Genomic DNA, 112222 nt, shown 5'->3' with positions numbered 1-112222 from the left:
ACCGCCGGCTGTCACTCCGTGAGGGAAGCCGTCACGACTGCGAAGATGGCGCGCGAGGTCTTCGGCACGTCCTGGATCAAGCTCGAAGTGATCGGCAATCACGACACGCTGCAGCCCGACGTGTTCGGTTTGGTCGAGGCGGCCCGCATCCTTTGCGAGGACGGTTTCGACGTATTTCCCTATACTACCGACGACCTTGTCGTCGCCGAGCGGCTGCTGGAGGCAGGCTGCAAGGTCCTGATGCCGTGGTGCGCGCCGATCGGTTCGGCGCTCGGGCCGGTCAACATAATGGCGCTCCGTTCGATGCGCGGGCATTTCCCCGACGTTCCGTTGATCATCGATGCGGGGCTCGGACGCCCGTCGCACGCGGCAACCGTCATGGAGCTTGGCTTCGACGCCGTGCTCCTCAACACGGCGGTCGCCAAGGCTGCCGATCCTGTGGGCATGGCGCGCGCTTTCAGCAAGGCGGTCGATGCCGGCCGCGAAGCGTATGGTTCGGGCCTGCTCGAGCCGCGCGACGTCGCCGTGCCATCGACGCCTACGATCGGCAGGGCGGTTTTTTCATGAAGCTCGATCCCTTCTACCTTATCGTCGACAGCGCCGCCTGGATCGAGCGGCTGGTGCCGCTCGGCGTCAGGCTGGTGCAGCTGCGCATCAAGGACATGGACGAGGACAGGCTGCGTATGGAGGTCCGCAACGCAAAAGCCTTGTGCGCACGGCACGACTGCCAGCTCATCGTCAACGATCATTGGCGCCTGGCGATCGAGGAGCGCTGCGACTTCGTCCATCTCGGCCAGGAGGATCTGCAGGCCGCCAACCTGCCGGAGATACGGGCGGCCGGCATCAGGCTCGGACTGAGCACCCACGACTATGCTGAGCTGGAGACGGCCATGGCAGCCACGCCCGACTACGTCGCGCTTGGTCCCGTTTATCCGACCATCCTGAAGAAGATGAAATGGGCGCCGCAGGGGCTCGAAAGGGTTCGCGCCTGGAAGGACGCTGTCGCACCCATTCCGCTGGTCGCTATCGGCGGCCTCAACCCCGAGCGGCTCGACGGCGTTTTCGGAGCCGGTGCCGACAGCGCTGCGGTGGTGACGGACATAACGCTGAACCCGGATCCCGAGGCGCGCACCGGGGAATGGATCGAAAAGACTGCCCCATGGCGCTGAACCGGGACCCGTATGTGCTCGTCGTCGGCGGATCGGATTCCAGTGGAGGCGCGGGAATTGCGCGCGACATCGAGACGATCTCTGGCGTTGGCTTGCGCGCTTGCGTTGCCGTCACCGCGGTAACGGTGCAGACACACCAATCCGTCACGGCAATCCACCACATGCAGCCCGGCCTGGTCGCCGATCAGATGCGCGCGGCGCTGCGGGCCAACAGGGTATCCGCGATAAAGATCGGCATGCTCTCCACGGCACGCGTCATCGCGGCGGTTGCCGCCGTGCTCAGCGAAAATCCGCGGATACCGGCAGTCCTCGACCCGGTGTTGGCTTCCTCGTCGGGCAGGCAACTGCTGGAACCGGGGGCGATCGGAGTCTTGAAGCGAGATCTCATGCCGCTTTGCCGTCTCGTCACGCCGAACCTTGTCGAGCTGGCGATCCTGACCGGTTCGGATTTGGCCGTGGACGACGATGATGCGCTGCGGCAGGGGAGGCGATTGCTTGCGGCCGGGCCGCAGGCACTGCTCATCAAAGGCGGCCATGCGACGGGACCCAGATCAACGGATGTCCTGTTGAGCCCTGGACAAGAACCTGTCCACGTCGACATGCCAAGGCTTGCCGGCTCGATGCGTGGGACCGGCTGCATGCTGGCGAGTGCGATCGCGGCACATCTGGCCGGTGCGAAACCGCTCGAGGACAGCGTGCGCGAAGGCAAGCGGCTTGTCTTCGAAAAGCTCTTGCGGTGTATCGAGCGCGAACCCGGCTCCGGGGCATAAGATAAGCAATTCCTCGCCCATGACAGTCTGGGCCGGCGTCAGGGTCGCTCGGCCTTTTCGTAATGTCGCAAACAGGCTTCAATCTCCCCACCGCTCCGCCCTATAGTCCCGCCCGCTTTATCCCTTCTGGAGTCGCGGGCAATGGCAGAGTTTCCGAAAAAGGCGAAGGTCGTCATCGTCGGTCTGGGCGGTATCGTTGGCGCGTCGGTCGCGCATCACCTGATCGAGCGCGGCTGGGACGACATCGTCGGCATCGACAAGTCGGGCATACCGACCGATATCGGCTCGACGGCGCACGCCTCGGATTTCTGCTACACGACCAGCCATGATTTCCTGTCGTGCTGGACGACACTCTACTCCATCGATTTCTACGAGAAGATGGGCCACTACGCGCGCGTCGGCGGTCTCGAGGTCGCCCGCGTCGGCGATGACGGCCGCATGGATGAGATCAAGCGCAAGGTGGCCTCCGCAAAGGCCTTCGGCACCCGCGCCCGCCTGATCGAGCCGGCCGAGATCAAGAAGAAGTTCCCGCTGATCGAGGAGCATCTGGTGCAGGGCGGCCTGTGGGATCCGGACGCCGGCCTCGTCATCCCGCGCTCGCAGACGGTCGCCGGCAAGCTGGTCGATCAGGGTGTCGCCGCCGGCAAGCTGCAGGCGTTCGCGAACACTTCGGCCAAGGAGCTGATTGTCGAGAACGGCCGCATCAAGGGCGTGGTGACCGAGCGCGGCACGATCGAGGCCGACTATGTGGTGGTCTGCACCGGCATCTGGGGCCGGCTCACCGCCGCACTGGTCGGTGAGGACCTGCCGGTCATGCCGATCGACCATCCGCTCACCTTCTTCGGCCCCTACAACGAGTTCGCCGGCACCGGCAAGGAGATCGGCTGGCCGTTGCTGCGCGACCAGGGCAACTCCGCCTATATGCGCGACACCGGCGATCCCAAGACCGCCGAGGGCGGGCAGATCGAATGGGGTTATTACGAGGAGACCAATCCGCGTCTGTGCCACCCGCGCGATCTGCTCGAAAAGGACCAGGCGCGGCTGTCGCCGTCGCAGCGCGACCTCGACATGGAGCAGATCATGGCGCCGCTGGAGCGTGCCATGGAGCTGACGCCGATCTTGGGAGAGCTCGGCTACAATGAGGGCCATTCCTTCAACGGGTTGCTGCAGGTGACCACCGATGGCGGCCCGTCGATGGGCGAGAGCCAGAAGGTGAGGGGCCTGTGGTACGCCGTCGCCATCTGGGTCAAGGATGGCCCCGGCGTGGGCAAGCTCATCGCCGACTGGATGACCGACGGCCGCACGTCGATCGACCATCATGCCATCGATTATTCGCGCTTCTATCCGCACCAGATGCAGGAACAGTTCATCTGGGATCGCTGCACCGAAACGGCGATGAAGGTCTACAATCCGGCGGTGCATCCGCGCGAGCCTTTCTCCAAGGGCCGCAACGTCCGCCGCTCGCCGTTCTATGAGCGTGAGAAGGAACTCGGCGGCTATTTCATGGAGCTGGGCGGCTGGGAGCGCGCGCACGGCTACGCCGCCAACGAGCATCTCCTGGAGAAATACGGCAACCGCGTGCCGGTGCGCGAGAACGAGTGGGACAACCGCCATTTCTGGCGCGTCTCAAATGCCGAGCATCTGGCGATGAGCGAGGATTGCGGCATCGTCAACCTGTCGCATTTCTCCATGTATGACGTCGAGGGACCCGACCATGTCGCGCTGCTGGAGTGGCTGTGCGCGGCCAAGATCGGCGGCGACAACAACATCGGCAAAGGCATCTACACCCACTTCCTCGATGAGGAAGGCATGGTGCGCGCCGATTTCACCGTCATCCGCATGGCCGATCGCTGCCGGGTGATCGACGGCGCCGACGCCGGCCCGCGCGATTTCCGCTACATGCAGCGCACCGCGCAGGACAAAGGCTTTGATGTTACCGTCACAGACGTAACCGAAAAATACGTCACCATCGGCATCTGGGGGCCGAACGCCCGCACGACGCTGCAGAAAGTGGTCGAGGACCCGAACGGGTTGACGCCGGAGAATTTCCCCTTCGCGGCGATCAAGCCGATCAGGATCGGCGGCAAGGATGTCACAGCCTTCCGCATCTCCTATGTCGGCGAGCAGGGCTGGGAATTGCATATGCGCTACGAGGACGGCCTTGCCGTTTGGGACGCGCTGCGCTCGACCGGCGTCATGCCGTTCGGTGTCGAGACCTATGCCAATACGCGCCGCATGGAGAAGAGCCTGCGGCTGCAGAACGCGGACCTTCTGACCGAATACAATCTGCTCGAGGCCGACCTTGCCCGTCCGAAGGTCAAGGAGAACGACTTCTGCGGCAAGGCCAAGCACCTGGAATATCGCGCCCGCGAGCACCAGCCGGCGATGCTGTGCACGCTGGTGATGACCGAGAACACCGATTCCAAGGGCGTCGCACGTTATCCGGTCGGCACCATGCCGGTGCAAGATCCCGCGACCGGCGAGACGCTGGTCGACGCGCTTGGCCGCCGCTCCTTCACCACCTCGGTCGCCTATGGTCCGACCATCGGCAAGAACATCGCGCTCGCTTATCTGCCCTGGGCCTACTGCCAGGAAGGCCGCAAGCTGCAGGTCGAGTATTTCGGCGAGACCTATCCGGTCGAGGTGGCGGGCGTCGGCTACAAGCCGCTCTACGACCCGGAGAACCTCAAGCCGAGGAGCTGACGACCGGCTCACTACCGGCAACTGATCGGAAAAGCGCGGCCTTCCTTGGAAGGCCGCAATGCTTGGCTTGATGTGCGGGGGGCCAGCGGCTTATGTGGCTCGATCAGAAGCCTGCGAAAGCCACGCCCCATGCGCATCCTGTCCGACGCCTTCATTCCCGAACTGCCCAATCGCTACAATGGCAAGGTGCGCGAAAATTACGATCTGCCGGACGGGCGCCGCATCATTATCGCCACCGATCGTCTGAGCGCGTTCGACGCGATCCTGGCTTCGATTCCGTTCAAGGGGCAGGTTCTCACCCAGACGGCGCGCTACTGGTTCGAGGAAACCGCCGACATCTGCCCCAACCACGTGCTGGAATATCCCGACCCCAACGTCGTGGTCGGCAGGCGGCTCGACATGCTGCCGGTCGAGATCGTGGTGCGCGGCTATCTGGCGGGCACCACCAGCACCTCGATCCTGACCAAGTACCGGAAAGGTGAACGGAGCTTCTACGGTCACAGCTTTCCCGAGGGGCTGCGCGACAATGAAAAGCTACCGCAAGCGATCATCACACCGACCAGCAAGGCAGCCAGCGGCGGTCATGACGAGCCGCTGTCGGAAGCCGAGATCATCGAGCAGGGGCTGCTTACTGAGGCTCAATGGGACACGGTATCGCGCCATGCGCTGCGGCTGTTCGCCCGCGGCCAACAGCGCGCCGCCGAACGCGGCTTGATCCTGGCCGACACCAAATATGAATTCGGCACCGCGCCGGACGGCACCATTGTGCTGGCGGACGAAATCCACACGCCCGACAGCAGCCGCTATTGGATTGCAGCAAGCTATGACGAGGCGTTCGAAAGCGGCGGCCGGCCGCAGAGTTTCGATAAGGATTTCGTCCGCTCATGGGTGTCGGAGCGGTGCGATCCCTACAAGGACCCGATCCCGCAAATTCCGGACGAGATCGTCAACCAGGCTTCGGCGGTCTATATCCAGGCTTATGACGCGATCACGGGCGCGAAATTCGTGCCTGATCTCTCCGGAGAAACCGTGCTGGAGCGCATTCGTTCTAATCTCGCGCGATATTTTTAGAAGATCCACGCCGGGCGGAAATCCGCTGCCCGGCAATTCCCGGCTTTTGCGCGCGGCGATTTTCGCCTAACCTTGGTCCATGTCCGCTTATGCCCGCGCAAGGCATATCGTCGTCTCGGCCGGTGCCGCCCTGGCGCTGGCGCTTTGGCTGACGCCGGCAGCTTCTCCCGCCGAACCGGTCGATGTCGAACTGGTGCTGGCGGTTGACGTTTCGCTCTCGATGTCGCCGGCCGAGCTGGAGATCCAGCGCCACGGTTATGCCGCCGCGCTCACGCATGACAATGTGCTGAAGGCCATCGCCGACGGCGCCTATGGCAAGATCGCCGTCACCTATATGGAATGGGCGGGCACCACTTGGCAGCGCGTCGTCGTGCCGTGGACGGTGATCGCCAATCGTGCCGATGCCGAGAGGGTTGTCGCGCAGCTCAATGCCCGTCCGCCGGACAGCGCCCGGCGGACCTCGATCTCCGGCGCGCTGAGCTTCGGCAGCGACCTGTTCGCCGAGAGCGGTTTTAAGGGCACGAAGCGCGTCATCGACGTCTCGGGCGACGGACCCAACAATCAGGGCGCGCCCGTCACTTTCACGCGCGACGAGGTGGTCAGGCAAGGCATTACCATCAACGGCTTGCCGCTGATGACGCGCGGTGGTTTCAGCGGCGCCTTCGACGTCGAAAATCTCGATCGCTATTACAGCGACTGCGTCATCGGCGGGCCGGGCGCCTTCATGATCCCGGTCAATGACTGGACGCAGTTCCCCGAAGCGATCCGCCGCAAGCTGGTGCTCGAGCTTGCCGATGCCGCTTCACCGCAATGGGCGGCCGAAGAGGCCGCGCATCCGCCGGTCGTGCTCGCCGACGACGGACCGGCAGCCGATTGCCTGGCGGGCGAGAAGATGTGGCGCAACCGCGGCTGGGGCATGCCGTGAGCAACGCTCAAATAAGTGCCTGCCTCATCATCCGTTCCAAGGCGTCGGCCATGCGCGGCATGGACGCGACTTCGCCGGCATCCTGAGGCACCTGCCGGGTGTCTTGTTGGCGTCCATCAAATAGGTCTTGCCGTCATGCACCGCGAAGTCGAACTTGCCGTAGTCGAAGCCTAGTTCCTTGCGTCTTTGGCGAAGATCATCCGGGACGGGGCATGGCTCGCCGCGGAACACGCCGGCGCCTTTTACGATGCGATCTCGGGAGACAAAGCGGCCGCAGAAATCGTAGTCGCCGCAAAAGAGCCAGTAGCGCAGCGCGAAGCCGTCCGGCACGATTTCGGGCAGGAAACGTTCGACCAGGAGATCAGGGTCGCTGAAGACTTCCGACGGTACGTCGCAGGCTCTGTCGAACACTCGGTATTCCTTCATCACTCTGGCGTCGGGGAAGGGGAGAGGACGTCCTGCCCGCGCGGCGCGGCGATTGAGGCGGCTCTCCGGCAGCCCGCCGCAGTTCAGAACGCCCTTGACGATGACAGGACCTTCCCAGCCATCATGCGGCGCAACCCGGGCCGTGCTGACGCGTGATTTCGAGATGTCGGTCACGCCAACATTGAGGCAAAGCGGAAACCCGCGTGCATATTCGATATAGGCCGGATCGACAGTCGTGGAGTCGACATGAAGGACCGCCGCGTCCCCGGCAATCTTCGTCGAGAAACCTTGGGCGATTTTCCAGGAATGGCCCCTCCGGCGCAGATCCTCAAGGATCGCATGGATCATGTAGCTGCTTTCGGCTCGCCGAAACAGCCTGCGCTCGAGCAACCGGTCGTGCTCGTGCGTGATCACCACGATGTGCGCCACTCTGGCCCCCCGGCCGTCTTCCGTTCAAGCAGGTGATAATATAAAGGGCTGCCCTAGGGGAAGTGCGATGCACAACAAAAAGGGGTGAGGGGGCATGTCCGATCTGTGGGCAAATCTTTTTCGTACGTGGGACCTCATCGGTGCGCCCTTACGGCCGCACTCCGATGTGGTGGGGGTCATGAAACGCGAGCTTCGGACCGAGGACGCGGAAATGGCGCTGTTCGGCGTGACGCCGGAGTTCGCCAAGCTCGGGAAGTCGCTCACCGCCATCGATTCCAACCCGAACATGATCGGAGCACTGTGGATCGGCGACGACGCAACCCGCAGGGCGGTGGTCGGCAACTGGCTTGACCTGCCATTGGCGGACAGAAGCGTCGATGCGATTGTCGGCGACGGTTGCCTTTCCGCCGTCACAAGCGAAACCCAGCGGCTCAGATGCCTGGAAGAGATGGCTCGCGTTCTAAAGCCAGGGGGTCGCGCTGCCATCAGGCTGTTTGCACGGCCTAGCAAGACGGAGCCGCTCGGCGCTATCAAGGCGGATGCGCTGGCCGGCAAGGTAAAGGCGCTGGCCGAGATCGTGTTGCGCACGGCGCTTTCCTTGCCCGTGGCCGCACCCGACTACGGTCTGAAGATGTCGGCCGTTCTTGATGGAATCAACGAGATGTTCGGTGACCGGGCCGAACTGATGGCGGGCGGCGGATGGCAGCCGGGAGCCTTTGCGTTCATCGACCTCTACAAAGGGTCCGATACCATCTGCTGCTGGCTCAACGAGGACATCCACGTGGCGGAGGCGTCGCGTTACTTTAACGACGTCCGCCTTGTCGCCAGCGGCGGCTATCCGGTCGCCGAGCGCTGCCCGATCCTTGTCGTAAGCGCACCGCGGAGCTGACGCGCGGAACACGAGATGCGCCGGCGCAACGCTTGAGATGGCCCATCGTCCTGTGCGGCTTCTGCTTCATTGACAAGCCTTTTGCCGTCTGTGAGACAATCCGCGCTCACCACAAAAAGGGGAACAACAATGAAAAGAACCACCATTTTCGCGGCGGCGCTGGCGGCCGCCGCCGTGCTTAGCGCGCCGGCGATGGCGGCGACGTCGCTCACCATCGGCATCAGCGGCTGGACCGGCTTCGCGCCGCTGACACTGGCCAAGCAAGCCGGGCTTTTCGAAAAGCACGGGCTCGATGTCACGTTGAAGAAAGTGCCGCAGGCGAGCCGTCCGCTGGCCATCGCCAGCGGCGACCTGCAATGCGCGGCGACCACCGTCGAGACCTGGATGGTGTGGAACGCCAGCGGCGTCACCACCAAGCAGATCTTCCAACTCGACAAATCCTACGGCGCGGACGGCATCGTTGTGCGTAACGACATCAAGAGCGTCGCCGATGTCAAGGGCAAGACTGTCGCTTCGTCCGCGCCCGGCACGTCGCCCTATTTCCTGCTCGCCTGGGTGCTCAACAAGAACGGCATGTCGACCAAGGACGTCACTGTCGTCAATCTGGAGCCGGACGCGGCGGCGCAGGCCTTCCTGGCCGGCCAGAACGATGCCGCCGTCACTTACGAGCCCTTCATCTCCGCCGTGCGCGACAAGGCCGACCAGGGCCACATCCTGGCGACCACGCTCGACTATCCGATGGTGATGGATACGGTCGGCTGCACGCCGGACTTCCTCAAGGCCAATCCCGATGCCGCCAAGGCGCTTGCCGACAGCTATTTCGACGCGCTCGACATGATCAAGAAGGAACCGCAGAAATCCTACGAGATCATGGGCGCCGACGTGAAACAGTCGGCCAAGGAGTTCGAGGACTCGGCCAAGTACCTGAAATGGGCCGACAAGGCGGAGAACAAGCAGTTCTTCACCAAGGATTTCCAGGACTTTTCCAAAACGGCCGCCGAGCTCTTGCTGCAGATGGGGCTGATCAAGGAAGCACCGGACGTGACGACGCTTGCCGACACCAGCGCGGTCGCCAACTGATCGCGCATCACCCGATCGGCGGCATCAGGCCGCCGATCCTTTCTCCTTCAGCGCATCGCGATTCTTCGGATACGCTCGCTGCGTCTTAGATTTTTGATTACGCATGTCTTATCCCGAAACCGGCTCCCGCTTTCGGGAGACATGCTTTAAGGACAGGGCCTGATGCTGCGTCCCTTGCACTCCGTTGCGGCGGGCACGCGAACCGTGCTCGGCATCTCCTTCTTCGTGCTGTTCGTGGCGTTCTGGGCATGGATCACACTCGGCGGCCATGTGAACCGCATCTTCCTCGCCGATCCGCTGTCGATGCTGAAGGACGGCTGGCGGCTGCTCGTCGAAGACCGGTTCTGGCTGGATATCCTGATCACCATCTGGCGCGTCTTCGGCGGCTTCGTGCTTGCCTCGATCGTCGCGGTGCCGATCGGCATCGCCATGGGCGCATGGAAGCCGGTCGAGGCTTTCCTCGAACCATTCGTGTCCTTTGCGCGCTACCTGCCGGCGTCCGCCTTCATTCCGCTGCTCATCCTCTGGGCCGGCATCGGAGAACTCGAAAAGCTTCTGGTGATCTTCGTCGGCTCGGTGTTCCAGATCATTTTGATCGTCGCGGTCAAGGTCGGCGCTACGCGCCGCGACCTGGTCGAGGCCGCCTACACGCTGGGGGCGAGCGACAACGGCATCGTCAAGCGCGTCATCATGCCGGCCAACGCGCCGGAAATCGCCGAAACGCTGCGGCTGGTGCTTGGCTGGGCCTGGACCTATGTGATCGTCGCCGAGCTGATCGGCTCGTCGTCCGGCATCGGCTATATGATCATCAACAGCCAGTCGCGGCTGGCAACGGGGCAGATCATCTTCGGCATCATCGTCATCGGGCTGATCGGGCTTCTGTCCGATTTCGCCTTCAAGGCGCTCAATCGCTGGCTCTATCCGTGGAGCCTGGCATGAGCAAGCTTCAGATCGAGGGCGTCTCGCGGACCTTTGCCGGGGTCGGGGGCGGGGAGCCGGTGCAGGCGCTGCAGCCGGTCGACCTCGCGGTCGCCGCGAATGACTTCATCACCATCCTTGGACCGTCAGGCTGCGGAAAGTCGACTTTGCTCCGGATCGTCGCCGGACTGGAAGCGCCGAGCACCGGTCGCGTGCTGCTCGACGGCAAGGCAGTCACAAGGCCGGGGCCGGACCGCGGCATGGTGTTCCAGTCCTACACGCTGTTTCCCTGGCTGACGGTGGCCGAAAACATCGGTTTCGGTCTGCGCGAGCAAGGCAGGCCCGAGCGCGAGCGCAACGAGGTCGTCGCTTCCTATATCGATCTCGTCGGCCTGAGGGGTTTCGAGAACCATTGGCCGAAGCAGCTGTCGGGCGGCATGCAGCAGCGTACGGCGATCGCGCGGGCGCTGGCCAACGATCCCGAAATCCTCCTGCTCGACGAGCCGTTCGGCGCGCTCGACAACCAGACGCGCGGGCTGATGCAGGAACTGCTGCTCGGCATCTGGGAACAGCGCAAGAAGACGGTGCTGTTCGTCACTCACGACATCGAGGAGGCGATCTTCATGGCATCGCGGGTGGTCGTGATGAGCGCCCGGCCCGGCCGCATCAAATCGGACGTGCCGGTCGACCTTCCGCATCCGCGGCACTACACGCTGAAGACCAGCCCGGAATTCTCCGTGCTCAAGGCGCAACTCACCGAGGACATCCGCATCGAGGCGATGCGGACGGCGCAGGGACAATCAGTCGGAGCTTGATCCGGAATCTCCGGATCAAGCCGCCAAGAGTTGCTTGCGGTCGACGCGTTCCTGCTGCGGCGAGCGGGCGTAAAGCTCGCGATAGCATTTGGAGAAATGCGAGGCGGAGACGAAGCCGCAGGCGACCGCCACTTCGACCACTGGCATCGACGACTGGATGAGCAGGTGCCGGGCGCGGTCGAGCCGGATCTCCAGATAGTAGCGGGCGGGCGAGCGGCCCATCTCGGTGCGGAACAGGCGCTCGATCTGCCGGCGGGAAAGATCGACATGGTCGGCGATCTCGATCAGCGACAGCGGCTCGGCAAGGTTGGCCTCCATCAGCTCAATAATGGTGAGCACCTTCGAGTTCTGGACGCCGAGGCGGGCGCGCAGCGGCAGGCGCTGGCGATCGGTCGGGCTGCGCACGCGGTCGGTCAGCACCTGCTCGCAGACGCGGTTGACCAGGCTCTCGTCGAAATCATCGCCGATCAGCTTCAGCATCATGTCGAGCGCGGCGGTGCCGCCGGCGCAGGTATAGATGTTCTGGTCGACCTCGAAGAGATCGGCAAAAACATTGGCCTTCGGGAAAGCCTCCGAGAAGCCCGGCAGGTTCTCCCAATGGATCGCGCAGCGCTTGTTGGAGAGCAGGCCTGCGGCGGCCAGGATATGGGCACCGGTGCACAGGCCGCCCACGGCGACGCCGCGATTGTACTCCTCGCGCAGCCAGGCAAAGGCCGACTTGTTGTGGTAGCGCTCGACATTCATGCCGCTGCAGACGATCGCCATGTTCGGCCGGTCCGGCCCGGCCATCTTCCTGCGCTCCTCCTCGAGCGAGGTGTTGACGGCACATTCGACGCCGTTCGAGGCGCGGACCGGCTTGCCGTCGATGCTTGCCAGGCGCCAGCTATAGGCCTCGTAGCCAAGCATCCGGTTGGCCGAGCGAAGCGGATCGAGCGCCGTCGCGAAGGCGATCATCGTAAAATCAGGAACGAGGAAGAATACAAACGATCTCTTGATCGGGTGCTTTACGGCATTCACGGTGAAACCTCACGCAGCCATGACGCGAACAGGATGTCGCGAACAGCATAGCGACAACAGGAAAAACCATTCCTGTCAATCGGGTAGGCGGCTAAGTGAAGATTAAATTTGCGACACGGGTCGCAAACGGGCAATTCGTGCAACCGCAAGGCGCCTCTTCGCCGATGTCAGGTGGCAACGCCCAACGAAAACGCCGCCTCGGCAAGCCGGGCGGCGTTGGAATTCAGCATGCCGAACTGTCTCAGGCGATAAAGCCGAGACGGGCAGCGGCCACCGCGCCGGTCTGGCCGGGCATGGTCTTGGCGAGGCGCTGACGCTCCAAAGCGGTCGTCAGGTTCATTTCGCGGCGGGTGAACAGGCGGGCAAACAGCTTCATCATCCATCTCCATTTGGTTGCTCAGACGGGTCGCCTTCGCTTAAGGAGTGGGGCAGCTCGTTTTTGCTGCGGCTGATATAGGCCCGCTTCAGCAAGAACTAAATCGCAAAAACGAAGCGGTTGATATGAAAAGCGACATGGTTTGCGACATTTTTGGGCAATGTGCCCATGATTTCCTATTCATTACAGTGCTTTAGCCAGCCTGTTAACCCGCTATGCGAGTGGTTCATATGCGTCATGCGGCGGCCGCATGGCTGGAAAAGTCATTTGAACGCAAACAAAAACCACGAACAAACAAAAGGCCTGCCGAGCTGACGCGGCAGGCCTTCAGAACTCCGTACACACTTGATTACTTCGCTCCAGCCCAGCTTCCGACACCCAGGCGCAAACCGGTCTTGACGTCGGCGGCTTCAGGCCAGCCGATATCCTTCTGCAATTCGATCGGCAGCGCATGGATGGCGCGTTCGGTCTGGTAGCGGGCGCGAGCCGCGCTGAATTCGGTCGCAAGCCGACCGATGGATGACAGGATAGACATTTCTCTCTCCTCTATGCGGGCAGGGAGGCGCCCGTCACTGCATTAAGTCAGGTCTGTTTCAGCTTCATTTCATGTCGATTGCAGGACTGTGTCAGGGTGGTTTCATGGCTGCTTTTGGCAGCATGCTGCATCGACCAAGTTGACTATGCGCCTGGAGTGATGTTCAATCAAACGAAATGGAATGATGGATTGCATCAGAAAAATTGAAGGCAGGCTCCCATGAACGCCCCGCTCAATCATCCGCTGCCGCTGCTTGACCTCGATGTGCTGCGAACCTTCGTGGCGATCGCCGAGACCGGCAGCTTCACCACTGCCGCCAATGCGGTGTTCCGCACGCCGTCAGCCGTTTCCATGCAGATCAAGAAGCTGGAGGATATCCTCGGCCGTTCCGTCTTCGCGCGCGACGCGCGTTCGGTGACGCTGACCACGGATGGCGAGATGCTGCTCGGTTATGCGCGCCGGCTGTTGTCGATCAACCGCGAGGTGGTGTCGAAGTTCATCATCCCCGACATTGTCGGCGTGGTGCGGCTCGGCTCCCCGGACGATTATGGCGAGCGCGTGCTGCCGCATGTGCTGAAGCGCTTCGCGCAGTCGCATCCTTCGATCGCCGTCGACGTCACCATCGACCAGAGCATCAATCTGCGCCGGCGCATGGATGACCGCGCGCTCGACATCACGCTGCTCACCAATTCCTACAAGACCAGCGCGATCGGCGCCGAGGTGCTTCTGACCGAGCCGATCGTGTGGGCCGGTGCCAAGGGCGGCTGCGCACATCTGCGCGAGCCCTTGCCGGTGTCGCTGTGGGAGGAAGGCTGCGCCTGGCGGGCCGGCGCCCTGGAAGCGCTCGGTCGCGAGGGCCGCAACTACCGCATCGCCTATATGAGCGCGCACACGGCCGGCCAGCGCGCCGCGATCATGGCCGACCTTGCGGTGGCGCCGCTGCCAAAATCCTTTCTCGGCGACGAGATGGTCTCGCTGGGCGCCAAGGACGGCATGCCCGAGATCGGCACCTACAATCTCGCCATGGTGGTGGCGCCCGACGCAAGCGCTCCGGTTAAGGCCGTGGCCGACCATATCCGGGCGACATTCGAGCTGTTCCGCGAGACCGGCAAGTTCTGAGTTATTCAGCCGCCGGAGCCGGGCGCTCCGCGAAAGCGGCTTTCGTCCTGCGCCGCGCGCGGGCCCGGCGCGCTGCCGGAGCGCTGTTGAGGAATGCCACGATGCTGTCGCGCGCGCGGCGCGCCTCAGGCATCTCGATCAGCGGCCAGACGTGGAACATGCCCTCTTCATAAACCACATCGACCTCGACGCCGGCGGCGCGCGCGCGCTCGGCGAAGATGAGATTATCTGGTGTCAGCATGTCGCGTGAACCGGTCAGCAGCAGCGTCTTCGGCAGCACGGACAGATCGCCGTAAAGCGGGCTTATATGCCAGTCCTTACGGTCGAAACCAGCGCTGTAGAGCCGCACCGCTTCCAGCCCACCCGGAATACCCAGCCACGGATCCTGCCGCTCGGCCTCGAAGACCTCGGGATTTGCAAGCGAAACGTCGAGGCCGGGCGAGATCAGCACATGACGCGACGGCGAAGGAAGGCCCCGCTCGGCCGCCATCATGGTCAGCACGACCGCCATGTTGCCGCCGGCGGAATCGCCCATGAAGACGATGTCCTCGGCGTCGGTCTCTTCGAGCATGCGCCGGTAGACGTCGCCGACCATACCGAACATATCGTGGAAATCGTGCTCGGGCGCGATGGGGTAGATCGGCACGGTGATGCCGAAACCGAGACGCTCGGCCATTTCGGCAATCAGCACCCAATGATAGGAGGTGATCTGAAAAACGTAGGCGCCGCCGTGCATGTAAAGGATGCGCCGGCGTTCGCCCGCCTTCGGCGCGATCTCATAGACGGGAAAGCCGTCGATTTCGGTCTCGGTGATGTCCAGCCGCGCTTTGAGCAAGGCCGGCGGATGATGATCTTCGGTCTTGCGGGCGTAGGCGATCCAACGGTGCAGGTTCTCGGGACTGGAAAACGCCTTCTTGCGGCTGTGCCTGAGAACGAATGAAACGAGATGGCTTTTCAAACTGGGCATGCGGATACACGGACTTCGGGCACAGCCGACTAAGAGAATTCCCCCCGCTCTACGGAAATTGTACCTCAGTTTGAAATGTCAAGGAATCGCGCTGGTACATCGGCGTGATCCGATGGGGCCAGCATCAACGCCGCTTCGGCAGCAGCGCTGCGCGCAGCTTGTTGTCGCCGGCCGCCGGAACCGCGTTGCGGCCCCGGCGATTGCCGAGCAGCTTGCATTTGTCGGCGAAGGTCATCAGCGCGGCGTGCCCAGAAGCAGCGCGTGAAGGACTGCCTGCGGGTCGCTTGGCGGCGAGGCCGGCCAGCCGATGTCCTTCTGGACATGCGCCGGCAGATCGTTGAGCGCGCGGATCGCCTTCTTTCTGGCATGAGCCTGCCTGATGGTGACACCGAAGCGGCTGAGATTTCCAAACATCGACATTTTCATCTCCCTTGAAGAGCAACGGGGCCGAGGATGGTCGCTGGCCGCCATGCGATGGGCGCTAAATGCGTCAGGCATGTATCGGGTCGATTTCGCGGGAACAGCGTTTCGGTTTCCGGATCGCGCGGATCCGGAAACATTTGCATGCAAATGAATCGAGCGTGCCGGTGTGCCGGTTCAGGCTCGAACAGCCGTCATCGGCGGTTGACAGAGGCGAGCGGCTGGACTGTTATTGTGCAATGCGGCGTGGGGGTATGTGCACCGCAGCATGATGCGAACGGGTCAGGGCATCGTGACGAGCATACATAGTATTCAATATCTGCGCGGCCTTGCCGCGTGCGCGGTCGTTTGCTTTCACGTCAGCGAGCAGTTCGGCGGTCCGTTCGATGTCGGATCAGCCGGCGTCGACGTCTTCTTCGTCATCAGCGGCTTCATCATGTGGGTGACGACAGCCGGCAAGCCGGCCGATCCGTGGCGTTTCATGGGGCGCCGCATCACCCGCATCGTGCCTCTCTACTGGATCGTCACGCTGCTGACCGCGGCGGGTATCCTGCTCAAGCCGCAATTCTTCTACGGCCATTTCTTCAGTGTCCCGAATTTCCTGGGCTCACTGTTCTTCCTGCCGGTTCTGCAGGGGGGCGCTCTGCATCCCATCGTCATACAGGGTTGGACGCTTTGCTATGAAATGATGTTCTATCTCGTTTTCACGCTCGTACTGTTCCTGAGCGAACGCTGGCGGTTCCGCGTTCTTACAGGCGCGCTTGTCGCCATCGTCGCGCTGCATTTCGTCCTTCCTGCGGGATATGCGCATGCCTTCACCGATCCTGTCGTGATCGAGTTCGCGGCCGGCGTCGTCGTCGGGCACCTGTGGTTCCAGGGAGCCAGGCTGCCGCTCGGGCTGGCGCTGGCGATGGCCGGCGCGGGATTTCTTCTGCTTGCGGCCGGCCCGCTGTTGGATGCCGATTTGCCTCGTGCCTTGCGCTGGGGGCTTCCGGCCGCGTTGATCGTCGCGGGCGCGGTCTTTGCCGAGCGGGCGCGGCCGTTCAAGCCGGCTGCCTTGCCCAGCTTCCTCGGCGATGCGTCCTATTCGATCTATCTATGGCATGTCGTGGTCGGCATCCTGACGACGGGCGTGGTGTTGCGGACCGGCCTGCCGGCGGCGTTGCAGCCGGCAACGATCCTGGTCGCCACGCTTGCGCTCTCGGCGATGCTCTATCTGATCGTCGAAAAGCCATTGATCGGGCTGCTGCACCCGCAACGTCCCGAGAGCGCGGTGAAGGCAAGCAATGCCGCGGCCGCGGGGGCCGCGGAATGAGGCCGCTACAAGCTTGAGCTTACGCTAGAGGGTTTTTCAACGTTTCACGGAAACGGCGAACCGTTCTATCCCTTTGCTTTTATGCAATTCCGGACGGAAGGCTACGGCGAAGGCGCCGAGCCTAACCGCTCTCGCTTTTCCTGGAGTTGCTCTAGTCGCGGCCACGCCGCGCCGCGCGCTCCTCGCGTGAACGCCGGCGCGGGGTGGCGTCGCCGGCTGCGCCATCCTCGGCCACCGTCTTGCGGGGCGGCAGCTTCACCGCGCCGGCCAGCTTGGGGAACGGATCGACCTTGTTCGGCAGCGCCATGGCGTAGACGAAGTGCTCCTGGAATTTCGGCTCCAGCGCCGTCTCGATCTTCTCGATCCGACTCACCGTCTCCTCGATCTCGCGGCGGTAGCCGCGGTTGAGCAGCGCCATGCGCGCGCCGGCGCCGGCGGCGTTGCCGACGGCCGAGACCTTGTCGAGGTCGCAGTCCGGGATCAGGCCAAGCACCATGGCGTATTTCGGATCGATGAAGGAGCCGAAGGCGCCGGCGAAATGGATGCGGTCGACATGGTCGGTGTGCTGCTTTTCCATCAACAGCTTGGTGCCAGCATAGAGTGCCGCCTTGGCGAGCTGGATGGCGCGCACGTCGTTCTGGGTGATGGTGATCTTCGGCTCGCCCTCCTTCAGCACGTAGGAGAAGGTGCGGCCGTTCGGCACGATGCGCGGCGAGCGCATGCTGAGCGATCCGTCAACGACACCGTCCTCGGAAATGATGCCCGACAGATACATCTCGGCGATCACTTCGATGATGCCGGAGCCGCAAATGCCGGTGACGCCGGTCGCCTGCACGCTCTCGGCGAAGCCCGGCCGATCCGACCACAGTTCCGAGCCGATGACGCGGTAGCGCGGCTCGATCGTGTCGGGATCGATGCGCACGCGCTCGATCGCGCCGGGCGCGGCGCGCTGGCCGCCGGAAATCTCCGCGCCCTCGAAGGCCGGGCCGGTGGGAGAGGAGGCCGCCACCACGCGGGTCGAGTTGCCGAGCACGATCTCGGCATTGGTGCCGACATCGACGATCAGCATCATCTCGTCCTGGCGATGCGGCCCTTCCGAAAGGGTCACGGCGGCGGCGTCGGCGCCGACATGGCCGGCGATGCAGGGCAGCATATAGAGGCGCGCGCCCTGGTTGAGCTTCAGGCCGATGTCGGAGGCCTTGATGCGCACCGCGCCCGAGACGGCGAGCGCGAAGGGGGCACCGCCCAACTCGGTCGGATCGATGCCGAGGAACAGATGATGCATGATCGGATTGCCGACGAAGACGGAATCCAGAATGTCGGCGCGCTGGACATTCCCTTCCGCGCAGACCTTGTCGACGAGGCCGGACACCGCCTCGCGCACGGCCACGGTCATACCCTCGCGGCCGTCCGGATTCATCATCACATAGGAGACGCGGCTCATCAGATCCTCGCCGAAGCGGATCTGCGGATTGGAGGTACCGGAGGAAGCGGCGACGCGGCCCGAGAGTAGAGACACCAGATGCATGGCGATCGTGGTCGAGCCGATGTCGCAGGCAAGGCCGTAGGCTTCGTTCTTCAGGCCGGGCCATAGCGCGATGACGCGAGCGATGTCGCTGTCGGCATCCTTGTGGATGGCGGCGGTGGCCGTCCAGTTGCCCTTGCGCAGGATGCCCTGCACCTGCGGCAGCAGATAGAAGTCGAATTCGAGGTTCTTGAGGCCCCAGTCCTTCATCAGGGCGATCTTGAGCCGGTCGAGGTCGCCGAGCGGCTTATGCATATCGGGCTCTTCGATCTCGACATAGCACATGCGGATCGCGGTATCGCGGGCGATCACCCTGGTGTCGGCGTCCTTGCGGATGGTCTGGGCGTTGATGACCGTGTCCTGCGGCACGTCGATGACGAGGTCGCCGAGGATCTGCGCAGAGCAGGAGAGGCGGCGCCGCTCGGGCAGGCCGCGCACACGCTCATAGCGCTCCTCCTTGGCGCCCTTGGGCGAGATGTGGTCGTTGGACGAGACGATCTTGTGCTTGGCGAAATTGCCTTCCTGCACCTCGATCTGGCAGCGCCCGCAGGTGGCGCGGCCGCCGCAAACGCTTTCGACATAGACGCCGAGCTGGCGCGCGGCATCGAGGACCGGCGTGCCGACCGGGAACCGGCCGCGCTTGCCCGACGGCATGAACAGGACGAGCGGATCGGTGATGTTGGGGGGAGGATTCATGCTGGCACGTGTCTCGATGGCAATTGCGGATGCCGTTTAACGGATCGTTTCACTATTGGGCGGAGAGTCCGTTGGTCCAGGGGCCAACCATGTCGGATCTGCTGCTCTCCGCCGTCCTCACCGCGTTCACCATGGTGCGCGTTTTCAAGGGCTCGTGGCTGCGCAATCCGCAATATCTGGCCACCGGGATTGTCGGCGCGATCGTCGGCGCGCTGCTGCTGCACGCGTACTGGCCCGCCTATGACGATGATTTCATCGTCGGCGGCGTGGCGGGCATCTTCGGATCTTGGGCGGGGATGGCGTTGTTCGACGCCATATTGGGCATGGCCTGAACGCAAAGCAGAGCTGTCCGAGCGCATCCGCGATGCGATCGGACCAGCATTGTTTGCGGTGCGGCTCACGATTGCGCGCTTACCCCCTGGCCATGCGGGCTTCACGGCCGCCGCGGCGACGGCCGCCAACTGCGGCGGCGCCATCACCGGGAGCGGTCACCGCGACCGGAGCCGCGACGGCATGGCCGCCCTCGGCCGGCTTGTAATCCTTGTAGGTCCTGATCCAGGTCGAGCAGTTCTCGTCGGTGCCGTTGAGCACATTGGCGCCGCGCACGGCTTCCATCTCCTGCGGCCGGACCGGGTTCATGATCGCGCTCGTCATGCCGGCGCCGATCACCATCGGAATGAAGGCGGCGTTGATACCGTGGCGGTGCGGCAGGCCGAAGGAGATGTTGGAGAGGCCGCAGGTGGTGTTGACCTTGAGCTCCTCGCGGAGCCGGCGCAGCAGCGCGAACACCTGGCGTCCGGCGTCACCCAGCGCGCCGATCGGCATCACCAGCGGGTCGACGACGACGTCGTGCGAAGGAATGCCATGGTCGGCGGCACGCTCGACGATCTTCTTGGCGACGGCGAAGCGGACGTCCGGATCCATTGAAATGCCGGTCTCGTCGTTGGAAATGGCGACGACCGGAACGTTGTATTTCTTGACCAGCGGCAGGATGGCCTCGAGCTTTTCTTCCTCGCCGGTGACGGAGTTGACCAGCGGACGGCCCTTGGCGACTTTCAGCGCCGCCTCGATGGCGGCGGTGACCGAAGAGTCGATCGACAGCGGCAGGTCGACCAGGCCCTGCACGATCTCTAGCGTCTGCACCAGAAGCGCCGGCTCGGTGGCGTTGGGGTCGACGGCGGTGACGCCGGCATTGACGTCCAGCATGGTGGCGCCGCAGGCGGCCTGCTCCAGCGCGTCCTTGATGACGGTCTCGAAGTTGCCGGCCACCATCTCGGCAGCCAGCTTCTTGCGGCCGGTCGGGTTGATGCGCTCGCCGATCACGCAGAAGGGCTGATCGAAGCCGATGACGATTTCTCGGGTCGCCGAGGCGACGATGGTGCGGGTCATGCAATCTCTCCGTCGGGATATAAAGAGTTCTTTATATCGTTATCTGATTTGGTTCAAGCGGATGCGTGCCGGCCGCGCCCTTCGACTCTAAGTTCATGTATGCCGTTGCCCCAAAACCGGTTCCCAGGTTTGGGCGACATACATCAGTGCGCGGTCTTCACCATGTCCACTTGGGTTTCGGTAATCTCGTCATGCAGTATGTGGTCGAGCCGCTGGGCAACGATCTGGTCGTCGCGGCGGATCTCCCGTTTCCAGGGCTGGCGGCCTTTCAGCACGCCGGATTCATCGACGATCTCGGCGACATATTCTTCCTGGCGGTAGGCCATCACATGGACGCCGGCGACGCCCGGGATCTCCTTCACCTCGTTGATGATGTCGATGCAGAGCTGCTTGCCTTCCTTCTTCTGATCCTGCGCGCCTTCCAGCCGCTTGATCACCGCATCGGGGATGTGGATGCCCGGCACGTTGGAGCGGATCCACTTCGCGGTCTTGGCGGAAGCGAGCGGACCGACGCCGCAGAGCAGGAAGATCTTCTCGGTGTGGCCGAGGTCTCGCGCCTTCTGCATGAAGGCTTTGAACATCGGCACGTCGAAGCAGTACTGCGTCTGTGCGAATTGCGCACCGGCGGCGATCTTCTTGCCGAGATGGATCGGGCGGAAGTCGTAGGGAGGCGCGAAGGGATTGACCGCGCAACCGAGGAACACTTGCGGCGGCGTCGTCAGCTTGCGGCCGGACAGGAACTTGCCGTTGTCGCGCATGATGCGGATGGTTTCGAGCAGCGACATGGAATCGAGGTCGAAGACCGGCTTGGCTCCGGGCTGATCGCCGGCCTGCACGCCGTCGCCGGTGAGGCAGAGCATATTGGCCACACCCATCGCGGCGCCGCCCAGCACGTCGCCCTGGATGGCGATGCGGTTCTTGTCGCGGCAGGCGATCTGCATGATCGGCGCATAGCCCATGCGAGTGAGCAGCGCGCAGATGCCGACCGAGGACATGTGGCAATTGGCGCCCGAGGCGTCGACCGCGTTGATGGCGTCGACCCAGCCGTCGAAGATCTTGGCGCGGTTGTAGACGTCCTCCGGATCGGCGCTGTCGGGCGGGTTGAGCTCGGTCGTCACCGCGAACTCGCCGCGGCGCAACACGCGCTCCAGCCGGCCGCGCGAAGTATGCCCGGGCAGGGGATCGAGCGGCAGGTGGATGCCGGCCGGGTTCTCGTCACGCTGGTGGCGGACGCTCATGTGGAAGCTCCGGTGTTCTGCGGATTCTGGGCGGCCTCGCGCGCGGCGGCGGCCTGCGCGGTCACTCTCAGCCAAGCCGAGGTTTCGCGCAGCGACTGATCGACCGGCTTCTGCACGGCCAGGATCTTGTCGCCATGCTTCATGTTACGGGAGCCTTCCCAGGCCTTGACCCAGACGCAAGGCATGTCCGGCTCGACCTCACAATTGCCGTTGGCGCGCACGCCGCCGCAGGGGCCGTTGCGCAGCTGCTTCGGGCAGTTCATCGGGCACGACATGCCGGTCGACGACAGGATGCATTGACCGCACATGCGGCAGTCGAACATGAAGCCCTTCACGCGCTTTTCGACGAATTTCACCGGCGCTTCGACCCGGCCGTAGCCGATGCCCTTCCACAGAGGGTGCAGGAGCAGGAAAACGTCGGCGAACCGGCTGTAGAACCATTCGAGCAGCCGCGAATGGCGAATCGACCACAGCCGCACGGCAAAGGTGCGCTGGACGCGCCGTTGCGGCGACACATCGGCAGGTTTGTAGTCGGATTTCGGCGCTGCATTCTTGACCAAAGTGGCCTGGGTAACCGCCGGCTGTTTCTCAGACATTTTCTTTCCCGCCAGCCTTGACCAGAGCGACCAACCGCTCGCGGTCATATTTCGCGTCGAGTTCCTGATAGGCCTTCTCGACCTCGGCCTCGATGTCGTCGCCGACCGGGACGGGGTCGGCCTTGCGCCATTCCGCCAGATAGTCGTCGGTGCCGCCGGCGCCGGTGCGCATGGCGCACATGTCGATCGCCTCGGTGAAGCGCAGCGGCAGTTCGCGCTTGGCGTTCTGCCGGCCCTTCTTGACGATGACCTGGGCGGGAATGTCGCGCCAATAGACGACGATCAGATCGGCCATGAATTCTCAACTCCTCGATATCCCGGAGCATTGCCGCATGCGCTGTTGGGCCGCTTGTTATGGGACGACGCGCGCCCCTTCAAAAGCGACGCTGGCGATGGCGCAAAGCGAATGCTGGAATCCGTTGCCGGCTGATCACCAGACGCGCTTGGTCAGGCCGGTCCAGAGATAGAACCAGATCGTCGGATGATACCACTGCTTTGACGGCAGGTTCGGGTCGATTGTTTCCAGCCTACCGGCCATCGCATTCTTCACCGCCTCGACGCAGATATCGCGCGAAAACGCCGCCTGGCGCAGCGCGTAGCTGGCGATCGTATCGCCGGTCCCGGGCCTGCCGCGCGCCTGCTTCAGCACGCCGCCGGTGTCGACGCCGGCATCAACCAGATGCACGGTGGTGCCAAAATTCTGTACATCGCCGGAAGCCAATGCCCAGTAGCCGCCATTCATGCCGCGGTATTTCGGCGCGATGCCGGCGTGATAGTTGAGCACCGGGCAAGGTATCTTGGCCAGCGTATCTTTCGACAGCAGCCTGCAGCCGGCAAGCAGCACAACGCCGGGTTCGATGCTGTTGATTTCCTTCAGGCATTCCGGCCCGTCGGCCGAAGGCACATGGATGATCGTCTGCCCCGGCCGCGGCTCGGTCGCGAGCTGCTCCTCGGCGATCAACCGGTCGGCATGACCGGCCAGGAAGCGTTTGCCGAGCCTCGTCAGCACCATGGTGCCGAGCTGGCCGATGGCCGAGATCCAGCCCTGGCGCCGCGCACGGCCGAGCAACAAGCGTTTTTTGGACTCAGGGGATTCGAGTATGACGCTGACAGGGCCAACGCGATCGGCGATCGCGTTGACGATGGCCCAGATATGCGGGCCACCTTCGGTGACGACCACGATCGGTCGCTTACTCGGTTCCGACGCTGCCACTGCAAGCACCCGCTTTGAAGACCCGGCGCATGCTATGCGGGGCGGGTTAATCCTTGGTGTGCCGGAGGCGTTTCAGTGCCGGTTCAGCGCTTGAATTCCATGATGTCGAGCTTCGATTCGTAATAGGGCGCCGGGAATTCGATTCGCCATTCGGTGGCGCTGTTGCGGAAGGCGTAGCCAACCTGGTCGCTTTCGGGGCCGCTGCCATAGGGCTTGGCCTTGTCGTCATTGACCGAGAACGAGCCGAGATAAATGGCGCGCTTCTCGCCATCGTCGAAGAAGCGGCCGGTTGTGCGTTGCGAGCCGCTGATCTTGGTCAGCCGCCACCCGGAGCCATCGTCGGTCACCTTGCATTTGAACCAGCCATAGATGACGAGCGGGCTGATGCCGCCTGCCTTGATGGTGCGGCATTTCCAGGTGCCGGTGAGATCCTTGTTGGAGAAGGCGACAAGCGGCTTGGCGAGCAGCCCGTCCAATTGCCTGACCTCCGACGGATTGCCGACCCTCGCCTCCTCGAGAGCCGCCTTGCGCGTCTCTCCATATTTATCCAGCCGCGCCTTGTCGGCGGCGGTGATCAGCTTCTGCACCTCGCCATCGGCATGGGCAGGCAAGGTGAAGGCAATGAGGCCGAGAGCGGCAAAAAGCAGGCGAGGGTTCATCAAATGGTTTCCTCAAAAAGGGCTGGAACAGTTCTTTTCGTCACTGGCGTACAACTTACCGGTTCGCGCTCGCCTGTCATCCGTGCTTAACAGCGTCAGCTCGGAAAAATGACGGTTGATCGATGCGGATATTGCTCACGGGATCGTCCGGATGGCTGGGCAGCGCGCTTCAGCCAAGGCTCGAATCGCTCGGCCACCAAGTTATCGGCCTTGATCCGGTTCTCTCGGCGCGCACGCAAGTCGTCGGCTCAGTCGCAGACCGCGAGCTGGTCTTCGGAACTGTCCGCGACAATCGAATCGAGGCCATCATTCACAGCGGTGCGCTGCACAAGCCGAACATCGAGCATTTCGAGAACACGGATTTCGTCGCGACGAATGTGCAAGGCACGCTCAATTTGCTCGACGCGGCCGTGGCTTGCGGCGTCGAGCGCTTCGTCTTCACCTCGACGACGTCGCTGATGATCTCGCAGGCGATCCGCGCCGGTTTCCAAGGCGGCACGCGCAAGGCAGCCTGGCTGACGGAGGACATGTCGCCGGAGCCGCGCAACATCTATGGCGTGACGAAGCTTTCGGCCGAACATCTATGCCGCCTCTACAACCTTCAGCACGGATTGCCGGTGGTGGTGCTGCGCACGGCACGCTTCTTTCCCGAAGCCGACGACATGGCGCATGCGATCGAGCAATCGGACGCCAACACCAAGGCCAACGAATTGCTGTTTCGGCGGCTGACGGTGGAGGATGCCGCGCAGGCCCATGTCGCGGCGCTGGAGAGGGCGCCGAGCCTTGGCTTCGATATCTTCATCGTCTCGGCGCCCACGCCGTTCCAGCCGCAGGATTGCGCCGAGCTGATCGCCGATGCGCCCTCCGTCGTCGCGCGCTATTTCCCCGATTATCCGCGCCTTTATGCCAGAAAGGGCTGGACGATGTTTTCGTCGATCGACCGCGTCTACGATCCGTCGCGGGCGAGGGAGAAGCTTGGTTTTACCTGCAAGACGAGTTTTGCCGACGTGCTGGCCGCGCTGGAAGCCGAGGTCTGAAGGCCAGTCTTCTCAGGCGGTGCTGTGTGCCGCCCGTGCCAGTTCGGCGGTCAGGTCGCCATAGCCGGTCGAGCGGCGTTCATAGGCGAGGCCGAGCATGGCGGCGGCTTTCTCGGCGACCTTGTCGAGCTCCGGATCGTCGGTCTGAGCGAGATAGATCAGCTTCTCATAGTTGCCGAAATAATCCTTGATCAGTTCCGGATGCCGGTCGAGGCCGAGCGGCTTGATGAAGAAGCCATCGAACTGGCGGCAGAGAAAGTCGGTCATGTAGAACGACATCATGTCGTCGTCGGCCACCTTCGCATAGGCCTCCGCGCCCTGGTAGAAAGCAAAGCAGTGCGGTCCGGCCATGCGCTCGACGCCATGTTTCTCGATGACGCGGTCGAGCAGGCCGCCGGTGCCGCAATCGGCGTAGCCGACGAAGATGTGCTGGTAGCCTTCCGCCTTGGCCTTTTCGATCGCCTTGTCCATCGCCGGCGCGATGCGGTCCGGATAGAAATGGAACTCGGCCGGCAGGCAGGTCAGCTCGAGGTGGTCAAGCTTTAGCTGTTGCTTGACGGCCAAAACTTCGCGCGCAATCATCCCGCAGGCGATGACGAGCAGCCTGTCTGTTTGATTCGGTTCCGTTTTTTGCGTCTTCACCAAGTCGGGCCGGCTTTCGCTGCGGGGCTTAATATCTGTCGAGGGAGACACCGTCCATGAAACTGCTACGCATCGCGCCGATCGCCATCCTGGCCTGCGCGCTTGCACTCACCGCTTGCGCCAACACCATCCGGGGCGTCGGCAAGGACGTCAAATCGACGGCAAGGGCGGTCAAAGACACTGTCAACTGATCGGCAGCCTCGCCTATCATCTGGGAACAAAAAAGCCGCGCTGCAAGGCGCGGCTTTTCTTGTCGATCCATCCTGATGCCCTGGGTCAGGCGGAAGCGCGAACGTTGTGCTTGCGCTTCATGAAGTCCTTGGCCGTCTCGACCGCAACCGCGGCGTCGCGGCAATAGGCGTCGGCGCCGACGGCCTTGCCGAATTCCTCGTTGAGCGGCGCGCCGCCGACCAGGACGACATAATCGTCGCGGATGCCCTTTTCCTTCATCGTGTCAATGACGACCTTCATATAGGGCATGGTGGTGGTGAGCAGCGCCGACATGCCGATGATGTCGGGCTGGTGCTGCTCGATCGCCTCGAGGTATTTCTCGACAGCGTTGTTGATGCCGAGGTCGATGACATCGAAGCCGGCGCCTTCCATCATCATGCCGACGAGGTTCTTGCCGATGTCGTGGATGTCGCCCTTCACGGTGCCGATCACCATCTTGCCCTGCTTCGGCGCGCCGGTGGCGGCGAGCAGCGGACGCAGGATGGCCATGCCGGCCTTCATAGCGTTGGCCGAGAGCAGCACTTCCGGCACGAACAGGATGCCGTCGCGGAAATCCTCGCCGACGATGCGCATGCCTTCGACCAGCGCTTCGGTCAGCACTGTATAAGGCTGCCAGCCGCGCTCCAGAAGGATGTTGGTGCCTTCCTCGATCTCTTCCTTCAGACCGTCATAAAGATCGTCATGCATTTGCTGCACGAGTTCGTCGTCGGAAAGCTCGGAAAGGATGATCTCGTCGTCGGACATTTTCTCGGGCTCCTTGCTGCTCGCCATGCTTGCTGCAGCTTAAAAATCGATGCGCCAATACCTAACCCGCGAGGGCGAGCTAGCCATAGCTGATTTGCGACTTCCCGCAAAAGGAAAGCGACTGAAAAAATGGCGCTTTTCTTGTCGATTTTGCGACAGGCGTTGGCGCTGGCTGGCCGTTTCCAATAGGGTGCATGGCTACGATCCGGCAAGAAGCGGCGACGATGGGCCGCCCCAGCCAATCCAGGCCAAGTTATAGGAAGAACGATTATGAGCGATAACGCGGCAGTCGAGCAGGAAGCGTCGGGCGGACGGCGCGGACGCGGTGCCAGCGGCGGCGCGGCGGCACGCCGGGCGGCCCGTTCGGGCGGCGGCCCGGGCACCCAGCTCACCTACATCAAGCGCAAGATCAACGTCTACGAGGTCCTCAATGAGGAAGGCCTGGCGCTGATCGAGAAGAACACCGACACGGTGCTGGAAGAAACCGGCATCATCTTCCGCGACGACGCCGAGGCGCTGGCGCTGTGGAAAGAAGCCGGCGCCGACGTGAAGGGCGAGCGCGTGCATTTCCCCAAGGGGCTCTGCCGCTCGCTGCTGAAGACCGCGCCTTCCATCTACACCCAGCATGCGCGCAACCCCGAGCGCTCGGTGCAGATCGGCGGCAATGCGACAGTGTTCGCGCCGGTCTACGGCCCGCCCTTCGTGCGCGACCTCGACGGCAACCGCCGCTACGCGACGATCGAGGATTTCCAGAATTTCGTGAAACTCGCCTATATGGCGCCGTCGATCCACCATTCGGGCGGCACGGTGTGCGAGCCGGTCGACGTGCCGGTCAACAAGCGCCACCTCGACATGATCTACGCGCATATCCGCTATTCCGACAAACCGTTCATGGGTTCTGTGACGGCGCCGGAGCGGGCCGAGGACACGGTGGCAATGGCCAAGCTCGTGTTCGGCGACGACTTCGTCGAGAAGAACACGGTGCTCACCAGCCTGATCAACGCGAACTCGCCGATGGTGTTCGACGAGACCATGCTCGGCGCCCTGAAAGTCTATTCGCGCAACAACCAGGCCTGCATCGTCACGCCCTTCATCCTGGCCGGCGCGATGAGCCCGGTGACGGTCGCCGGAACGCTGACGCAGGTGCTGGCCGAGGTGCTGGCCGGCGCCTCGTTCACGCAGCTCATCCGGCCCGGCGCGCCGGTGCTGTTCGGCACCTTCGCCTCGTCGATCTCGATGCAGTCGGGCGCGCCGACCTTCGGCACGCCGGAGCCGTCGCTGGTTTCCTATGGCGCGGCACAGCTCGCGCGGCGGCTCGGCCTGCCATTCCGCACCGGCGGTTCGCTCTGCGCCTCGAAGATCCCGGACGCGCAGGCTGCCTATGAGAGCGCCAACACGCTCAACTCGACTATCCTTGCCGGCACCAATTTCGTGCTGCATTCGGCTGGCTGGCTCGAGGGCGGTCTCGCCTCCTGCTACGAAAAATTCATGATGGACATCGACCAGCTCGGCATGCAGCAGAAATTCTGCGAAGGCGTCGACCTGTCGGAAAACGGCCAGGCGATGGATGCCATCCGCCAGGTTGGCCCGGGCAGCCACTATCTCGGCTGCGACCACACCCAGGCGAATTTCCAGACGGCTTTCTACCGCTCCAGCATCGCCGACAACAATTCTTACGAGCAGTGGCTGGCCGAGGGCGAGAAGACAGCGCCGCAGCGCGCCAACGAACTCGCACGCCGCTGGCTGGAAAGCTACGAGGCGCCGCATCTCGATCCGGCGATCGACGAGGCGCTGAAGGACTTCATCGCCAAGAAGAAGGGCTCGATGGCCGACGCCTTCACGTGAAAGGAGCCCGAGTCAGGCCGGGCTAAAGTCGCCAACATCATCCACAAGGAAGTCTGGCGGAGCGCGTTCTCCGACCCGGACCGAAAGGGATGACTTTTTTCCGCGACCGAGTCGAGGGGGTCGCGGCCGCGCTCGCGGCCAGTGGCCTGATCCTGCGTGGCGGTTTCAGCTTTGGTGACGATGAGATGGCGCCAACTGGATCTTCCGGCGCGCCGGCCAAATCGATGCTGCTGGTCGGGCAGGCGGGCGCAGCACCGTGGCCGCATTTCCAGCGCTGGCGGGAGCGGCAGGCGAGGGACATCGCCAACCCACTCGACAGCTGGTCGCGCGAGGTGATCGGCACGGTGGCCCAAGGCTTCGGCGCGCGCGCCGTGTCGCCTTCAGACCGGCCCTATCTCCCGTTCCAGCACTGGGCGATGCGGGCGGAAGGGCTGAAGCCGTCGCCGCTCGGCATTCTCATGCATCCGACCTATGGACTTTGGCATGCCTATCGCGGCGCGTTGCTGTTCGAGGACGAGATTTCTCTTCCCGAACCTCATGCAGCGATTCATCTTTGCGACACATGTGTCGCAAAGCCCTGCCTGAACTCCTGTCCAGTCGACGCCTATTCCGGGGACGGCTTTGCGCACCAGGCGTGCCTGGCGCATGTGCGTGGCACGGATGGTACGCCTTGCCTCGCCGGCGGCTGCCTCGACCGTAACGCCTGTCCCTATGGCGCTGAGTATCGCTATCCGCCGGAGGTGCAGGCTTTTCATATGGCGGCGTTCGCCGGACTGTAGGCTGGCTTCCGAGCCACACGGAAACTTGACCGCGATCGAGAGGTTGCGGCTTGCCCTGGCGGGGGGTGCGGATATCTATCGCCTAGCAACCGGCGGAGCGCGCAATGACGAAGCAGGACATCGAGATCAAGACCCAGGACGGCACGGCGAAGGCACGGCTGTTTCGTCCAGCCGCGCCGGCCAAGGCCGGCATCATCCTTTACATGGATATTTTCGGTCCGCGTCCGGCGCTCGACCAGATGGCCGAGCGCCTCGCGGAGCATGGCTATGCCGTGCTGGTGCCCGATCTCTTTTACCGCTATGCGCCCTATGGCCCGTTCGATCCCAAAACCGCCTTTGCCGAGGAAAAGACCAAGGCCCTGCTGTTGATGCTGAGCGGCGGCACGACGCAGGCCATGACAGTCCGCGACGGCAGCGCCTTCCTCGATGCGCTGGCCGCCGAGGGTATCGCCGCACCTGTCGGCGTCGTCGGCTACTGCATGGGTGGCGCGCGGGCGCTGAACGCGGCGGCGAGCTATCCCGACCGGATCGTTGCCGCGGCGAGCTTTCATGGCGGCAATCTCGCCAGCGATGCGGCCGACAGCCCGCACCGCAAGGCGGCCTCGATCAAGGCGCGCGTCTATGTCGGCGTCGCCGGCGTCGACAGCAGCTTCCCGCCGGAGCAGTCGGCGCGGCTGGCGGAGGCGCTCAGGGTGGCAGAGGTCGACCACGTCATCGAGAACTATGTCGGCGTCGGCCATGGCTGGTGCGTCAAGGACCATAGCGCCTATGATGAGGCGGGCGCGGAGAGGCATTGGAAGCGGCTGACGACGTTCTTCAAGGAGACGCTCGGCTAGCCGTCTCTCGCAGATCGCGGAGGGGCGTGCAGCGCGAACCTTCGAATGTTCGCGCCGCCCCTCATCCGCCCTTCGGGCACTTTCTCCCCGCGAGCGGGGAAAAGGAAAAAGTGCCTCCACAAAAAATCTTTTCATCACCCCAAGGATCGGTCATTAGCCTTCGTCCAACAGGCAAATGACGGCGATGATGCTGGACGACAGCGAAGCCTCCGATGCCGAATTGATCGGGCTGGCGAGGGGCGGAGACAGGGGGGCTTTCGGCAAACTGCTCGAAAGGCACTATGGCTTCGTCTATCGCGCCGCCTATCGCTGGTGCGGCCGCAAGGCCGACGCGGAGGACATCGCCCAGGATGTCTGCGTGCGGCTTGGCCGCGCGATCCGCGACTATCAGGGCAACGGCGCCTTCACGACCTGGCTTTACGCCATGACGCTGAACGCCGCGCGCGACATGATGCGCAAGCGGGCCCGCGACACCGCCAAGACCGACGCCTATGGCGCCTATGCGACGATCGCGGCCAATGCGTCGGCGGAGAGCGACGATCCGACCGAGGCGCTGTGGGAGACAGTGCGAATGCTGCCCGACAAGCAGCGCGACGCGGTGCTGCTCGTCTATGGCGAAGGTCTCAACCACGCGGCGGCGGCGGAGGTGATGGCGATCTCGGAGACGACGGTTTCCTGGCACATCCATGAAGCGAAGAAACGGCTGAAGGTGCTGATGCGCTCAGCCGGGGAAGTGTGACCATGGTCGACGACAACGAACTCGAAAGGCTGCGCGACATCGCGGTACCGGCGCCGGGCGGCGAGGCGAAGGCGCGCGCGCTCAATGCCGCGATGCAGGCCTTCGACATGGACGAAAAAATTCCGACAGTCTCCAAAGGAACGTCCGCAGGTCTTCGTCTCACGGAGCGAGCACAAAAGCTCTGGAGAGACATCATGCAACGGAAACTCATCGCCACGCCGGCCATCACCGCGCTGGTCGCGCTGCCTATTGCCGGATATGCCGCTTTCGAGATGCTGAAGGAACAGCCGCCGGTCATTGGGGGGGTAGCTGCCGCTATTCCGGCGTCTCCCCCGGCAATGGCCAATTCCAAGCTCATGGTACAGCCCGCGCCCCTGCCGGCCGACCAGATCCAGCCGCAGGAGGAAAACCGCGACCGCATCGAGACGTTCAAGACCAATCCGGTGCATGAAACGGCGCAGGATCCGGTCTCGACCTTCTCAATCGATGTCGACACGGCTTCCTATTCCTTCGTGCGGCGCTCGCTGAAGGAAGGCAGCCTGCCCGACCCGGACACGGTCCGCGTCGAGGAGATGATCAACTACTTCCCCTATGACTGGAAAGGACCGGAATCGGCTTCAACGCCGTTCAACTCGACCGTCACCGTCATGCCGACGCCGTGGAACGAGCACACCAAGCTCATGCATGTCGCGATCAAGGGTTTCGACGTCAAGCAGGCCGAGCAGCCGAAGGCCAATCTGGTCTTCCTGATCGACGTCTCGGGTTCAATGGACGAGCCGGACAAGCTGCCGTTGCTCAAATCCGCCTTCCGGCTCCTGGTGAACAAGCTGAAGGCAGACGACACCGTCTCCATCGTCACCTATGCCGGCAATGCCGGCACGGTGCTGATGCCGACCAAGGCGTCGGAAAAGCAGAAAATCCTTGCGGCCATCGACAATCTCGAACCTGGCGGCTCGACGGCCGGCGAGGAAGGCATCCGCGAAGCCTACAAGCTTGCCCAGCAGTCCTTCGTCAAAGACGGCGTCAACCGCGTGATGCTTGCCACCGACGGCGACTTCAATGTCGGCCAGACCGATGACGACGACCTCAAGCGGCTGATCGAGAAGGAGCGCAAGACAGGCGTGTTCCTGTCGGTGTTCGGCTTCGGCCGCGGCAATCTGAACGACCAGATGATGCAGACCATCGCCCAGAACGGCAATGGCACGGCGGCCTATATCGACACGCTCGCCGAGGCCGAGAAGGTGCTGGTCGAGGATGCCTCCTCGACGCTGTTCACCATTGCCAAGGACGTCAAGATCCAGGTCGAGTTCAACCCGGCCAAAGTCTCGGAGTATCGTCTCGTCGGTTATGAGACCCGGGCCTTGAAGCGTGAGGATTTCAACAATGACCGCGTCGATGCCGGCGATATCGGTTCGGGCCATTCGGTGACGGCGGTCTATGAGATCACGCCGAAGGGGAGCGGCGGGGAGCAGGTCGATCCGCTGCGCTACGGCCAGGCGAAGGTCGACAATGGCGGCGTCGCCAATGCCGACGAATATGCCTTCGTCAAGATCCGCTACAAGCTGCCGAACGAAAATGTCTCGAAGCTGATCACCACGCCGGTGACCGCCGCCAACGAGGTGTCATCCTTCGACGCGGCCGGCGCCGACCAGCGTTTCTCGGTCGCGGTGGCGGCCTTCGGGCAGAAGCTGCGCGACGAGGACCAGACGGCGAATTTCGGCTACGACCGGATCGCGGAGATCGCCAATGCCGCGCGCGGCGCCGATCCGTTCGGCTACAGGGCGGAATTCCTTTCGCTGGTACGCCTGGCCTCATCGCTGGACAGCAACAAATAGAGCGTTGTGACCTCCAACGATAAGCCGGCGGGAGAAATCCTGCCGGCCCTCTTGCAATCGTTAAATTGCGCGGCTTTTCCGGAACCTCGCCGCAACGAGCTTCTGTTAGTCAGCGCTGATAGAATTTTGAGGGATCAGCAGTGCATATCACGACAATCGGCAATGCGAACGCAACGGCAACCAGTGCGCCGGTGCGGGGATCGTCCGCGGCTTCGGTGGAATCCGCGCGCATCAGGAGCGATGTCGATGCGGCTCGCAACACGGCGCTTTCGGCGCTCAACAACGACCGGTTTCGCGCGATGCTGGAGCAGATCAGCGATCCGGGCACATCGGGTGCGCTGGCGACGATGAGCGCCGAGAACGTCGTCGATTTCAATACGGCGCTGTCGCGCTACGCCGAAAACAGCAAATAAGCAGGCCTGTCAGGCGCGGCTGCGCCTGCGCTCGCGCCGGCCTTCGCCCACATCGCCGGCGCTTGCCGTCTTGTTGCGCATCGGGCCGATGCGTTCGACGATCGTCTCGATGGTCGGGCGCTCAGCCTTGGTGTGGCCGTCGAGCGCCTTGCGCATGGCGGCGAGGTGGGCGAACGAGGTACCGCAGCAGCCGCCGACGATCTTGGCGCCGGCATCGACCGCCAGACGCACATAATCGGACATCAGCTCCGGGGTGCCGGAATAGTGGATCTCGCTGCCGCGGAATTCTGGAATGCCGCAATTGCCCTTGACGATCACGGTCGCCTCCGGCTTCGCCTCGGTCATGTCGAGCAGCGAGGCGAGGATATCGGAAGCGCCGACGCCGCAATTGGCGCCGACGCCGAGCGGGGCCTGCGACAGACCGTCGGCGACGGCGTGGATGTCCTTCGGCAGCAGGCCCATCATGGTGCGGCCGGCTGTGTCGAACGAACCGGTATAGGTATAGGGCAGGCCGATGCGGATAGCGGCCTCGGCCGCGGCGCGGATTTCGTCGGGCGCCGACATCGTCTCGATCCAGGCGACTTCGGCGCCACCGGCTTTGAGACCCTCGATCTGCTCGGCGAAGGCATCGACGGCGTCGTCATAGGTCAGCGCCCCGAGCGGCACCAACAACTCGCCGGTCGGGCCGACAGAGCCGGCGACGATGACCTTGCGGCCGGCCTTGTCGGCAACGGAACGGGCAATCTCAGCGGCGCGCTTGTTCAGCTCGTGCACGCGGTCCTGCGCATGATGCAGCTTCAGCCTGTGGCGGGTGCCGCCGAAGGAGTTGGTGAGAATGATATCGGCGCCGGCATCGACGAAATTCTGATGCAGGCTGGCAATGGTCTCGGGCGCCGTCTCGTTGAGCAGCTCGGGCGCCTCGCCGGCCGGCAGGCCCATCGCAAACAGATTGGTGCCGGTGGCGCCGTCGGCCAGGAGCACGCCCTTTTCGGCCAGCAGTGCGTCGATCGGGTTGGTCGCGGTCATGGCGGTAGCTTTCGTGTTCGAAGTCGAATAACGATATAAAGAAGTCTTTATGTCTAGTCAACGAGTTTGCGGCCTGAAAGGCTTCACGAAACCGGAGTGATTTCGACCTCGATCTCGGTGCAGACGCCGCCATTGGTCGGGTGGTGATCGACCGAGCAGGCGGTGACGACAAGCAGGAGGTCCTGTTCGGCGCGCAACGTGACGTAACCGCCCGGCGGATTGATCGAGGCTTCGACGACGAGCGTTCCGTCCGGCTGCGGCAAGGAGTTCTGGAAGAGGTCGACCGGGTCGGGCGCGAAGGGCAGGTCGATGCCTTCCGCGGCGAGCGCCGTTATCAGATTGTCGCGGCAATTCGGGTGGCCGGGCAGGCCGGCACGTTCATAGAGCGCGCCGTCGCAGGCCGGGTAGAGCATGTCGTGCGGTCCGGGCGAGGCGTCCTCGATCAGCGTCAGCATGATCCTGCCGGCGGCACTGTAGAAATGATCGCCGGGTTTCGGAAACAGCCGCTCGGTGATGTCGCGTGTCTGTGACGTGCTCAACCAGTCGAGCCTGCCTTCGGTCGAGAAGGCCCAGAGGTCGGAGACCTGCTGGCCCTTGGGATCGATGATGCGGATCAGATCGCCGCGCCCGACGCGCATGGAGCGGCCCGACTGCGGAGGGACAATGACGTGACGCGGTTCTTGCATGGATTTACCTGAAGCGATGACCGGCAGCCGGATGGTGGCCGACGTCAGTATGCTATCGATGCCGGCAATCAGACAGAACCTGACGGGAAGGACATTGCGGCCAGCTTCTGCGTGAAGCTTGCCGCCTCATGTGCGTTGATGTCGGCGGCGCGGATCAGATTGTCGAAATGGCTGGTGAGCGTGCGGATCGGCTGGGTGGCGCTCAGCACGATATACATGTCGCCGACATAGATCGCGGCGCGGTAGGGGCCGAAGATCGTATAGGGGATCGAATAGCGCATGCGGCCGTCATAAAGGAACAGCCGGAACGTCGGGTAAAGGTCGTCGAGCAGAGCTGCCATGTGCAGCAATTGCTTGCGTCTTTCGGCTTCCGGGAAACGATCCCAGACGCCCAGGCCGCGCGCGAAAATCTCCAGCGTGTGGCGCGGCATGCAGACCTCCATGTCGGTCTCCGGACGCCTTGTGTAGTCGATACGGTATTGCGTCTCGCCGGCCTGCGCCTCGCGGTTCTTGTTGGCGATGCCGGCCTCGTAGTCGATCAGCGCCTCGGTGCGCAAAAGATCGGGAATGCCGGCCGGCACATAGCGAATCTTGGTGCCGGCGGCCTCGGCGTGCCATTTGGCGAGCAGCGTTCGGTCGAAGCCGTCCGGCGCCTCCTCGATCTCCAGGCTTTCGCGGATTTCGCCGGTGACGCCTTCGTCATGGCTGAGGCCAAGCAGCCAGTCGAGCGAGACCTTGAACTCCGCGGCGATGTTGAGAAGCGTCTCGGCACGGGGGAGGCGCGTCGAGGCGCCGGACAGCAGTTGCGAGAGCGCCGAGCGGTCGATGCCCACGGCTGTTGCGAAGGCCGACTGATTCAGATCGGACCTTGTCAAGAGCAATTTCAGCCGCTCCCGGAAGATCGTCGACAGATCGCGCTTGTCCATCAGGCCGCTCCTGCTTGCGGGAGGATAAATTTTGCGCCGGAGCCGATCTGAAGGCGGCGCAGGGCGGAAATGAATCCCCATATTTGTTTACAATGCGTCACATCTGCCGCCAAAAATGCGCAATCGCAACAGTTTGTGCGCATTGTCGCGTTGATGTAACGGCAGGCTCCTGACACAATGCTGTCAGGAATCGAATTGGTTCCGGCGACTGGAAGGCAGTGGTCGATAGCATGGCAAGCGTGAATACCGGCATGAGCAAGAGACGCAGCGGTGCACCGGCAATCGAATGGCCGACGGTATTCCTCGCACTCTTCTGCTACGGCGCATGGTTCGCAATCGGCTTGCTGCTCTGGCCATCCCATCCTTTGATCGCGTTGATCGCGCTGGGCTTGATCCTGGCACTCCAATCCTCTTTGATGCATGAGGTGCTGCATGGTCATCCGACCCGCAGCGCCAGGATCAACGAAGCCTTCGTCTTCCTGCCGATCGGGCTGGTCTGGCCGTTCCGGCGTTTCAAGGCCATCCACCTTCGCCACCATGCCGATGAGCGGCTGACCGATCCGCTGGACGACCCCGAGAGCTATTACCAGGCGCTCTGGATGCATGAGGAACTGCCGCCGGCGATGAAGTTCCTGCTCAAGATCAACAACACCATGGCCGGCCGCCTCATCCTCGGACCATGGCTGTCCTCGGTGGGCTTTTTCATCGACGACGCCAAGCAGATCGCCGCCGGCGACAAGGTGATCCGCAAGGCTTGGCTGCTCCATGCCATCGGCATTGTCGTCGTGACGCCGATCGTCACCTTCGGCTTCGGCATCCCGCTCTGGCTCTATGTGCTGGTGCCCGTCTGGCTCGGACAGTCGCTGATTTCGGTGCGCACCTATGCCGAGCATCAGTGGTCCGAGCATCCGGAAGGCCGCACCATCATCGTCGAACGCTCGCCGCTGTCCTTCCTGTTCCTCAACAACAACCTGCATTTCGTGCATCACAAGAGCCCGACGGTCGCCTGGTACAGATTGCCCAAGCTCTTTCGCGACCGGCGCGAAGAATGGCTGCGGATGAACAACGGCTATGTCTATCCGAACTATCTGGCGCTGATCAAATCCTATGCCTTCAAGGCCAAGGAGCCGGTCATCCATCCGGTGCTGCGTCGCGCGCCGGAGCCGGGCCGCGCCTTCAAGCCGCGTGTCAGGGCGCGCAATGTCAGCGGGCTTGGCACGGCGCCAGTTCCCGCCGAGCCGCCGAAAGAGTAATTTCGACTTTCCGCGCCCGCTTTTTCGCGGCGGAACGCAGGCGCCGAAGGTCGCCTGTCTGTGAAAGCTGTTCGACATGAGCAAGTTCGTTGCGGCCCTGCCGATGTATGACTGGCCCGAAGCGCGCGGCGAGATCGATGCGCAATGGGTACGACTGCGCGACGCTTTTCGGCAACGGGGCATCGATGCGCCGGAAACGATCGTGCGCAGCAATGGCGACCTGTCGCCGGTGCCTGGCGGGATCCTCGATGACGCCGGCAAGCTGATCGCGCCGGATCCGGCGACGCTGCCGTCGGCTGAACTCGATTTCCATCGGCTTTGGCTGCATCCGGCGCTGCTTTTCGCCCAGACCTGTTGGGGACCGATGGAACTCGGTTTGGCCCAGCATGTGCAGGTGATCGCGCAGCCGAGCTATGACGCTTTCGAAGGAGGCAAAGGCGAGCTCTATTCCAGCGCGCTGGTGATGCCGGCTGACGGCAAAGCGTCGGTGCCTGCGCCACAGGACGGCAAGGCCGTCATTCCGCTCGATCTTCTCCGCGGCAAGCGCTTCATCTTCAACAGCCTCGATTCCATGTCCGGCATCATCGGCCTGACGCGCGATCTCGCGGCTTTGGCGGAGAGCCTCGATATTTTTGCCTCCCGCAGCGAAAGCGGCGGCCACCGGTCGTCAATTGTGGCGGTGGCGGAAGGCAGGGCCGACGTGGCGGCCATCGACTGCAAGAGCTGGAAGCTGGCGCAGCGTTTCGAGCCGGCGGCGAAAGGCGTGAAGGTCGTCGGCTGGACGGCACTGCGCAAGGGCCTGCCCTATATCACGGCCAGAACGACGCCGGAAAAAACCATTGCCATGATGCGCGAGGCCGTCGCGGCGGTCGAAAGGTCAGAGCAGTCGCTTATCCAGCGGATAGGCTGAAAGCTTCTCGTTGCCTGTGTCGGTGATCAGGATCTGCTCCTCGATCTTGACGCCTTCGCGCCCGCTAAGCCTGCCGATATAGCTTTCGACGCAGAGCACCATGCCTGGTTCGAGCACGCCGTCCGGCGTGTCGTCGGTCCAATCGCCGGCATGTGGCAGCGTCGGATATTCGTCGGCCAGGCCGACACCATGATAGAGCACGCCGTAGCGCGTCGGATAACAATCGTTCGGTGGCACCGCCGAGCGCTCGACGAGATCGCGGAAGGAGACGCCCGGCCGCATCAGATCGGTGTTGTGGGCGATCTGATCGGCGGCGATGCGGAAGAGATCGCGCTGTTCGTCCGACGGCTGCCTGTCGCCGCAAAGCCAGGTGCGCGAAAGGTCGGCGCAGAAGCCGTAAGGGCCGATCAGGTCGGTGTCGAAGGCGACGAGGTCGCCATTCTCGATGACGCGCGCGGAGCATTCCTGGAACCAGGGATTCGTGCGGGGGCCGGACGACAGAAGCCGCGTTTCGATCCATTCGCCGCCACGCGCGATGTTGCCGCGATGCAATTCCGCCCAAAGCTCGTTTTCGGAGATGCCGGGCTTCAACGCTGCTTCCATCTCTCCCATCGCCGCCTCGCAAGCGACGATGGCGCGGCGCATGGCGAGGATCTCGTCCGGCGATTTGATGAGGCGCGCATTCTCCATCACCGCCTCGCCATTGCCTATCGCAATGCCGCGGCGGGCGAGTTCCTCGACACCTTCCGGAATGATGCGGTCGACGGCAATGCGGCGATTGCCGCCGCCATGCTCGGCAATGAGTTCGGCGATGCCCGCGCCCCAGCGCCGGACCTTCCGCTCGGTGAGTTCGCCGCTGTAGAGATATATCCACGACACGGCCGGCCGCACCTCGTCGACGACACCCGAATGGTCGGACAGGTGCTCGCAGGAGAAATAGTCGAACAGCACCACGGGACCCTCGGTGGCGACGAAGCAGTGGCGGGTCGGATTGTGCGCGACCCAGAGCTGCATGTTGGTCGAGTCCGTGGCGTAGCGGATGTTGAGCGGGTCATAGAGCAGGGCGCCGGCATAGTCGCGGCGCTTCAGCTCGGCGCGGATGCGCTCCAGCCGATATCCGCGCATGGCGGGCAGGTCGGGCGCGGCGATGCCTGCCGCCGCCCACTCGGCTTCTGCTGTCGCGCCATAGCCCAGCAGATGTTGGTTGAGCGAGGCCGCTTTGTCGCGAGAGGCTTCGCGCAGCGCTTCGACCGGGCCTGGTTCGAAGGGCATGATCTTGCGATGGCGGCCAAAGCCTAGCTTGTCCATTCGTCCCCCCTGAACCTTACGGTGCAGTCTTCTTGTGCAGCCTGGTAACGATAGCGTGGCGCGGCGGGAAGCCGAGTGCCTGCGGCACCGTGATGCGGCGATGCACCGTGTCCATTGCGTAGCCGGCCTTCGCAATCTCTTGGAAAACATCCGAAGGGGGTTCCCTGTCGTCGGTCAGGATAAGCACAGCCGGCTCGCGGATCGACCGGGCGAAGTCCGGTATCTCGTCGTCGAGCACGATGAGATCGGCATCGACCAGGCGCAGATTGCCGAGCCAGAACCAGCTCGAGACCACGGTCTTGACCGGTCCATCGGCGTTGATCTGGTCGTAGAGCGACCGGTAGTCCATGCGCACAATGCTGCCGCGGCCGTCACCGCCGTGCAGGTGCATGTACCAGCTCAGCGGCAGCACAAGGACGGCAAGGAGCGCGCCAACGAAGACGATGGTGGCTTGCGTCTTTCGGCCCCTCTGGCCCATGGCGTCGAAACGCATGGCCAGGGCCGCGGGCAGCAGGATGAAGATGGGCAGCATCCAGCGATCGCGAAACTGGGTGATGCCGGCCGCCAACACGACTGTCACCATGACCACAAGACCAAGGACGATCGCCCGCCACAACAGCTTTTCCGGCCACCTTACCGGCTGAGGCGGCTCCGTCCGCTTTCTAGTCGCCAGGACGCAGGCGACGGCAAAAATTGCGACCGGCAATCCAGCGAAATTGACGATCGCATTGGCCAATCTGCGGATGCCGAGAAGCGCCGTTTTCGCGACGTCGCCGCCTTCGGCGACGCCCAGGCCCCCTTGGTGCGCGAGCAGATCTTCAAGATGCGTCAGGCTCCAATAAAGCGTCGGCAGGCAGGCAAGGACCGCAACCGCCACGCTGATCAGAAAGCGGCGGTCGAAGATCGCCTCACGCGTTTCGCGAACCGAGAGAGCTGCCAGGAACAGGGCGGCGAGGAAGATGACGATGTTGTATTTCGACAGCATCGCGGCCGCCGTCGCCAGGCCGAAGAACGCGTAGGCAACGGCCGACCGCCGCTTCTCCACCTCGACCAGCGCCAGAAACAGCACCGAGGTGAAGCAGAATATGGCAACCGAGTGGGTGAGGGCGTGCTGCATCTCCCAGAAGATCTGGGGAAACAGAAGCAGCCCGAACATGCCCGAGGCGGCGGCGCGGTTCGAGTAGCCAAGTCGGCGTATGGCGGTGAAATACGCGGCCAGCCCCGCGGCCAGCAAGCCGTATTTGACGATCTTGAGGGCAAGGACGCTGGTTCCGACCAGCGAGGCCGCAAGGATCGCCAGCCAGGTGTATAGAGGCGGCTGCGAACTGCCGTAGCCGGCGGCCAGGAACCTCATTTCCATCAGTTGTTCGGAATCGTCGACGCCGACGCCGGTGCCCGCGAAATGGGACAGAAGCGCCATCACCACGATCTGGATCAGGCAGTAGAGTAGGGCTAGCGCGACCGCGGCGCTGAAAGGACCGACCCGTTCATCGCAGAGCCAATCCGTCCATTTCTCAAGCTGCCGCAAGGGGATCTTCTTCTCGTGCTGATGCGCCGGTCGCGGGGCTTGACCATGCCACAACAACCGGCGCAATCCAACGATTGCCGGCTTCAGGCGCGCATCTTTTCGCCGCTCGGATCGAAGGGCGGCTCGACATTGATGCGGGCCGGGCGGCGGTGGCCAAGAATCTCGATCTCGAACAGGCCGGCGCTTTCGTCCTCGGCAAGGGCGGCCGGCACATAGCCCTGCGCCATCGACTTCTGCACGTAATGCGCATAGCCGCCGGACGTAACCCAGCCGACGACACGCCATTCGCCATCGACGATGCCGCGCACGGCGGAAGCGCCTTCGGCGGCCTTCGATCCGCGCACTTCCTTGCCCGCCTCGTCGAAGCGCGGCGCGCCGTAGCCATGCGGCTTCTCGACCGTGCCGTAATCCTTGCCGACCTTGGCCCAGATCGGCTCGTCACCCATCACGTCGGCATCGATGGCGTCGACGATGAAGGAGACGCGGCGCAACTTCGGCCCTTCGGCGTGTTCCTTGGCGGCGGCCTCGCGGCCGACGAAGTCGTTCTTCTCCAGCTTGATGAAGCGATCCATGGAGCCTTCGAAGGGTCCGTAGATGGGCCGCAACTCGCGGAACCAAGTCGGGAAGTTCTTCTCCAGGCGCATGGAGAGCAGCGCGCGCATGCCGAAATCGACGATGCCGAATTCCGCGCCGGCTTCCTTGATCGCCTTGTAGACGAGGCGCTGATAGGCGGGCGCCATCCAGATTTCGTAGCCGAGGTCGCCGGTATAGGTGATGCGGTTGACCATGCAGGGCGCGCCGCCGACCGCCATCTCACGGAAATCCATGAAGCGGAAGGCCTTGGTCGAGACGTCGACATCGACAAGCTTCTGCAGCAGGTCGCGCGATTTCGGCCCGGCTATGGAGAGACCCACCAACGTCTGGTCGAAGCGGTGGATGCGCACCGAACCATCCTTCGGCAGATGCTTCTCGAACCAGCGCATGTGATATTTCTGCGCAGCCGACGAGCCCCAGATCATGAAACGATCCTCGCCTGATTTGGCGATGGTAAAGTCGCCGATCAGCTTGCCGAACTCGTTGACCATCGGGGTGAGCACGATGCGGCCGACCTTTGGCATGCGGTTGGTCATCAGCCGGTTGAGGAAATCCTCCGCACCCGGACCGGACACCTCGTATTTGGCGAAGTTGGCGATCTCGGTGACGCCGACCTTCTCGCGCGTGGCGCGCACTTCCTCGCCGATCGGGCCGAAATCGTTGGAGCGATGGAAAGAAACGATGTCCTTCGGCTCGGTGCCCTTCGGCGCGAACCAGAGCGGTGTCTCCAGCCCCCACGAATCGCCCATCACGGCGTTGTTGGCGAGCATCGTGTCATAGAGCGGTGTCGTCTGCGCGGGACGGGCGGCAGGCAGTTCTTCGTTCGGGAAGCGGATCGAGAAGCGCCGCGAATAGTTTTCGCGCACCTTGGCGTTGGTGTAGCGCAGCGTCGCCCATTCGCCGAAGCGCGTGACGTCCATGCCCCAGACGTCGAAGCCCGGATCGCCATGCACCATCCAGTTGGAGAGCGCGAGGCCGACACCGCCGCCCTGGCTGAAGCCCGCCATGACGGCGCAGGCGCACCAGAAATTGGTCAGGCCCTGCACCGGACCGACCAGCGGGTTGCCGTCGAGGGCGAAGGTGAAGGGGCCGTTGATGATCTGCTTGATGCCGGCCTTCTCGATGCCGGGGAAATGCTTGAAGCCGATCTCCAGCGACGGCGCGATGCGGTCGATATCGGGCTGCAAAAGCTCGTGGCCGAAATCCCAGGGCGTGTTGACTGGCGACCACGGCTTGCAGGCCTTCTCATAGGTGCCGAGCAGGATGCCATTGCGCTCCTGGCGGGTGTAGATCTCGCCCTTGAAGTCCAGCACGCCAATCATCTCACGGCCGGTCGACTTGTTGAATTCCTCAACCTCCGGCATCGGTTCGGTGAGCAGGTACATGTGCTCCATGGCCAGCACCGGCAGCTCGACGCCGACCATGCGGCCGATCTCGCGCGCCCACAGGCCGCCGCAATTGACGACATGCTCGGCGTGAACCGTGCCCTGTTCGGTGACGACGTTCCAGGTGCCGTCCGGCTGCTGCGTCAGGTCGACGACGCGGTTGCGCAGCACGATCTCGGCGCCGAGCTTTTTCGCCGCCTTGGAATAGGCGATGGTGGTGCCGGACGGGTCGAGATGGCCTTCGACCGGATCCCACATGGCGCCGACGAAGTTCTTCTCGTCCATCAGCGGGAACATCGCCTTGGCTTCCGAGGGCGTGATCAGCTCGGTATCCATGCCGAGATAACGGCCCTTGGCATGCGCAAGCCGCAGGAAGTCCATGCGCTCCGGCGTATCGGCCATCATGACGCCGCCGGTCAGATGCAGCGAGCAAGACTGGCCGGAGAGCTCCTCAATCTCCTTGTAGAGCTGGACCGTATAGGCCTGCAGCTTGGCGACGTTGGGGTCGCCGTTCAGCGTGTGGAAGCCGCCCGCCGCATGCCAGGACGAGCCGGAGGTCAGCTCCGAACGCTCGATCAGCATGATGTCGGTCCAGCCGGCCTTGGCGAGATGATAAAGCACCGAGCAGCCGACGACACCGCCGCCGATGACAACCGCTTTTACGTGAGATTTCATACAGATATGTCCGTCTTGTACAATGTGGAGTCAGAAATGAAAGACGAGTGGCGGGCAGTTGCTCGCCGAACGCAGATCAGAAATCCGTCGGCGCGCCGCCTTCGGCGCGGCGTTTTTCGACGAAGTCGTTGAGTTCCTCGCGGATGGCCGGATCCATGTAAGGCTCCTCGTAGGAAGCAAGGCGCTCCTTCCAGACCTTGTTGGTCCGCTCCATCGCCGTCGGCGAGCCGGCCTCGGTCCAGGTCTCGAAGTTGCGCCAGTCGGAGACGATCGGCGAATAGAAGGCGGTCTTGTAACGCTCTTGCGTGTGCTGGGTACCGAAGAAATGGCCGCCGGGACCGACCGCCTGGATGGCGTCGAAGCCGAGCGCGTCCTCGGAAAGATCGAGCGGGGTCAGGAACTCGGCCACCATCTGCAACAGGTCGATGTCGAGAATGGTCTTTTCGTAGGAGCAGCGCAGGCCGCCTTCCAGCCAGCCGGCGCCGTGCATCATCAGATTGCCGCCGCCCTGGATGGCGCCCCACAGCGAGAAGACGCTTTCATAGGCCGCCTGCGCGTCGATCGTGTTGGCGGCGCAGGTGTTGGAGGTGCGGTAGGGGATATTGTAACGGCGGGCGAGCTGGCCGCCGACGAGCTGCGCCTTCATATATTCGGGCGTGCCGAAAGCCGGCGCGCCGGACTTCATGTCGACGTTGGAGGTGAAGCCGCCATAGCCGACTGGCGCCCCCTTCTTGACCATCTGCGCGAAGGCGATGCCGGAAAGCGCCTCGGCGTTCTGCTGCACCAGCGCGCCGGCGACGGTGACCGGCGCCATGGCGCCCGAGAGCGTGAACGGGGTGACGATCACCGCCTGACCCATGCTGGCCATCTGGATGATGCCTTCCATCATCGGCACGTCGAGCTTGAGCGGGGAATTGGTGTTGATAATGGTGAAGACCGACGGTTCCTGCATCAGCTGTTCGCGGCTGATGCCGCGGGCGATACGGGTGATCTCGATGCCGTCGACATTGCGTTCCTTGCCGAGCGAATAGATGTGGAAGACCTTGTCGGTGAGCATGGCGAGGTCGCGAATGCATTCCAGGTGCCGCACCGACGGATGGATGTCGATGGGCTCGACCGGATAGCCACCGGTGCACTGCAGGATGTTGTGCATCTGCGCCAGGCGAAGAAAATTGCGGTAGTCCGCCTGGTTGCCAGGCCTGCGGCCGCGGTCGAGGTCGGAGCAGTTGGGCGCCGAAGCCATCATCGAAAGGATGACGTTGTTGCCGCCGAAGCGCAGATTGTGCGCCGGGTTGCGGGCATGCAGCGTGAACTCCGACGGGCAATGCGAGACAAGCTCGAGGATCATGTCGCTGTCGAAGCGCACGCGCTCCGAGCCTTCGCGCACATCGGCGCCATGCGCCTTCATGATGCGGCGGGCTTCCTCGTGCAGGACATCGACGCCGATTTCCTTCAGCACGCGCAGCGAGGCGAGGTGGATCGATTCCAATTCGTCGTCGGATACGAGCTTGGTCGGCGTCAGCGGGTTCTTCAACTGCCGGAAGGCGGGCTGCTCGAAGGCGGCCGAGCCGCCGGCGCGCTTGCCCGCGCGGCCGCCACGGCGGGCGCGATCGGTTGCCAGTGCCGGTTCGGCGGGATGAAGGGCGGCGGTCATGAGAAGCCTCGTGAGGATGCGAAATTGGCCGGCATAATGGACCGGCGGCAATGCTGCCGGTGAGGAGGCGGCGACCACTAGGGCGAGGGAAGCGACATGACGGAAGGGGAGGATGCGAGCGTCATGGCAACGCCGACTCTCCTGACAGGGAGTGGCTGGAACATACGCTTTCGCCGCCAGTTGGCCCTTACAGCGACCGGCCGCAACGGCTAAGCCTTCAACCGATTTGGATCAGGACTGATGGCTCTGGCGGATTCAATGAGCAGCGAGAAGGTGCAGTGGGCCGCGATCACCGGCGTGATCGCGACCGTTTCGGTGTTCGCCATCGCGCAAGGGCTTTCCTATCCGCTGCTCAGCTTCATCCTGCAGCGGCAAGGCGTTTCGCCGGCCGTGATCGGTCTGTCGGCGGCGATGACGCCGGTCGGCTTCATCCTGTCTTCGCCGCTGATTCCGGGGCTGGCGCGCCGCTTCGGGGCAGGGCGCACCGCGCTCACTTGCGCAGCGCTCTCCGCGCTGGTGCTGGCGCTGGTCGGCTGGACGCAAAATGTCTATCTGTGGTTTCCGCTGCGCTTCCTGATCGGCGTGGTGACCAATCCGCTCTATGTGCTCAGCGAAATCTGGGTGATTGCGCTCGCGCCGCCGTCGCGCCGGGGCCGCGTCATGGGCATCTATTCCACCATCATCTCGGCCGGCTTTGCCGCCGGGCCGCTCTGCCTGCTTGCCGTCGGCACCGAAGGCTGGCCGCCTTTCCTGGTCGGCATCCTTGCTTTCGTCTTCTGCGGCGCCTGCCTGGCCGCGGTGGTGAAGCAACTGCCGAAAGTCGATGAGCCCGAGAACAAGGTTTCGGTGCTGGGCTTCATACCAATGGCTTGGCTGCTCATGTCGGCTGTGGTCGTCGCCGCCGGTTTCGAGCAGGCGATTCTGGCGCTGCTGCCGGTCTATGGAACGCATTACGGCATTCCCGAAGCGCGCATGTCGGCGCTGCTGTCGGCAATGATCGCCGGCAACATCGCCATGCAGGTGCCGCTTGGCCTGCTTGCCGAAAGACTGACGGCGCGCCTTGTACGCTTCGGCTGTGTGACGGTGACTATCCTTGGATGCGTGCTTTTGCCGGCGTTGATCGAGACGCCGCTGATCTGGGTGTGCGTCTTTGTCTGGGGCGCGGTTTCCTACGGCATCTACACGATGTCGATCATCGAGCTCGGCGAGCGCTTCACCGGCTCGGGGCTGGTTGCCGGCAATGCCGCCTTTTCGCTGATGTGGGGCCTTGGCGGCATCGTCGTGCCGCCGCTCACCGGCAGCGTGATGGATGTCATCGGCGCCGCCGGCCTGCCGGTCACGCTGGGCGCCATCTGCGCCGCGCTGGCGGCGGCGACGGTCGTACGCCGGCGGGTTTTGTAATCAGTCTCGCCACCGCTCTTGAATATCAACGCAGCGAACGCGATGTAGGCGGAGCCCCAGATGGAGACCCGCATGACCAGCACGATGACCAAAGCCCGGCCCGAATTGACCGCTGAAGATCCCTTCCTCTGGCTGGAAGACCGCAACGGCAAGGAAGCGCTGGACTGGGTTCATCGCCAGAATGCGCTGACCGTCGCCGAACTGCAGGACGATCCTTCCTATCCGGCGACCTTCCAAACCGCGCTCGAGCTGATGACGGCCGAGGACAATATGCCGGTCGGGGCCGCGCTTGCCGGCTACGTCTATAATTTCTGGCAGGACAAGACCAATGCGCTGGGTCTCTGGCGGCGCACGCCCGTCGCTTCCTATAAGACCGACAAGCCGGAATGGGAGACGATCATCGATTTCGACCAGCTCTCGGCGAAAGAAGGCATCAAATGGGTTTTCGGCGGCGCAAGCCGGCTCTATCCCGACTTCGACCGCTGCCTGCTCTATATGTCGCCCGACGGCGGCGATGCCAGCGAGATGCGCGAATTCGACATCGCGACGAGGTCCTTTGTCGATGGCGGTTTTTCCGCGCGCGCTTCCAAGTCGGGTTTTTCCTGGCTGGACCGGGATACGGTGATCGTCTCGGCGGCTTTCGAGGACGAAGACAAGACGCAGTCAGGCTATCCGCGCGTCATCAAACTCTGGCGACGCGGCACGAAGCTCGAGGACGCGACGCCGATCTTCGAGGGCGAGAAGCAGCATCTCTCGGTTGGCGGCGGCGTCGAATATGACGGTAACAAGCGGCATGTGCTGCTCGGCAAGACGCTCGACTTCTTCACCTCGCACAGTTTCCTGCGGCTGGCTTCCGGCGAGAACCGGCGCATCCCGCTGCCCGACGATGCCACCGACACGGCGGTCTTCAAGGGACAACTGATCTTCGGGGTGCGCAGCCCATGGACGGCGCCGGACGGTACGCGCTGCCTGCCCGACGGGCTTTATTCCGTCGATTTCGACCGCTGGATCGAGAGCAGCGCATTCGGTCCGTTCGAAACCGTGCTTGCGCCGGCGCATCGCGTCTCGATCGCCGGGCTCGCCAGGACGCAGGACCGGCTGTTCATCAACCTGATGGACAATGTGCGCGGCAAGGTCATCGCCTGCGATCGCACCGCCGACGGCTGGTCGCTCAAGCCGGTGGTGCTGCCCGACAACGGCAATGTCGGCATCAGCCATGTCGACCATTTCGGCTCGAGCGTGTCTTTTTCCTTCACCGATTTCCTGACGCCGAGCTCGATCATCTGGTCGGACGACAATGGCGAGACGCTCCAAACCGTGAAGTCGCAGCCGGCCCGCTTCGATGCTTCGCCCTATGTTTCGGAGCAGTTCGAGGCGCGCTCGAAGGACGGCACGATGATCCCTTATTTCGTGGTGCGGAGGCGCGACCAGAAAGGGCCGGTGCCGGCGCTGCTCTACGGCTATGGCGGCTTCGAAGTGCCGCTGCTGCCCGGCTATGCCGGCATCCGCGGCAAGCTCTGGCTGGACAGGGGCAACGCCTATGTCCAGGCCAATATCCGCGGCGGCGGCGAGTTCGGTCCGGCTTGGCACCAGGCGGCGCTCAAGGGCAAGCGCCAGAACGCCTTCGACGATTTCGCGGCCGTCGCCGAGGATGTGGTGAGGCGTGGCATCACCACGGCCGCGCAGCTCGGCATCCAGGGCGGCTCGAATGGCGGCCTGCTCACCGGAACAATGCTGACGCAGCGGCCGGAGCTGTTCGGCGCCGTCATCATCGACGTGCCGCTGCTCGATATGCTGCGCTACACCGAATTGCCGCCCGGCGCCTCGTGGATCGCCGAATATGGCGATCCGTCGAACCCGGAGGAGGCGGCCTGGCTCGGCGCCTATTCGCCCTACCAGCATGTCGCGGCCAATGTCGCCTATCCGCCGGTGCTGTTGATGACGTCCACCGCCGACGACCGCGTGCATCCTGGACATGCGCGCAAGATGGCGGCGCGGCTGCAGGAGGCAGGCCATGGCCGGACGCTGTTCTTCGAGGAAACCGAAGGCGGCCATGGCGGGCGCGGAGACCGCCGGCCGCAGGCGGCGCAGACGGCGATGCGCTACATCTTCCTGCAGCGGTCGCTCCATAAGACTGCCTGACGGGGTGACTTGAATTTTGGGCCTCAGGCGGCATAAGCTGCCGCCATGATCCGCTTCAGCACATCAGGCGCCTTCGGGGTCGCGGTGACGCCGTCACCGCGGACCCTTCGCGCCGAGCTTTTGCGGCTGTGCGCCCGCATCGGCTATTCGCCGCCTGCCTTCCTCTGACGAATCCGCCCCGGCTCCTGCCGGATTGATTCAAGAGGAAAGATCAAATCCATGACTTATCAGAACTATTCGCTGAAGCAGCTTCAGCAGATTGACGCCGCGCACCACCTTCATCCCTTCACCGACCACAAGGAACTGCGTGAGGCGGGCTCGCGCATCATTACCCATGCCAAGGGCCCGTTCATCTACGATGCCGACGGTACCGAAATCCTCGACGGCATGGCGGGCCTGTGGTGTGTCAATGTCGGCTACGGCCGCGACGAGCTGGCCGAGGCGGCTTACGCGCAGATGAAGGAACTGCCTTACTATAACTCCTTCTTCAAATGCTCGACGCCGACCCCGGTGCTGTTGTCGAAGAAGCTGGCGGAGCTGGCGCCGAATCACGTCGGCCAGGTCTTCTACGGCTCGTCCGGCTCGGAAGCCAACGACACGGCGCTTCGGCTTGTCCGCCATTACTGGGCGCTCGAAGGCAAGCCCGAGAAGAACCGCATCATCTCGCGCAAGTCTGCCTATCACGGCTCGACGATCGGCGGCACGTCGCTCGGCGGCATGGAGCCGATGCACAAGCAACTCGGCGGCGCGGTGCCCAACATCGTCCATGTGATGATGCCTTACGGCTATGAGCTGGCGCTGCCCGGCGAAAGCGACCATGATTTCGGTATCCGCGCCGCGAAGGCGGTCGAGGACGCGATCCTCGAGGCCGGCGCCGACAAGGTTGCCGCCTTCATCGGCGAGCCGGTAATGGGCGCCGGCGGGGTCAAGATCCCGCCGATGAGCTACTGGCCGGAAGTCGAGCGCATCTGCCGCAAATACGATGTGCTGTTGATGCTGGACGAGGTCATCACCGGCTATGGCCGCACCGGCGAATGGTTCGCGGCGCAGACTTTCGGGGTCGAGCCCGACACCATCACCACCGCCAAGGCGCTAACCTCCGGCTACCAGCCGCTGTCGGCGCTGCTGGTCGGCGACCGTGTGGCCAAGACGCTGGTCGAGAAGGGCGGCGAGTTCTATCACGGCTACACCTATTCCGGTCACCCGGTGGCCTGCGCGGTGGCGCTGAAGAACCTGGAGATCATCGAGAAGGAAGGGCTGGTCGAGCGCGTCAAGCACGACACCGGTCCCTATTTCGCGCAGGCGCTGCAGGAGCGGATCGCCGGGCACAGGCTGGTCGGCGAGGTGCGTTCGATCGGCCTGATGGGCGCGATCGAGATCGTCAAGAACAAGGCGACCAAGGAGCGTTATCTGCCGTCGGGAAGCGCCGCCGTCGTCGTGCGCGACCATGCGATCGCGAGCGGCATGATGATGCGGGCTACCGGCGACACGATGATTCTCTCGCCGCCGCTGATCTGGACGCGCGACACGATCGACATGGCTTGCGAGCGCATCGCCAAGGCGCTCGATCTCGCGGATGCGGATTTGCGGAAGCGCTAGGCTAATCTGCGCCGGGCGCTCCTCGATCGGGCGCCCGGTCCTTCCTGGACGACTCGGGAGGGTGTCTCCAAAACGCAAAAACCGCGTCCCGGCGGGAACGCGGCTCTGCCAGATACGCATGGCGTTTCGCTACAGGATACTTGCGAAACTTACGGGCTCCGGTACGCGAGACCTGATCCGGAGCGCCGGGCAGACGCGATGTCCGCCTCGCAGTCCGTTTTAAAGGCACATCGTTACCGGTGAGTTAGCGAGACCTTAAGCAAATCTAAATTTGCCGGCTTTGTGTCGAAAAAATCCGCTAATAACCGTTCGAAAGCAGCTGTTTAGCTTTTGTCGCCGCGCAGGAAATTTATGATGCCGGAAAAATCCGCGCCGGCGTGGCCTTGCGCGTTGAATAAGGCATAAAGCTGCGTGGCTTCGGCGCCGAGCGGGGTCACGGCACCGGCGCTCTGCGCGGCTTCCTGCGACAATTTCAAGTCCTTCAGCATCAGCGCGGCGGCAAAGCCAGGCTTGTAGTCGCGGTTGGCCGGCGAAGCCGGAACGGGGCCGGGCACCGGGCAATAGGTGGTGAGCGACCAGCATTGGCCCGACGAGGTCGAGGCGACGTCGTACAGCGCCTGATGCGAGAGGCCGAGCCTCTCGGCCAGCACGAAGGCCTCGGCGACGCCGATCATCGAGATGCCGAGAATCATGTTGTTGCAGATCTTGGCTGCCTGTCCGGCGCCGTCGCCGCCGCAATGGACGACGCGCCCGGCCATCGGTTTCAGGATCGGTTCGGCGGCAGCGAAAGCTTCATCCGAGCCACCTGCCATGAAGGTGAGGGTGCCTGCGGCGGCGCCGCCCGTGCCGCCGGAGACCGGGGCATCGATCGATTGCAGGTCATGCTTGGCGGCAATCGCATGCGCCTTGCGCGCCGATTCAACATCGATGGTGGAGGAATCGATGAACAGCGCGCCTTTCTTTGCCTTGGGCGCAATGTCCTCATAGACCGACAGAACATGCTTGCCGGCCGGCAGCATGGTGATGACGACATCGGCGTCCTTCACCGCAGCAACGGCGTTCGCCATCACCGTCACACCGTGCTCTTTCGCAACCGTCAGGTTTTCAGGCACGAGATCGAAGCCCAGCACCGAATGCCCCGCCTTGACGAGATTTGCGGCCATCGGATTGCCCATATTGCCCAAGCCGATGAAGGCGATCGTCGTCATAATGGTGCTCCCAGGTTAGGCAGTAGGCAGTAGGCAGTAGGCAGTAGGCAGTAGGCAGTAGGCAGTAGGCAGTAGGCAGTAGGCAATCTATTCAGGTGCGAGCTTGATAATAAGCTGGCGAAGCGTTTTTCCGATAGCTTCTGTGGCTGACAGCATATGATGGACCTCATTACCAGTGGCCAAGCCGATGCGTTCAGCGATTTGGAGATGCGTCTCAAGCTCCTTGAGCGAGCCTTGCGCTATCCTGAGAAACTGCTGGTAAGAGCCGGTGTTATCTCGGCCGTAACCTTCCGCGATATTTGCCCGGATAGACGTGGCTGAGCGGCGAATTTGGCTGGTCAGCCCGTACAATTCCTCTTTTGGCCATGCCTTGGTCAAGGTGTAGGTACCGACAGCCAAATCCATAGCCTGCTGCCAGACGATCAAATCCTTGTACGAGTTGATCTTGCCGGTCATCTTTCTCTACTGCCTACTGCCTACCAATCAGCGTCCGCGCAATGATGACGCGCATGATCTCGTTGGTGCCTTCGAGGATCTGGTGGACGCGGAGATCCCGCACCAGCTTCTCGATGCCGTAATCGTGCAGATAGCCATAGCCGCCATGCAATTGCAGCGCCTGGTTGGCGATGTCGAAGCCGATATCGGTGACGAAGCGCTTGGCCATGGCCGACCATTTGCCGGCGTCGGGCGCCTTGCGGTCGAGCTTGGAAGCGGCGGCGTAGAGAAAGATGCGGGCCGCCTGCAGCTCCGTCTCCATATCGGCCAGCCTGAACTGCAGCGCCTGGAATTGGTTGATCTTGGAGCCGAAGGCCTTGCGTTCGGCCGTATAGGCAAGTGCCTTGTCGAGCGCCGATTGCGCGCCACCGAGCGAACAGGCGGCGATGTTCAGCCGTCCGCCATCGAGCCCGGCCATGGCGATGCCGAAGCCGGCGCCTTCCGCGGCCAGCAGGTTCTCGGCCGGCACCTTGCAATCCTCGAAGATAACCTGACGGGTCGACTGCATGTGCCAGCCCATCTTGTGCTCGTTGGCGCCGAAGGAGAGCCCCGGCGCATCTTTGGGCACGACGAAGGTAGAAATGCCTTTCGGGCCATCGCCGCCGGTGCGCGCCATGACCACGTAAAGGTCGCTGTCGCCGGCTCCGGAAATGAACTGCTTGGCGCCGTTGAGCACATATTCGCCGCCGTTTTTGACTGCGCGCGTCTTCAGCGCGGCTGCATCCGAGCCCGAACCGGGCTCGGTCAGGCAATAGCTCGCCAGCCACTCCATCGACGTCAGTTTCGGCAGGAAGCGCTGGCGCTGCTCGTCTGAGCCGAAGCGGTCGATCATCGAGGCCGCCATGTTGTGGATGGAAATGAAGGAGGAGAACGCCGGATCGGCGTGGGCGAGGGCCTCGAAGATCAGCACCGCGTCCAGCCGTCCAAGCGCCGAGCCGCCGACATCGTCGCGCACATAGATGCCGCCCAGGCCGAGCGGCCCGGTCTCGCGGATCACATCGGCGGGGAAGTGCTTCGCCTTGTCCCAGTCGAGCGCATTGGGCGCGACGCGGTCCGCCGCGAAAGCCTGAGCCATCTCCTGGATGGCGCGCTGTTCCTCATTGAGTTCGAACTGGCCAGCGCCCGCATCGACTGCCGCGTCCATGGCGTGTGCTCCCTGTCGCTTCAGGCCTTCTGGCCTGTCGTTTTTGGCTTTGCGCGCCGTTCAATCTAGACCAATGATGCCGCCGCGCAACCCGGGCCGTTGAGAACCGGCTGTGCACGGAATGACCAACGGAGCTCTTGCGTGCCGACAATTTTCGATGAGTTGCTGGAGCGGTTCCATGCCTATCTCGCCAGGGTCGACAGCGATCTCGTCGCGGATGAAGTCGCGCGCATCGGCTGGGACATGCCTGTCCGTTCTCTCGAACCGCGCGCGATTGACTGCCTTGGCCTTCTCGATCGCATCGCCGAGCTGGCGCCGACAAACGCCAGGCCGCTGGCGCGGTTCGTTGCCGATCACCGGGCTGAGCTGCGCTGGGGGCAGACCTATACCGCCGCCGATTTCGGGCAGGGTTTCATCGACAATTACGGTTGGCTGGAGGTTTTCGGCACGCGCGGGCATTTCGTCAATGACGCGGTCGCTGGCGGTCTGCTGATCCTCGGGCCGGATATCGTCTATCCCGACCATCACCATATAGCGGAAGAAATCTACATTCCGCTGACCAGCGGCACCGAGTGGCGGATGGGGGAGGGGAACTTTCATATTCGCGACGCCGGCGAGATCATTCACCACGCCTCTAACGTCAGCCATGCCATGCGCACGGGCAAGGAGCCACTGATGGCGCTCTATCTCTGGCGCGGCGGGCCGCTGGCGCAGAAATCAATCATCGGCTCGGGAGGCAAGGGCTGATGGTCAAAGCGATCATGCTACAAGGCACCGGCTCCGATGTCGGCAAGACCGTGCTGGTGGCCGGGCTTTGCCGCGCCGCGAAGAATCGCGGATTGAAGGTCAGGCCGTTCAAGCCGCAGAACATGTCGAACAACGCCGCCGTCGCCGACATTCCTGGCGACAAAGCCGGCGAGGGCGAGATCGGTCGCGGGCAATGGCTGCAGGCACTAGCCTGCGGAGTGAGGCCGACCGTCCATATGAACCCGGTGCTGCTCAAGCCGCAGAGCGATATCGGCTCGCAAGTGGTGGTGCAGGGCAAGGTCCATGGCGAGGCGCGGGCGCGCGACTACCAGGCGATGAAAGCCGGGCTGATGGACGCGGTGCTGGAGTCCTGGGCGAAGGTCGGCGAGGGCGCGGATCTTGTCATCGTCGAGGGCGCCGGCTCGCCGGCCGAGATCAATCTCAGGAGCCGCGACATCGCCAATATGGGCTTTGCCACGCGCACCAATGTGCCGGTGATCCTGGTCGGCGACATCGATCGCGGCGGCGTTATTGCCTCCGTCGCCGGCACGCATCTCATCCTGCCGGAGGAAGACCGGCGCATGATCGGCGGCTATCTCATCAACAAGTTCCGCGGCGATGTCTCGCTGTTCGACGAAGGCATAAGCGCGATCGGAAAGTTCACCGGCTGGCGTTGTTTCGGGGTCGTGCCGTGGCTGAAGGCGGCCGGACGGCTGCCTTCAGAGGATTCCGTCGTGCTCGAGCGTCTTGCTGCCGGCGAGAAGCGGGCGCTGAAGGTGGCGGTGCCGATGCTGGCGCGCATCGCCAATTTCGACGATCTCGATCCGCTGAAGGCCGAACCGCAGGTCGAGGTGGTGTTCGTGCCGCCAGGCAAGAGGCTGCCGGAAGATGCCGGACTGGTGGTCATTCCCGGCTCGAAATCGACGATCGGCGATCTTATCAAATTCCGCGAGAACGGCTGGGATCGCGATCTTCTCGCCCATCGCAAGCGCGGCGGCCATGTCGTCGGCATCTGCGGCGGCTACCAGATGCTCGGCAGAAGGGTGACCGACCCAGACGGCATCGAGGGCAGCGTGACCGAGGCCGAGGGTCTCGGCCTGCTCGACATCGAAACGGAGATGGAGCCTGAAAAGACCGTGCGCAATTCAAGCGCGCATTCGGTGCAGTTCGGGCTGCCGCTTAAAGGCTACGAAATCCATCTCGGCCGCACCACCGGCCCGGACACGGCGCGGCCGTCGACGATCCTCAACGGCGCCGAGGACGGCGCCGTTTCCGCCGACGGCAAGGTGATCGGCACCTATCTGCACGGACTGTTTTCAGCCGACGCCTTTCGCGCTGCCTATCTGGAGAGCCTTGGCGTGAGAGGAGGCGGCATCGACTACCGCGCCGACGTCGAGAAGGCGCTGGACGAGGTCGCGGCCGAGCTGGAACGGCATCTCGACTGCGACGCGATTTTTGGGCTGGCGCGCTGACTACGCCTTCTCGCCCGCCTTGGGCCAATAGGTGCCGAACGACCAGACATTGCCTTCCGGGTCGAGGCAGATGAACTCGCGGCTGCCATAGTCGCGGTCGACCAGTTCCTGGATGATTTTCGCACCGGCCTTCTTGGCGCGCTCATAGGCGGCGTCCGCGTCATCGACGGCGACGTAGATCGACTTGCCGCCGCCACCGCTTGGATCACCGACCATCTTGCCGTAATCGTCGTCGCGGGCGGTGCCCAGCATGATCATCGAGGACCCGAACGTGAGCTCGGCGTGGTGGACGATATCGCCCTCGCCATAGCGGGCGCGAAGTTCAAAGCCGAAGGCCTCGCTGAGCCAGTCGATCATCTTGGCCGCGTTCCTGCAACGCAGGGCTGGATAGAGACGGGGTGCTTCGTTTGCTGTCGGCATGACAATCTCCCTGTGTCGGTTGATGAATGCCAGTCTGTGCGAAGGCCGGTTCCGCGTCTTGAAGAAATGTTACCTCGCCTGAGGGCTACATCGTCGCCGCGAGCCCCGTCGGCGTTTCGCCGGCAAGCTGGCGGAATTCACGCGCTAGATGCGCCTGGTCGGCATAGCCGCAATCGGCTGCGATGTCGGCCCAGTCGTCCTGCCGCTTCGATAGTGACAGCGCGCGGTTGAAGCGCACGATGCGCGACAAGGTCTTCGGGCCGATGCCGATCGCGTCGGCGAATTTGGCCGCCAGATGCTTGCGGCTCCAGCCGATTTCGCCCGCGAGCGCGGAAATGCGGGTGCGGCCGCCCGACGCGATGACCGTCCGGTAAGCCCAGGCGATTTCGGGCGAAAGCGCATGTGCCTCCGTCAGGCGGCCGGCGATATAGTTCTCGGCGATGTCGAAGCGCCTGTCCCAATCCGACGCCTCGCCGAGTCGTTCGCGCAGCGCGATGCCGCCAAAACCCAGCACATCGTCCAGGCCGACCATGCGATCCCGCAGCTCGCTCATCGGCAGGCCGAAGAATTGCCTGGCGCCGAGCGGTGTGAAATTGACCTGGACACAGCAGGCACCGCCGAAGGATTCGATCATGACCGGCCCGGCAAAGAGGCCGGCGGCGAAGCTGGCGTAGCGGTCATTATCGCCGGGCGTGTGGCCGAGCCCGATGGCGAAGGCTTCGGCGAAGCTGATCACCAGCGGCACGGTCAGCGAGGCATATTCGACGATGCGGAAATGGCCGGGCCATATCTCCCGATAGCCGCAGATATCGGTGACGATGCCTGCGAGCGAGGCCGCAGGCTTGCGCCGCACCATCTCGAAATGGAGGGCGGGGGAGCGATTATCCTGGCGGTGGCGCTCTGTCTCGTCGGACATCCCGCGAGCCTAGCAGACCGTGTCCCCAAATCAAAAGCGCCCGGCAGGGCCGGGCGCTCCGAGTTGCCCGAGATCTGTGAATTCAAGCACCGCGCATCAAACAGCCGGCGGCGAGCACGATATAGGCGATGAGCATGATCCAAACGGACGCAAACGGAATGAATGCAAGCAGGCCAAGAGCGGCAAGAAGGCCGATGATGGCGATGACCAACGAAATAATGAACACGAGCTGGGTGGGTGCACTGAGATTCATGTCTGGTCCCTCCAACATGATTCGCAACGCTGGAATTGTACCAGCAGCCGCCTCACGCACCAATGAGCTGGCGCAGCGGATTGGCGGGGTCGGCTAGTAGCTTGATCGCCAGCGCCAGGCAGACCACCACCAGCAGCGGCTTGATCAGCCTCGCGCCGATGCGGATGGCCAGGCTCGCGCCGACGCGGGCGCCGATGAACTGCGCCACGCCCATCATTAGGCCGATCTTCCAGTCGATGACGCCGACGGCGGCGAAGACGACGAAGCCGCCGATGTTGGAAGCGAAGTTGAGCAGCTTGGTGTGCGCCGTGGCCTTGAGCACGCCGTAGCCGGCGAGGGTGACGAAGGCGAGCATGTAGAAGGAGCCGGCGCCGGGGCCGAAGACGCCGTCATAGAAGCCGACAAGCGGCGGGATGATCAGCCCGAACAGGAAAGGCGACAGCCGTTCGGCGCGGTCGACATCATCCATATGCGGCTTAAGCGCGAAGTAGAGTGCGATGGCGATCAGGAGCAGCGGCAGGATGGCGCGCAGGAAATCGCCGGGGACCACGGTCGCCAAAAGCGCGCCGACCGCGCCGCCGCCAAGCGCCAGCAGCGCCGATGGCAGCTGCCGGCGCAGGTCGACCTGGCCGTTGGCGGCATAATGGATGGTGGCCGAACCGGAACCGAACATGCCCTGCAATTTGTTGGTGCCAAGGGCTGCGACCGGCGAAAAACCGGCGAGCAGCAGCGCCGGGATCGTGATCAGCCCGCCGCCGCCGGCAATCGAGTCGACGAAGCCGGCGGCAAAGGCAGCGGCGATGAGGATGAGGACGGTCTGCAGGGTCAGGTCGATCATCGGAGAAAGGCGCCGGAAGGGAGCAGCAGCTTCCATCACGCTCGCCCCGTTTGCGCAAGAGCGATTCCGCACCAGATCGGTTCGCTGTTCCAGGCCGAACCGCTCTGTTCCTTGCTTTGGCGCAATTCCGGACGGAAAACCGCTTCACACTGTTCGTGGAATTGCTCTAACAATCTCGACGGAGTCGCAAAGGGAGCTTGGTGGCGATGGTGCTGCTCGACCAGATACGTTCGATCTTCGACGGTGACCCGGGCGTTCGCAAGGTCGCGGACGATCCGGTGCTGTCGGCGGAACTCTTGATGCTGTTCCGCATGATCCTGGCCGACGGTTCGGTCTCGGAGAGCGAGATGGTCGTTTTTCGGCGCATCTGCAAGGAAGCCTTCGGCATTCCGGAAAGCAGCATCGACAGCGTCATCGAATACCTGAACGACTACGGCTACGAGACCAACGGCTCGCAGGCGATCGCGCTGTTCCGCGACCTCGATGTCGAGCGCCGGAAACTGCTTGCGCGCCACATGGCCGAGATCGCCAAGGCCGACGCCAGGCTGGCGGAGAGCGAAGTGAAGCTGTTGCGCCGCACGCTCGACCTGCTCGATATCAGCCCCGTCGATCTGGTGAAGCCGGAGAGCTGAAGCAATTCCAGGAACAGTGTGACTTCGCCGTAGCCTTCCGTCCGAAATTGCGTCAGCAAATACGCCGGCTCACCCCTGTTCCTGCATTTTGCGTGCGATGGCGCGGTGAAGGTCGGGCGCCGCGGCGACCAGCGCCTGCGCCGCTTCCGAGCGCGGATGGTCCAGAACCTCCGCGGCGCGGCCGCGCTCGACGATCTTGCCTTCATGCATGACCAGCACTTCGTCCGCCATGGCGCGGGCGACCGTCAGGTCATGGGTGATGAAGAGGTAGGCGATGCCGAGCTTCTGGTTGAGCTCGGCGAAAAGGTCGAGGATCTGGGCGCGGATCGAGACATCCAGCGCCGAGACCGGCTCGTCGGCGACCACCAGCTTTGGGCGGGTGATGATGGCGCGGGCGATCGACAGGCGCTGGCGCTGGCCGCCCGAGAATTCATGCGGAAATTTGTCCATGTCGCGTGGGCCGAGCCCGACCTCGTGTAGCGCGTGCGCGACCATCTCGCGGCGCTCGGCCTGTGCCGGCTGCTTTTCCAGAAGATGCAGCGGCTCGGCCACCAGCTTCTCCACCTTCTGGCGCGGGTCGAAGGAGCCGTAAGGGTCCTGGAACACGACCTGCATGTCGCGCCGGGCCGGCCTCAGGGCCGATTCCGGCTTGCCCGTGATGGCGTCGCCGCGAAAGCGGATCGTGCCGGCCGTCGGCTTGTCCAGCGCCAGGATCATGCGGGCGAGTGTGGACTTGCCGCAGCCTGAGCGTCCGACGAGCGCCACCGACTGGGCAGGCTCTATGGTGAGCGAGACATCGTCGACGGCGCGGATCGGCTGCGCCGGCCGGAACAGGGATATGCGTCGTCCCGGATAGTCCCGGCCGACGCCCTCGACTTCGAGCAACGGCTTTGCCGAGCCGGCAAGGTGCGGTTTCGGGCGCGCCGGCACGTGCATGGAGGCCAGCGCCAGCTCGCGCGTGTAGGGGTGTTGTTGCTCCGACAGCGTACGGGCGGTGTCGCCGGCTTCCGTCACCTCGCCACGGCGCAGGATGGTCAGGCGGTCGGCCATCTCGGTGACCACGGCAAGATCATGCGAGATGAGCAGAAGGCCCATGCGGTTTTCGCTGACCAAGTCACGCAGGAGATCGAGGATCTGCGCCTGCAGCACCACGTCGAGCGCCGTCGTCGGCTCGTCGGCGATCAGAAGTTTGGGCTTCAGCGCGCAGGCGATGGCGATGACGACGCGCTGGCGCTGGCCGCCGGACAGTTCGTGCGGGTAGCGAGACAGCGGGAATTTGGCCTCCGGCAGCCCGACGCGGTCGAGCATCTTTCGCGCGCGCTCCTCGGCATCGGCGCGGCCCGCTCGGGTGTGCCAGCGTATGCCTTCGGCGACCTGTTCGCCGATTGTCTTGACCGGGTTCAGCGCCGTCATCGGCTCCTGGAAGACCATGCCGATGTCATCGCCGCGCAAGGCGCACATCTGGTCCTCGGTCGCGCCGAGGATGTCGATGCCGTCGAAGGTGACGCGTCCGCCGGCGCGTGCCAGATGCGGCAAAAGCCGCATGATGGTCAGCGCCGTCATCGATTTACCGGAGCCGGATTCGCCGACAAGGCCGACCACCTCGCCGGGCGAGACTGTCAGCTCGACGTCTTTCAGGATCGGTGCGGCGCCGATCGCCAGCGACAGGTTTTCGATCTCGAGCAGGCTCATCGGCGCCGCCGCGATTTCGGGTCCAGGATGTCGGCGATGCCGTCGCCGAGCAGGTTCAGCCCAAGCACGGTGATGACGATCGCCATGCCGGGGAAAATCGCCATCCAGGGCGCGGTCACCATGCGCGTCTGCGCATCGAACAGCATGCGGCCCCAGCTCGGCATCGGCGGCTGGGCGCCGAGGCCGACATAGGAAAGCGCGGCTTCGGCGAGGATGCCCAGCGCGAACTGGATGGTGCCCTGAACGAGCAGCAGCGTCGCGATGTTGGGCAGGATATGCTCGACGGTGATGCGCGTCATGCCCTTGCCGGCGGCGCGCGCGGCAAGGATGAACTCGCGCGGCCAGATGGCGAGCGCGCCGGCGCGGGCGACGCGCGCAAAGACAGGTATGTTGAAGATGCCGATGGCGATGATGGCGTTGACGGCGCCCGGACCGAAGATCGCGGTGATCATGATCGCCGAGAGCAGCGCGGGAAAGGCGAAGACCAGATCGTTGACGCGCATCAGCGCCTCGTCGGCGATGCCGCCGCGCGCGGCGGCGAAAGCGCCGAGCGGCACGCCGATGCCCATGCCGATGCCGACGGCGACAAGCGCCACAGCGATCGAATTGCGGGCGCCGACCATGATCATAGACAGGATGTCGCGGCCGAAATGGTCGGTGCCGAACCAGTGCGCCCAAGAGGGTGCCTGCGTCTTGTCGGCGATCACCAGCCTGGTAACGTCGTAGGGCGTCCAGACGAAGGACAGCAGCGCCACGGCCACGATCAGCAGCGTGATGGCCAGACCGATCAGGAAGGAGCGGTTGCCGAGGGCCTTGCCCAGCACGCCGGTAAGGGTTTCCTCGGGCAGATCGACGCGCATGGTCATTGCCGGCCTCTGAGGCGCGGGTCGACGATGGCGTAGGACAAATCGACGACGAGGTTGATCAGGATCACGGCGGCGACCAGCAGCATGACGATGCTCTCGACCACGATCAGGTCGCGCTGGGTGATCGCCTGGAAGATCAGCCGGCCGAGGCCAGGCAAGTAGAAGACATTCTCGATGATGATGGTGCCGGCAAGCAGGAAGGCGAATTGCAGGCCGAGAATGGTGAGCACGGGGATCATGGCGTTGCGCAGCGCATGGCGCCAGAGCACGGCGCGATAGGGCAGCCCCTTGGCACGGGCGGTGCGGATATAGTCTTCGTTCAGCACCTCGATCAACGCCGAGCGGGCGACACGCGCCAGGATCGCCGCCTGCGGCAGCGCGAGAGCGATGGCCGGCAACAGCAGGGATTTCAGCGCTGTCCAGATACCGGCGCCCCAGCCCGGAAAGCCGCCGGCGGGAACGAGGTGCAGCCAGACGGCAAACAGATAGATCAGCATCAGCGCGAACCAGAAATTCGGCACGGCGACGCCGAGCTGGGCGGCGCCCATCGCCAGCGTGTCGCCGGCGCGGCCCTGGCGGCTGGCCGAGAACACGCCGACCGGAATGGCGATGATGGTCGAGAGCGCCAGCGCGATCAGCGCCAGCGGCAGGGAAACGGCAATGCGTTCACGCACCAGGTCGATGACGGGCACCGAATAGGTGTAGGAGCGGCCGAAATCGAGGCTGAGCAAGCCGCCCGCCCAGTGGAGATAGCGCAGCAGCAGCGGAGCATTCAGTCCCATCTGGTTGCGCAACATTTCAACCTGGTCGGCGCTGGCATTGAGGCCCAGCATCAGGCGCGCCGGATCTCCCGGCAGAATCTCCATGACCGCGAAGACGACCATCGAGGCCAGCACCAGGGTGAGGGCCGCGATGATGATGCGTTTCAGGAGATAGGCGGTCATGGGGAAGCGATCGGTCGATCGCGCCGGTCTCAATCCGTCCACTTCACCTTGGTCAGATCGTCAGCCTCGATCGGCCAGTTCGTCCACATGCCCTGCAGCTTGGCGTCCCAGACGCCAATCTTGGGCAGCTCGAACAGGTAGACGGCGGGCACGTCGTGCGCGAGAATCTTCTGCGCCTCGCCCAGCAGCTTCAGCCTCTTGTCCTTGTCGACCGTGGTGCCGAGCTCCTTGATGACATCGTTGAACTTCGGATTGTCATACTGGAAATAGTAGCCGGGCCGCGAATAGATATCGATGTCGTTTGGCTCGACATGGGAAACGATCGTCAGGTCGTAGTCCTTGTTGGTGAAGACCTGGCTCAGCCACTCCGCCCATTCGACCGGGATGATCTGCAGATTGACTCCGATGTCCTTCAGTTCGGACTGAATGACCTGGCCGCCGTCGCGTGCATAGGGTACGGGCGGCAGCTTGATTGTGGCCGAGAAGCCGTTCTCAAGCCCCGCTTCCTTCAGATACCCCTTGGCCTTGGCGATGTCGTGCGGATAGACGCCGGTGAGATCGACATAGCCCGCATCGCCCGGCGAGAAATGAGAGCCGATCGGCTTTCCAAGGCCGTTCGAAGCGGCCGCGATGATGGCACTGCGATCGATCGCCGAGGCGAGCGCCTGCCGCACCGCGAGCTTGTCGAAGGGCGGCTTCTTGTTGTTGATCGACAGGATGGTCTCGCCCTCGGTCGAGCCGATCACGACACTGAAGCGAGGATCGGACTGGAGCTGCGCGAGCGCGTCTTGTGCGGGCATGTTGGCGAAAGCCTGGATGTCGCCCGAGAGCAATGCCGGAACAGCCGCGGCGGCGTCGGGCACGATGCGGAATGTCGCCTTGTCGAGCGCGGCGGGTGTACCCCAGTAATCCGGGTTCTTGACGAGCGTGATCTCGGAACCTTTGGCCCAGTGATCGAGCTTGAATGGACCGGTGCCGATCGGCTTGTCCTTATTGCCGTCGGCCGACCCCTTCGCCACGATCACCGCCGCAACCTGGCCCATGTCGTAGAGGAAACTGCCCTGCGGCCCGTCGAGAGTGACCTTGACGGTCGCCGGATCGACCGCAGTGACATCGGTGATGTGCGCAAAGAGCTGCTTTTGCGGATTGAGCGAATCCTTGGCACGCGCTCGGTCCAGCGAGAATTTCACGTCGTCGGCGCTGAAGGCCGAGCCATCGTGGAACTTCACGCCGGAATGCAGCTTGAACGTGTAGACCTTGCCGTCGTCGGAGACGGTCCAGTTCTCGGCGAGACCTGGCTGAACCTGACCGTTATCGTCGATGCGCGTCAGCCCTTCAAAGACATTGGCATAGGTGACTTCGCCGATGGCTGCGGCCGCGCCCGCGGTCGGATCGAGATGCGGCGGCTCGAGCACGATGCCGAGCGTGAGATCGGTGCGTGCGGCAAAGGCCGACGTGGCGGCGGCAAGCGACAGCACAGCCGCGGCCAGGATGGTCTTCCACAGTTTCATCGCAGAACTCCCATTGCTCAAACCTGCTCAAGCTGGCGGATAGAAGCGTGATTTCGCGCGCGAGTAAATTGCGTTTCGTGCTGCCCGGCGGGGCCAGGCGGAATGTTTTTACCCATTAGTCGATCGTGCCGCGCAAGAGCACATTGAGGCCGATCGCCATCACCTTGGCCGATTCCACCATGTCGGCGATGCCGACCCATTCGTCGGGTCGATGGGCGAGGTCAAGAATGCCCGGACCGTACGCAATGCAGTCATAGAGATGGCCGATGCGCGCGACATGCTTCTGGTCGTAGGTGCCGGGTGAGATCACATAGTCGGGCTCGCGCTCGAACACCTCCATGATACCTTTGGCAACGGCTTTCACCACCGGCGCGTCGCGCTCGGTCATCAGCGGCAGCACCTCCATCAGGTCGCGGATCTCGTAGTCGAATTTTTTGCGCTCGCGTTTCAGCCGCTCCAGGATGCCGGTGACTTCGCCTTTGACGGTGGCGATGTCCTCCTCGAGCAGGAAGCGCCGGTCGATGGTGAGCCGGCAGGAGTCCGGCACGTTGGGCGAGGGGAGGCCCGGCCGGAAGTCCTCGGTCTGGCCGCCATGGATGGAATTGATGTTCATGGTCGAGCGCCTTGCGCCTTCCGGCACCACCGGCATGCGCGTGATCTTGCGGCCGAGCGCCGGGAACAGCTCGTCCTCAAAGGCCTGCAGGACGGCGCCCATGTGGCGCACCGCATTGTCGCCGAGGAAGGGCATCGAGCCATGCGCGATCTCGCCTTTGGTCTCGATCTCGGCCCACCAGACGCCGCGATGGCCAAGGCAGATGCGGTCCTTGTTCAACGGCTCGGGGATGATGACGTGGTCGACCTTCGGCTTGGAGAAATAGCCGAGCCTGGCCAGATGGGCGACGCCGCCGAAGCCGCCCGACTCCTCGTCCGCCGTGCCCGATATCTCGATGGCGCCGGGAAAGTCGGGATAGGTCTGCATGAAGGCTTCGACGGCGATGATCGACGCGGCCAGACCACCTTTCATGTCGCAGGCGCCGCGGCCATAGACCCTGCCGTCCTTCACCACGCCGGCAAAGGGATCGACGGTCCAGCCGTCGCCGGCCTCGACCACGTCGATATGCGAGTTGAAATGCACGCAGGGACCGGGCGAGCGGCCATCGAAGCGGGCGACGACGTTGACGCGCGGATAACGGTCGCTGTCGCCGGGCGCGCCCTCGGCACGGATGAATTCGGTTTCGAAGCCGCGTTTCTTCAGGCGCGCGCCAAGAAACTCGGCGCAGGGCCGGTAGGCCTCGCCTGGCGGATTGACGGTCGGGAAGCGGATCAGGTCCGCGGTGAGCGCAACGAGGTCGTCGGCCCGGTCCTCGACCGCCTTGAGAAGTCGTTCATTCATGCGGCGGATTGAAGAAGGAACGCAGCACTTTTGCAAGCAAGCAGTCGCTCATTGCCACAGGACGATCCAGGCATGGCCCAACGCCTCCGGTTAAACTTCAGAGGGTGCGTTTCACGTCGGCACCTATACCGGGAAATCGTTCAAATTGACCGCGTCGGATTGGCGGATTCGTCAACGAGTGTGTGGTACTTAACGCATCTGCCGGCAAAAAGATGGAAAACCGCGTGGATGGCAGGGGCAATCAAAGGGGTTTGATCGCATGAAAAAGTTCGTTCTCATGGCAACCGTGCTGGCAACCGCGTTGTTCGGCATGTCCGTCGCAAGCCGGGCGGCCACGCTGGTCGCCAATATCGACGTCTCGACACAGACCATGACCGTCAGCAAATACGGCCAGGTCGTCTATCGCTGGAGCGTGTCGACCGCGCGCAAGGGCTATTTCACGCCGCGTGGCAGCTACCGGCCGCAATGGGCAACCCGGATGTGGTATTCGCGCAAATACGACAACTCGCCGATGCCCTATTCGGTGTTCTTCCACGGCGGTTACGCCATTCACGGCACCGGGGCGGTAAGAAATCTCGGCCGTCCGGCCTCGCATGGCTGCGTGCGTCTGCATCCGGCCAATGCCGCGACCTTCTACGCGATGGTCAAGGAAGCCGGCTTTGGCAACACGCGGATCGTCGTGGCCAACTGAGTTCCTGGGCGGCAAAAGGCCCTTTACTGGCCGGCTGCCGCCTTTGCCTTTGCGCGCTTGCGGCGGCGGCCGCTGATTTCCCAGCGCTTGTGGAACCACATCCACTGTCCAGGATCCTCGCGCACCCAGCGCTCGACCACGTCGGTGAGAAGCTGGGTGGCGGCATCGACGTCGACGCTGCCGTCGCCGGTGCGCGGCAGGGCCAGCTTGTCCTCGATTTCCAGCCGGAAGCGATTGCCCGGCAGCCTGATGCAGCGGGCCGGGTAGACATCGCAGTCATAGTGGCGGGCAAGCATGCCAAGCATCGGATTGGTCTGGCATGGACGGCCGAAGAAAGTCGTCTCCACGCCACCGGAGAATTTCTGATCGACCAAAACGCCGATATTGCCGCCTTTCTCCAGGATGGCGGCAAGGGCGAAAGACGCTCCGGCGGCGGAGGGCAACAGCGCGCCCATAGAGGAGCGGCGCGTCGAGTGGATGTAGTCGGCGAGATAAGGGTTGTTCGGCGGGCGGAACAGCGCGGTGATGTTCATGCCGAATGTGGCGGCGGCCACCGGCAGCAGCTCGAAATTGCCGAGATGGCCGGTGAACAGGATATGCGGCTTCTTCTCGCCGGCGATCTCGACGAAATGCTCGATGCCCCGCACCTCGATCCGTCCCGGCTTCGAAGCATCCGGATCGAAGTCGAAGAGCGCGTCGAGGAAAATATATTCGGCCGCGAGGCGGGCCATATTGCCCCACATGTCGCGCGCGATGGCTTCGATCTCGGCATCGCTCTTTTGCGGATAGGCAAAGCGCAGATTGTTGACCGCCACGCGGTGGCGCCCGACCAGCGGACCGACCCGGCGGGCGGTGCGATCGGCGAAGTTGAGCGCACTGTCGGGCGGCAACAGGCGCAGCAGCGAAAGCAATACGATGGCGAGCTTGGCGACCAGCCAGTGCTCCATCTGGCGCAGCCGCCGGCCGTAGCGGAACATGAAGTCCCGGCGGGCTTTCCTGAGCGCGTTGCCGACCATCCGCCTTTCCCGGAACTGCTTTAGGAAACCCGCAGGATGATCTTGCCGAAGACGTCGCGGCCTTCCATGCGCTTCAGCGCGGCATCGATGTCGTCGAAACCCACCTCGGTATCGATGACGGGGGCGACAAGACCGGCGGCCATCTTCTGCATGGCATTGGCCATGTTCTCCATGCGGCAGCCGAAGGAACCGAGCAGCTTCAGCTGCTGCTGGAAGAGCTGCATCAAATTGACCTGCGTCGACACGCCGGACGTCGAGCCGCAGGTGATGAGGCGGCCGCCGCGCTTCAAGGACAGCATCGAGCCGGCGAATGTATCGGCGCCGACATGCTCGAAGACGACGTCGACGCCTTTCTTCTTGGTCAGCTTGCGCACGACGCCTTCAAAACGGTCCTCGCGGTAGTTGATGACGTGGTCGGCGCCGAGCGCCTTGGCCTTGTCGATCTTGTCGTTGGAGCCGACCGTGGTGATCACCGTGCAGCCCATCTTCTTGGCGAGTTGGATCGCTGCCGTGCCGATGCCGGAGCCGCCGGCATGGACGAGGATGGTTTCGCCGGGCTCCAGCCTGGCGTTGTCGAACAGCATATGCTCGACCGTGCCGAAGGTGACTGGCGCGACCGCGGCGCCGATCTCGGTGACGCCGGGGGGAGCGGGCACCAGGAGGCGCGCCGGCAGGTTGATCTTTTCCTGGGCGAAGCCGTCGAGGTGGAAACCGTGGACGCCGGAGACATGCTCGCAGAGATTGTCGCGGCCTTCACGGCAGGCGCGGCACAGTCCGCAGGTGCGCGCGCCGTAGATCGAGACCAACTGTCCGGGCAGCAGGTTGGAGACGCCGGGGCCGACCGCCTCGACCTCGCCGGCGGCCTCGGCGCCGACGACCAGCGGCAGCTTGCGCTTGGCGAACGCCATGCCGCGCCAGCCCCAGACGTCGATATGGTTGAGCGCCACCGCCTTGATGCGCAGCGTCACTTCGCCGAGCGAAGGCGGCGGGGGAGGCGGCAGGTCCACCGTTTCGAGACGGCGGTCCTCGATAAGTTGCAATGCGCGCATTGGGCCTGTCGGTATTGTGGACGCGGAAAAACGTCCGCTTAGACCGGTTCCCGCGCCATGACAAGGCAGGTGTTCTGGCCGCCGAAGCCGAAGGAGTTCGACAAAACCGTGCCGACCTCGGCGTTGCGCTTCTTGTTCGGCACCACGTCGAGGACAATAGCCGGATCGGGATTGTCGTAATTGATGGTCGGCGGAATGACGCTTTCGCGCATAGTCATCAGCGAGAAGGCAGCCTCCACCGCGCCGGCGGCGGACAATGTGTGGCCGATCATCGACTTGTTCGACGAGATCGGCATCGAGCCGATACGCTCGCCGAAGACGGTGGACAAAGACAGATGCTCCATCTTGTCGTTCTCGGGCGTCGAGGTGCCATGTGCGTTGACATAGTCGATCTCGTCTTCGCCAAGGCCCGCATCGGCAAGGGCGGCACGCACCGCCGCGATCGCCGGCGAGCCGTCGGGCTTGGAGCGGGTGCGGTGAAAGTCGTCGGCCTTCTCGCCGCAGCCGCGCATGATGCCGAGGATCGTCGCGCCGCGGGCAAGCGCCGCCTCCAGCGATTCCAACACCAGCGCGCCCGAACCCTCGGCCAGCACGAAGCCATCGCGGTCCTTGGAGAAGGGCTTTGAGGCCTTCTCAGGGATGTCGTTGTGGGTGGAGAGCGCCGAGAGCAGCGAGAAGCGGATCAGCGCCTCGGCCGTCGCCGAGCCGTCGGCGCCGATCGACAGTGCCTTGTCGCACTCGCCGCGCCGGATCGCCTCGACGCCGAGCTGGATGGCGGTGGCGCCCGAGGCGCAGGCGGTCGAGAGCGTGATCGGCAGACCACGCGTGCCGAAGCGATCGGCCAGCCGGTCGGCGATCGAGCCGAACTGGGTGGTCTCGAAGACGTCGAGCTCCTTCAGCCCGCGCGCCACCCTCAGCAGCCTTTCGGCACCTGCTTCCTGCTTGTCGGAATTATAGAGCGAGAAACGGTCGGCCCAGTCGAGTTCGACCGGCGGCGAGGCCAGGAAAAGCGGGCCGCCGAAATCCCCGGAATCGAGGCCTGCTTCAGAGACGGCCTCCTGGGCCGCGGTCTCGGCCAGCTCGTAAGTGAGGTGGCTGGCGCCCTTCGAACTCGAGGGCAGGAAGTCGACCATGCCGGAAATGCGGGTGTTGAGTTGATCGACGGGAAAGCGGGTGATCGGATGGATACCGGATTTGCCCGAGGTCAGCGCCGCCCAATTATCGGCCTTGCCGACCCCAAGCGAGGTCACCACGCCGATGCCGGTAACGGCGACGATCGGCCTTCCCATGTGATCGCGAAGATTGGCCATGCTTTGTCTGCCTCTTATCGAGCAATTCCAGGAAAAGTGTGTAGCGGTTTTCCGTCCGGAATTGCGGAAAACCGATCTAAACGGCTTTGACCAGCCCCAGGCCCTCGAATTGGTGATAGCCAATCGCGGTTGCAAGAACGGAATTGGGGGCGCCTTCGAATGGGCGCTCCACTGTTGCATCGAAGGCAGGGTAGGGAGCCTTGCGGTCGACGGCGAGCGCCGCGAGCGCCACGGCGAAGGGGAACTGCGCTTCCTTCATATGGCCGGTCAGCGTCGAGAAGGCGCGCACGGCCAAGGCCGGGTTGGCGTCGAGCGCCGCTTTTTCGGCCGCTGTGGCGGCGTGGGCGCCGGAGGCGGCGGAAATCGTCAGCAGGTCACCATCGGGAAGGTGGGCCTGCTTCAACAGCGCGGCGATCTCTGAATTCAACTCGCCTTGCCGGCGCCTGGCGCGGCCGGAGACGACGGGGCCAAGTTCGGCGTAGATCTTGCGGCCGCGGTTTTTTGCGTGCTCGCGCTGTTCCAGCACCAGGAAGGCGCCGCCGGAGCCCGTCACCACACCGCCGCCTTCCGCCCCCTGGCGTTGCCAGACCGGCTTCCACGGGCCGCGATGCAGGTAGCCGGCAAGCTCGTAGCCGAGCAGCATGTCGGAATGTTCTGTCTGGAACGCGCCGCCGACCAGAACATGGGTCGATTGCCCGGAGCGGATGCGCGCGGCCGCAATCTCGACGGCCGCGACGCCGGCGCCTTCCTCACCCATGAAGGTGCGGGAGGAACCGGTGACCTTGTGGACGATCGAGATGTTGCCGGCGAGCAGGTTCGAGAGCTGGGCAAGGAACAAAGTCGGCCGCAGTTCGGTGGTCAGCTTCTCGTTGAGCAGCACGTCGCGGTCGTTGCGGCTCTCGGAGGCTGCAAGGATCGCGGCATCGACGGCTTCGTCGCGCTCGCCGCCGCCGGCCGCCACCACCATGTCCATGGTGGTGCAAAGCTCGTCATTGCCCTTGATGCCGGCGTCGTCCAGCGCCAGGCCGGCCGCGTAGGTACCGAGCCGCTGCCAGGTTTCCATCTGGCGCTGGTCGCCGCGCTTGGCGATCTGCAGGTTCCAGTCGATCTCGGGCAGGGGATGGATCGTATAAGGCGCGAAGCGCGCCGCATCGAGCACCGGCTGGAAACCAGGCTGCGTCAGCTTTTGCCAGTGCGCGTCGGGGCCTTCTCCCAATGAAGAGACAAGGCCTATGCCGGTGATGACGACGTCGTGCGGGCTGCTCATGGACGGCCGTGGATCAAGCAGGCGAGCGCCACATCAGGCGTTCTTGGCCGCGACGAGCGCGTCGATCTTGGCGCACAGGTTCTTCATGACGAAATAATCGTCGGTCGAAGCCTTGCCGTCGTTGACTTCCTGCGTCCACTTTTCGAGCGGCACCTTGATGCCGAATTCCTTGTCGATGGCGAAGACGATGTCGAGGAAATCGAGGCTGTCGATGCCGAGATCGTCGATCGTGTGGCTCTCGGGCGTGATGGTGTCGATGTCGATCTCGCTGGTGTCGGCAATGATCTTGGCGACTTTCTCGAACGTGGTGGACAAGGGCTCTTCCTTCGGTTGCGGGCGGAATCTGTCCGCATCTTGTTTGGGCGCTGTCTAATCGGTTTTTCCCGGCAGGAAAAGGCCTGATGCGCCGGGGGGAAATGGGTAGAGGGTTGCGGAAAGGCAAGAAGGGCCGCCGGTCGAACCGGAGGCCCTTCCGATTTTACGCCGCGTCAAGTCTGCTATTCGCGGAGCTTGACCAGATCGTTGAGCAGCCCGCCCGTCCCGTTGTGGACGGTGAGCCGCTCGACCTTGCCGGCGATGGCTTCGAGAGCCTCGAGCTCCTTCAGCCGCAGCATCACCGGGTTCTCGGCCATCACCTTGGCCGTGTTGAGCAGCGAACGCGTGGCGTTCGTCTCCTCGCGGCGGCGGATGACGTTGGCCTCGGCCTGCTTCTCGGCCGAAACCACCTGGTTGAGAATCTCGCGCATATCGCCCGGCAGGATCACATCCTTGAGAGCAATATCGCTGACTTCGACGCCGATCGCGGCCATGTCGTCGCGCACCTTGGCCGCCGCGTCCTCGTCGACCGTGACCTTCTTGTCGAGGATCTGGTCGAGCGTGAGCGCGCCAAGCGTCTTGCGGAAGGCGTACTGCAGGGCACGGTAGAGGGCTTCCGGGAAGTCCTTCACCGCGCTCACCGCCGTCACCGGATCGACGACCCGGTACTCGGCGGCGATGTTGACGCGGATCGTCACGCGATCCTTGGTCAGCACCTCCTGCCCGGCGACATCGAGCGACTGGCGCTTGATGTCGACGACCTTCACCTGGATCATGCGGCCGACATTCCAGAAGGCGTGCACGCCCGCGGCAAGCGTGCGGGTGTAGACGCCATCCACGAACAGCAACCCGACCTGGCCGTCCACGACCGGATAGAGGAACACGTGCTCCGTCTTGCGAGCCTGGCCGATCCGGCGCATCAAGGCCGGATCGACGGCGAGATCGGCCGCCGTGTCGACGGACGTCACCTTCCACGGGCCGGCATCCGTCCACAGCACAAGCTTGCGATCCGGGATGAGCACGGCATGCAAGGCGCCGTCGCGCTCGACGACGGCGACGTCGGTACGCCCGGTGCGGACGACGGTGAAATGACGCGCGGCCACATCCGGGAGCTTGTCGAACAACGCCTTCTCGTAAGCCGAAACGAATTCCGGGTTCTTCAGGTCGTGCCTGGAGATTTCCAGGTTCCCGCGCCGGTTGGCGAGCCAATGTTCGCCCGGCATCAGGACCGCCTGGATCTCGCCCTTGTAGAGGGCGACGGCACGTTCATTTTCCTTCACGAGGACGCGCTGGCGTCCAAGAAGCTTTTCGAGAATGGTCTTCATTGTCTTACTCCTGTCGGGCATGGCCCCATGCGAGGCGTCACGTCATGCGTCGATCATCCTTTTCGTTTCTCGGTTCACGTCGTCTCTTCACAGTTCCGGGCACGAATGATCCGGGGACCGGTGGCATCCACCACGGCGGGCCTTCGGGAGCGGATCGCGGGGCGGCAAAGCGGGCGCCGAAGGCCGAAGCCTTCCTTGCCGGCACTGCCGCGCCTTGATCGTCACCGCGGGCCTGGCCGCGAGCCGATGGCGCAGGACATCGCCGTCCGGCGAGGCCGGAGCCCGCCATCCGTGAAGTCCTCGCATTCCGGTCCCCGGACCGTTTTTGGATGGCTTAACAGGCCAGTGGAGAAGGATTCGAACCTTCGACCGTCAGATTAAAAGTCTGATGCTCTACCCAACTGAGCTATCCGTGGTGCTGATGAAGGGACTCGAACCCCTGACCTCCGGACCCAAATCCGGCGCTCTACCTCTGAGCTACATCGGCGATCCCAACACCCGAAACGGCACCGTACACAGCGCGGCAAAGCCGGCTGCGCGGGCGGAGGCGTAAGCTCCAACCGTTGTGCTCGCTTCGGTTTTCGTGACCGGGAGCGCGCCTATAGACCCTGCGACGGGTTGTCGCAAGCGGCATTGTCGCGGCGAATTTGCGGCTTCTTACCGGAGTGGTATTTCAGCAACACTGGCCGGCGCGATGCGTTAGAAAGTTACGCGCCCCAACACCTTGAGGCCGTCGCCGTCCGGCGCCACGACCACGGCCTCGCCCTCGCGCGGCGCCACGCCGGTGAGCGCCTCGATATTTTCCAGATGCGTGACCAGCACCAGGTTGTCGGAGCCGGAATAACCACGGATCTCCTTCATCACCGCTTCCATTTGCGCGGCCTTTTCCGCTGGGTCGGTCTTGAGCAGGTCGAGCGGCGCGAAGGGCTGCGGCTCGGATTCGAAAGCGATGCGAGCGGTGTCGAGGCAGCGGCAGTAGCGGCTGGACAGCACATGATCGATCGGCGCCGCGCGCGCCGCGAACAGCGCGCCGATGCGGCTTGCCTGCTGCTTGCCGCGCTCGGACAGATTGAGCTGGGTGGCGCAATTGCCGATGTCGAAATTCGCCGGGTCCGTCGCCCCGGTGACGAAGGCGTGGCGAAGCAGCACGACATGGCCGCCGTCGCGCAGCAGTGCCCAGCCGGCATCGGTCGCATGGGCAAGGCTCGGAACAGCCAGGAGAAAAAGCGCCAGAACAAGTCGCAGCATCGGAAGTCCCATGGCGGCCCGGGCGAGACCAAGGCCGTGATTGGCATATAGGGACCGCAAAGCCGTCCGGAAAACAAGCGGAGGCGCCGGCGCGCCGCCGATTGCACCGCGGTTGGGCCTCGCCTATCACGGGAAAGATGTCTCCGCCCGCAAAATGACTCCGCTCACAGAAACCGTCCTCTTCGTCTTCAGCCTTGTGGCGCTCGGCTATCTGGCCGGGCTCACCTTCTATCTGAAGCCGGCGAGCGGGGAGGGCATTTCCGAGTTCGCCGTCAACGTGGCGATGCCGCTGCTTTTGTTCCAGACCATGGTCAAGTCGGATTTCCACGGCGTCACGCCTTGGTCGCTGTGGGCCGCCTATTTTGCGGCCGTCGCCATCACCTGGGCCGTGGGCCATCTGGTGATTACCCGCATCTTCGGCCGGGACGCCCGCGCCGGCATCGTCGGGGGCGTTTCCTCGGCCTATTCCAATATCGTCCTGCTCGGCGCGCCGTTCATCCTGGGCATTTTCGGCGCCAACGGCTTCGAGGTGCTGTCGCTGCTGGTCTCGATTCACCTGCCGGTCATGATGATGGCCTCGATCGTGCTGTTCGAGATGTTCGGGCGCGGCAGCGACGAGACGGTGCATCCGCTGCGCGTGATCAAAAGCTTTCTCAGACGGCTGTTCATCAATCCGCTGATCATCGGCATCCTGGCGGGGCTCGCCTGGCGCCTCACCGGCGCGCCGATGCCGGACCTCGTCGAGCGGCTGGTCGACACGCTTGCCGATACCGCCGGACCGGTGGCGCTGTTCGCGATGGGGCTCAGCCTGCGCCGCTTCGGCATCTCCGGCAATATCAGGCCGGCGCTGGCGCTGTCGGCGCTGAAGCTGTTCCTGATGCCGGCGCTGGTTCTCGCCTTCGTCTGGCTGCTCGGCCTGCCGCCGCTGACGGCCAAGGTTGCGGTGGTGGTGGCAGCGCTCCCTTCGGGCATCAATTCCTATCTGATCGCCGTCCAGTTCAACACCGGCCAGGCGTTGGCCTCGAACCAGATGACGCTTGCCACCGCAAGCGCGGTGGTGACCACGTCGTTCTGGCTGACCGTGGTCATCCACGTCTTCGGATAGAGGCGCTGAGCGCGGCTCGCTTTTGCTGGCCTAACCCCTATATGCCATCTTGTGATTGCTTGCCCGCCTTTCCCTAGGTAAGAGCAATGCGCCGGCGTGCGGCTCTTGAAGCACGCTTCAACGGATATCCAGAAAAACGGCCCGATCAGCGCGCCGAACGGAGGCCAGACCATGCTTCAGAAAACCAGCCATTTCATGCGCCAGGCCAATCTCATCAATGGTGAATGGGTGCAGGCCGACAGCGGCCAGACCATCGACGTCAACAACCCGGCAACCGGCCTCAAGATCGGCACCGTGCCGAAGGCCGGCAAGGCCGAGACCCGCCGCGCCATCGAAGCGGCCGAGGAAGCCTTCAAGAGCTGGCGCAAGACCACCGCGCTCGAGCGCTCGAAGCTCCTGCGCAAGCTGCATGACGCGATGATGGACAATCAGGACGTTCTGGCCGAGCTGCTCACCATCGAGCAGGGCAAGTCGCTCACCGAGTCCAAGGGCGAGATCGGCTCGGCCGCGGCCTACATCCTGTGGTTCGCCGAGGAAGGCCGCCGCGTCTATGGCGACATCGTGCCCTCGCCATGGGGCGACCGCCGCATCCTGGTCACCAAGGAGCCGGTCGGCGTCATCGCCGCCATCACGCCGTGGAACTTCCCGTCCTCCATGCTTGCCCGCAAGATCGGCCCGGCTTTGGCCGCCGGCTGCACCGCGGTTGTGAAGCCGGCTTCGCAGACGCCTTATTCCGGGCTCGCCTGGGGCGCGCTGGTCGAGGAAGTCGGCTTCCCGAAAGGCGTCGTCAACGTCGTCACCGGTTCGGCCGGCGAGATCGGCGACGAGCTCTGCACCAATCCGCTGGTCAAGAAGATCACCTTCACCGGCTCGACCGAGGTCGGCAAGATCCTGATCCAGAAGTCGGCCTCGACAGTCAAGAAAGTGTCGATGGAGCTTGGCGGCAACGCGCCGTTCCTGGTCTTCGACGACGCCGATGTCGACCGCGCGGTGGCCGGCGCCATCACCGCCAAATACCGCAATTCCGGTCAGACCTGCGTGTGCACCAATCGCTTCCTCGTGCAGGCCGGCATCTACGACAAATTCGTCGAGAAGCTGGCCGAGGCCAGCAACAATCTGAAGGTCGGCTCGGGCCTGGAGGAAGGCGTGCAGCAGGGACCGCTGATCGACGAGAAGGCGGTCGAGAAGGTCGAGGAATTCATCGCCGACGCGACGTCGAAGGGCGGCAAGGTGGTCGCCGGCGGCAAGCGCCATGCGCTGGGCGGCTCGTTCTTCCAGCCGACGGTCATCTCCGGTGCCACGCCGAACATGCGCTTCATGAAGGAAGAGATTTTTGGGCCGATCGCGCCCGTATTCAAATTCGAGACCGAGGAAGAGGCGGTCGCCTTGGCCAACGATACCGAGTTCGGCCTCGCCGCCTATTTCTACACCGGCGATCTCGGCCGTGCCTTCCGGGTGATGGAAGGCCTGAAATACGGCATGGTCGGCGTCAATGAAGGCCTGATCACCACGCCGGAGGCGCCGTTCGGCGGCGTCAAGGAATCCGGCCTCGGCCGCGAAGGCGGGCACCAGGGCATCGAGGACTATCTCGATACCAAATATGCCTGCTTCGGCGGCCTCGGACTCTGACGTCAATTCATGGCAGAGGGCAGGCTTTGAGCCTGCCCTTGCCGGATGATACGCGGCCGGCCTAAATGCACGGATCGGAAATGACATTTCGGGCATGGCAATGAAGGACGGCGAGGTCTTCGGCACGACGCAGGCGGGCGAGGCCGTGCGCCGCTTCACGATCCGGGGGGGTGGCCTCACCGCCAACATCATCGGGCTGGGCGCCATCGTTCAGGATTTGCGTCTTGCCGGCCACGACGCGCCGCTGGTGCTGGGCTACGACCGTTTCGAACCTTACGAGACCGACCGCGCCTTCTTCGGCGCCATCGTCGGCCGCTTCGCCAACCGCATCGGCGGCGGCCGTTTCACCATTGCCGGCAAGCGCTACCAGACCGAGCGCAATTTTCTCGGCAAACATACGCTGCATGGCGGCTCGGAAGGCTTTTTCCACCGGCCATGGACGGTCTCGCTGCATGGCCGCGATTTCGTGACGCTGACATTGCACGACCCGGACGGCGCCATGGGCTTTCCCGGCGCGCTCGACGTCACCTGCACCTATCGGCTGAAGATCCCCGGCACGCTCAGCATGGAGCTGACCGCGACTTGCGAGGAGCCGACGCTCTGCAATCTCGCGCAGCATTCCTACTTCAATCTCGACGATGGCGGGGCCGGCGACATCCTCGACCACCGGCTGATGCTCAACGCCGGCGCCTACACGCCCGTCGATGACGAGATGATCCCGACCGGTGTCGTGAAGCCCGTCGACGGCACGCCTTACGACTTCCGGCAGGCGCGGCCGCTGCGCATGGAAATGGAAGGCGAGCAGCTTCGCTACGACCAGAATTTCTGTCTTGCCTCCAGCCGTGGACCGCTGCATCAGGCGGCCTGGGTGCAAGGCGCCAATTCGGGCGTCGAGATGGAGGTCTGGACCACCGAGCCCGGACTGCAGCTCTATATCGGCCAGTATGTGGCCCCGACGTCGCCGGGGCTCGATGGTCGCCGCTACAAGGCGTTTTCGGGCCTCTGCCTCGAAGCGCAGACCTGGCCGGACGCACCGAACCGGCCGTATTTCCCGCAGGCAACGCTGTGGCCTGGGCAGATTTATCGTCAGGTTACGGAATACCGGTTCCGTCTGCCTTAAAGGTTTGACGGTATTGAAGTGAGGTCGGCCTAAGCTTCGATACCGCTTAACTGTGGAACGCGGCTCTCAACGTCTCGAACGGCGCCAGCGCGCCGCGAACCTGCACCACCGCGGCTGCGACTTTGTGCGCACGGCGCGCCGCGTCGCCCGGCGTATGGCCGGCAAGCCGCGCTGCGAGATAGCCGCCATTGAAGGAATCGCCGGCGCCGGTGGTGTCGACAGGGGCGGCCACATGAAGCGCGTCGACGATCTGCGAAGCGCCGTTCCGCGCAATCAAGGCCGGCTGCTCGCCATTCTTGACCACGACCTCGCCGGCCAGCTTGCCAAGGCGCTCCGCCGTTGTCTGCGGCGTCGCGTCGCCGAACAGCATCTGCTCGTCCGGAAAAGTCGGCAGCGCGATGTCAGCCACCGCAAGCGCCTCAATGATCGCGCCCTGGGCGATCTCGCGGCTCTGCCACAGACGCGGCCGATAGTTCGGGTCGAAGGCGACGACCGAGCCGGCCTTGCGTGCCGCAACTATGGCCGTCAGCAAAGTTTTCCGCGCGGCCTCGTCCAGAATTGCCAAGGTGATTCCGGAAAAATAGACAAGTGCCTGGTTTTCAAGGCTCTTCGCCAAGGCTCTCGGATCGGAGGCGAGCTGGCGCGCGGCAGCGTCGCTTCGCCAATAGGTAAAGGCGCGCTCGGCCCCAGTGAGCGTTATGGCGTAAAGGCCGGGGCGCGCGCCGGCGATGACCGGACTGTTGCCGACGCCGATGCCGTTCTGGCCGAAGAAGGCGATCTGGTCGCGCGAGAAGGGATCGTCGCCGAAGGCCGTCACATAGGTCGCGGGCCGATCCGGGCTCAAGGCGTGCAATGCCCAGAGCGTGTTGAAGGTGTCGCCGGCAAAGCCCATGCGCCAGTCCGAACCGCTCCGGCCCGACAGTTCCAGCATGCATTCGCCGATCGACGCGATACCCTTGGCCATGCGAGCTTATCCCCTTCCTAAGATGTTGTTGCTGTAGCTTTTTGCGGCCGGCAGCGCCATGCTTGGCTGGCGGCGAATTTTGCGCCAGAAGCGATTTCCCACAGGCAGTGCGGGACGCGACAAGCGGCCCGCGACGTTAGCAGCCGAAGAGGAACGGGTTTGGCATCGATATGGCGTTACATCCTTGCGGGTCTCGGTCTGGCCGCGCTGCTGGTCGGCATCGTGGCCGCCGTCTATCTGACGTTGCCGCAATCGGCGCCCGGTCCGGACCTGTCGCGCTCGAAGAAGACGGCGAACGGCCTGTTCCTCGCGAGCTTCGAGCCGGAGCGCGGCGTGGTCCGGCAGGGCGAGCTGCAGTCCTGGCTGCTGACGCTGAAAACTGCCGCCGGCGCGCCGGTGGAGGGGGCCGCCATCACCGTTTCGGGCGGTATGCCTCAGCACGATCACGGCCTGCCGACCAGTCCGCAGGCGACCGATTACCTGGGGGAGGGACGCTACCGCATCGACGGCGTGAAGTTCACCATGAGCGGCTGGTGGCAGCTGCACTTCGGTATCTCGGCGGCGGCCGGATCCGATTCCGTCGTCTTCAACGTCGTGTTGTGAGTGGGCGATGAGGCATATTGTCGGCATTGCAGGTCTGCTGGCCTTGGCCGCTCTCGCCTTGGTGGGCGGCTGCGGCGAGCCGCAATTCAGCGACGCCGAGAAAAAGATCATCGCGTCTTTGGCCCTGAACACGCTGCCGTCCTTGAAACCCGACACCACGAACCGGTATGCGGATGTGCCCGCGGCAGCCGCGCTCGGCTCGACGCTGTTCTTCGATGTCGGCATGAGCCGAGACGGCACGGTATCCTGCTCCACCTGCCACAAGATCGACCGCCAGTTCCAGGACGACCTGCCGCAGGCGGTTGGCGTCGGCCACACCAACCGGCGCACGATGCCGCTGGCCGGTGTGGCGCGCAATCCGTGGTTCTTCTGGGACGGACGGCGCGACAGCCTGTGGGCGCAAGCGCTGACGCCGCTTGAAAACCCGCTGGAGCAGGCCGGCAACCGGGCGGCTTTCGCGCATTACATCAAGAAGCGATTCGGCGAGCGCTATGAGCGCATCTTCGGACCGCTGCCTGACCTTTCCACCGTGCCGGCCAATGCCAGCCCGCTCGGCACAGATGCCGAGAAGGCGGCGTGGAACGCCATGCCCGCCGGCCAGCAAGAGGACGTCAACCGCGTCTTCGCCAATATCGGCAAGGCGATCGCCGCCTTCGAGCGCTCGATCGAGCCTGAGCAGACGCGCTTCGACCGCTTCGCCATCGATTTGGCGACCGGCGCCAAGCCGGAAGGGGATGCGGCGTTCTCGCCGGAGGAAATCCTTGGGCTAAAACTGTTCATCGGCAAGGCCAATTGCGTGACCTGCCACAACGGCCCGCGTTTCACCGACAATTCCTTCCACAACACCGGCGTACCGCCGGTCGACGGCCTGCCGCCGGACCGCGGGCGCGTCGATGGCGTGGCGCAGGTCGAGGCCGATCCGTTCAACTGCTTCGGCAAGTTCCGCGACGGCGACGAAAGCGCCTGCCGCGAGCTTCGCTTCATGGTCAAGGACGGGCTGCAAATCATGCGCGCCTACAAGACGCCGTCGCTCAGGGGCGCGGCGGGTCGCCCGCCTTACATGCATGCCGGGCAGTTCGCGACGCTCGACGAGGTGGTGGCGCATTATTCGAAGGCGCCGCTTGCCGTCGAAGGTATATCGGAAGTGCATCCGCTCGACCTGTCCGACCGCGAGCGTGCGGCCTTGGTGGCGTTCCTCAAGACGCTTGATTGACCCCATCTAGCTGTCGATATTGATTGAATGATTATTGCAAAAAAGGTATATTCTATCCGATGGCTTGGGTCGTGGAATTCCTCAATGCTAATGTGAGGCAGGAGCTTGAGGCTCAACCCAAAGATATTCTCGCTAGCTTCCTGCGCATATCGCGACTGATCGAAGCGCATGGTTTGCAGAAAATCCACGAGCCCTACGTCAAACATTTGGAGGGCCGGCTCTGGGAAATGCGAATGAAGGGTCGTGATGGCATTGCACGCGCTGTCTATGTGACCGCAACCGAACGTCGTGTGGTTATCGTGCGGGTTTTCACCAAGAAAACTCAGAAGACCCCGCGAAGCGAAATCGAACTGGCTCTTAAGCGAGCGAAGGAGGTTCTATGAGCCGGAAAGCAATTCCCGTCGAGGAAGCGGCCAAGGACTGGCTGAAGGATCCGGAATTCGTTGCCGAGTACGAGGCCCTAGAAGAAGAGTTCGCGCTGGCCGAGGCTTTAATAAAGGCTCGCGGCGAAGCCGACATGACTCAGGAACAGGTTGCCGTTGCTATGGGAACGACGCAGGCTGTGATCGCCCGCTTGGAGAGCGGCCGGAATATGCCTTCCACCAGAACTTTGCAGCGCTTCGCCAAAGCAACTGGCTCGAAGTTGCGCATCAGCTTCGAGCCAAGCAGACCGAAGTCTCGCACCGGACGTTGATGATTAACGATCCTTGACCGTCTCCATCGCCACGAAAGTCGAGGTCTGGGCGACGTGGGGCAGGGCTGAGATGCGCTCGCCGAGCACGCGGCGATAGGCGGCGATGTCGGTGGTGCGCACCTTCAGCAGATAGTCGAAGCTCGAGGCCATCATGTGGCACTGCTCGACCTCCGGCACGCCCTGCACAGCGCGGTTGAAGGCGTCGAGCGCCGCTGAGCGCGTGTCCGACAGTTTTACCTGGACGAAGGCGACATGGCCTTCGCCCATGCGCTCGCGGTCAATGACAGCGCGGTAGCCTCTGATATAGCCGTCCTTCTCCAACCGCTTCACCCGCGCCTGGACCGGCGTCTTCGAGAGGCCGACCTTCAAAGCCAGTTCAGACATCGAAAGCCGACCGTCGCGCCCGAGCGCGGACAGGATGTTGCGGTCGATGCGGTCCAATTGGTCTTCGATCATCGAAACGGCAGTCAAAAAGTTGGAAACGATGCCCATATGATAGATCGAATGGACTATCCTGTCGATTTCTTTGGACCGACTGAAATTCGCAGCTGTGCTAGCTTGCGCCATTCGGTCCGGCGACCGCCAGACCGTTCGCTCACGCTCGCTTTCATGGACCCGACATGCCGCTCGACGCCATCCGCCAGCAGATCCGCGCCAATTATTTGCCCGACGAAGACGAGGCGGTGAAGCGCCTGTCGGCGGCGGCGGGACTTTCGGCGGAGGAGCGCAAGGCGATCTCGGCGCGCGCGGCCGACCTTGTGCGGGCAGTGCGCGGCTCGACCGATCCGAGGCTGATGGAGGTCTTCCTCTCGGCTTATGGCCTGTCGACGAAGGAAGGCGTGGCGCTGATGTGCCTGGCCGAAGCGTTGCTGCGCGTGCCGGACGCCGAGACGATGGACGATCTCATCGCCGACAAGATCGCGCCGCATGACTGGTCGGCGCATTCGGGCAGCTCGAGCTCGATCTTCGTCAACGCCTCGACCTGGGCGCTGATGCTGACCGGCCGTGTGCTCGACGAAGGCGAGGGCGGCATCGAAGGCACGCTGCGCGCCATGGTGCGCAGGCTGGGCGAGCCGGTGATCCGCAAGGCAGTCGCCGCGGCGATGCGCGAGATGGGCGAGCAGTTCGTGCTTGGCCGCACCATCGCCGAGGCCGTCAAGCGCGGCCGGCCGATGACGCAGAAGGGCTATCTCTATTCCTTCGATATGTTGGGCGAGGCGGCCCGCACCGAAGCCGACGCCCTGCGCTACCACCGCGCCTATGCGGACGCGATCTCGTCGCTGGATGCCGGCTCGAACGGCCCCGACATCCGCCACAATAACGGCATTTCGGTCAAGCTCTCGGCGCTGCATCCGCGCTACGAGGTGGCGCAAAAGGAGACCATGCTGCCGGTGATGGCCGAACGGCTTCTGTCGCTGGCGCTTGCCGCCCGGCATTCGCGCATGGGCCTCAACATCGATGCCGAGGAGGCCGACCGGCTCGATCTCTCGCTCGACGTCATCGAACGCGTGCTGGCCGAGCCGGAACTTGCCGGCTGGGACGGTTTCGGCGTCGTCGTCCAGGCCTATGGCCCGCGCGCGGCCCTCGTCATCGACTGGCTCTATGCGCTCGCCAAGAAATATGACCGCCGGATCATGGTGCGGTTGGTGAAGGGCGCCTATTGGGACACGGAGATCAAGCGGGCGCAGACGCTCGGCCTGTCCGGCTATCCGGTCTTCACCCGCAAGGCCAACACCGACGTTTCGTATCTGGCCTGCGCGAAGAAGCTTTTGTCGATGACCGACCGCATCTATCCGCAGTTCGCCACGCATAACGCGCATACGGTTGCCGCCATCCTGTCGATGGCAAAGGACCGTGACAGCTTCGAGTTCCAGCGCCTGCACGGAATGGGCGAATCCCTGCACGAGACGGTGCGCAAGGCCGAAGGCACGCGCTGCCGCATCTACGCGCCGGTCGGCGCGCATTCCGACCTGCTTGCCTATCTGGTACGGCGTCTGCTGGAAAACGGCGCCAACTCGTCATTCGTCCACCAGTTGACCGACGAGGAGGTCGAACCGGAGGAGATCGCGCGCGACCCGCTCACGGTTGTCGAGAAACAGGGGCCGGCCGCCAATCCCGCGATCGCGCGCCCGGCCGCGATCTTTGGCGCCGGCCGCCGCAACTCGAAAGGCTTCGACATCACCGATCCGGTGACGCTCGCAGCCATCGACAAGGCTCGGGCGGAGTTCGCCGGACCGGATCGCTGGTACGCCAAGCCGGTCACGCGCGCCGCCGGCTACGGCAAGCAGCGCCAGGTCGTCAATCCGGCCAAGCCCGACGAGATCGTCGGCACCGTGCATGAGGCGGCGGCCAAGCAGGTGGCGACCGCCGTGCGCATCGCCGTCGACGCGCAACCTGCCTGGGCGAAGCGTCCGGTTGCCGAACGCGCCGCGATCCTGAACCGCGCGGCCGACCTCTACGAGGCCAATGCCGCCGAGTTCTTCGCTTTGGCCACTCGCGAGGCTGGCAAGTCGCTGGCCGACGGCGTCGCCGAACTGCGCGAGGCGGTCGACTTCCTGCGCTACTACGCGGCCGAGGCCGCGAATGCCGAGGCCGGCACCGAGGCGCGTGGCGCGATCGTCTGCATTTCGCCCTGGAATTTCCCGCTGGCGATCTTCACCGGCCAGATCGCTGCGGCTTTGGTCACCGGCAATTCGGTCATCGCCAAGCCGGCGGAACAGACGCCGCTGATCGCCTTCCGCGCCGTCGAAATGCTGCGCGAGGCCGGCGTGCCGGAGGATGTCATTCAGCTTCTGCCGGGCGATGGCCCGTCCGTCGGCGCGCCGCTTACCGCCGATCCCCGCATTGCGGGTGTCTGCTTCACGGGCTCGACCGAGGTCGCCAAGCTGATTGAGAAACAGCTGGCCGAGACCGCGGCGCCCGATGCGATGCTGATCGCCGAGACCGGCGGCTTGAATGCGATGATCGTCGATTCCACGGCCCTGCCGGAGCAGGCGGTGCGCGACATCCTCGCTTCAGCCTTCCAGAGCGCCGGCCAGCGCTGCTCGGCGCTGCGCGTGCTCTACGTCCAGAAGGATGTCGAGAAGAAGATGCTGGAAATGCTCAAGGGCGCGATGGAAGCGCTCACCGTCGGCGATCCTTGGGCCATCTCGACCGATGTCGGTCCGGTCATCGACGACGAGGCTCAAAGTGCGATCAGCGACTATTGCAAGAAGAAGGGGCTGGAAGGCCGGCTGATCGCCAAGCTGGAAGCGCCGGTCTCCGGCCGCTTCGTCGCCCCGCATGTCTTCCGCGTCAAGGGCATCGAGGAGATGGAGCGCGAGGTGTTCGGCCCGGTGCTGCATGTCGCAACCTTCGACGCCGACGACATCGACCAGGTGATCGCCGCCATCAACCGCAAGGGCTACGGCCTGACCTTCGGCCTGCACACCCGCATCGAGGGCCGCGTCCAGCATTTCGTCGACGGAATCCATGCCGGCAACATCTATGTCAACCGCAACCAGATCGGCGCCGTCGTCGGCTCGCAGCCCTTCGGTGGCGAGGGGCTTTCGGGCACCGGGCCCAAGGCCGGCGGACCGCATTACCTGCGGCGCTTCCGCAAGGGGCCGGAGGCAGGCACCGAGGTCGGCGAGGGCCATAAGGTGACGGCGACCGAGCTGGCAGACAATCTGCCGGATCCGACGCTCGGCGGCTGGTCGACGCGGCCGGACCGCGTCGCGATCCTGAGGAAGCATCTGCGCGGCAAGGGCGCGGCGGCAATTGCTGCGGCGGCAAGCCTCGACTTCGGGCAGGTCGACCTGCCCGGGCCGACCGGCGAAGCCAACACGCTGTCGCTGGCGCCGCGCGGCCGGGTGCTCTGCCTCGGACCGGATGCCGAGACGCTGCTTGCCCAGACGATCCAGGCGCTCGCGGCCGGCAATGCGGTGCTGGCGGTGGCGCCAGGCGCGCCGGCCGCGCTGTCGGCGCTGACCGGCAAGGGCCTGCCGCTGGCAGCGATCGACGGCCGGCCCGACCCCGTGGAGGCGCGCTCGCTCCGGATCGACGTCGTCGCCTTCTCCGGCACGCCGGAGGCGGCGCGAATCGTGCGCAAGGTGATCGCCGAACGCGCCGGGCCGATCGTGCCGCTGGTCAGCGAGGTGCTGAATCCTGCAGCTTACGCGCACGAGCGCGCGGTCTGCGTCGACACGACGGCCGCAGGCGGAAACGCCAGCCTGCTGGCCGCGGCCTAATTAGCGCGAGAGGCGCAGTTTGTCGGAGGCGAGTTTCAAGCGCCTTCGACGACCGAAAAGCCTTCGAATTGCGGGTGGCCGAGATAGTGCACCTTCGAGGTGCCGGCGTTGCGATGGGCGTCGCGGAAATTTTCCGACTTCGTCCAGGCGACGAAATCCTCCTGGCTTGCCCAGACCGTATGCGAGGCAAACAGCGTATAGCCTTCGGTCTCATTGACCGGGCCGCGCAGCAGGTGGAACTCCCTGAAGCCTTTCATTTCGGAGAGGCTGGACTCACGGTTTTTCCAGACATCCTCGAAGGCTTCTTCCGAGCCGTTCTGGACCTTGAAGCGGTTCATGGCGATGTACATTGGTTTCCTTTCATGGCGATGCTGATGGCTGACGCCGTGTGTCGTCGCGTCTATCTAAAATGGGCCGATATCGATCTCGAACTCGAAACTGGGGCTTACGGCCTGTGGCGGGATTGGAGGGAAGGGAGCCGCCTTGCGCACGATACCGAGCGCGGCCTTGTCGAAAACCTCCGATCCTGAGCTTTCGAGGATGCGCAACTCGTCTATGTTGCCCTTCCTGCCTACGACGAATGAGACTACCGCATTGTTACGCGCTGCCAGCTGCAAAGAAGGCGGGAGAGTTCGATTGACCTTGCCGAGTTTTGCAAAGACATCGCCGCGATAGCTGTCTTCTGCAGAGGTGCCGACTTCGTTCTCCTTCTTGCCCTTGCTCGTCGTTGGCTTGGCCCGGTCTTCGCCATCCGCGGCGCCGCTCTTTTCAGCCGTTAGCGGGTTGGCGGTCGCCGGCCTGGCGGCGGGGACCGGCGGCTGTGCCGGCGTCGGCGGATGACTAACGCTTTCCTGCTGTTGAGCGGGGGTGGGCTCGGGCGGTTTCGTGTCCGGCGCTACGCTGTCGGAGTCGTTCCGAGGCGCGTCGGCGACGAGTATGTCCGGATCGACCGGAGGCTTGCTGGGCTCGGCTCGTGTTTTCGCGGCTTCGACCGGCGGCGTCTTTTCGACCGGCGGCGCCGTTTCGGCTGGCGGCGCCGCTTTCGCCGGTGGCCGAGGAGGCGGCACCAAGGCGACGTTGATCGACTGCTGTTCAGGATTCAGCGCGCTGCCGGCAACATTGGCGCCGGATCGATCGCTGCCTTGCGCCTGCGTCGGATCCTGCGGATCCGACTTTGCCGACGGCGACATAAGCAAGGCTGCCGCCACCGCGCCGTGAACCAGGCATGAGGCGGCGACCGCGATCGTCCACTTGCCATGTTCGCCACGCGGGCGTGGTCCGGCCAACCCCTCGCCGGGAGCGGCCGCCAAAACGCTGTCGGTGTCGGGAATGTCGCTGGTGTCTTGCATGGCGCGGGCCGGAAGCTGCCGCGACAAGCGGGAAAATGTCAAATCAAGATCGGTTGCCGCGAGCGGCGCCGAACCAATGCCGGGCAAGGGCCGGAATACGGCGTCGTGCGCGAGTGCCGGCTCCATCCCCATGGCCGTTTCAGACGCCGAAGGCGATGCTGGTCCTGGTCGCGGTCTTCAACACGCGCATGCAGGCCGCCGGCTCGACGCCGGTGCCGGCGCATTCGGTCGCGCTGTTGATCAGCACGCGGCTGAGCTTGCCGCAGTCGGCGCCGGCGAGGTCGAAGCGCGTGACCTTGGTCTTGCCGGCCGGCAGGTCCTTGAAATCGAGCACGGTGAGGCGATCGACGACGCCGGCCTCGTTGAACAGCGCGATCTCGAAAGCCGCCTTCGACAGGTCGGCGCCGAGCGCGTTGTTGACGACGAAGGTCAGCCGGCAGCCTTTTTCCGACGGCTGTGCGGCGTTGAGCTCGAGGCTGAGGGCCGGAGCGGGCGCGGACTGGGCCCACGCCGGCGCCGCTGCAAGCGACATCGCGAATGTCGAGCTCAGCAGACGAAAGGATGCCATCAAGCGTTTCATGTCTCGCTCAGCCTCCAAAGCGCATGGTTGCCGCGAGCTTCAGCGTGACGCCGGGTTCGTAGAGGACGGCGGTCGTGCTTCCGTTGAGCGGGTTGGTGTATTTGACGTCGAACAGATTGTCGGCGCGGAAGTCGAGCTTGAGATTGTCCGTCGCCTGGTAGCTGGCGAAGGCGTTGACCAGCGTGAAATCCTTGGCCACCGGATTGCCCTTGGGCTTGCCGTTATATTGTACCTCGCCGCCGACGGTCAGCTTGTCCTCGAGGAAGCGCAGGCCGAGCTGGGCCGTCACCTGCGAGGAGGGGATGGTGGCGAGGTCTGCGCGCTCGCCTTCATAGGAGATGGTGTGGCCGTTGATGATGGAGGCCGACAACCCGGCATAGCCCCAGCCGGCGTCGTAAACGCTTTCCAGCTCGAAGCCGTTGATCTTGGCCTTGGCGAAGTTCTGGTACTGGAAGCAGATCGGAATGCCTGGACCGAACGGGCAGCCACTGGTCGGGTCGAAGGGCGAGAGCGTCACGCCGTCGATATAGTCGTCGACATTGTTATGGAAGTAGGCGGCCTTGAGCCGCAGCGCGTCGCCGCCCTCAATGATGTCGTTCTGCTTGTAATTGACGCCGAACTCGACGGTCTTGCCGGTCTCGGGCTTGAGGTTCGGATTGGGCAGGAAGGGGAAGCTGACGCCGGCCGGATGGTTGCCGCTGATCAGCGTCTCGGTCAGCGAGGGCGAGCGGTAGCCTTCCGCATAGGTGCGTAGAATTCCAGGCCGGCCAGACCGGCGCTTTCAAAGGGCGAGACGCCGACGGTGATGCGCGGCGAAACCCTGTCGCCGGAGGTCTCGTTCGTGTCGTCCTTCAGGCTGTAATTGTCATAGCGCAGGCCGCCAATGATCTCCAACCATTCCCAGGTCAGCTTGTCCTGGATGTAGGCGCCGGAGACGTTGCGCTTGCCCGACGGCGTGTAGAAGCTGTCGCCGCCGGCGCTGCCGCCGGTATCGACGTCGTCGCCGACCCAGTCGCCGCCATAGGTCAGTTCATGCGCAACGCTCGCCGTCTCGAAGCGCGACGTGTTCCAGATGTCGAAGCCGGTGGTGCCGACATCGAAGGTCGACAGCGAGCCGGGCGGCAGCACCACGGGCAGGCCGGTGGTCGGATCGAAGCGGTTCTGCGCGGTAAGCGTCGTCAGGTCGAGATTGGTTCTGTTGTAGGACGCGTTGATGTGGAGGTCGAGCCAGCTCTTGGCGTCGTCGGAGATGTTGTAGCGGGCCGTAAAAGTGTTCGACTTCAAATCGACGTCGTTGGCCGGCACGGCGCCGCTGGTCTCCGTCCATCCATCACTGGAACCGACCCAACCTAATTTCAATTCGCTGTTCTCGGTCGGGCGTATGGTGGTCTTCAGTAGGCCGCTCAGCACGTCGAAGCCGGTGCCGGCAACGGTGTCGCCGCCGCCATTCTTGTAGTCGCCATAGTCGCGATAGACGATGTTGCCGAGAACATCCCAGTTGTCGTTGATCTTGTAGGCGCCGGTGGCGCTGCTGGTCCAACCCTTGCCGTTGCTCTCATAGCGTCCGGTCAGCGACCCGGCCCATGTCTCCTCCGGCCTGAGGACATCGGCGGCGTCCTTGGTCTCGAAGAAGACGACGCCGCCGATGGCGCCGGAACCATAGGTGTTGGCGGTCGGGCCACGGATGACGTCGACCGACTTGATGAGCTCGGGATCGACATAGAAGGTCGATTGCGTGCCGTGGTCCGAGCGCTGGAAGTCCTGCCTTGCGCCGTCGACGATGACCGCGACGCGGCCGAAATCCTGCAGGCCGCGGATGTTGATGCTCGAAGAGACGCGCCGCGCGTCGGCCTGGACGGTGACGCCGGGCACGCCGAGCAGCATTTCGTTCGGCGTGGTCGCCATGCGGCGGTCGAGCTGCTCCTGATCGACATGGCTGGCCGAGGCCAGCGACTGGATCGCCGTTTCGCCGGTGCGGCTGATGACGAGGATCTTGTCGAGCAGGGTTCCTTCGGCCGCGGCCTTCTCGTCAGCCTTCTTTTTCTGATCGGCCTGCTGCTGGTTGGCAGCCGGCTGCGCGGCTTGCTGCGCTTGCGCGGCGGGCGCGCTGAGCGCGATCGCCGCCGCTCCGGCCATCAATGCGGCGATCGCCTTTGCAATCGATCGGAAGCCCAGACCCGCGCCATCGTCAGCCAGGCCCATCCGTCCCCAAGTCACCAACCCCATGCCCCAACTCCAGATTTTCAGGCTCGTAGCTGGCTGGCCGGTGGCTCGCTCGCATTTTTGATCACGTCCGGCGTCTTAAATGTTGACTCATTTAGTCCCGTAATGCACTGACTAGTAAACATGATTATTCGAGTCAAGAATTGAATCGGCATTTATGAGGCTGCGCCATGGTGGCTGTCAGAGGAAAGGGACCGACCCGATGAACACGCACAATCCCAATGATTTCCGCTATCGCGTCCGCCGTCCGGAAGACACGCAGATGCGTTACGAACGGGTGCCGTTGGCGGTGAGGACGCTCTCCAGCAACACGCTGTTCCAGGGCGAGCACGAGATCGGCATCGAGCATCATGGCGCGCTTTACCGCCTGAAGATCACCCGCCAGGGCAAGCTGATCCTCAACAAGTGACCGCGATCGGCGGGGGACAGACGAACGTCAGGCTAGAGGTGAGCGACATGGACCAGCGCGTTAAGCCGTCGCCGGAGGAAGTCCGGCGGGCGCGGGAAGAAAATCCGAAAATGCGGGAGCGCGATCTCTCGGCGCAATTGGGCATCTCGGAAGCGGAACTGGTCGCCGCGCATTGCGGCTTCGGCGCTGTCCGCGTCGAGCCGCGCGTCAACGATCTTTTGACCGGCCTCGAGGCGGTTGGCGAAGTGATGGCGCTGACGCGCAACGAAAGCGCCGTGCATGAAAAGATCGGCGTCTACGACAAGGTCGTGACCGGCAACCATAATGCCATGGTGCTTGGCGAAAACATCGATCTGCGCATCTTCCCGAAAGTCTGGGCGCATGGCTTTGCCGTCGAGAAACGCGACGGCGGCGAGATCCGCCGCAGCCTGCAGTTCTTCGACGCGGCGGGCGAGGCGGTGCACAAGGTGCATCTGAAGCCCGCATCCAACCTCTATGCCTACCAGAAACTGGTGGCCAGTCTCGAATCGTCGAACCAGGAACCGACCGTCGCGATCTTCCCAAGCGCGGCGGAAGGGGAGAGCGAGGCACCGGGTTCGGTTGCCTCGATCGACGATCTGCGCGACCGCTGGAGCCGGCTCACCGACGTGCATCAGTTCTTCGGCATGCTGAAGACGCTGAAGCTCAGCCGCCGCGAGGCGGTGCGCATGGTCGGCCAGGACTATGCGTGGCTGCTCGACAATGACGCGGTGAGCGCCATGTTCCACCACGCGGCGGCAGGCGAAATGGCGATCATGTGCTTCGTGGGCAACCGCGGCTGCATCCAGATCCATTCCGGCCCGATCAAGTCCGTCAAGCCGATGGGTCCGTGGATCAACGTGCTCGACGAGACTTTCCATCTGCATCTGAGGACCGACCACATCCATGAGGTCTGGGCGGTGCGCAAGCCCACCAAGGACGGCCATGTCACCTCGCTGGAGGCCTATGACGCCAATGGCGGCATGATCATCCAGTTCTTCGGCAAGCGTCATGAAGGTGAGAGCGAGCGCGAGGACTGGCGTTTTCTCGCCGAGAACCTGCCCCGCATTCCCAGCCCTACCGCTGCATAAGGTAACACCCAATGCGCTTTGTTCCCAGTTTCTGCGCGGCGCTCGCGCCGATGTTCGGTGTCTTGCTGGCTTTCGCGGCGCTGCCGGCCGGCGCCGAGGAAGGGAAAGCCGTCTTTTCGGACGCTTCGCGAATTGTCTCGATTGGCGGCTCGATCACCGAGATCGTCTATGCGCTCGGCGAGGAGGGGCATCTCGTCGCCCGCGATTCGACGAGCTCCTATCCGGAAGAAGCGCAGAAGTTGCCGGATGTCGGTTATATGCGCGCGCTGTCGCCGGAGGGTGTCCTGTCGGTCAATCCCACCGGAATCCTGGCGCTGCATGACAGCGGCCCGAAGGAAGCGGTCGACGTGCTGAAGAAGTCGAGCGTGGCTTTTATCGAGGTGCCGGACCATTACAATCACGAAGGCATCCTCGAAAAGATCCGAATCGTCGGCAAGGCGCTGGGGGTCGAGGCCAAGGCGGAGAAGCTGGCGGCGGAGACGGACGCGAAGCTGACGGCGGCCGAAAAAAAGACGGCCTCGATCAAGGATCGCAAGCGCGTGCTGTTCGTGCTGTCGACGCAAGGCGGCAAGATCCTTGCCGCGGGCAGCGACACGGCGGCCGACGGCATCATCAAGCTTGCCGGCGCGGTCAACGCGGTCGAAGGCTTCTCCGGCCACAAGTCGATGACAGACGAGGCGATCGTCAGCGCCAAGCCGGATGTCGTCCTGACGATGAAGGGCGGCGGACCGCCGATCTCGGAAGAGGAGCTGTTCGCCAACCCTGCCGTCGCTTCGACGCCGGCGGGCACGAACCGCAAGATGATCAGCATGTGGGGCGGCTATCTGCTCGGCTTCAGCCCGCGGACGGCGGAGGCAATCCACGATCTTGCGGTCGAGCTCTATGGCAACCAGGTCGCGGACTGAGCGGCGATGGCCGAACAGTCGATAGCAGGCGCGCCGAGCGGGGCGATGGCAGCCGACGGCGACCGCTCGGCGCGCGCAAGGTTCGTCATCGCGCTTTTGTGCCTGGCGCTCGTGCTCAGCGTGTTCCTGTCGCTGACGGCGGGCGCTTCCGACGCGTCCGCCGTTCGCGTCATCCGCGACTGGTTCATGGGCGCGCTGCCGGCCGACGCGGCGCTTGCGGCGCGCGACCAGCTGATCGTCTATGACATCCGCATGCCGCGCGTGCTGCTCGGCGTGCTGATCGGTGCCGCGCTCGCCGTTTGCGGCGCGGTGATGCAGGGCCTGTTCCGCAACCCGCTTGCCGATCCCGGCCTGATCGGCGTCTCGGCCGGCTCCAGCCTCGGCGCGGTGGCGATCATCGTGCTCGGCGCCACATGGCTTGCGCCCGTCACGCTGGCGCTCGGCACGTTCGCGCTGCCGCTCGCGGCATTCTCCGGCGGGCTGGCAGTGACGTTGCTGCTCTACGCCATCGCCACGCGCCAGGGGCGGACGTCGGTCGCCACGATGCTGCTTGCAGGCATTGCCATCAGCGCGCTTGCCATGGCGCTCACCGGCGTCCTCATCTTCATGGCCGACGACCGGCAACTGCGCGACCTGACATTCTGGCAGCTCGGCTCGCTTGCCGGCGCGACATGGCCGAAGATCGGCACCGTGGGGCCGGTGATCGTGGCGGCGCTGTCGGCGATGCCGTTCCTGTCGCGCGGCCTCAACGCGCTGGCGCTGGGCGAAGCGACCGCCGGTCATCTCGGCATACCTGTGCAGCGGCTGAAATACACGGCTATCGTCGGCGTGTCGGCGGCGGTCGGCGCTTCGGTCGCTGTCAGCGGCGGCATCGGCTTCATCGGCATCGTCGTGCCGCATGTCCTGCGGCTCGCGATCGGACCGGACAACCGCTATTTGCTGCCGGCCTCGGCCCTGCTAGGCGCCTCGCTGCTTCTCATCGCGGACGCGGTTGCCCGCATCATCGTCGCGCCGGCTGAGTTGCCGATCGGCATCGTCACGGCGGTCGCCGGAGCGCCGTTCTTCCTGTGGATCCTGCTGCGCAAGCGCGGCGTAGTCGATTTGTGAGGTCGCGATGATCGAAGCGCACGACATCTCGGTGGCGATCGGCGGCAAGCGCATCGTGTCGCATGTCGATTTCGCGGCGCGGCCGGGTGAGGTTTCGGCCATCGTTGGACCGAACGGGTCCGGCAAGACGACGCTGCTTAAGGCGTTGACCGGCGAGCTTGCCTATACCGGCACCGTCACGCTCAACGGCCGCGACCTGTCGGTGATGACGCCGGTGGAGGCAGCCACGCTGCGGGCGGTACTGCCGCAAGCCACAACGCTGGCCTTTCCCTTCACAGTGCGCGAGATCGTGCGGCTCGGCCTGATCGGTGGGCGCTCCGGTGTGCTGTCGGGCGAAGATGCGCGCCTGCCCGAGCGGGCGCTGGCGCGGGTGGATCTCGACGGCTTTGCCGGTCGCTTTTACCAGGAACTTTCCGGCGGTGAGCAGCAGCGCGTGCAGCTTGCCCGCGTGCTCTGCCAGGTGTGGGCGCCGGTACTCGAAGGGCGGCCGCGCTATCTCTTCCTCGACGAGCCGGTCTCCAGCCTTGATGTGAAACACCAGCTTATCATCATGGACATCGCGCGCGATTTCGCCCGGCGCGGCGGCGGCGTGGTGGCGATCCTGCACGACCTCAACTTGACGGCCATGTATGCCGACCGGCTTTTCGTGCTTTCACGTGGCCAACTGGCCGCAGCCGGCGCGCCGGCGGACGTGCTCAAGGACGAGCTGATCGAAAAGGTGTTCGACTGCCGGCTCAAGGTCGGCGCATTGCCTGCGGGAAGCGTGCCGTTCGTGCTGCCGCAATCGGCCGCCTAGGCCGCCGGAGCGCGCTGTTCCAACAGGTCAATGCCGAGCAGGCTGCGCACATTCGGCCGCGCCGCGATCAGATCGGCGATCGTGTAGCGGGAAAGCACGGCGAAGAAGGCGTTGAGCGCCTCGCGCAGCGCCGAATTCAGGGCGCAGCTGTCGACCAGCGGGCATTCGGCGGCATCATTTTCGAAGCACTCCGCCATGGCGAAGCTCTCTTCGGTGACGCGCACGACATCGAACAGGCTGATCTGCTCGGCCGGACGACCAAGCCTGACGCCGCCATTCCTGCCGCGCACGGTCTCGACAAGGCCGGCCTCGACCAGCGGCTGCAGGATCTTGAACAGGAACAGTTCGGATACCGAATAGGCGGCGGCGATCTCGGGGATGCGGCTCAGCCTGTCGGTATTTGCGGCGCAATACATCAGGATGCGCATCGCATAATTGGTCTGGCGCGTGAGCCGCATGGTATCCTCATGGAAATATTAGCTTGAGCCGAATATGGCCCATAGTTTGGAACAATTCCAGACTGGAGCGGTATATAGCTGAACAATCGTGTCAACTTTTTGTGCGTGCCGGTGCGTATGGCGGCCCGGGATGCCTCCCAAGCTTCGAGCAAGCGTTTTGGCGGCGCAGCCACTAGATAGAGGCGGGTGCAAACAGGAAACGGCTTTTCCATGTCACAATCAGCTCCGGCCCTCGCGCCGGTTCGATTCGACGCCGACGCGCAGGCGAAGCTCGCGGCATTGCGGCGGACCAAATTCATCGCCGCCGCGGCGCTTGCGCTGTGCGTCCTGGTCTTTGCGCTCGCCAAGTCCTTCGAGGGCAGCTATCCGTGGCTCGGTTTCGTCGCCGCCTTCGCCGAGGCGGCGACCATCGGCGGCATCGCCGATTGGTATGCCGTGGTGGCGCTGTTCCGGCGGCCGCTCGGACTGCCGATCCCGCATACTGCGATCATTCCGGAGAACCAGCACCGCATCGCCGACAATCTCGGCCGCTTCATCGAGGCCAATTTCCTGGCGCCGGAGCCGGTGCGCGCAAAGCTCGCCGAGGTCGACTTCGCCGCTCTGGTCGCCGACTGGCTGGCCGATGCCGAGCGCGCCGCCGACCTGTCGCGATTCGTCGCCCGGCTGGTGCCGCAGACACTGACCGCGGTGGAGCAATCCGGCCTGCGCGACTTCGTCACCAGCCGCATGCTGGAGCAGATCGACAAAGTGCCGCTGGCGCCGGTTGCGGCGGATCTTTTGTCGGCGCTGACCGACGACCGCCGGCACCAGAAGCTGTTCGACGAGTTCACCAGGGTCGTGGGACGTTTCCTCAACGACGAGCAGGCGCTGGCGACGATGCGGGAAAAGATCCGCGAGGAATTGCCGTCGCTGTTCAACCTGTTTCGGGCCGATGCCTATCTCCTGAAGAAGATCGTCGCTTCCGCAGGTTCGCTGCTCGATGAGGTGCGGGCCGATCCCGATCATCCGATGCGCGCCGAGTTCGACCATTTCGCGCTCGCTTTCATCGAGCGGCTCAGGACCTCGAAGCAATATGCAAGGCGTGCCGAGAAGCTGAAGCGCGATTTCCTCGGTCGTCCGGAGGTCAAAGCGCTGGCCGGCGATGCCTGGACGAGCCTGCGCCTGTTCATCGAGCAGGACGCCAATGCGCAGAATTCGACGATCCGCGAGCATCTCGCCAACATGTTCGTCGAGGTCGGCAGGCATCTGGCCGACGACGTCCAGATCAGGGCCGACATGAACCAGGGCTTTGTCGTGGCGCTGTCCTCGTTCGTGGAAAGCCAGAAGAGCGGCGTGTCGACATTCATCGCCGACCAGGTCAAGCGCTGGGACCTGGCGCAGCTGACGCGGCTCATCGAGACGAATATCGGCAGGGACCTGCAATATATCCGTTTCAACGGCATGATCATCGGCGGGCTCGCCGGCCTGGCGCTTTATACGGCGGAGCGGCTGTTTCTCGTCAATTGACGCTGGCCTAGCGCACACTATTCTCCCTGGAGCGCAGCAACCGGGAGGCAGGGCATGGCAAGACAACCGGAATCGGACTCGTTCCTCGACATGTTCAGCAGGTTCGGCCGCGACCTCAAGCTGCCGAATGTCGACGTCCAGGCGATCTTGGATCACCATCGCAAGAACCTCGAAGCGCTGGAAAAGTCAGCGAGGGCAAGCGCGGCCGGCGCCTCCTCGGTGCTGGCGAGGCAGCATGAGATGGTGCAGAATGCCCTGCATGAGATCACGCGGATGGCGCAGAACTACCAGACGCCCGGCAATCCGCAGGAGCTGATGAGCAAGCAGGCGGAATTTGCCCGCAGATCGTTCGAGACGACGCTGAAGAATGCCAGCGAAGTGGCTGACCTTGTGCGCAAATCCAGCACCGAATCGATTGAGATCCTGCGTGACCGGATCAGGGACGCGATGGCGGAAATCCGCGCCGGCTACGAAAAGAAATAGGCTTACCTGGCGGTTTCGAGCCCATCATCGACCCAATGCAACCGGCGCGGGCGCCTGAGCGTTTTCGGCCTGTCCTAAAAAGCATCAACTCTACCGGCGAAAATCGCGGGGCGGCGAATTGACAGAGGCCGCGGCTTCATGGTCGGGAGACAGGCAAACTGATGGGAAAGCCGGAATGACGGAAACACGGCCGAGAATGCCGCCGACCTTCGAACAGCTGCGCACGATGTCCGGCCAGGAACTCGGCGTGTCCGACTGGACGACCGTCGACCAGCACCGCATCGACCAATTCGCCGAGTGCACCGGCGACCATCAGTGGATCCATGTCGATCCCGAAAGGGCGAAACGGCAGAGCCCGTTCCGCACCACGATCGCGCATGGCTACCTGACCTTGTCGATCATCGGCGCTCTTGCGCTGGAGATGGGCATCGTGCCGGAAAACACGCAGGCCGCCTTCAATTACGGCTTCGACAAGGTGCGCTTCCTGGCGCCGGTCAAGGCCGGCGCGCGCATAAGGCTGCGCACCACGCTGCTTTCCATGGAGGATCTCGGCCCCGGCCAGTATCTGATGAAGGCGGCCAACACGGTCGAGATCGAAGGCGAGCAGAAGCCGGCGCTGACAGCCGAAACGCTGGTGATGATGTACGAGCGCCGCAAGCGGGCAGGGGCTTAAGGTCTGCCGGCCTGCGATGCACCTTTCCGGCGCGATGCCGCCACTGCACTCTCAAGCACCGTGAAAATACGTTCGTCGGCGCACTGAGCCACGTTGAAGCGCATGAAGCGGCCGGCGGTATGCGACAGGCTGAACGCATTGCCGGGCGCCAGCACGACATTGTCCGACAGCGCATGGCGCGCGACATCGGCGGCGTCGATACCGTCGGGCAGGCGGCACCAGAGGAACATGCCGGCAGCCTGATCGATCCAGGGCGTGATGCCCATCGCCTTCAGCCTGCCGGCGGTCTCGGCCATGGTGCGCGACAGGCGAACGCGCAACTGCTCGACATGCTTGCGGTAGCTGCCGTCCTTCAACAGGGTCAGCACCAGTTCGGCGGACAGCCGCGCGCCGCCGAATGTCGTGGCGATCTTGAGGTCGGTCAGGCCTTCCATCCAGTCGGCTGGTGCCGCGATGAAGCCGCAGCGTACCGAGGCCGACAGCGTCTTCGAGAAGGAACCGATCTGGACGACGCGCTGCAGCCCGTCAAAGGCCGCGAGCCTCGGGGCAGGGCTGTGTTCGAAGTCGGCGAAGATATCGTCCTCCACGATGGTAAGGTCCGCCTCGTCGGCGAGCTTGAGCAGCCGGTGCGCAGTGACCGGTGACAGGATCGCGCCGGTCGGGTTGTGGATGCCGGAATTGGTGATGTAGAGGCGCGGCCGGTGCTCGGCGAGCGCCTCGGCGAAGCGCTCGATGTCCGGCCCCGAAGGCGTGTAAGGCACGCCGACCACCTTGGCCTGATGGGCGCGCAACAGCGCATGGAAGTTGAAATAGCAGGGATCGTCGACCAGCACCGCATCTCCGGGCTCGATCAGGAAACGGCACAGAAGGTCGATGGCCTGGGTGCCGCAATCGGTCAGCATGATCTGGTCCGGCGAGACCTCGACGCCATGCTCGGCCATGCGCCGCGCCAGCAATTGGCGCAGCGGGGGCAGGCCGAGCGGCGTGCCGTAATCGGCAAGCGCGACATCGTCGGCGCGGGCCGCAGTGCGCAGCGCCCGGCGCAAGGCGGCCTGCGGCATCCAGGAAGCCGGCAGCCAACCGCAGCCGGGCTTCAGCATCTCCTCGCCGGCCTCGAGCGATTGCCGCGACACCCAGAGCGGGTCGACGGCGCGGTCGAGCCGAGGACCGATCTCGGCCAGCGACAATGGCGCAAGCTGGCCGGCGGCGTAGAAACCCGAGCCCGGGCGCGAACGGATCGTGCCTTCCGCCGCGAGGCGCTCATAGGCCTCGACCACGGTCGATTTCGAAACCTGCATGGATTTGGCCATGGCCCGTATCGACGGCAGGCGGGCTCCAGGCGTCAGCGTGCGCGCGGCGATGCGCTGGCGGATTGCCGCCATGACGGTTTCGACGAGGGTGGCGCCACCACTGGCATTTGGGCCCGATACGTCCATCTGTACTTCCCTGCGGACCATTACAGTTTTGTAGAATTGTACCCCATTGTCTCTGGTAACGCCATGACCTGCCTCGTACGGAAGCGCAAACGGAGCAGATTATGGAAAAGAGTTTCGACGGCTGGCTCAGCGGCTTCATCGGGGTGCTGATCTTCAGCGGGTCTCTGCCGGCAACCCGGGTGGCGGTGATGGATTTCGACCCGACCTTCCTGACGGCGGCCAGGGCGGCGATCGCCGGTCTGCTCGGGATTGCGATGCTGCTGCTGTTCCGCGAAAAGCGTCCGGAGCGCAGCGACCTGATCTCGCTCGTCGTCGTTGCGCTGGGGGTCGTGGTCGGCTTCCCGTTGCTGACGGCGCTGGCGCTGAAGCATGTCACCTCGGCGCATTCCATCATCTTCGTCGGCCTGCTGCCGCTGGCGACCGCTATCTTCGGCGTGCTGCGCGGCGGCGACCGTCCCCGTCCGGCCTTCTGGTTGTTCTCGTGCCTGGGAAGTGCTCTGGTCGCTGGCTTTGCCCTGGCGCAAGGCGTGACCGCCTCGCCGGTCGGCGACGGCCTGATGCTCGGCGCCATCATCGTCTGCGGGCTGGGCTACGCCGAAGGCGCCAAGCTGTCGCGCAAGCTCGGCGGCTGGCAGGTGATCTGCTGGGCCCTGGCGCTGTCGCTGCCGGTGATGCTGGCGTTGAGCTTCGCGACGCTGCCGCCATCCTTCGCGGCCATCGGTTCGAGCGCCTGGATCGGTCTTGCCTATGTCTCGCTGTTCAGCATGCTGATCGGCTTCGTGTTCTGGTATCGCGGGCTCGCTCAAGGCGGAATCGCCGCCGTCGGGCAGTTGCAGCTGCTGCAGCCTTTCTTCGGCCTTGCGCTCGCGGCGAGCCTGCTGCACGAAAAGGTCAGCCCAATGATGGTGGTCGTTACGCTCGGCGTGGTGGCCTGCGTGTTCGGAGCGAAGAAGTTTGCGCGGTAGGGGTACAGCTGTGGCCGAGCTTACTGAAGCGGCTTGCCTATGTAAGCTAAACGGGGGCACCCGGAGGTATCCACGGCTTTCTCGCGTTCCTCGTAACGCTTCACGAATTTGCGTCCCGTCCACTCGAAGTCCTGACGCACGCACACGGGATTTCGGAAGGTTCCGCCCAGGCAACCCTCATTAACCGGCTTCCCACGTAGTATTCCAAATCCAGCTGGTAGCCCCCGGGAATCCAAAAGAGCTGACCCGTGCGCAAATCAATCATGCGCGCGGCGACGCAAGCGTTGCCGCAATTGACCAGAACAACGGAAAAGTGGCCGGCGAAATCGGCGCCGCGTTTCATTGCTTCGCGAATGTCCGATTTAGCAGCCTGCGCCCAGGAATCATTAGGGTGAATTTGGGTGTTCTTCGCAGCCTTCCTTTGAAAAATTTTCGCTGGAAAATCCTCGAATCGCAAAGTGGAGTCCTTTGCCCCGGACGTCGAGGCGCCTTGATTCGGCACTTGCGCCGCATCGGCAACTCCACTGCTTTGCGTCCAGGCACTGGGCGTAGGCCACAGCAACAAAAGACAGAGCAGGAAAAACCTCATTTCGGCCTCAGCCAAGAGCAGGGGCGATTGCATTCGAGCAAATCTACTTAAGATTGTAGAGGCCTTGCAGCGGTTGTAAAGCGATCGCGCAAAAAATCGTCGAATGGTTTTCAGAATTTCGTCACCACTCCGATGCCAATGCCCTCGAAGCCGCCCATCGCCATCAGGGCGGCAGGCGCCTCCTCGAGGCTGATCCTTTTGCCGACCAGCAATTCGGGCTTCAGCTTGCCGGTGCGGATCATCTCCATCATCGCGGAGTAGCGGTAGGCCTGCATGCCGTGGCTGCCGAGGATTTCGAGCTCGAAGGCAATCACTTTGTCCATCGGCACTTGCGGGCGGGCATGCTCGCCCAGCATCAGCCCGACCTGAACATGGCGGCCGCGCCGGCGCAGGTTCGAGATCGAGTTGAAGGACGTGGTCGGATGTCCGAGCGCGTCCATCGACATATGCGCCCCGCCATCGGTGATCTGCTTGACCGCCTTGACGACATTCGGCGTCGTCGAGGCGTTGATCGTCGCCACCGCGCCGATCTTCTTGGCGAATTCCAGCTTCTCGTCCGTGAGGTCGATGGCAATCACATTGGCGCCCATGGCGCTGGCGATCATGATCGCCGACAGGCCGACGCCGCCGCAGCCATGCACCGCCACCCATTCGCCGGGCGTCACCCGGCCCTGGTCGACGATGGCGCGGAAGGAGGTGACGAAGCGGCAGCCGAGGCTGGCGGCGGTGGCGAATTCCATCTGTTCAGGCAGGCGCACGAGATTGGTGTCGGCGTGTTCGATGCCGACATATTCGGCGAAGGAGCCCCAGCCGGTGAAGCCGGGCTGCGTCTGGTGCTCGCAGACCTGGTGATTGCCCGAATTGCATTCGAAGCAGCGGCCACAGCCGACGGCGAAGGGAACCGTGACGCGATCGCCGGCCTTCCAGCGGCTGACCTGTTTGCCGGCGGCGACGACGATGCCGGCCAGCTCATGTCCGGGGACGTGTGGCAGTGTGATGCCGTCGTCATGACCCATCCAGCCGTGCCAGTCGCTGCGGCAAAGTCCTGTAGCCTCGACCTTGATGACGACACCATCAGCGGCCGGCTTCGGATCGGGTACGGTCTGGATGGTCGGCGTCTCGCCGAATTTCTCGAAGACGACGGCTTTCATCGGCAAACTCCCATGTTTTGAGGTGACGATAGCCGATTCCGCTGGCGGTCGACCGGAAATCGATTCTGCCAGCGATGGCGCTTGCATTCCGGGCGCTGACGCCAAGGTGCGCCGGTTAAGCCAGGCTACTCGGCATCGATCTGGTTCTGCGGCGCAGCTTTTTGGAACGCCGGCAGCGCCATGCAGGCGGCGTTGATGCGCGCAATCACCGGATAGGGCACCATGTCGACGCCGAAGCGAGCGTTGTTGGTGACCTGCGCGGCGAGGCAGATATCGGCGAGGCCAGGTACTTCGCCGTGGCAGAAGGTTCCGGTCTCGGGCGAGGAGGCGAGAATCTTTTCAAGCGGCTGGAAACCTTCGTTCACCCAATGCCGGAACCAGTTGACGACGTCCTGGTCGCCAGCGCCGAACAAGGTGCGCAGCGAGGTCAGCACGCGCAGATTGTTCACGGGGTGGATGTCGCAGGCAATCATCTGCGCCAGCATCCTGACGCGAGCCCGGCCCAGCGCGTCCTTCGGCAGCAGCGGTGGCTCGGGCTCAATCTCGTCGAGATATTCGATGATCGCCAGCGACTGCGTCAAAAGCCTGCCGCCGTCCAGTACCAGCGCGGGCACCAGGCCTTGCGGATTGACCGCGAGATAGGCGGGCTCCAGATGCTCGCCGTGGCGCAGATGATGCGGCACATAGGTGTAGTCCAGCCCCTTCATCGCCAGAGCGATCCGCACCCGGTAGGAGGTGGAGGAGCGGTAGTAGTTGTGGAGGACGAGTTCGCTCATCGCCTCGGCTGCCCGATGGTCACCTCGATTTCGCCGATGCCGTCGACGCCACCGGTGATCCTGTCGCCGGCCTGGACCGCACCGACGCCGGCCGGCGTGCCGGTGAAGATCAGGTCGCCTGGTTTCAGCTCAACCGCCTCGCTGCAGATCGAGACGATGTCGGCGATCGGCCAGATCAATTCGGCAAGGTTGCCGTCCTGTTTCACCGTGCCGTTGACGGCAAGCCAGATGCGGCCTTTCTCCGGATGTCCTGATTTTGCGGCCGGAACCAGCGGGCCGCAAGGCGCGGACTGGTCGAAGGCCTTCGACCAGTCCCAGGGACGCGCCGCATTCTTCGCCTGATCCTGCAGGTCGCGGCGGGTCAGGTCGACGCCGACGCCATAACCCCAGACATGGGCGAGCGCATCCGCGCGGGGCACATGAAGGCCTCCCTTGCCGATGGCGACGACCAGCTCGATCTCGTGATGCAGGTTCGAGGTCAGCGGCGGGTAGGGGATCTCGGCGCCGCTGTCGACAACCGCATCGGCCGGCTTGGTGAAGAAGAAGGGCGGGTCGCGCTCGTCATTGCCGAGCTCGCGCGCATGCGCCGCATAGTTGCGGCCGACGCAGAAGATGCGGCGCACGGCAAACCGTTCCGCCGAGCCTGCGACGGCAACCGAGGCGATCGGCGGCGGCGGGAGGACGAACTCTGGCATGGTTTTTCTCTGTGTTGACGTGAATCGTGCCCACCTTCCGCCGATTTTGCCGGGCGGGCAAGACTCGAGGTTCCCATACCTCGGCCTGTCTTTTCAGTGACAATGCGCTGGCCATTGGGCGTATACTATTTGCCAATAATCTGGCCATGGTCACGGGACTATCCTGTGGCGGCCGAAACCGAACCGATGCCTGAACCCATGCAATGAGCTTCACCAGCGATCGCGCCCGCTTCCTGATCATCGACGACCACCCGCTGTTTCGCGAGGCGCTGCACAGCGCGGTGCAGATGGCCTATCCGGACGTCGACACAGTCGAGGCGCGCTCGATCACGGAAGCGATCGAGCTCCTTGCCGACGCCAAGCCGTTCGACCTCGCGCTGCTCGATCTGAGCATGCCCGACGTGCATGGCTTCGAGGGGCTGTTGCAGCTGAGGACCCGCTATCCGCGGCTGCCGGTGGTGATCGTTTCGGGCTATGAGGAACCGAAGATCATCTCCGAAGCGCTGTCCTATGGCGCGGCCGGCTTCATCCCGAAATCGGCCAGGAAGAGCGACCTCGCCGCAGCCATCCGCTCGGTGATGGACGGCGCCGTCTATGTGCCGGAAAATTACGAGGGCCAGCCGCCCGACCCCGACAGCACCGACCGCGCCGACATGGTGCAGCGCCTGGCGAGGCTCACGCCGCAGCAGCTAAGGGTCCTTCAGATGCTGCGCCAGGGTATGCTGAACAAGCAGATCGCCTATGAGCTGCAGGTGGGCGAGACCACCGTGAAAGCGCATGTTTCGGAGATTTTGCGGAAGCTCAATGTGTACAGCCGCACCCAAGCGGTGATCGAGGTGTCGAAGCTGGACAATGCGGAGCTGTTTCGGGATCAGGCGGGGTTTTGAGGCAGTATTTCTAAGCCAACAAATGCGCCAGCAGCGCGCGTAGCTGCGCCGGTTTCAGCGGTTTGCGCATCAGCTCTATACCGGCGGCGCGGGCGGCCTTGGCGACGAGCTCGGAGCCGTCGGCGGTGACGATCAGCGCCGGCACGGGCCGGCCGAGATATGCGCGCACTTCGGCGATTGTCGAGGTGCCGAGGTCGCCGCCGTCGAGATGCTGGTCGGCGATGACGATGTCGGGAACCCAGTCGGTGTCGCCGAGTAGGTCGAGCGTATCATCGGTCGAAGTGGCGGCGCGCACCTGGCATTGCCAGCGCTCGAGCAGCGAGGTCATGGCACTTAGCACGTCGGCGTCGTTTTCGACTAAAAGCACCTTGGTGCCGAACAGGCCGTAGCCGCGCGGGCGGTCCATGTCGGCGACGGCCGCCACCGGTTCGGCTGCCATGCCGACCGGCACGTCGATGTGGAAGATGGTGCCGCGCCCGACCTTCGAGGAAAAGGTCACCGGGTGGCCGAGCGCGGCGGCCATGCGGCGCACGATGGCAAGGCCGAGGCCAAGGCCGCCGGCGAGCCCTGCATCGGCAAGCGTAGCGGTGCCGCGGTGGAACTCCTCGAACACCGCCTCGCGCTGGTCCTCGGCAATACCGCAGCCGGTGTCGGCGACGTCGATGCGGATGGTATCGCCGCGATGCCTGGTGCCGACCAGCACGCCGCCGGAGCGGGTGTAGCGCAGGGCGTTGGAGAGGATGTTCTGCAGGATGCGCCTGAGCAGCGTGCGGTCGGTCCGCACGACGACATTGACCGGGCGGAATTTCAGCGACAGGCCTTTCTTCTCCGCCTCGGGCAAAAAGTCCGAGCGCAGTGAGGAAAACAGTGTCTCCAGGCTGACGTCGCCGATTTCAGGCTGCACCACGCCGGCGTCGAGCTTGGAGATGTCGAGCAGGGTGCGCAAGAGGTCTTCCATCGTCTCCAGCGAGCGCTCGACCTGGCGCACCAGCTTGCGGCCTTCCTCGCTGGTCTGAACCTCGGCCAGCGCCGAGACCGACAGATGCGCGGCGTTGAGCGGCTGCAGCACGTCGTGGCTAGCAGCGGCGAGGAACCTGGTCTTGGAAAGGTTCGCCAGCTCGGCCGTTTCCTTGGCGGCGACGAGGTCGATGTTCGATTGTTCGAGCCTGCGCAGCGTGGCGTGCAATTCCTCGGTGCGGTTGCGCACCCGGTTTTCCAACGAAATGGCGGTCTGAAACAGCGAGAAGGCGTTGCCCTGCTGGTCCATCGAGCGCTCGACGCGGCTGACCAGCGCCGCGTTGATCTTCTTCAGCCTTTCAAGATCGTCGATGTCGCGAAGCGGCATCTCGTTCACTCGGCTGCCTGGCGCTCGCCGAAGGCGATGCCGGTAAAGGTCTGGTTGAGATGCATGGAGCGATACTGCTCGCCATAGGTGCCGAAACCGATGACCTTGTTGGTCCGGTACAGCTCGGAAATGTCGCGGAAGACCTGGCGGTTGCGCGCATCGAGCCGTCGCAGGACGCAATCGAAGCCAAGGACCATGTCGATGCCGCCGAGCTTGCGCTCGACGTCGTGGAGGGCGGCGCGCGTCGCTTCCACCATGTTCTTCGGCTGGGCGATAGACAAAACGACGCCGTCGTCGATAGCGCAGAAGAAGGACAGCGAGCCGTCGGCATGCATGCGCTGGATCGAGCGGCAGTAATATTCGCCGCCGACCTTCACCACGACGGGGTGGGAGGCGAAGCTCAAGGGCGTCAGCGTGCGCGGCACGATGCCGACGGAAGCGGCATATTCCTCCGCCGCATTGGTGGCGTTGAATTCGCGCACGATGCGATAGTCCGGGTCGGACGCCGTCACCACCAGCTTCTCGTCGGTCGGAATGAAATTGTCGGTCTTGAAGACGTGGAAAGGGATCTCGGTCGCGACCAGCACGATGATGGCGCTGTCGGACGTGACCTTGCCGTTCGAGATCAGGCTGGTCGTCTCGAATTTCAGGTCGTCGCCCGCCGAGCCGCCGATCAGCGGAATGTCATCCAACCCCCAGTGGATGGCCGATGTCACCGCTTCCTCGGCATAGGAAAGCCCGTCGATAAAGCAGAGGGCAAAGACGCTCTTCGCCCGCTCCCGGCCGGCGCGGGATTGCAGCAGGCGCCTGAGCTCCAGGACCTCGCCGGTAATCCCGTCCATGCCGGAGGAGGAGAGGTTCTCGACCATGGTGCTGACGGTCGAAAACGACGCCGACGGCAAAAGCAGGGCAATAGCATGCCCTTCCTCCAATCCCTGCGGCGTGATTTCGCCAGCGGTCGAGCAGCCAGCATAGGCGAGCGATGGCGCGTGGATCTTCAGCGCTTGCGCGAGCGCCGCCGCGTCGACCAGGCTTTGGGAGAAGAACAGAAGCGCGAAGCCGGCATCGACGATTGCCGCTTCGGCCGCGATGGCCCGGGCAAAGGCATTTGGGTCGGGCTCATCCGTGGTGAGCGCCGAAAGGCCCGATGCATAGCGTGTGCTCGAACTGGCCAGCTGCCTCCTCCGCAATTTCCTCCAGCGCTGGCTTATGCGTGTCTTTTATATCGGGCACGAGCGCGTCGAAAGCATCTTTGCCTTCAATCCCGGTTTTGGCAATGGGCCGGTCGCTGGGGCGCGTGATGCCTTTGCTATGACCGAAAGTACAATGCAACCGCCGCTGGCAGCGCTGTTTTGCGCATTGTACGGTGCGCGAACCCACTGCCGAAGCACAAGCGCGGCATTCGGCAATGACCAAGGTTGATACCCAGGGAGGTTGCATGTCGGACGTGTCGTTCACTGTGAATGGGAGGCGGGTCAGCGGGAGCGCCGAGGACCGAACGCTTCTGGTGCATTTCCTGCGGGAGCACCTTGGTCTCACCGGAACGCATGTCGGTTGTGATACGTCGCAATGCGGCGCCTGTGTCGTGCATGTTGACGGCAAGGCGGTGAAGTCCTGCACGATGCTCGCCGCGCAGGCCTCCGGCTCGACCATCGTCACCATCGAGGGACTGGCGGACGGAGCAGAGCTGCATCCGGTACAGGCCGCGTTCAAGGAGCATCACGGGCTGCAATGCGGCTTCTGCACGCCGGGTATGATCATGACGGCGACCGACATGATCGCGCGCCATCCGGAGGGCCTGGACGAGGCAATGGTGCGCGCCGAGCTCGAAGGCAACATCTGCCGCTGCACGGGCTACCACAACATCGTGAAGGCGATCCTCGCCGCATCGGAGACGATGGCGAAGGGCGCCAAGGGTAAGGCGAAGCAGGCAGCTTAAGGGAATAGGGGAGTAAGGCAGTAAGGGAGTAGGTGAAGGACACACCGATTTCCCTACTGCCTTACTCCCCTACTGCCCTACTCCCCTAAATTCCGGAGGAATTTCCCATGGGTATCGAAGGCGTCGGCGCCCGCGTGGCGCGCAAGGAAGACAAGAGGTTCATCACCGGCGGCGGCCGCTATGTCGACGACATGGTGGTTCCCGGCATGAAGCATGCCGTATTCGTGCGCAGTCCGCACGCGCATGCGCAGATCAAGAAGATCGATGTGAAGAAGGCTGAAGCGATGCCAGGCGTCGTCGGCGTGCTCACGGGCAAGGAGCTCAAGGCCGACGGCATCGGCAATCTGATCTGCGGCTGGATGATCCACTCCAAGGACGGAACGCCGATGAAGATGGGCGCGTGGTCGCCTTTGGCCGTCGATAAGGTGCGCTATGTCGGCGACGCGGTCGTCATCGTGGTCGCCGACACCAAGGGCCAGGCCCGCGACGCGGCGGAAGCGGTCGAGATCACCTACAAGGAACTGAAAGCCGTGGTCGATGCCACGAAGGCCATCCAACCCGGCGCGCCGCAGATCCATGCAGAGGCTGAGAACAATCTGATCTTCGATTGGGAGCTCGGCGACGCCAAGGCGACCGACGCGGCGATCAAGTCGGCGGCCCATGTCACGCGCATGAAGATCGTCAATAACCGGCTGGTCCCGAATGCGATGGAGCCGCGCGCGGCTCTCGGCCATTACGACAAGGCCGAGAATCACTATACCTGCTGGACGACGTCGCAGAACCCGCATGTCGCGCGGCTGGTGATGAGCGCCTTCTACAATGTCGCCCCGGAAAACAAGCTGCGCGTCATCGCGCCGGATGTCGGCGGCGGCTTCGGCTCCAAGATCTACATCTATCCGGAAGAGATCGTCTGCCTGTGGGCCTCGAAGAAGATCGGCGTGCCGGTCAAATGGGTCGCCGACCGCACCGAAAGCTTCCTGTCGGATGCACATGGCCGCGACCATGTCTCGACGGTGGAGATGGCCTTCGACAAGGACAACCGCATCACCGGCCTCAAGGTCGACACAATAGCCAATCTCGGCGCCTATATGTCGCTGTTCTCGTCCTGCGTGCCGACCTATCTCTACGCGACGCTCCTGTCGGGCCAGTATGATATCCCGGCGATCCACGCCAATGTGCGCGCTGTCTACACCAACACCGCGCCCGTGGATGCCTATCGCGGCGCAGGGCGGCCGGAGGCCACCTACGTGCTCGAGCGGATGATGGAGACCGCGGCGCGCGAACTCGGCGTGTCGCCGGCGGAACTCAGACGCCGCAACTTCATCACGTCCTTCCCGCATCAGACGCCGGTGATTATGACCTATGACGCGGGCGACTATAACGCATCGCTCGACGCCGCGATGAAGGCGGCCGACTATGCCGGTTTCGCCAGGCGCAAGGCCGAGGCCGCCAAGCAGGGCAAGCTGCGCGGCATCGGCATGAGCTGCTACATCGAGGCCTGCGGGCTGGCGCCGTCATCGGCGGTCGGCTCGCTCGGCGCCGGCGTCGGTCTTTGGGAATCGGCGGAGGTGCGCGTCAATGCCGTGGGCACGATCGAGGTGCTTACCGGCTCGCACAGCCATGGCCAGGGCCATGAGACGACCTTTGCGCAACTGGTCACCCAGCGCTTCGGCGTGCCGATCGACTCCGTCTCGATCGTGCATGGCGACACCGACAAGGTGCAGATGGGCATGGGCACTTACGGTTCGCGTTCCGGCGCCGTCGGCATGTCGGCCATCGTCAAGGCGCTCGACAAGGTCGAGGCCAAGGCCAAGAAGATCGCCGCGCACCTGCTCGAAGCGGACGAGGGCGATATCGTCATCGAGAATGGAGAGGTCAAGGTCGCGGGCACCGACAAGAGCCTGCCCTGGTTCCAGGTCGCGCTTGCCTCCTATACCGCCCACAATTTGCCCGCCGGCATGGAGCCGGGCTTGAAGGAGACGGCCTTCTACGATCCGTCCAACTTCACCTTCCCGGCCGGCTGCTACATCTGCGAGGTCGAGATCGACCCGGAGACCGGGCTGACGGAAATCATCCAGTTCGTCGCGGCCGACGATTTCGGCAACATCATCAATCCGATGATCGTCGAAGGGCAGGTGCATGGCGGCATCGCCCAAGGCGTCGGCCAGGCGCTGCTGGAAGGCGCGCATTACGACCGCAACGGGCAACTGCTGACGGCGAGCTACATGGATTACACCATGCCGCGCGCGGGCGATCTGCCGTCCTTCAAGGTCTCGACCTCGAACACCCCATGCCCGGGCAATCCGCTCGGCGTCAAAGGCTGCGGTGAGGCCGGCGCCATCGGTTCGCCGCCGGCGGTCATCAACGCCATCACCGATGCGCTCGGCGTCGTCGATATTCCCATGCCGGCGTCGCCCGCGACGGTGTGGGCAACTATCCGTGCGACGAAATGAGTGAGTAGAGGGTAGTGAGTAGTGAATAGGGAACCGCGCCATCTCCGGCAGCGGATCTACTGACTACTGGCTACTCACTACTGCCTAACCACTTTAGGGAGGATCCCATGTACTCAGTCAACTATCACCGCGCCACCTCCGTCGCCGACGCCGCCAAGCTGCTGAAGAACGGCGACGCCAAGCTGCTCTCCGGCGGCATGACGCTGATCCCGGCGATGAAGACGCGGCTCGCTGCGCCTTCGGACCTCGTCGATGTCTCGCGGCTGAAGGAGCTGCAAGGCGTCAAGGTGTCCGGCAAGACGGTCACCATCGGCGCCGCGACGACGCATTACGACGTCTCCACCGACGAGAAGCTGAAGAAGGCCTGCCCGGCGCTTGCGCATATGGCATCGCTGATCGGCGATCCGGCCGTGCGCCACAAGGGCACGATCGGCGGCTCCATCGCCAACAACGATCCGGCGGCCGACTATCCGGCCGCGCTGCTGGCGCTGGGCGCGACGATCATCACCAACAAGCGCGAGATCGCGGCGGATAAATTCTTCAAGGGCCTGTTCGAGACGGCGCTGAAGGAAGGCGAGATCGTCACCGCGGTAAGCTTCACCGCTCCGGCCAAGGCGGCCTACCAGAAATTCCGCAACCCGGCTTCGCGTTACGCCATCGTCGGCGTGTTCGTGACCAAGGGCAAGGACGGGGTGAGGGCGGCGGTGACCGGCGCAGGCGAGGACGGCGTTTTCCGCTCCAGGGAAATCGAGGCGGCGCTGGCGAAGAATTTCGATGCCGCTGCGCTCGGCGGCCTCAAAGTGCCGGCAAAGGGGCTTATGAGCGATATCCATGCCTCCGCCGACTATCGCGCCAATCTGATCGCGGTGATGGCCAAGCGCGCCGTGGCCGCGGCCAATGCCTGAACGGCGGCGCCATGGATCAAAGAAGGGCCGCCTCGGCCCCTCTTTCTTTGCCATAATAAAGATTTGACCAGAAAGCCGGTCAAACCGCGGCTTCGCACTTGCACAAAGTTATCCCGCACTGCAAAATAAATACGGCGGGAATACCAAAATGGTCCGGGACGCGGGCGACGCTGCGCGTGCGGACCTCGAGTCGCGAAGGCACGGTATGACCGATATCTCCGCCGCATCCGTCGTCCTGCCGCGGGCCGCAGCCGACAGGGAAGCCAGGGCAAGACTTGCCTATCTCGACGGCTGGCGAGGCCTGTCGATCGCGCTCGTGCTGATCGGCCATTTCTTTCCGGTACCGGGAATCAATCTCGGCGTGCTCGGCGTCGAGTTCTTCTTCGTGCTCAGCGGCCGGCTGATGGGCGAGATCCTGTTCATCGAGCGCTTTCCGCTGAAGAAATTCTTCAAGCGCCGTTTCTCGCGCATCTATCCCGCGCTGCTGGTGTTCGTGATTGCCGCCATGATCGGGATTGCCGGCACCTTCATTGCCTTCAAGTGGAAGGCGGCACTGACAGCGCTGACCTTCACCTACAATTATGCCGGCATCTTCATCAACCGCGCCGGCGCGCTCGACCATATCTGGTCGCTCTGTGTCGAGGAGCATTCCTATATCCTGCTCGCGTTGATCAGCGTGGTGGTGACCGGAAGGGCGAATGTCGTGCGGCTACTGGTCGTGCTGGCGCTGCTGGCAATGGCCAACGGCGCCATTTCGTACGGGATTCTCGGCATGGGCTACGAGACCACCTACTGGCGAACCGACGTGCATATCGCCTCGATCCTGTTGTCCGCGGCGATCTGCCTGCTCAAGGCAGACGGGCGCCTGCCGGCTTTGCTGAAGAGCCGGCATGTGGCTCTCGCGGCCGCGGCCGCCGGCGTTCTGCTGTTCAGCAATCCAATCCCGACGCCCCTGCATTACACCCTCGCCGTGCCGCTTCTGGCGCTGGCGGTCAACACGCTCGACTTTGCCGGCGGCATTCTGAAAGGGCCGTTGTCATCGCGGCCGATGGTGATGCTCGGGCTGTGGTCCTATTCGCTTTATCTCTGGCAGCAGCCTTTCTACAAATTCGTCGATGAACGCGGCAGCGCGCCGATCCCGATGCTGGCGGCGGTGTTCGCCTGCGCCCTCGCGAGCTACTACATCGTCGAAAAGCCCGCCCGCAGCTGGCTCAACCGCAATTGGTGATCAAGCAGGTTTCGCCGCTCGTCGCGCGGCGAGATAGCGGCGAAGTCCGGCTTCGCCGCGAGGGGTCGTCCAGCGGTGGTTCCAGGCGAAGGCGGGTCTGAGTAGCGGCGCCAGAAGCTTGAGGATCGGCCTCTCGACCGTGACCTGCCAAATCAGGTCGACATGGGTGCCGCCTCCGGACGGCGACAGTTCGGCCCGCCACAGCCCGTCGAAATCGCCGAAGGTCTTCACGACCACCAGCCGTCCGGGCTCGAGCTCGGCGGCCTCGATGATGAAATTCAGCTCATAGGGCAGGGCGCCGCGCGCCCTGGCCCTGGCACGGGCGCCGACGACGCCCTTGCCCTTCTTGTCGAGCGGCTCGACCTCCTTATAGGCGTCGCCCCACCAGAGCGGCAGGAGCTCGGCGTCCGACAGCACGTCCCAGACTTCCTGTGGCGTGCTCTCGGGGATGTCCCAGCTCTCGTCGAAGCGGAAGACATTGCTTGCCATGATGTCGCCCCAACCAGCGGAGCAGCTATATTAGCTTCCGCTTGTTTTCCTGGCCAGCGTCGCGGCGCCGCTCAGGCGGCGATTGGCTTTGCCCAATAGCGCACCGATTTCTTGCCGCCATGGATCACCGCATCGCCGACTTCGGTGAAGCCGAGCGCGGCGTGGAAGGCATCGGATGCCGGGTTGGGCGGATCGGCATTGACCTCGCAGGTGACGATCGTGTGGCCGGCACGCCGGGCTTGCTCGAACAGATCCTCATAAAGGCGGCGGGCATGGCCGCGGCCGCGCGCCGCGGCTGCGACCACCACGCGGTCGACATAGACGAAGCGCGGATAGCGCTGGTGAAACCAGAGGAAGTTCGGGCTGTCGTAGCTTGCGTCCTGGTCGAAACACAGGATGAAGGCTTCAAGCGCGCCGATGCGGCGGGTGTAGAAAGCCTCGGCGAGCAGGAATGAAAGTCGTTCCAGCTCGAGCCAGGACAGTTCCGCCGCATGCTCGTTGTTGAGCGCGAGTATAATGGCCTCGTCGGCGGGCGAGACCTGTTCGATCGGCAGCAATTCCCTGGTCATTGTCCTCACCGTCAAGATCTCGCGGCCTTTATCGTTGCCGCGACCTTGGCCGGGTCGGTCACCGTGTTGCGGTATTCGCGATCGAGGTCGGTGCCGCCCATTCCGACATTGGGATTGCGGTAGCGCATGGCGCTGGGCACGTCAGCAAGTGCCGCAAAATGCATCTCGGTCAGTCCCGTTCGCCTGCGCACCTCACCGATCGTGTCGGGCGCCAAGGCGCCGCAGCCGAGAATGATGATGCGTTCGCCTGCCTGGCGGACGAGCTCCGCGAGAAGCTCGACGCCTTCGACCGCCGTGTCGCGCTGGCCGCTGGTCAGCACGCGGCCGACCTTGCAGCGGATCAGGGCTTCGAGCGCCTCGGCCGGATCGCGCGTCATGTCGAAGGCGCGGTGGCAGGTGACGTTGAGCGGGCCGGCGGCCTCGACCAATGCGCTCATGCG

The 112222-nt window shown here is 63.9% G+C and carries 110 protein-coding genes, 2 tRNA genes and 1 pseudogene (2 of these 113 cut by a window edge); 53 read left to right on the top strand and 60 right to left on the bottom strand.

Features of this window, described 5'->3' with window-relative positions; translation table 11 throughout:
• The 6 genes from P9273_RS05650 to P9273_RS05625 form a co-directional block, all read left to right on the top strand.
• Positions 1 to 567 carry the 3' portion of a thiazole synthase gene (locus tag P9273_RS05650; RefSeq protein ID WP_278048010.1) on the top strand. 207 nt of this gene lie to the left of the window's left edge, so only the last 567 of its 774 coding nucleotides appear in the window; the start codon falls outside the window, past its left edge; the stop codon is at positions 565 to 567.
• Entirely contained in the window at positions 564 to 1169 is a 606-nt protein-coding gene (locus P9273_RS05645; RefSeq protein WP_278048009.1) for a thiamine phosphate synthase, read from the top strand. The genes P9273_RS05650 and P9273_RS05645 overlap by 4 nt, the downstream gene beginning before the upstream one ends.
• Complete coding sequence (locus P9273_RS05640; RefSeq protein ID WP_278048008.1) at positions 1160 to 1939, top strand: hydroxymethylpyrimidine/phosphomethylpyrimidine kinase; 780 nt, start codon at positions 1160 to 1162, stop codon at positions 1937 to 1939. The genes P9273_RS05645 and P9273_RS05640 overlap by 10 nt, the downstream gene beginning before the upstream one ends.
• 141 nt (positions 1940 to 2080) lie before the next feature.
• Complete coding sequence (locus P9273_RS05635) at positions 2081 to 4642, top strand: GcvT family protein (protein ID WP_278048007.1); 2562 nt, start codon at positions 2081 to 2083, stop codon at positions 4640 to 4642.
• 129 nt (positions 4643 to 4771) lie between these two features.
• Positions 4772 to 5713 carry a phosphoribosylaminoimidazolesuccinocarboxamide synthase gene (locus tag P9273_RS05630; protein WP_278048006.1) on the top strand — a complete coding sequence of 314 codons (942 nt, stop codon included), beginning with the start codon at positions 4772 to 4774 and terminating at the stop codon, positions 5711 to 5713.
• A 79-nt stretch (positions 5714 to 5792) separates the two neighbouring features.
• Positions 5793 to 6638: a DUF1194 domain-containing protein gene (locus P9273_RS05625; RefSeq protein ID WP_278048005.1), complete on the top strand. Its 846-nt coding sequence runs from the start codon at positions 5793 to 5795 to the stop codon at positions 6636 to 6638.
• Positions 6639 to 6665: 27 nt separating this feature from the next.
• Here the strand turns inward: P9273_RS05625 and P9273_RS05620 are convergent, their stop codons facing one another.
• Positions 6666 to 7493, bottom strand: coding sequence for a hypothetical protein (locus P9273_RS05620; RefSeq protein ID WP_278048004.1), 828 nt, complete (start codon positions 7491 to 7493; stop codon positions 6666 to 6668).
• 178 nt (positions 7494 to 7671) lie between these two features.
• Between P9273_RS05620 and P9273_RS05615 the strand changes: the two genes are divergently transcribed.
• The 4 genes from P9273_RS05615 (at position 7672) to P9273_RS05600 (ending at position 11195) form a co-directional block, all read left to right on the top strand.
• Complete coding sequence (locus tag P9273_RS05615; protein ID WP_278048003.1) at positions 7672 to 8382, top strand: class I SAM-dependent methyltransferase; 711 nt, start codon at positions 7672 to 7674, stop codon at positions 8380 to 8382.
• A gap of 129 nt (positions 8383 to 8511) precedes the next feature.
• Positions 8512 to 9462: an ABC transporter substrate-binding protein gene (locus P9273_RS05610; protein WP_278048002.1), complete on the top strand. Its 951-nt coding sequence runs from the start codon at positions 8512 to 8514 to the stop codon at positions 9460 to 9462.
• A 162-nt stretch (positions 9463 to 9624) separates the two neighbouring features.
• Positions 9625 to 10401: an ABC transporter permease gene (locus P9273_RS05605; RefSeq protein ID WP_278048001.1), complete on the top strand. Its 777-nt coding sequence runs from the start codon at positions 9625 to 9627 to the stop codon at positions 10399 to 10401.
• Entirely contained in the window at positions 10398 to 11195 is a 798-nt protein-coding gene (locus tag P9273_RS05600) for an ABC transporter ATP-binding protein (RefSeq protein WP_278048000.1), read from the top strand. The genes P9273_RS05605 and P9273_RS05600 overlap by 4 nt, the downstream gene beginning before the upstream one ends.
• A 15-nt stretch (positions 11196 to 11210) precedes the next feature.
• On the opposite strand, the gene P9273_RS05595 is transcribed toward P9273_RS05600, so the two are convergent.
• From P9273_RS05595 to P9273_RS05585, 3 genes are all read right to left on the bottom strand, one after another.
• Complete coding sequence (locus P9273_RS05595) at positions 11211 to 12149, bottom strand: GlxA family transcriptional regulator (RefSeq protein WP_442920190.1); 939 nt, start codon at positions 12147 to 12149, stop codon at positions 11211 to 11213.
• A gap of 304 nt (positions 12150 to 12453) precedes the next feature.
• Positions 12454 to 12588, bottom strand: coding sequence for a hypothetical protein (locus tag P9273_RS05590; protein ID WP_278047999.1), 135 nt, complete (start codon positions 12586 to 12588; stop codon positions 12454 to 12456).
• Between the two features lie 349 nt (positions 12589 to 12937).
• On the bottom strand, positions 12938 to 13123 hold the full coding sequence (locus tag P9273_RS05585) for a hypothetical protein (protein ID WP_040981897.1): 186 nt from the start codon (positions 13121 to 13123) through the stop codon (positions 12938 to 12940).
• Positions 13124 to 13342: 219 nt separating this feature from the next.
• On the opposite strand from P9273_RS05585, the gene P9273_RS05580 reads away from it, so the two are divergent.
• Positions 13343 to 14242, top strand: a complete 900-nt coding sequence (locus tag P9273_RS05580) for a LysR substrate-binding domain-containing protein (protein WP_040981895.1) — start codon at positions 13343 to 13345, stop codon at positions 14240 to 14242.
• Between the two features lies 1 nt (position 14243).
• On the opposite strand, the gene P9273_RS05575 is transcribed toward P9273_RS05580, so the two are convergent.
• Together P9273_RS05575 and P9273_RS05570 are read right to left on the bottom strand one after the other, a co-directional pair.
• Positions 14244 to 15209: an alpha/beta hydrolase gene (locus tag P9273_RS05575; protein WP_278047998.1), complete on the bottom strand. Its 966-nt coding sequence runs from the start codon at positions 15207 to 15209 to the stop codon at positions 14244 to 14246.
• A 234-nt stretch (positions 15210 to 15443) separates the two neighbouring features.
• Positions 15444 to 15629, bottom strand: a complete 186-nt coding sequence (locus P9273_RS05570; protein ID WP_041004327.1) for a hypothetical protein — start codon at positions 15627 to 15629, stop codon at positions 15444 to 15446.
• 268 nt (positions 15630 to 15897) lie between these two features.
• Between P9273_RS05570 and P9273_RS05565 the strand changes: the two genes are divergently transcribed.
• A complete protein-coding gene (locus P9273_RS05565) occupies positions 15898 to 16944 on the top strand; it encodes an acyltransferase family protein (RefSeq protein ID WP_278047997.1) in 1047 nt (348 codons plus the stop codon).
• 151 nt (positions 16945 to 17095) lie between these two features.
• On the opposite strand, the gene P9273_RS05560 is transcribed toward P9273_RS05565, so the two are convergent.
• Positions 17096 to 19165, bottom strand: a complete 2070-nt coding sequence (locus tag P9273_RS05560; RefSeq protein ID WP_278047996.1) for an ASKHA domain-containing protein — start codon at positions 19163 to 19165, stop codon at positions 17096 to 17098.
• An 89-nt stretch (positions 19166 to 19254) separates the two neighbouring features.
• Here P9273_RS05560 and P9273_RS05555 point away from each other — a divergent pair, with 89 nt between their 5' ends.
• Entirely contained in the window at positions 19255 to 19497 is a 243-nt protein-coding gene (locus P9273_RS05555) for a hypothetical protein (RefSeq protein ID WP_278047995.1), read from the top strand.
• A gap of 79 nt (positions 19498 to 19576) precedes the next feature.
• Here P9273_RS05555 and P9273_RS05550 read toward each other — a convergent pair whose 3' ends face one another.
• The 6 genes from P9273_RS05550 to P9273_RS05525 all read right to left on the bottom strand — a co-directional run bounded on the left by P9273_RS05550 (position 19577) and on the right by P9273_RS05525 (position 24260).
• A complete protein-coding gene (locus tag P9273_RS05550; RefSeq protein ID WP_278047994.1) occupies positions 19577 to 20554 on the bottom strand; it encodes a methyltetrahydrofolate cobalamin methyltransferase in 978 nt (325 codons plus the stop codon).
• Between the two features lie 143 nt (positions 20555 to 20697).
• The gene (locus P9273_RS05545; RefSeq protein ID WP_278047993.1) at positions 20698 to 21792 is read right to left on the bottom strand and encodes a methylenetetrahydrofolate reductase; all 1095 of its coding nucleotides are present in this window, start codon (positions 21790 to 21792) and stop codon (positions 20698 to 20700) included.
• Positions 21789 to 22388, bottom strand: coding sequence for a methylenetetrahydrofolate reductase C-terminal domain-containing protein (locus tag P9273_RS05540; RefSeq protein ID WP_278047992.1), 600 nt, complete (start codon positions 22386 to 22388; stop codon positions 21789 to 21791). Before P9273_RS05540 ends, P9273_RS05545 begins: the two co-directional genes overlap by 4 nt.
• Complete coding sequence (locus P9273_RS05535) at positions 22381 to 22683, bottom strand: virulence factor (RefSeq protein ID WP_041003951.1); 303 nt, start codon at positions 22681 to 22683, stop codon at positions 22381 to 22383. The genes P9273_RS05540 and P9273_RS05535 overlap by 8 nt, the downstream gene beginning before the upstream one ends.
• Positions 22684 to 22818: 135 nt before the next feature.
• Positions 22819 to 23601, bottom strand: coding sequence for a formyl transferase (locus tag P9273_RS05530; RefSeq protein WP_278047991.1), 783 nt, complete (start codon positions 23599 to 23601; stop codon positions 22819 to 22821).
• A gap of 83 nt (positions 23602 to 23684) precedes the next feature.
• On the bottom strand, positions 23685 to 24260 hold the full coding sequence (locus tag P9273_RS05525) for a DUF4893 domain-containing protein (RefSeq protein ID WP_278047990.1): 576 nt from the start codon (positions 24258 to 24260) through the stop codon (positions 23685 to 23687).
• Positions 24261 to 24382: 122 nt separating this feature from the next.
• On the opposite strand from P9273_RS05525, the gene P9273_RS05520 reads away from it, so the two are divergent.
• A complete protein-coding gene (locus P9273_RS05520) occupies positions 24383 to 25297 on the top strand; it encodes an NAD-dependent epimerase/dehydratase family protein (protein WP_278047989.1) in 915 nt (304 codons plus the stop codon).
• A gap of 12 nt (positions 25298 to 25309) precedes the next feature.
• Here P9273_RS05520 and P9273_RS05515 read toward each other — a convergent pair whose 3' ends face one another.
• On the bottom strand, positions 25310 to 25942 hold the full coding sequence (locus P9273_RS05515; protein ID WP_278047988.1) for a DUF1638 domain-containing protein: 633 nt from the start codon (positions 25940 to 25942) through the stop codon (positions 25310 to 25312).
• Positions 25943 to 25995: 53 nt separating this feature from the next.
• On the opposite strand from P9273_RS05515, the gene P9273_RS05510 reads away from it, so the two are divergent.
• Positions 25996 to 26130 carry an entericidin A/B family lipoprotein gene (locus tag P9273_RS05510; protein WP_041003961.1) on the top strand — a complete coding sequence of 45 codons (135 nt, stop codon included), beginning with the start codon at positions 25996 to 25998 and terminating at the stop codon, positions 26128 to 26130.
• Positions 26131 to 26215: 85 nt separating this feature from the next.
• On the opposite strand, the gene P9273_RS05505 is transcribed toward P9273_RS05510, so the two are convergent.
• On the bottom strand, positions 26216 to 26914 hold the full coding sequence (locus P9273_RS05505; RefSeq protein WP_041004332.1) for a corrinoid protein: 699 nt from the start codon (positions 26912 to 26914) through the stop codon (positions 26216 to 26218).
• A gap of 270 nt (positions 26915 to 27184) precedes the next feature.
• On the opposite strand from P9273_RS05505, the gene P9273_RS05500 reads away from it, so the two are divergent.
• From P9273_RS05500 to P9273_RS05475, 6 genes are all read left to right on the top strand, one after another.
• Positions 27185 to 28759, top strand: coding sequence for a trimethylamine methyltransferase family protein (locus P9273_RS05500; RefSeq protein ID WP_278047987.1), 1575 nt, complete (start codon positions 27185 to 27187; stop codon positions 28757 to 28759).
• 89 nt (positions 28760 to 28848) lie between these two features.
• On the top strand, positions 28849 to 29538 hold the full coding sequence (locus P9273_RS05495) for a hypothetical protein (protein ID WP_278047986.1): 690 nt from the start codon (positions 28849 to 28851) through the stop codon (positions 29536 to 29538).
• 104 nt (positions 29539 to 29642) lie between these two features.
• Complete coding sequence (locus P9273_RS05490; RefSeq protein WP_278047985.1) at positions 29643 to 30374, top strand: dienelactone hydrolase family protein; 732 nt, start codon at positions 29643 to 29645, stop codon at positions 30372 to 30374.
• A 175-nt stretch (positions 30375 to 30549) separates the two neighbouring features.
• Positions 30550 to 31113, top strand: a complete 564-nt coding sequence (locus tag P9273_RS05485; protein ID WP_278047984.1) for an RNA polymerase sigma factor — start codon at positions 30550 to 30552, stop codon at positions 31111 to 31113.
• A 2-nt stretch (positions 31114 to 31115) separates the two neighbouring features.
• Positions 31116 to 32948 (top strand): vWA domain-containing protein, encoded by a 1833-nt coding sequence (locus P9273_RS05480; RefSeq protein WP_278047983.1) that lies wholly within the window; start codon positions 31116 to 31118, stop codon positions 32946 to 32948.
• Between the two features lie 140 nt (positions 32949 to 33088).
• Complete coding sequence (locus tag P9273_RS05475; protein WP_041003973.1) at positions 33089 to 33361, top strand: hypothetical protein; 273 nt, start codon at positions 33089 to 33091, stop codon at positions 33359 to 33361.
• A 9-nt stretch (positions 33362 to 33370) separates the two neighbouring features.
• Here P9273_RS05475 and bmt read toward each other — a convergent pair whose 3' ends face one another.
• From bmt to P9273_RS05460, 3 genes are all read right to left on the bottom strand, one after another.
• The gene (gene bmt, locus P9273_RS05470; RefSeq protein WP_278047982.1) at positions 33371 to 34387 is read right to left on the bottom strand and encodes a betaine--homocysteine S-methyltransferase; all 1017 of its coding nucleotides are present in this window, start codon (positions 34385 to 34387) and stop codon (positions 33371 to 33373) included.
• A gap of 83 nt (positions 34388 to 34470) precedes the next feature.
• Positions 34471 to 35073, bottom strand: a complete 603-nt coding sequence (locus P9273_RS05465) for an urea carboxylase-associated family protein (RefSeq protein WP_278047981.1) — start codon at positions 35071 to 35073, stop codon at positions 34471 to 34473.
• A gap of 68 nt (positions 35074 to 35141) precedes the next feature.
• The gene (locus P9273_RS05460; protein WP_040981855.1) at positions 35142 to 35999 is read right to left on the bottom strand and encodes a helix-turn-helix domain-containing protein; all 858 of its coding nucleotides are present in this window, start codon (positions 35997 to 35999) and stop codon (positions 35142 to 35144) included.
• A gap of 251 nt (positions 36000 to 36250) precedes the next feature.
• On the opposite strand from P9273_RS05460, the gene P9273_RS05455 reads away from it, so the two are divergent.
• A complete protein-coding gene (locus P9273_RS05455) occupies positions 36251 to 37252 on the top strand; it encodes a fatty acid desaturase (protein ID WP_278047980.1) in 1002 nt (333 codons plus the stop codon).
• 76 nt (positions 37253 to 37328) lie between these two features.
• Entirely contained in the window at positions 37329 to 38162 is an 834-nt protein-coding gene (locus tag P9273_RS05450) for a phosphate/phosphite/phosphonate ABC transporter substrate-binding protein (protein ID WP_278047979.1), read from the top strand.
• On the opposite strand, the gene P9273_RS05445 is transcribed toward P9273_RS05450, so the two are convergent.
• The 4 genes from P9273_RS05445 to P9273_RS05430 form a co-directional block, all read right to left on the bottom strand.
• A complete protein-coding gene (locus tag P9273_RS05445) occupies positions 38130 to 39470 on the bottom strand; it encodes a M24 family metallopeptidase (RefSeq protein WP_278047978.1) in 1341 nt (446 codons plus the stop codon). The genes P9273_RS05450 and P9273_RS05445 overlap by 33 nt on opposite strands.
• Before the next feature lie 16 nt (positions 39471 to 39486).
• Positions 39487 to 40998, bottom strand: coding sequence for an ArnT family glycosyltransferase (locus tag P9273_RS05440; RefSeq protein ID WP_278047977.1), 1512 nt, complete (start codon positions 40996 to 40998; stop codon positions 39487 to 39489).
• An 83-nt stretch (positions 40999 to 41081) separates the two neighbouring features.
• On the bottom strand, positions 41082 to 43652 hold the full coding sequence (locus tag P9273_RS05435; RefSeq protein ID WP_278047976.1) for a GcvT family protein: 2571 nt from the start codon (positions 43650 to 43652) through the stop codon (positions 41082 to 41084).
• A gap of 76 nt (positions 43653 to 43728) precedes the next feature.
• Complete coding sequence (locus tag P9273_RS05430) at positions 43729 to 45306, bottom strand: trimethylamine methyltransferase family protein (protein ID WP_278047975.1); 1578 nt, start codon at positions 45304 to 45306, stop codon at positions 43729 to 43731.
• A 258-nt stretch (positions 45307 to 45564) separates the two neighbouring features.
• Here P9273_RS05430 and P9273_RS05425 point away from each other — a divergent pair, with 258 nt between their 5' ends.
• The 4 genes from P9273_RS05425 to P9273_RS05410 all read left to right on the top strand — a co-directional run bounded on the left by P9273_RS05425 (position 45565) and on the right by P9273_RS05410 (position 50448).
• Complete coding sequence (locus P9273_RS05425; RefSeq protein WP_278047974.1) at positions 45565 to 46707, top strand: MFS transporter; 1143 nt, start codon at positions 45565 to 45567, stop codon at positions 46705 to 46707.
• Positions 46708 to 46779: 72 nt separating this feature from the next.
• Positions 46780 to 48849, top strand: coding sequence for a prolyl oligopeptidase family serine peptidase (locus P9273_RS05420; protein WP_278047973.1), 2070 nt, complete (start codon positions 46780 to 46782; stop codon positions 48847 to 48849).
• A gap of 45 nt (positions 48850 to 48894) precedes the next feature.
• Entirely contained in the window at positions 48895 to 49017 is a 123-nt protein-coding gene (locus P9273_RS05415; protein WP_041003987.1) for a hypothetical protein, read from the top strand.
• Between the two features lie 51 nt (positions 49018 to 49068).
• Positions 49069 to 50448, top strand: a complete 1380-nt coding sequence (locus tag P9273_RS05410; protein WP_278047972.1) for an aspartate aminotransferase family protein — start codon at positions 49069 to 49071, stop codon at positions 50446 to 50448.
• Between the two features lie 323 nt (positions 50449 to 50771).
• Here the strand turns inward: P9273_RS05410 and mmsB are convergent, their stop codons facing one another.
• The 3 genes from mmsB to P9273_RS05395 form a co-directional block, all read right to left on the bottom strand.
• Complete coding sequence (mmsB, locus tag P9273_RS05405; protein ID WP_278047971.1) at positions 50772 to 51656, bottom strand: 3-hydroxyisobutyrate dehydrogenase; 885 nt, start codon at positions 51654 to 51656, stop codon at positions 50772 to 50774.
• An 87-nt stretch (positions 51657 to 51743) separates the two neighbouring features.
• The gene (locus P9273_RS05400) at positions 51744 to 52112 is read right to left on the bottom strand and encodes a four helix bundle protein (RefSeq protein ID WP_278047970.1); all 369 of its coding nucleotides are present in this window, start codon (positions 52110 to 52112) and stop codon (positions 51744 to 51746) included.
• Positions 52113 to 52125: 13 nt separating this feature from the next.
• Positions 52126 to 53295, bottom strand: coding sequence for an isobutyryl-CoA dehydrogenase (locus tag P9273_RS05395; protein WP_278047969.1), 1170 nt, complete (start codon positions 53293 to 53295; stop codon positions 52126 to 52128).
• Between the two features lie 141 nt (positions 53296 to 53436).
• On the opposite strand from P9273_RS05395, the gene P9273_RS05390 reads away from it, so the two are divergent.
• Together P9273_RS05390 and P9273_RS05385 are read left to right on the top strand one after the other, a co-directional pair.
• Positions 53437 to 54042 (top strand): dimethylsulfonioproprionate lyase family protein, encoded by a 606-nt coding sequence (locus tag P9273_RS05390; RefSeq protein ID WP_278047968.1) that lies wholly within the window; start codon positions 53437 to 53439, stop codon positions 54040 to 54042.
• Positions 54042 to 55514 (top strand): cobyric acid synthase, encoded by a 1473-nt coding sequence (locus P9273_RS05385; protein WP_278047967.1) that lies wholly within the window; start codon positions 54042 to 54044, stop codon positions 55512 to 55514. The genes P9273_RS05390 and P9273_RS05385 overlap by 1 nt, the downstream gene beginning before the upstream one ends.
• On the opposite strand, the gene P9273_RS05380 is transcribed toward P9273_RS05385, so the two are convergent.
• From P9273_RS05380 to P9273_RS05365, 4 genes are all read right to left on the bottom strand, one after another.
• Complete coding sequence (locus P9273_RS05380) at positions 55515 to 55934, bottom strand: VOC family protein (RefSeq protein WP_278047966.1); 420 nt, start codon at positions 55932 to 55934, stop codon at positions 55515 to 55517.
• A gap of 85 nt (positions 55935 to 56019) precedes the next feature.
• A complete protein-coding gene (locus P9273_RS05375; RefSeq protein WP_278047965.1) occupies positions 56020 to 56850 on the bottom strand; it encodes a helix-turn-helix domain-containing protein in 831 nt (276 codons plus the stop codon).
• 82 nt (positions 56851 to 56932) lie between these two features.
• Positions 56933 to 57103, bottom strand: a complete 171-nt coding sequence (locus tag P9273_RS05370; protein ID WP_278047964.1) for a hypothetical protein — start codon at positions 57101 to 57103, stop codon at positions 56933 to 56935.
• A 52-nt stretch (positions 57104 to 57155) separates the two neighbouring features.
• Positions 57156 to 57941, bottom strand: coding sequence for a TSUP family transporter (locus tag P9273_RS05365; protein WP_278047963.1), 786 nt, complete (start codon positions 57939 to 57941; stop codon positions 57156 to 57158).
• Positions 57942 to 58141: 200 nt separating this feature from the next.
• Here P9273_RS05365 and P9273_RS05360 point away from each other — a divergent pair, with 200 nt between their 5' ends.
• Positions 58142 to 58573, top strand: coding sequence for a TerB family tellurite resistance protein (locus tag P9273_RS05360; RefSeq protein ID WP_041004343.1), 432 nt, complete (start codon positions 58142 to 58144; stop codon positions 58571 to 58573).
• 69 nt (positions 58574 to 58642) lie between these two features.
• Here P9273_RS05360 and P9273_RS05355 read toward each other — a convergent pair whose 3' ends face one another.
• The 5 genes from P9273_RS05355 to P9273_RS05335 form a co-directional block, all read right to left on the bottom strand.
• Positions 58643 to 60265 (bottom strand): ABC transporter ATP-binding protein, encoded by a 1623-nt coding sequence (locus P9273_RS05355; RefSeq protein ID WP_278047962.1) that lies wholly within the window; start codon positions 60263 to 60265, stop codon positions 58643 to 58645.
• A complete protein-coding gene (locus tag P9273_RS05350) occupies positions 60262 to 61131 on the bottom strand; it encodes an ABC transporter permease (protein ID WP_278047961.1) in 870 nt (289 codons plus the stop codon). The genes P9273_RS05355 and P9273_RS05350 overlap by 4 nt, the downstream gene beginning before the upstream one ends.
• Positions 61128 to 62075, bottom strand: a complete 948-nt coding sequence (locus tag P9273_RS05345) for an ABC transporter permease (RefSeq protein ID WP_278047960.1) — start codon at positions 62073 to 62075, stop codon at positions 61128 to 61130. The genes P9273_RS05350 and P9273_RS05345 overlap by 4 nt, the downstream gene beginning before the upstream one ends.
• Before the next feature lie 29 nt (positions 62076 to 62104).
• Positions 62105 to 63586 carry an ABC transporter substrate-binding protein gene (locus P9273_RS05340; protein ID WP_278047959.1) on the bottom strand — a complete coding sequence of 494 codons (1482 nt, stop codon included), beginning with the start codon at positions 63584 to 63586 and terminating at the stop codon, positions 62105 to 62107.
• Between the two features lie 115 nt (positions 63587 to 63701).
• Positions 63702 to 64979: an acetylornithine deacetylase/succinyl-diaminopimelate desuccinylase family protein gene (locus P9273_RS05335; RefSeq protein WP_278047958.1), complete on the bottom strand. Its 1278-nt coding sequence runs from the start codon at positions 64977 to 64979 to the stop codon at positions 63702 to 63704.
• A gap of 259 nt (positions 64980 to 65238) precedes the next feature.
• Between P9273_RS05335 and P9273_RS05330 the strand changes: the two genes are divergently transcribed.
• Positions 65239 to 65670, top strand: a complete 432-nt coding sequence (locus tag P9273_RS05330) for a L,D-transpeptidase (protein ID WP_041004018.1) — start codon at positions 65239 to 65241, stop codon at positions 65668 to 65670.
• 23 nt (positions 65671 to 65693) lie between these two features.
• On the opposite strand, the gene P9273_RS05325 is transcribed toward P9273_RS05330, so the two are convergent.
• From P9273_RS05325 to P9273_RS05285, 9 genes are all read right to left on the bottom strand, one after another.
• On the bottom strand, positions 65694 to 66686 hold the full coding sequence (locus tag P9273_RS05325; RefSeq protein ID WP_278047957.1) for a lipid A biosynthesis lauroyl acyltransferase: 993 nt from the start codon (positions 66684 to 66686) through the stop codon (positions 65694 to 65696).
• Between the two features lie 20 nt (positions 66687 to 66706).
• Positions 66707 to 67735, bottom strand: coding sequence for a zinc-binding dehydrogenase (locus tag P9273_RS05320; RefSeq protein WP_278047956.1), 1029 nt, complete (start codon positions 67733 to 67735; stop codon positions 66707 to 66709).
• A 38-nt stretch (positions 67736 to 67773) separates the two neighbouring features.
• A complete protein-coding gene (locus tag P9273_RS05315) occupies positions 67774 to 69045 on the bottom strand; it encodes a beta-ketoacyl-ACP synthase (RefSeq protein ID WP_278047955.1) in 1272 nt (423 codons plus the stop codon).
• A 76-nt stretch (positions 69046 to 69121) separates the two neighbouring features.
• Positions 69122 to 70312 carry a beta-ketoacyl-ACP synthase gene (locus P9273_RS05310; RefSeq protein ID WP_278047954.1) on the bottom strand — a complete coding sequence of 397 codons (1191 nt, stop codon included), beginning with the start codon at positions 70310 to 70312 and terminating at the stop codon, positions 69122 to 69124.
• 33 nt (positions 70313 to 70345) lie between these two features.
• Positions 70346 to 70627, bottom strand: a complete 282-nt coding sequence (locus tag P9273_RS05305) for an acyl carrier protein (RefSeq protein WP_040981809.1) — start codon at positions 70625 to 70627, stop codon at positions 70346 to 70348.
• 182 nt (positions 70628 to 70809) lie between these two features.
• Entirely contained in the window at positions 70810 to 71952 is a 1143-nt protein-coding gene (locus tag P9273_RS05300; RefSeq protein ID WP_278047953.1) for a slipin family protein, read from the bottom strand.
• 342 nt (positions 71953 to 72294) lie between these two features.
• Positions 72295 to 72363, bottom strand: a tRNA-Lys gene (locus tag P9273_RS05295).
• Between the two features lie 2 nt (positions 72364 to 72365).
• Positions 72366 to 72439, bottom strand: a tRNA-OTHER gene (locus P9273_RS05290).
• Positions 72440 to 72651: 212 nt separating this feature from the next.
• Entirely contained in the window at positions 72652 to 73200 is a 549-nt protein-coding gene (locus tag P9273_RS05285; protein WP_278047952.1) for a histidine phosphatase family protein, read from the bottom strand.
• 154 nt (positions 73201 to 73354) lie between these two features.
• Here P9273_RS05285 and P9273_RS05280 point away from each other — a divergent pair, with 154 nt between their 5' ends.
• The 3 genes from P9273_RS05280 (at position 73355) to P9273_RS05270 (ending at position 77054) form a co-directional block, all read left to right on the top strand.
• On the top strand, positions 73355 to 74305 hold the full coding sequence (locus P9273_RS05280) for an AEC family transporter (protein ID WP_278047951.1): 951 nt from the start codon (positions 73355 to 73357) through the stop codon (positions 74303 to 74305).
• Positions 74306 to 74476: 171 nt separating this feature from the next.
• Positions 74477 to 75934, top strand: coding sequence for an NAD-dependent succinate-semialdehyde dehydrogenase (locus tag P9273_RS05275; RefSeq protein ID WP_278047950.1), 1458 nt, complete (start codon positions 74477 to 74479; stop codon positions 75932 to 75934).
• A gap of 94 nt (positions 75935 to 76028) precedes the next feature.
• A complete protein-coding gene (locus tag P9273_RS05270; protein ID WP_278047949.1) occupies positions 76029 to 77054 on the top strand; it encodes an aldose epimerase family protein in 1026 nt (341 codons plus the stop codon).
• A 46-nt stretch (positions 77055 to 77100) separates the two neighbouring features.
• On the opposite strand, the gene P9273_RS05265 is transcribed toward P9273_RS05270, so the two are convergent.
• Positions 77101 to 78018 carry a sugar kinase gene (locus P9273_RS05265; protein WP_278047948.1) on the bottom strand — a complete coding sequence of 306 codons (918 nt, stop codon included), beginning with the start codon at positions 78016 to 78018 and terminating at the stop codon, positions 77101 to 77103.
• Between the two features lie 159 nt (positions 78019 to 78177).
• Between P9273_RS05265 and P9273_RS05260 the strand changes: the two genes are divergently transcribed.
• The 4 genes from P9273_RS05260 (at position 78178) to P9273_RS05245 (ending at position 80528) form a co-directional block, all read left to right on the top strand.
• Positions 78178 to 78621, top strand: coding sequence for a FixH family protein (locus tag P9273_RS05260; protein ID WP_278047947.1), 444 nt, complete (start codon positions 78178 to 78180; stop codon positions 78619 to 78621).
• 7 nt (positions 78622 to 78628) lie between these two features.
• A complete protein-coding gene (locus P9273_RS05255) occupies positions 78629 to 79834 on the top strand; it encodes a cytochrome-c peroxidase (RefSeq protein ID WP_278047946.1) in 1206 nt (401 codons plus the stop codon).
• Between the two features lie 71 nt (positions 79835 to 79905).
• Positions 79906 to 80217, top strand: a complete 312-nt coding sequence (locus P9273_RS05250; RefSeq protein ID WP_336619361.1) for a type II toxin-antitoxin system RelE/ParE family toxin — start codon at positions 79906 to 79908, stop codon at positions 80215 to 80217.
• Positions 80214 to 80528 carry a helix-turn-helix domain-containing protein gene (locus P9273_RS05245; protein WP_278047945.1) on the top strand — a complete coding sequence of 105 codons (315 nt, stop codon included), beginning with the start codon at positions 80214 to 80216 and terminating at the stop codon, positions 80526 to 80528. The genes P9273_RS05250 and P9273_RS05245 overlap by 4 nt, the downstream gene beginning before the upstream one ends.
• A gap of 3 nt (positions 80529 to 80531) precedes the next feature.
• Here P9273_RS05245 and P9273_RS05240 read toward each other — a convergent pair whose 3' ends face one another.
• The gene (locus P9273_RS05240; RefSeq protein WP_278048382.1) at positions 80532 to 80984 is read right to left on the bottom strand and encodes an Lrp/AsnC family transcriptional regulator; all 453 of its coding nucleotides are present in this window, start codon (positions 80982 to 80984) and stop codon (positions 80532 to 80534) included.
• A gap of 164 nt (positions 80985 to 81148) precedes the next feature.
• Between P9273_RS05240 and putA the strand changes: the two genes are divergently transcribed.
• Positions 81149 to 84757: a bifunctional proline dehydrogenase/L-glutamate gamma-semialdehyde dehydrogenase PutA gene (gene putA / locus P9273_RS05235; protein ID WP_278047944.1), complete on the top strand. Its 3609-nt coding sequence runs from the start codon at positions 81149 to 81151 to the stop codon at positions 84755 to 84757.
• Positions 84758 to 84792: 35 nt separating this feature from the next.
• Here putA and P9273_RS05230 read toward each other — a convergent pair whose 3' ends face one another.
• The 4 genes and pseudogenes from P9273_RS05230 to P9273_RS05215 form a co-directional block, all read right to left on the bottom strand.
• Positions 84793 to 85107: an antibiotic biosynthesis monooxygenase family protein gene (locus P9273_RS05230; protein ID WP_278047943.1), complete on the bottom strand. Its 315-nt coding sequence runs from the start codon at positions 85105 to 85107 to the stop codon at positions 84793 to 84795.
• Positions 85108 to 85161: 54 nt separating this feature from the next.
• On the bottom strand, positions 85162 to 86106 hold the full coding sequence (locus tag P9273_RS05225) for an energy transducer TonB (RefSeq protein WP_278047942.1): 945 nt from the start codon (positions 86104 to 86106) through the stop codon (positions 85162 to 85164).
• A 139-nt stretch (positions 86107 to 86245) separates the two neighbouring features.
• The gene (locus P9273_RS05220) at positions 86246 to 86686 is read right to left on the bottom strand and encodes a hypothetical protein (RefSeq protein ID WP_278047941.1); all 441 of its coding nucleotides are present in this window, start codon (positions 86684 to 86686) and stop codon (positions 86246 to 86248) included.
• A gap of 7 nt (positions 86687 to 86693) precedes the next feature.
• Positions 86694 to 88912: pseudogene (locus P9273_RS05215) on the bottom strand (TonB-dependent hemoglobin/transferrin/lactoferrin family receptor).
• Positions 88913 to 89111: 199 nt separating this feature from the next.
• On the opposite strand from P9273_RS05215, the gene hemP reads away from it, so the two are divergent.
• Genes hemP through P9273_RS05190 form a run of 5 tightly spaced genes read left to right on the top strand, consistent with a single transcriptional unit; the run spans position 89112 to position 93235 of the window.
• Positions 89112 to 89318 carry a hemin uptake protein HemP gene (gene hemP / locus P9273_RS05210; RefSeq protein WP_040981784.1) on the top strand — a complete coding sequence of 69 codons (207 nt, stop codon included), beginning with the start codon at positions 89112 to 89114 and terminating at the stop codon, positions 89316 to 89318.
• A 47-nt stretch (positions 89319 to 89365) separates the two neighbouring features.
• Positions 89366 to 90427: a hemin-degrading factor gene (locus P9273_RS05205; RefSeq protein WP_278047940.1), complete on the top strand. Its 1062-nt coding sequence runs from the start codon at positions 89366 to 89368 to the stop codon at positions 90425 to 90427.
• Between the two features lie 11 nt (positions 90428 to 90438).
• Positions 90439 to 91332 (top strand): heme/hemin ABC transporter substrate-binding protein, encoded by an 894-nt coding sequence (locus P9273_RS05200; RefSeq protein WP_278047939.1) that lies wholly within the window; start codon positions 90439 to 90441, stop codon positions 91330 to 91332.
• A gap of 6 nt (positions 91333 to 91338) precedes the next feature.
• Positions 91339 to 92439, top strand: a complete 1101-nt coding sequence (locus P9273_RS05195) for a FecCD family ABC transporter permease (protein ID WP_278047938.1) — start codon at positions 91339 to 91341, stop codon at positions 92437 to 92439.
• Positions 92440 to 92446: 7 nt separating this feature from the next.
• On the top strand, positions 92447 to 93235 hold the full coding sequence (locus tag P9273_RS05190; protein ID WP_278047937.1) for a heme ABC transporter ATP-binding protein: 789 nt from the start codon (positions 92447 to 92449) through the stop codon (positions 93233 to 93235).
• Here P9273_RS05190 and rirA read toward each other — a convergent pair.
• Positions 93232 to 93693, bottom strand: coding sequence for an iron-responsive transcriptional regulator RirA (gene rirA, locus P9273_RS05185; protein ID WP_041004061.1), 462 nt, complete (start codon positions 93691 to 93693; stop codon positions 93232 to 93234). The genes P9273_RS05190 and rirA overlap by 4 nt on opposite strands.
• 210 nt (positions 93694 to 93903) lie before the next feature.
• On the opposite strand from rirA, the gene P9273_RS05180 reads away from it, so the two are divergent.
• From P9273_RS05180 to P9273_RS05170, 3 genes are all read left to right on the top strand, one after another.
• A complete protein-coding gene (locus P9273_RS05180) occupies positions 93904 to 95199 on the top strand; it encodes a DUF445 domain-containing protein (RefSeq protein ID WP_278047936.1) in 1296 nt (431 codons plus the stop codon).
• Positions 95200 to 95253: 54 nt separating this feature from the next.
• Positions 95254 to 95682: a phasin family protein gene (locus tag P9273_RS05175; protein ID WP_278047935.1), complete on the top strand. Its 429-nt coding sequence runs from the start codon at positions 95254 to 95256 to the stop codon at positions 95680 to 95682.
• A gap of 175 nt (positions 95683 to 95857) precedes the next feature.
• Positions 95858 to 96355: a MaoC family dehydratase gene (locus tag P9273_RS05170; protein WP_041004068.1), complete on the top strand. Its 498-nt coding sequence runs from the start codon at positions 95858 to 95860 to the stop codon at positions 96353 to 96355.
• On the opposite strand, the gene P9273_RS05165 is transcribed toward P9273_RS05170, so the two are convergent.
• Complete coding sequence (locus tag P9273_RS05165) at positions 96352 to 97791, bottom strand: aminotransferase-like domain-containing protein (protein WP_278047934.1); 1440 nt, start codon at positions 97789 to 97791, stop codon at positions 96352 to 96354. The two genes, P9273_RS05170 and P9273_RS05165, sit on opposite strands and share 4 nt — an antisense overlap.
• 101 nt (positions 97792 to 97892) lie before the next feature.
• Here P9273_RS05165 and P9273_RS05160 point away from each other — a divergent pair, with 101 nt between their 5' ends.
• Positions 97893 to 98756 carry a DMT family transporter gene (locus tag P9273_RS05160; RefSeq protein WP_278047933.1) on the top strand — a complete coding sequence of 288 codons (864 nt, stop codon included), beginning with the start codon at positions 97893 to 97895 and terminating at the stop codon, positions 98754 to 98756.
• Between the two features lie 100 nt (positions 98757 to 98856).
• Here the strand turns inward: P9273_RS05160 and P9273_RS05155 are convergent, their stop codons facing one another.
• From P9273_RS05155 to P9273_RS05140, 4 genes are all read right to left on the bottom strand, one after another.
• Positions 98857 to 99345: a hypothetical protein gene (locus P9273_RS05155; RefSeq protein ID WP_278047932.1), complete on the bottom strand. Its 489-nt coding sequence runs from the start codon at positions 99343 to 99345 to the stop codon at positions 98857 to 98859.
• Between the two features lie 110 nt (positions 99346 to 99455).
• Positions 99456 to 100496, bottom strand: coding sequence for a zinc-dependent alcohol dehydrogenase family protein (locus tag P9273_RS05150; RefSeq protein WP_278047931.1), 1041 nt, complete (start codon positions 100494 to 100496; stop codon positions 99456 to 99458).
• Between the two features lie 125 nt (positions 100497 to 100621).
• Complete coding sequence (gene maiA / locus P9273_RS05145; protein WP_278047930.1) at positions 100622 to 101272, bottom strand: maleylacetoacetate isomerase; 651 nt, start codon at positions 101270 to 101272, stop codon at positions 100622 to 100624.
• The gene (locus tag P9273_RS05140; protein ID WP_278047929.1) at positions 101269 to 101967 is read right to left on the bottom strand and encodes a fumarylacetoacetate hydrolase family protein; all 699 of its coding nucleotides are present in this window, start codon (positions 101965 to 101967) and stop codon (positions 101269 to 101271) included. Before P9273_RS05140 ends, maiA begins: the two co-directional genes overlap by 4 nt.
• Positions 101968 to 102170: 203 nt before the next feature.
• Between P9273_RS05140 and P9273_RS05135 the strand changes: the two genes are divergently transcribed.
• Positions 102171 to 102854 (top strand): response regulator, encoded by a 684-nt coding sequence (locus P9273_RS05135; protein WP_278047928.1) that lies wholly within the window; start codon positions 102171 to 102173, stop codon positions 102852 to 102854.
• Between the two features lie 10 nt (positions 102855 to 102864).
• Here the strand turns inward: P9273_RS05135 and P9273_RS05130 are convergent, their stop codons facing one another.
• Together P9273_RS05130 and P9273_RS05125 are read right to left on the bottom strand one after the other, a co-directional pair.
• Complete coding sequence (locus P9273_RS05130) at positions 102865 to 104199, bottom strand: ATP-binding response regulator (RefSeq protein WP_278047927.1); 1335 nt, start codon at positions 104197 to 104199, stop codon at positions 102865 to 102867.
• A gap of 5 nt (positions 104200 to 104204) precedes the next feature.
• Complete coding sequence (locus P9273_RS05125) at positions 104205 to 105389, bottom strand: FIST N-terminal domain-containing protein (RefSeq protein WP_278047926.1); 1185 nt, start codon at positions 105387 to 105389, stop codon at positions 104205 to 104207.
• Between the two features lie 248 nt (positions 105390 to 105637).
• Between P9273_RS05125 and P9273_RS05120 the strand changes: the two genes are divergently transcribed.
• The 4 genes from P9273_RS05120 to P9273_RS05105 all read left to right on the top strand — a co-directional run bounded on the left by P9273_RS05120 (position 105638) and on the right by P9273_RS05105 (position 110724).
• The gene (locus tag P9273_RS05120; RefSeq protein WP_278047925.1) at positions 105638 to 106138 is read left to right on the top strand and encodes a (2Fe-2S)-binding protein; all 501 of its coding nucleotides are present in this window, start codon (positions 105638 to 105640) and stop codon (positions 106136 to 106138) included.
• 107 nt (positions 106139 to 106245) lie between these two features.
• Positions 106246 to 108591 (top strand): xanthine dehydrogenase family protein molybdopterin-binding subunit, encoded by a 2346-nt coding sequence (locus P9273_RS05115; protein ID WP_278047924.1) that lies wholly within the window; start codon positions 106246 to 106248, stop codon positions 108589 to 108591.
• A gap of 107 nt (positions 108592 to 108698) precedes the next feature.
• Complete coding sequence (locus P9273_RS05110) at positions 108699 to 109496, top strand: FAD binding domain-containing protein (RefSeq protein WP_278047923.1); 798 nt, start codon at positions 108699 to 108701, stop codon at positions 109494 to 109496.
• A gap of 205 nt (positions 109497 to 109701) precedes the next feature.
• Positions 109702 to 110724: an acyltransferase family protein gene (locus P9273_RS05105; protein ID WP_278047922.1), complete on the top strand. Its 1023-nt coding sequence runs from the start codon at positions 109702 to 109704 to the stop codon at positions 110722 to 110724.
• Here the strand turns inward: P9273_RS05105 and P9273_RS05100 are convergent, their stop codons facing one another.
• The 3 genes from P9273_RS05100 to P9273_RS05090 all read right to left on the bottom strand — a co-directional run.
• The gene (locus tag P9273_RS05100) at positions 110725 to 111213 is read right to left on the bottom strand and encodes an SRPBCC family protein (protein ID WP_041004082.1); all 489 of its coding nucleotides are present in this window, start codon (positions 111211 to 111213) and stop codon (positions 110725 to 110727) included. It abuts the gene before it with no gap.
• A gap of 71 nt (positions 111214 to 111284) precedes the next feature.
• Positions 111285 to 111782 carry a GNAT family N-acetyltransferase gene (locus tag P9273_RS05095; RefSeq protein WP_278047921.1) on the bottom strand — a complete coding sequence of 166 codons (498 nt, stop codon included), beginning with the start codon at positions 111780 to 111782 and terminating at the stop codon, positions 111285 to 111287.
• 11 nt (positions 111783 to 111793) lie between these two features.
• Positions 111794 to 112222 carry the 3' portion of a copper homeostasis protein CutC gene (locus P9273_RS05090; protein WP_278047920.1) on the bottom strand. The gene runs 327 nt beyond the window's last position, so only the last 429 of its 756 coding nucleotides appear in the window; the start codon falls outside the window, past its right edge — the gene reads right to left on this strand; it ends in the stop codon at positions 111794 to 111796.

It is taken from the genome of Mesorhizobium sp. WSM4935, assembly GCF_029625735.1.
Lineage (GTDB): Bacteria > Pseudomonadota > Alphaproteobacteria > Rhizobiales > Rhizobiaceae > Mesorhizobium.
This window is presented reverse-complemented; position numbering and strand designations above follow the sequence as displayed.

Coding starts and splice junctions, on each gene's coding strand:
- P9273_RS05645 (WP_278048009.1), top strand. CDS start 564: ATGAAGCTCGATCCCTTCTACCTTATCGTCGACAGCGCCGCCTGGATC.
- P9273_RS05640 (WP_278048008.1), top strand. CDS start 1,160: ATGGCGCTGAACCGGGACCCGTATGTGCTCGTCGTCGGCGGATCGGAT.
- P9273_RS05635 (WP_278048007.1), top strand. CDS start 2,081: ATGGCAGAGTTTCCGAAAAAGGCGAAGGTCGTCATCGTCGGTCTGGGC.
- P9273_RS05630 (WP_278048006.1), top strand. CDS start 4,772: ATGCGCATCCTGTCCGACGCCTTCATTCCCGAACTGCCCAATCGCTAC.
- P9273_RS05625 (WP_278048005.1), top strand. CDS start 5,793: ATGTCCGCTTATGCCCGCGCAAGGCATATCGTCGTCTCGGCCGGTGCC.
- P9273_RS05615 (WP_278048003.1), top strand. CDS start 7,672: ATGAAACGCGAGCTTCGGACCGAGGACGCGGAAATGGCGCTGTTCGGC.
- P9273_RS05610 (WP_278048002.1), top strand. CDS start 8,512: ATGAAAAGAACCACCATTTTCGCGGCGGCGCTGGCGGCCGCCGCCGTG.
- P9273_RS05605 (WP_278048001.1), top strand. CDS start 9,625: ATGCTGCGTCCCTTGCACTCCGTTGCGGCGGGCACGCGAACCGTGCTC.
- P9273_RS05600 (WP_278048000.1), top strand. CDS start 10,398: ATGAGCAAGCTTCAGATCGAGGGCGTCTCGCGGACCTTTGCCGGGGTC.
- P9273_RS05595 (WP_442920190.1), bottom strand. CDS start 12,149: ATGATCGCCTTCGCGACGGCGCTCGATCCGCTTCGCTCGGCCAACCGG.
- P9273_RS05590 (WP_278047999.1), bottom strand. CDS start 12,588: ATGAAGCTGTTTGCCCGCCTGTTCACCCGCCGCGAAATGAACCTGACG.
- P9273_RS05585 (WP_040981897.1), bottom strand. CDS start 13,123: ATGTCTATCCTGTCATCCATCGGTCGGCTTGCGACCGAATTCAGCGCG.
- P9273_RS05580 (WP_040981895.1), top strand. CDS start 13,343: ATGAACGCCCCGCTCAATCATCCGCTGCCGCTGCTTGACCTCGATGTG.
- P9273_RS05575 (WP_278047998.1), bottom strand. CDS start 15,209: ATGCCCAGTTTGAAAAGCCATCTCGTTTCATTCGTTCTCAGGCACAGC.
- P9273_RS05570 (WP_041004327.1), bottom strand. CDS start 15,629: ATGTCGATGTTTGGAAATCTCAGCCGCTTCGGTGTCACCATCAGGCAG.
- P9273_RS05565 (WP_278047997.1), top strand. CDS start 15,898: ATGATGCGAACGGGTCAGGGCATCGTGACGAGCATACATAGTATTCAA.
- P9273_RS05560 (WP_278047996.1), bottom strand. CDS start 19,165: ATGAATCCTCCCCCCAACATCACCGATCCGCTCGTCCTGTTCATGCCG.
- P9273_RS05555 (WP_278047995.1), top strand. CDS start 19,255: ATGTCGGATCTGCTGCTCTCCGCCGTCCTCACCGCGTTCACCATGGTG.
- P9273_RS05550 (WP_278047994.1), bottom strand. CDS start 20,554: ATGACCCGCACCATCGTCGCCTCGGCGACCCGAGAAATCGTCATCGGC.
- P9273_RS05545 (WP_278047993.1), bottom strand. CDS start 21,792: ATGAGCGTCCGCCACCAGCGTGACGAGAACCCGGCCGGCATCCACCTG.
- P9273_RS05540 (WP_278047992.1), bottom strand. CDS start 22,388: ATGTCTGAGAAACAGCCGGCGGTTACCCAGGCCACTTTGGTCAAGAAT.
- P9273_RS05535 (WP_041003951.1), bottom strand. CDS start 22,683: ATGGCCGATCTGATCGTCGTCTATTGGCGCGACATTCCCGCCCAGGTC.
- P9273_RS05525 (WP_278047990.1), bottom strand. CDS start 24,260: ATGAACCCTCGCCTGCTTTTTGCCGCTCTCGGCCTCATTGCCTTCACC.
- P9273_RS05520 (WP_278047989.1), top strand. CDS start 24,383: ATGCGGATATTGCTCACGGGATCGTCCGGATGGCTGGGCAGCGCGCTT.
- P9273_RS05510 (WP_041003961.1), top strand. CDS start 25,996: ATGAAACTGCTACGCATCGCGCCGATCGCCATCCTGGCCTGCGCGCTT.
- P9273_RS05505 (WP_041004332.1), bottom strand. CDS start 26,914: ATGTCCGACGACGAGATCATCCTTTCCGAGCTTTCCGACGACGAACTC.
- P9273_RS05500 (WP_278047987.1), top strand. CDS start 27,185: ATGAGCGATAACGCGGCAGTCGAGCAGGAAGCGTCGGGCGGACGGCGC.
- P9273_RS05495 (WP_278047986.1), top strand. CDS start 28,849: ATGACTTTTTTCCGCGACCGAGTCGAGGGGGTCGCGGCCGCGCTCGCG.
- P9273_RS05490 (WP_278047985.1), top strand. CDS start 29,643: ATGACGAAGCAGGACATCGAGATCAAGACCCAGGACGGCACGGCGAAG.
- P9273_RS05485 (WP_278047984.1), top strand. CDS start 30,550: ATGACGGCGATGATGCTGGACGACAGCGAAGCCTCCGATGCCGAATTG.
- P9273_RS05480 (WP_278047983.1), top strand. CDS start 31,116: ATGGTCGACGACAACGAACTCGAAAGGCTGCGCGACATCGCGGTACCG.
- bmt (WP_278047982.1), bottom strand. CDS start 34,387: ATGACCGCGACCAACCCGATCGACGCACTGCTGGCCGAAAAGGGCGTG.
- P9273_RS05465 (WP_278047981.1), bottom strand. CDS start 35,073: ATGCAAGAACCGCGTCACGTCATTGTCCCTCCGCAGTCGGGCCGCTCC.
- P9273_RS05460 (WP_040981855.1), bottom strand. CDS start 35,999: ATGGACAAGCGCGATCTGTCGACGATCTTCCGGGAGCGGCTGAAATTG.
- P9273_RS05455 (WP_278047980.1), top strand. CDS start 36,251: ATGAGCAAGAGACGCAGCGGTGCACCGGCAATCGAATGGCCGACGGTA.
- P9273_RS05450 (WP_278047979.1), top strand. CDS start 37,329: ATGAGCAAGTTCGTTGCGGCCCTGCCGATGTATGACTGGCCCGAAGCG.
- P9273_RS05445 (WP_278047978.1), bottom strand. CDS start 39,470: ATGGACAAGCTAGGCTTTGGCCGCCATCGCAAGATCATGCCCTTCGAA.
- P9273_RS05435 (WP_278047976.1), bottom strand. CDS start 43,652: ATGAAATCTCACGTAAAAGCGGTTGTCATCGGCGGCGGTGTCGTCGGC.
- P9273_RS05430 (WP_278047975.1), bottom strand. CDS start 45,306: ATGACCGCCGCCCTTCATCCCGCCGAACCGGCACTGGCAACCGATCGC.
- P9273_RS05425 (WP_278047974.1), top strand. CDS start 45,565: ATGAGCAGCGAGAAGGTGCAGTGGGCCGCGATCACCGGCGTGATCGCG.
- P9273_RS05420 (WP_278047973.1), top strand. CDS start 46,780: ATGACCAGCACGATGACCAAAGCCCGGCCCGAATTGACCGCTGAAGAT.
- P9273_RS05415 (WP_041003987.1), top strand. CDS start 48,895: ATGATCCGCTTCAGCACATCAGGCGCCTTCGGGGTCGCGGTGACGCCG.
- P9273_RS05410 (WP_278047972.1), top strand. CDS start 49,069: ATGACTTATCAGAACTATTCGCTGAAGCAGCTTCAGCAGATTGACGCC.
- mmsB (WP_278047971.1), bottom strand. CDS start 51,656: ATGACGACGATCGCCTTCATCGGCTTGGGCAATATGGGCAATCCGATG.
- P9273_RS05400 (WP_278047970.1), bottom strand. CDS start 52,112: ATGACCGGCAAGATCAACTCGTACAAGGATTTGATCGTCTGGCAGCAG.
- P9273_RS05395 (WP_278047969.1), bottom strand. CDS start 53,295: ATGGACGCGGCAGTCGATGCGGGCGCTGGCCAGTTCGAACTCAATGAG.
- P9273_RS05385 (WP_278047967.1), top strand. CDS start 54,042: ATGGTCAAAGCGATCATGCTACAAGGCACCGGCTCCGATGTCGGCAAG.
- P9273_RS05380 (WP_278047966.1), bottom strand. CDS start 55,934: ATGCCGACAGCAAACGAAGCACCCCGTCTCTATCCAGCCCTGCGTTGC.
- P9273_RS05375 (WP_278047965.1), bottom strand. CDS start 56,850: ATGTCCGACGAGACAGAGCGCCACCGCCAGGATAATCGCTCCCCCGCC.
- P9273_RS05370 (WP_278047964.1), bottom strand. CDS start 57,103: ATGAATCTCAGTGCACCCACCCAGCTCGTGTTCATTATTTCGTTGGTC.
- P9273_RS05365 (WP_278047963.1), bottom strand. CDS start 57,941: ATGATCGACCTGACCCTGCAGACCGTCCTCATCCTCATCGCCGCTGCC.
- P9273_RS05355 (WP_278047962.1), bottom strand. CDS start 60,265: ATGAGCCTGCTCGAGATCGAAAACCTGTCGCTGGCGATCGGCGCCGCA.
- P9273_RS05350 (WP_278047961.1), bottom strand. CDS start 61,131: ATGACCATGCGCGTCGATCTGCCCGAGGAAACCCTTACCGGCGTGCTG.
- P9273_RS05345 (WP_278047960.1), bottom strand. CDS start 62,075: ATGACCGCCTATCTCCTGAAACGCATCATCATCGCGGCCCTCACCCTG.
- P9273_RS05340 (WP_278047959.1), bottom strand. CDS start 63,586: ATGAAACTGTGGAAGACCATCCTGGCCGCGGCTGTGCTGTCGCTTGCC.
- P9273_RS05335 (WP_278047958.1), bottom strand. CDS start 64,979: ATGAATGAACGACTTCTCAAGGCGGTCGAGGACCGGGCCGACGACCTC.
- P9273_RS05330 (WP_041004018.1), top strand. CDS start 65,239: ATGAAAAAGTTCGTTCTCATGGCAACCGTGCTGGCAACCGCGTTGTTC.
- P9273_RS05325 (WP_278047957.1), bottom strand. CDS start 66,686: ATGGTCGGCAACGCGCTCAGGAAAGCCCGCCGGGACTTCATGTTCCGC.
- P9273_RS05320 (WP_278047956.1), bottom strand. CDS start 67,735: ATGCGCGCATTGCAACTTATCGAGGACCGCCGTCTCGAAACGGTGGAC.
- P9273_RS05315 (WP_278047955.1), bottom strand. CDS start 69,045: ATGGCCAATCTTCGCGATCACATGGGAAGGCCGATCGTCGCCGTTACC.
- P9273_RS05310 (WP_278047954.1), bottom strand. CDS start 70,312: ATGAGCAGCCCGCACGACGTCGTCATCACCGGCATAGGCCTTGTCTCT.
- P9273_RS05300 (WP_278047953.1), bottom strand. CDS start 71,952: ATGAAGACCATTCTCGAAAAGCTTCTTGGACGCCAGCGCGTCCTCGTG.
- P9273_RS05285 (WP_278047952.1), bottom strand. CDS start 73,200: ATGCTGCGACTTGTTCTGGCGCTTTTTCTCCTGGCTGTTCCGAGCCTT.
- P9273_RS05280 (WP_278047951.1), top strand. CDS start 73,355: ATGACTCCGCTCACAGAAACCGTCCTCTTCGTCTTCAGCCTTGTGGCG.
- P9273_RS05275 (WP_278047950.1), top strand. CDS start 74,477: ATGCTTCAGAAAACCAGCCATTTCATGCGCCAGGCCAATCTCATCAAT.
- P9273_RS05270 (WP_278047949.1), top strand. CDS start 76,029: ATGGCAATGAAGGACGGCGAGGTCTTCGGCACGACGCAGGCGGGCGAG.
- P9273_RS05265 (WP_278047948.1), bottom strand. CDS start 78,018: ATGGCCAAGGGTATCGCGTCGATCGGCGAATGCATGCTGGAACTGTCG.
- P9273_RS05255 (WP_278047946.1), top strand. CDS start 78,629: ATGAGGCATATTGTCGGCATTGCAGGTCTGCTGGCCTTGGCCGCTCTC.
- P9273_RS05245 (WP_278047945.1), top strand. CDS start 80,214: ATGAGCCGGAAAGCAATTCCCGTCGAGGAAGCGGCCAAGGACTGGCTG.
- P9273_RS05240 (WP_278048382.1), bottom strand. CDS start 80,984: ATGATCGAAGACCAATTGGACCGCATCGACCGCAACATCCTGTCCGCG.
- putA (WP_278047944.1), top strand. CDS start 81,149: ATGCCGCTCGACGCCATCCGCCAGCAGATCCGCGCCAATTATTTGCCC.
- P9273_RS05230 (WP_278047943.1), bottom strand. CDS start 85,107: ATGTACATCGCCATGAACCGCTTCAAGGTCCAGAACGGCTCGGAAGAA.
- P9273_RS05225 (WP_278047942.1), bottom strand. CDS start 86,106: ATGCAAGACACCAGCGACATTCCCGACACCGACAGCGTTTTGGCGGCC.
- P9273_RS05220 (WP_278047941.1), bottom strand. CDS start 86,686: ATGAAACGCTTGATGGCATCCTTTCGTCTGCTGAGCTCGACATTCGCG.
- hemP (WP_040981784.1), top strand. CDS start 89,112: ATGAACACGCACAATCCCAATGATTTCCGCTATCGCGTCCGCCGTCCG.
- P9273_RS05205 (WP_278047940.1), top strand. CDS start 89,366: ATGGACCAGCGCGTTAAGCCGTCGCCGGAGGAAGTCCGGCGGGCGCGG.
- P9273_RS05200 (WP_278047939.1), top strand. CDS start 90,439: ATGCGCTTTGTTCCCAGTTTCTGCGCGGCGCTCGCGCCGATGTTCGGT.
- P9273_RS05195 (WP_278047938.1), top strand. CDS start 91,339: ATGGCCGAACAGTCGATAGCAGGCGCGCCGAGCGGGGCGATGGCAGCC.
- P9273_RS05190 (WP_278047937.1), top strand. CDS start 92,447: ATGATCGAAGCGCACGACATCTCGGTGGCGATCGGCGGCAAGCGCATC.
- rirA (WP_041004061.1), bottom strand. CDS start 93,693: ATGCGGCTCACGCGCCAGACCAATTATGCGATGCGCATCCTGATGTAT.
- P9273_RS05180 (WP_278047936.1), top strand. CDS start 93,904: ATGTCACAATCAGCTCCGGCCCTCGCGCCGGTTCGATTCGACGCCGAC.
- P9273_RS05175 (WP_278047935.1), top strand. CDS start 95,254: ATGGCAAGACAACCGGAATCGGACTCGTTCCTCGACATGTTCAGCAGG.
- P9273_RS05170 (WP_041004068.1), top strand. CDS start 95,858: ATGACGGAAACACGGCCGAGAATGCCGCCGACCTTCGAACAGCTGCGC.
- P9273_RS05165 (WP_278047934.1), bottom strand. CDS start 97,791: ATGGACGTATCGGGCCCAAATGCCAGTGGTGGCGCCACCCTCGTCGAA.
- P9273_RS05160 (WP_278047933.1), top strand. CDS start 97,893: ATGGAAAAGAGTTTCGACGGCTGGCTCAGCGGCTTCATCGGGGTGCTG.
- P9273_RS05155 (WP_278047932.1), bottom strand. CDS start 99,345: ATGAGGTTTTTCCTGCTCTGTCTTTTGTTGCTGTGGCCTACGCCCAGT.
- P9273_RS05150 (WP_278047931.1), bottom strand. CDS start 100,496: ATGAAAGCCGTCGTCTTCGAGAAATTCGGCGAGACGCCGACCATCCAG.
- maiA (WP_278047930.1), bottom strand. CDS start 101,272: ATGAGCGAACTCGTCCTCCACAACTACTACCGCTCCTCCACCTCCTAC.
- P9273_RS05140 (WP_278047929.1), bottom strand. CDS start 101,967: ATGCCAGAGTTCGTCCTCCCGCCGCCGCCGATCGCCTCGGTTGCCGTC.
- P9273_RS05135 (WP_278047928.1), top strand. CDS start 102,171: ATGAGCTTCACCAGCGATCGCGCCCGCTTCCTGATCATCGACGACCAC.
- P9273_RS05130 (WP_278047927.1), bottom strand. CDS start 104,199: ATGCCGCTTCGCGACATCGACGATCTTGAAAGGCTGAAGAAGATCAAC.
- P9273_RS05120 (WP_278047925.1), top strand. CDS start 105,638: ATGTCGGACGTGTCGTTCACTGTGAATGGGAGGCGGGTCAGCGGGAGC.
- P9273_RS05115 (WP_278047924.1), top strand. CDS start 106,246: ATGGGTATCGAAGGCGTCGGCGCCCGCGTGGCGCGCAAGGAAGACAAG.
- P9273_RS05110 (WP_278047923.1), top strand. CDS start 108,699: ATGTACTCAGTCAACTATCACCGCGCCACCTCCGTCGCCGACGCCGCC.
- P9273_RS05105 (WP_278047922.1), top strand. CDS start 109,702: ATGACCGATATCTCCGCCGCATCCGTCGTCCTGCCGCGGGCCGCAGCC.
- P9273_RS05100 (WP_041004082.1), bottom strand. CDS start 111,213: ATGGCAAGCAATGTCTTCCGCTTCGACGAGAGCTGGGACATCCCCGAG.
- P9273_RS05095 (WP_278047921.1), bottom strand. CDS start 111,782: ATGACCAGGGAATTGCTGCCGATCGAACAGGTCTCGCCCGCCGACGAG.